At 65.5% G+C, this 115,343-nt stretch carries 107 protein-coding genes (2 of these 107 running past the window's edge); 74 read left to right on the forward strand and 33 right to left on the reverse strand.

Going from position 1 to position 115,343, the window contains the following annotated elements:
- The 3 genes from rplM to glmM all read left to right on the forward strand — a co-directional run.
- Positions 1-61 carry the final stretch of a 50S ribosomal protein L13 gene (gene rplM, locus QWJ37_RS04715; RefSeq protein WP_146361130.1) on the forward strand. The gene continues 383 nt to the left of window position 1, outside the view, so only the last 61 of its 444 coding nucleotides appear in the window; its start codon lies beyond the left edge, outside the window; its stop codon occupies positions 59-61.
- Positions 62-100: 39 nt separating this feature from the next.
- Positions 101-598, forward strand: a complete 498-nt coding sequence (rpsI, locus tag QWJ37_RS04720) for a 30S ribosomal protein S9 (RefSeq protein ID WP_227903822.1) — start codon at positions 101-103, stop codon at positions 596-598.
- 368 nt (positions 599-966) lie between these two features.
- Positions 967-2,337: a phosphoglucosamine mutase gene (gene glmM, locus QWJ37_RS04725; protein ID WP_227928794.1), complete on the forward strand. Its 1,371-nt coding sequence runs from the start codon at positions 967-969 to the stop codon at positions 2,335-2,337.
- A 12-nt stretch (positions 2,338-2,349) separates the two neighbouring features.
- Here glmM and coaA read toward each other — a convergent pair whose 3' ends face one another.
- Positions 2,350-3,315: a type I pantothenate kinase gene (gene coaA, locus QWJ37_RS04730; protein WP_227928846.1), complete on the reverse strand. Its 966-nt coding sequence runs from the start codon at positions 3,313-3,315 to the stop codon at positions 2,350-2,352.
- 139 nt (positions 3,316-3,454) lie between these two features.
- On the opposite strand from coaA, the gene glmS reads away from it, so the two are divergent.
- From glmS to QWJ37_RS04765, 7 genes are all read left to right on the forward strand, one after another.
- Positions 3,455-5,362, forward strand: coding sequence for a glutamine--fructose-6-phosphate transaminase (isomerizing) (glmS, locus tag QWJ37_RS04735; protein ID WP_290244362.1), 1,908 nt, complete (start codon positions 3,455-3,457; stop codon positions 5,360-5,362).
- A gap of 13 nt (positions 5,363-5,375) precedes the next feature.
- A complete protein-coding gene (locus tag QWJ37_RS04740) occupies positions 5,376-5,726 on the forward strand; it encodes a holo-ACP synthase (RefSeq protein WP_227903810.1) in 351 nt (116 codons plus the stop codon).
- A 10-nt stretch (positions 5,727-5,736) separates the two neighbouring features.
- Entirely contained in the window at positions 5,737-7,296 is a 1,560-nt protein-coding gene (locus tag QWJ37_RS04745) for an NAD(P)H-hydrate epimerase (RefSeq protein ID WP_290244365.1), read from the forward strand.
- A 48-nt stretch (positions 7,297-7,344) separates the two neighbouring features.
- Entirely contained in the window at positions 7,345-9,537 is a 2,193-nt protein-coding gene (gene glgX / locus QWJ37_RS04750; protein WP_290244367.1) for a glycogen debranching protein GlgX, read from the forward strand.
- Positions 9,534-11,867 (forward strand): malto-oligosyltrehalose synthase, encoded by a 2,334-nt coding sequence (treY, locus tag QWJ37_RS04755; protein ID WP_290244369.1) that lies wholly within the window; start codon positions 9,534-9,536, stop codon positions 11,865-11,867. Before glgX ends, treY begins: the two co-directional genes overlap by 4 nt.
- On the forward strand, positions 11,864-13,615 hold the full coding sequence (gene treZ, locus QWJ37_RS04760; RefSeq protein ID WP_290244371.1) for a malto-oligosyltrehalose trehalohydrolase: 1,752 nt from the start codon (positions 11,864-11,866) through the stop codon (positions 13,613-13,615). The genes treY and treZ overlap by 4 nt, the downstream gene beginning before the upstream one ends.
- A gap of 200 nt (positions 13,616-13,815) precedes the next feature.
- On the forward strand, positions 13,816-14,199 hold the full coding sequence (locus QWJ37_RS04765; RefSeq protein ID WP_290244373.1) for a VOC family protein: 384 nt from the start codon (positions 13,816-13,818) through the stop codon (positions 14,197-14,199).
- On the opposite strand, the gene QWJ37_RS04770 is transcribed toward QWJ37_RS04765, so the two are convergent.
- From QWJ37_RS04770 to QWJ37_RS04795, 6 genes are read right to left on the reverse strand one after another with little or no spacing between them, the layout of a single operon-like run.
- Positions 14,196-15,740: a mannitol dehydrogenase family protein gene (locus QWJ37_RS04770; protein ID WP_290244374.1), complete on the reverse strand. Its 1,545-nt coding sequence runs from the start codon at positions 15,738-15,740 to the stop codon at positions 14,196-14,198. The genes QWJ37_RS04765 and QWJ37_RS04770 overlap by 4 nt on opposite strands.
- A complete protein-coding gene (locus tag QWJ37_RS04775) occupies positions 15,730-16,614 on the reverse strand; it encodes an ABC transporter permease subunit (RefSeq protein ID WP_227903797.1) in 885 nt (294 codons plus the stop codon). The genes QWJ37_RS04770 and QWJ37_RS04775 overlap by 11 nt, the downstream gene beginning before the upstream one ends.
- The gene (locus tag QWJ37_RS04780; RefSeq protein WP_290244377.1) at positions 16,614-17,540 is read right to left on the reverse strand and encodes a sugar ABC transporter permease; all 927 of its coding nucleotides are present in this window, start codon (positions 17,538-17,540) and stop codon (positions 16,614-16,616) included. The genes QWJ37_RS04775 and QWJ37_RS04780 overlap by 1 nt, the downstream gene beginning before the upstream one ends.
- Complete coding sequence (locus tag QWJ37_RS04785; protein ID WP_290244379.1) at positions 17,537-18,667, reverse strand: ABC transporter ATP-binding protein; 1,131 nt, start codon at positions 18,665-18,667, stop codon at positions 17,537-17,539. Before QWJ37_RS04785 ends, QWJ37_RS04780 begins: the two co-directional genes overlap by 4 nt.
- Positions 18,664-19,863, reverse strand: a complete 1,200-nt coding sequence (locus QWJ37_RS04790) for an extracellular solute-binding protein (RefSeq protein WP_227928809.1) — start codon at positions 19,861-19,863, stop codon at positions 18,664-18,666. The genes QWJ37_RS04785 and QWJ37_RS04790 overlap by 4 nt, the downstream gene beginning before the upstream one ends.
- A 10-nt stretch (positions 19,864-19,873) precedes the next feature.
- Positions 19,874-20,932, reverse strand: coding sequence for a LacI family DNA-binding transcriptional regulator (locus QWJ37_RS04795; RefSeq protein ID WP_290244382.1), 1,059 nt, complete (start codon positions 20,930-20,932; stop codon positions 19,874-19,876).
- A 230-nt stretch (positions 20,933-21,162) separates the two neighbouring features.
- Between QWJ37_RS04795 and uxaC the strand changes: the two genes are divergently transcribed.
- The 10 genes from uxaC (at position 21,163) to tsaD (ending at position 31,342) form a co-directional block, all read left to right on the forward strand.
- Positions 21,163-22,593: a glucuronate isomerase gene (uxaC, locus tag QWJ37_RS04800; protein ID WP_227928810.1), complete on the forward strand. Its 1,431-nt coding sequence runs from the start codon at positions 21,163-21,165 to the stop codon at positions 22,591-22,593.
- Between the two features lie 118 nt (positions 22,594-22,711).
- Positions 22,712-23,938: a D-mannonate dehydratase ManD gene (gene manD / locus QWJ37_RS04805; RefSeq protein ID WP_290244385.1), complete on the forward strand. Its 1,227-nt coding sequence runs from the start codon at positions 22,712-22,714 to the stop codon at positions 23,936-23,938.
- Positions 23,935-25,545: an altronate dehydratase family protein gene (locus tag QWJ37_RS04810; RefSeq protein ID WP_290244387.1), complete on the forward strand. Its 1,611-nt coding sequence runs from the start codon at positions 23,935-23,937 to the stop codon at positions 25,543-25,545. Before manD ends, QWJ37_RS04810 begins: the two co-directional genes overlap by 4 nt.
- Before the next feature lie 49 nt (positions 25,546-25,594).
- Positions 25,595-26,641, forward strand: coding sequence for an L-glyceraldehyde 3-phosphate reductase (gene mgrA, locus QWJ37_RS04815; RefSeq protein ID WP_227928813.1), 1,047 nt, complete (start codon positions 25,595-25,597; stop codon positions 26,639-26,641).
- Positions 26,641-27,183, forward strand: coding sequence for a GNAT family N-acetyltransferase (locus QWJ37_RS04820; protein WP_290244388.1), 543 nt, complete (start codon positions 26,641-26,643; stop codon positions 27,181-27,183). Before mgrA ends, QWJ37_RS04820 begins: the two co-directional genes overlap by 1 nt.
- A gap of 12 nt (positions 27,184-27,195) precedes the next feature.
- Complete coding sequence (gene alr / locus QWJ37_RS04825; RefSeq protein ID WP_290244389.1) at positions 27,196-28,488, forward strand: alanine racemase; 1,293 nt, start codon at positions 27,196-27,198, stop codon at positions 28,486-28,488.
- Positions 28,485-29,024: a tRNA (adenosine(37)-N6)-threonylcarbamoyltransferase complex ATPase subunit type 1 TsaE gene (gene tsaE / locus QWJ37_RS04830; RefSeq protein WP_290244390.1), complete on the forward strand. Its 540-nt coding sequence runs from the start codon at positions 28,485-28,487 to the stop codon at positions 29,022-29,024. Before alr ends, tsaE begins: the two co-directional genes overlap by 4 nt.
- 58 nt (positions 29,025-29,082) lie before the next feature.
- A complete protein-coding gene (gene tsaB, locus QWJ37_RS04835) occupies positions 29,083-29,751 on the forward strand; it encodes a tRNA (adenosine(37)-N6)-threonylcarbamoyltransferase complex dimerization subunit type 1 TsaB (protein ID WP_290244392.1) in 669 nt (222 codons plus the stop codon).
- Positions 29,752-29,777: 26 nt separating this feature from the next.
- Positions 29,778-30,263: a ribosomal protein S18-alanine N-acetyltransferase gene (gene rimI, locus QWJ37_RS04840; protein WP_290244832.1), complete on the forward strand. Its 486-nt coding sequence runs from the start codon at positions 29,778-29,780 to the stop codon at positions 30,261-30,263.
- On the forward strand, positions 30,260-31,342 hold the full coding sequence (gene tsaD / locus QWJ37_RS04845; RefSeq protein ID WP_290244394.1) for a tRNA (adenosine(37)-N6)-threonylcarbamoyltransferase complex transferase subunit TsaD: 1,083 nt from the start codon (positions 30,260-30,262) through the stop codon (positions 31,340-31,342). Before rimI ends, tsaD begins: the two co-directional genes overlap by 4 nt.
- 116 nt (positions 31,343-31,458) lie before the next feature.
- Here the strand turns inward: tsaD and QWJ37_RS04850 are convergent, their stop codons facing one another.
- Positions 31,459-32,604: a glutamate--cysteine ligase gene (locus QWJ37_RS04850; protein WP_290244396.1), complete on the reverse strand. Its 1,146-nt coding sequence runs from the start codon at positions 32,602-32,604 to the stop codon at positions 31,459-31,461.
- A 161-nt stretch (positions 32,605-32,765) separates the two neighbouring features.
- Here QWJ37_RS04850 and QWJ37_RS04855 point away from each other — a divergent pair, with 161 nt between their 5' ends.
- On the forward strand, positions 32,766-33,578 hold the full coding sequence (locus QWJ37_RS04855; protein WP_227903774.1) for a shikimate 5-dehydrogenase: 813 nt from the start codon (positions 32,766-32,768) through the stop codon (positions 33,576-33,578).
- A 67-nt stretch (positions 33,579-33,645) separates the two neighbouring features.
- On the opposite strand, the gene QWJ37_RS04860 is transcribed toward QWJ37_RS04855, so the two are convergent.
- On the reverse strand, positions 33,646-34,875 hold the full coding sequence (locus QWJ37_RS04860; RefSeq protein ID WP_290244399.1) for a methyltransferase: 1,230 nt from the start codon (positions 34,873-34,875) through the stop codon (positions 33,646-33,648).
- Positions 34,876-34,929: 54 nt separating this feature from the next.
- Between QWJ37_RS04860 and QWJ37_RS04865 the strand changes: the two genes are divergently transcribed.
- Positions 34,930-36,087, forward strand: coding sequence for an aminotransferase class I/II-fold pyridoxal phosphate-dependent enzyme (locus QWJ37_RS04865; RefSeq protein ID WP_290244401.1), 1,158 nt, complete (start codon positions 34,930-34,932; stop codon positions 36,085-36,087).
- Between the two features lie 86 nt (positions 36,088-36,173).
- Here the strand turns inward: QWJ37_RS04865 and QWJ37_RS04870 are convergent, their stop codons facing one another.
- From QWJ37_RS04870 to QWJ37_RS04890, 5 genes are all read right to left on the reverse strand, one after another.
- A complete protein-coding gene (locus tag QWJ37_RS04870; RefSeq protein ID WP_290244402.1) occupies positions 36,174-36,479 on the reverse strand; it encodes a hypothetical protein in 306 nt (101 codons plus the stop codon).
- A gap of 175 nt (positions 36,480-36,654) precedes the next feature.
- The gene (locus QWJ37_RS04875) at positions 36,655-37,413 is read right to left on the reverse strand and encodes an ABC transporter ATP-binding protein (protein WP_227903763.1); all 759 of its coding nucleotides are present in this window, start codon (positions 37,411-37,413) and stop codon (positions 36,655-36,657) included.
- Positions 37,410-38,426 (reverse strand): iron chelate uptake ABC transporter family permease subunit, encoded by a 1,017-nt coding sequence (locus QWJ37_RS04880; RefSeq protein WP_227903761.1) that lies wholly within the window; start codon positions 38,424-38,426, stop codon positions 37,410-37,412. Before QWJ37_RS04880 ends, QWJ37_RS04875 begins: the two co-directional genes overlap by 4 nt.
- Positions 38,419-39,450 (reverse strand): ABC transporter permease, encoded by a 1,032-nt coding sequence (locus tag QWJ37_RS04885; protein ID WP_227903760.1) that lies wholly within the window; start codon positions 39,448-39,450, stop codon positions 38,419-38,421. The genes QWJ37_RS04880 and QWJ37_RS04885 overlap by 8 nt, the downstream gene beginning before the upstream one ends.
- 86 nt (positions 39,451-39,536) lie before the next feature.
- Positions 39,537-40,481 (reverse strand): siderophore ABC transporter substrate-binding protein, encoded by a 945-nt coding sequence (locus QWJ37_RS04890; RefSeq protein WP_290244406.1) that lies wholly within the window; start codon positions 40,479-40,481, stop codon positions 39,537-39,539.
- Between the two features lie 333 nt (positions 40,482-40,814).
- On the opposite strand from QWJ37_RS04890, the gene groES reads away from it, so the two are divergent.
- From groES to QWJ37_RS04945, 11 genes are all read left to right on the forward strand, one after another.
- Positions 40,815-41,111: a co-chaperone GroES gene (gene groES / locus QWJ37_RS04895; protein WP_087076694.1), complete on the forward strand. Its 297-nt coding sequence runs from the start codon at positions 40,815-40,817 to the stop codon at positions 41,109-41,111.
- 82 nt (positions 41,112-41,193) lie between these two features.
- Positions 41,194-42,804, forward strand: a complete 1,611-nt coding sequence (gene groL / locus QWJ37_RS04900; protein WP_227903758.1) for a chaperonin GroEL — start codon at positions 41,194-41,196, stop codon at positions 42,802-42,804.
- A gap of 485 nt (positions 42,805-43,289) precedes the next feature.
- The gene (guaB, locus tag QWJ37_RS04905; RefSeq protein WP_290244411.1) at positions 43,290-44,810 is read left to right on the forward strand and encodes an IMP dehydrogenase; all 1,521 of its coding nucleotides are present in this window, start codon (positions 43,290-43,292) and stop codon (positions 44,808-44,810) included.
- A 158-nt stretch (positions 44,811-44,968) separates the two neighbouring features.
- Positions 44,969-46,108, forward strand: a complete 1,140-nt coding sequence (locus QWJ37_RS04910; protein WP_227903755.1) for a GuaB3 family IMP dehydrogenase-related protein — start codon at positions 44,969-44,971, stop codon at positions 46,106-46,108.
- Between the two features lie 64 nt (positions 46,109-46,172).
- Positions 46,173-47,897, forward strand: a complete 1,725-nt coding sequence (locus QWJ37_RS04915; protein ID WP_290244412.1) for a glycerol-3-phosphate dehydrogenase/oxidase — start codon at positions 46,173-46,175, stop codon at positions 47,895-47,897.
- Positions 47,898-47,937: 40 nt separating this feature from the next.
- A complete protein-coding gene (locus tag QWJ37_RS04920; RefSeq protein ID WP_227903753.1) occupies positions 47,938-48,432 on the forward strand; it encodes a PTS sugar transporter subunit IIA in 495 nt (164 codons plus the stop codon).
- A 55-nt stretch (positions 48,433-48,487) separates the two neighbouring features.
- Positions 48,488-49,306 (forward strand): SURF1 family protein, encoded by an 819-nt coding sequence (locus QWJ37_RS04925; RefSeq protein ID WP_227903752.1) that lies wholly within the window; start codon positions 48,488-48,490, stop codon positions 49,304-49,306.
- Positions 49,303-49,719, forward strand: a complete 417-nt coding sequence (locus tag QWJ37_RS04930) for a DUF3817 domain-containing protein (RefSeq protein WP_227903749.1) — start codon at positions 49,303-49,305, stop codon at positions 49,717-49,719. Before QWJ37_RS04925 ends, QWJ37_RS04930 begins: the two co-directional genes overlap by 4 nt.
- Positions 49,720-49,803: 84 nt before the next feature.
- Positions 49,804-51,393 carry a glutamine-hydrolyzing GMP synthase gene (gene guaA, locus QWJ37_RS04935; RefSeq protein ID WP_227903748.1) on the forward strand — a complete coding sequence of 530 codons (1,590 nt, stop codon included), beginning with the start codon at positions 49,804-49,806 and terminating at the stop codon, positions 51,391-51,393.
- 98 nt (positions 51,394-51,491) lie between these two features.
- Positions 51,492-55,427, forward strand: coding sequence for a DUF4011 domain-containing protein (locus QWJ37_RS04940; RefSeq protein ID WP_290244413.1), 3,936 nt, complete (start codon positions 51,492-51,494; stop codon positions 55,425-55,427).
- Positions 55,428-55,429: 2 nt separating this feature from the next.
- A complete protein-coding gene (locus QWJ37_RS04945; RefSeq protein ID WP_290244414.1) occupies positions 55,430-55,864 on the forward strand; it encodes a hypothetical protein in 435 nt (144 codons plus the stop codon).
- Positions 55,865-55,887: 23 nt separating this feature from the next.
- On the opposite strand, the gene cpaB is transcribed toward QWJ37_RS04945, so the two are convergent.
- The 3 genes from cpaB to QWJ37_RS04960 form a co-directional block, all read right to left on the reverse strand.
- The gene (gene cpaB / locus QWJ37_RS04950; RefSeq protein WP_290244416.1) at positions 55,888-56,589 is read right to left on the reverse strand and encodes a Flp pilus assembly protein CpaB; all 702 of its coding nucleotides are present in this window, start codon (positions 56,587-56,589) and stop codon (positions 55,888-55,890) included.
- Between the two features lie 172 nt (positions 56,590-56,761).
- Positions 56,762-57,073: an FmdB family zinc ribbon protein gene (locus QWJ37_RS04955; protein WP_290244419.1), complete on the reverse strand. Its 312-nt coding sequence runs from the start codon at positions 57,071-57,073 to the stop codon at positions 56,762-56,764.
- A gap of 37 nt (positions 57,074-57,110) precedes the next feature.
- On the reverse strand, positions 57,111-57,719 hold the full coding sequence (locus QWJ37_RS04960) for a 5-formyltetrahydrofolate cyclo-ligase (RefSeq protein ID WP_290244421.1): 609 nt from the start codon (positions 57,717-57,719) through the stop codon (positions 57,111-57,113).
- Between the two features lie 77 nt (positions 57,720-57,796).
- Here QWJ37_RS04960 and galU point away from each other — a divergent pair, with 77 nt between their 5' ends.
- The 4 genes from galU to QWJ37_RS04980 all read left to right on the forward strand — a co-directional run bounded on the left by galU (position 57,797) and on the right by QWJ37_RS04980 (position 61,649).
- On the forward strand, positions 57,797-58,702 hold the full coding sequence (gene galU, locus QWJ37_RS04965) for a UTP--glucose-1-phosphate uridylyltransferase GalU (protein WP_227903737.1): 906 nt from the start codon (positions 57,797-57,799) through the stop codon (positions 58,700-58,702).
- A gap of 5 nt (positions 58,703-58,707) precedes the next feature.
- On the forward strand, positions 58,708-59,328 hold the full coding sequence (locus QWJ37_RS04970) for a GNAT family protein (protein ID WP_227903732.1): 621 nt from the start codon (positions 58,708-58,710) through the stop codon (positions 59,326-59,328).
- Between the two features lie 264 nt (positions 59,329-59,592).
- Positions 59,593-60,360: a hypothetical protein gene (locus QWJ37_RS04975; RefSeq protein ID WP_290244425.1), complete on the forward strand. Its 768-nt coding sequence runs from the start codon at positions 59,593-59,595 to the stop codon at positions 60,358-60,360.
- 26 nt (positions 60,361-60,386) lie between these two features.
- Positions 60,387-61,649 carry an aminoglycoside phosphotransferase family protein gene (locus tag QWJ37_RS04980; protein WP_290244426.1) on the forward strand — a complete coding sequence of 421 codons (1,263 nt, stop codon included), beginning with the start codon at positions 60,387-60,389 and terminating at the stop codon, positions 61,647-61,649.
- Positions 61,650-61,662: 13 nt separating this feature from the next.
- Here QWJ37_RS04980 and QWJ37_RS04985 read toward each other — a convergent pair whose 3' ends face one another.
- Positions 61,663-62,139, reverse strand: a complete 477-nt coding sequence (locus QWJ37_RS04985) for an Lrp/AsnC family transcriptional regulator (RefSeq protein ID WP_227903728.1) — start codon at positions 62,137-62,139, stop codon at positions 61,663-61,665.
- 133 nt (positions 62,140-62,272) lie between these two features.
- Here QWJ37_RS04985 and QWJ37_RS04990 point away from each other — a divergent pair, with 133 nt between their 5' ends.
- From QWJ37_RS04990 to QWJ37_RS05025, 8 genes are all read left to right on the forward strand, one after another.
- On the forward strand, positions 62,273-63,520 hold the full coding sequence (locus QWJ37_RS04990) for an MFS transporter (RefSeq protein WP_290244429.1): 1,248 nt from the start codon (positions 62,273-62,275) through the stop codon (positions 63,518-63,520).
- Positions 63,521-63,567: 47 nt separating this feature from the next.
- Positions 63,568-64,557: a BadF/BadG/BcrA/BcrD ATPase family protein gene (locus tag QWJ37_RS04995; RefSeq protein ID WP_290244431.1), complete on the forward strand. Its 990-nt coding sequence runs from the start codon at positions 63,568-63,570 to the stop codon at positions 64,555-64,557.
- A complete protein-coding gene (locus QWJ37_RS05000) occupies positions 64,547-65,011 on the forward strand; it encodes an NUDIX hydrolase (protein WP_290244433.1) in 465 nt (154 codons plus the stop codon). Before QWJ37_RS04995 ends, QWJ37_RS05000 begins: the two co-directional genes overlap by 11 nt.
- A gap of 252 nt (positions 65,012-65,263) precedes the next feature.
- Positions 65,264-66,364 carry an ATP-binding cassette domain-containing protein gene (locus tag QWJ37_RS05005; RefSeq protein ID WP_227928849.1) on the forward strand — a complete coding sequence of 367 codons (1,101 nt, stop codon included), beginning with the start codon at positions 65,264-65,266 and terminating at the stop codon, positions 66,362-66,364.
- Between the two features lies 1 nt (position 66,365).
- The gene (locus QWJ37_RS05010) at positions 66,366-67,124 is read left to right on the forward strand and encodes an ABC transporter permease (RefSeq protein WP_290244436.1); all 759 of its coding nucleotides are present in this window, start codon (positions 66,366-66,368) and stop codon (positions 67,122-67,124) included.
- A gap of 2 nt (positions 67,125-67,126) precedes the next feature.
- On the forward strand, positions 67,127-67,903 hold the full coding sequence (locus tag QWJ37_RS05015) for an ABC transporter permease subunit (protein ID WP_290244438.1): 777 nt from the start codon (positions 67,127-67,129) through the stop codon (positions 67,901-67,903).
- Positions 67,900-68,853 (forward strand): ABC transporter substrate-binding protein, encoded by a 954-nt coding sequence (locus QWJ37_RS05020; RefSeq protein WP_227903718.1) that lies wholly within the window; start codon positions 67,900-67,902, stop codon positions 68,851-68,853. The genes QWJ37_RS05015 and QWJ37_RS05020 overlap by 4 nt, the downstream gene beginning before the upstream one ends.
- An 86-nt stretch (positions 68,854-68,939) precedes the next feature.
- The gene (locus QWJ37_RS05025) at positions 68,940-70,157 is read left to right on the forward strand and encodes a pyridoxal phosphate-dependent aminotransferase (RefSeq protein WP_290244441.1); all 1,218 of its coding nucleotides are present in this window, start codon (positions 68,940-68,942) and stop codon (positions 70,155-70,157) included.
- 33 nt (positions 70,158-70,190) lie between these two features.
- Here the strand turns inward: QWJ37_RS05025 and QWJ37_RS05030 are convergent, their stop codons facing one another.
- Both QWJ37_RS05030 and xseA read right to left on the reverse strand, forming a co-directional pair.
- Positions 70,191-70,418, reverse strand: a complete 228-nt coding sequence (locus tag QWJ37_RS05030; protein ID WP_227903715.1) for an exodeoxyribonuclease VII small subunit — start codon at positions 70,416-70,418, stop codon at positions 70,191-70,193.
- An 86-nt stretch (positions 70,419-70,504) separates the two neighbouring features.
- On the reverse strand, positions 70,505-71,773 hold the full coding sequence (gene xseA / locus QWJ37_RS05035) for an exodeoxyribonuclease VII large subunit (protein WP_290244443.1): 1,269 nt from the start codon (positions 71,771-71,773) through the stop codon (positions 70,505-70,507).
- Positions 71,774-71,936: 163 nt separating this feature from the next.
- On the opposite strand from xseA, the gene QWJ37_RS05040 reads away from it, so the two are divergent.
- The 8 genes from QWJ37_RS05040 to QWJ37_RS05075 all read left to right on the forward strand — a co-directional run bounded on the left by QWJ37_RS05040 (position 71,937) and on the right by QWJ37_RS05075 (position 81,165).
- The gene (locus QWJ37_RS05040) at positions 71,937-72,767 is read left to right on the forward strand and encodes a hypothetical protein (RefSeq protein WP_290244445.1); all 831 of its coding nucleotides are present in this window, start codon (positions 71,937-71,939) and stop codon (positions 72,765-72,767) included.
- 67 nt (positions 72,768-72,834) lie between these two features.
- Positions 72,835-73,920 (forward strand): 4-hydroxy-3-methylbut-2-enyl diphosphate reductase, encoded by a 1,086-nt coding sequence (locus tag QWJ37_RS05045; RefSeq protein ID WP_227928832.1) that lies wholly within the window; start codon positions 72,835-72,837, stop codon positions 73,918-73,920.
- Positions 73,921-73,941: 21 nt separating this feature from the next.
- Complete coding sequence (gene ychF / locus QWJ37_RS05050) at positions 73,942-75,027, forward strand: redox-regulated ATPase YchF (protein WP_290244448.1); 1,086 nt, start codon at positions 73,942-73,944, stop codon at positions 75,025-75,027.
- Positions 75,028-75,731: 704 nt separating this feature from the next.
- Positions 75,732-78,860 (forward strand): AAA domain-containing protein, encoded by a 3,129-nt coding sequence (locus tag QWJ37_RS05055; RefSeq protein ID WP_290244450.1) that lies wholly within the window; start codon positions 75,732-75,734, stop codon positions 78,858-78,860.
- Positions 78,861-79,037: 177 nt separating this feature from the next.
- Positions 79,038-79,565, forward strand: coding sequence for a hypothetical protein (locus QWJ37_RS05060; RefSeq protein ID WP_290244454.1), 528 nt, complete (start codon positions 79,038-79,040; stop codon positions 79,563-79,565).
- Between the two features lie 91 nt (positions 79,566-79,656).
- Positions 79,657-80,166 carry a hypothetical protein gene (locus QWJ37_RS05065; protein WP_290244456.1) on the forward strand — a complete coding sequence of 170 codons (510 nt, stop codon included), beginning with the start codon at positions 79,657-79,659 and terminating at the stop codon, positions 80,164-80,166.
- 129 nt (positions 80,167-80,295) lie between these two features.
- Positions 80,296-80,598, forward strand: a complete 303-nt coding sequence (locus QWJ37_RS05070) for a hypothetical protein (RefSeq protein ID WP_290244458.1) — start codon at positions 80,296-80,298, stop codon at positions 80,596-80,598.
- 114 nt (positions 80,599-80,712) lie between these two features.
- Complete coding sequence (locus QWJ37_RS05075) at positions 80,713-81,165, forward strand: hypothetical protein (protein WP_290244461.1); 453 nt, start codon at positions 80,713-80,715, stop codon at positions 81,163-81,165.
- On the opposite strand, the gene QWJ37_RS05080 is transcribed toward QWJ37_RS05075, so the two are convergent.
- Entirely contained in the window at positions 81,152-81,964 is an 813-nt protein-coding gene (locus QWJ37_RS05080; RefSeq protein WP_290244462.1) for a hypothetical protein, read from the reverse strand. The genes QWJ37_RS05075 and QWJ37_RS05080 overlap by 14 nt on opposite strands.
- A 264-nt stretch (positions 81,965-82,228) precedes the next feature.
- On the opposite strand from QWJ37_RS05080, the gene QWJ37_RS05085 reads away from it, so the two are divergent.
- The gene (locus QWJ37_RS05085) at positions 82,229-82,786 is read left to right on the forward strand and encodes a dihydrofolate reductase family protein (RefSeq protein WP_290244464.1); all 558 of its coding nucleotides are present in this window, start codon (positions 82,229-82,231) and stop codon (positions 82,784-82,786) included.
- Positions 82,787-82,861: 75 nt separating this feature from the next.
- Here QWJ37_RS05085 and QWJ37_RS05090 read toward each other — a convergent pair whose 3' ends face one another.
- Positions 82,862-84,796, reverse strand: a complete 1,935-nt coding sequence (locus QWJ37_RS05090) for an MFS transporter (protein WP_290244466.1) — start codon at positions 84,794-84,796, stop codon at positions 82,862-82,864.
- Between the two features lie 205 nt (positions 84,797-85,001).
- Complete coding sequence (locus QWJ37_RS05095) at positions 85,002-85,571, reverse strand: helix-turn-helix domain-containing protein (protein ID WP_290244467.1); 570 nt, start codon at positions 85,569-85,571, stop codon at positions 85,002-85,004.
- Positions 85,572-85,661: 90 nt separating this feature from the next.
- Between QWJ37_RS05095 and QWJ37_RS05100 the strand changes: the two genes are divergently transcribed.
- Together QWJ37_RS05100 and QWJ37_RS05105 are read left to right on the forward strand one after the other, a co-directional pair.
- A complete protein-coding gene (locus tag QWJ37_RS05100; protein ID WP_227903698.1) occupies positions 85,662-86,678 on the forward strand; it encodes a hypothetical protein in 1,017 nt (338 codons plus the stop codon).
- 39 nt (positions 86,679-86,717) lie between these two features.
- A complete protein-coding gene (locus QWJ37_RS05105; RefSeq protein ID WP_227928836.1) occupies positions 86,718-87,881 on the forward strand; it encodes a hypothetical protein in 1,164 nt (387 codons plus the stop codon).
- Between the two features lie 30 nt (positions 87,882-87,911).
- Here QWJ37_RS05105 and QWJ37_RS05110 read toward each other — a convergent pair whose 3' ends face one another.
- On the reverse strand, positions 87,912-88,523 hold the full coding sequence (locus QWJ37_RS05110) for an NAD(P)H-binding protein (protein ID WP_227903694.1): 612 nt from the start codon (positions 88,521-88,523) through the stop codon (positions 87,912-87,914).
- 449 nt (positions 88,524-88,972) lie between these two features.
- Between QWJ37_RS05110 and QWJ37_RS05115 the strand changes: the two genes are divergently transcribed.
- The 6 genes from QWJ37_RS05115 to QWJ37_RS05140 all read left to right on the forward strand — a co-directional run bounded on the left by QWJ37_RS05115 (position 88,973) and on the right by QWJ37_RS05140 (position 96,975).
- Entirely contained in the window at positions 88,973-90,616 is a 1,644-nt protein-coding gene (locus tag QWJ37_RS05115) for an ABC transporter substrate-binding protein (RefSeq protein WP_227903692.1), read from the forward strand.
- Positions 90,617-90,748: 132 nt separating this feature from the next.
- On the forward strand, positions 90,749-91,675 hold the full coding sequence (locus tag QWJ37_RS05120; RefSeq protein ID WP_227903691.1) for an ABC transporter permease: 927 nt from the start codon (positions 90,749-90,751) through the stop codon (positions 91,673-91,675).
- Positions 91,668-92,621 carry an ABC transporter permease gene (locus tag QWJ37_RS05125; protein ID WP_227903690.1) on the forward strand — a complete coding sequence of 318 codons (954 nt, stop codon included), beginning with the start codon at positions 91,668-91,670 and terminating at the stop codon, positions 92,619-92,621. Before QWJ37_RS05120 ends, QWJ37_RS05125 begins: the two co-directional genes overlap by 8 nt.
- Complete coding sequence (locus tag QWJ37_RS05130) at positions 92,618-94,315, forward strand: ABC transporter ATP-binding protein (RefSeq protein ID WP_227903687.1); 1,698 nt, start codon at positions 92,618-92,620, stop codon at positions 94,313-94,315. The genes QWJ37_RS05125 and QWJ37_RS05130 overlap by 4 nt, the downstream gene beginning before the upstream one ends.
- Positions 94,316-94,592: 277 nt before the next feature.
- Positions 94,593-96,515 (forward strand): translational GTPase TypA, encoded by a 1,923-nt coding sequence (gene typA / locus QWJ37_RS05135; protein WP_227903685.1) that lies wholly within the window; start codon positions 94,593-94,595, stop codon positions 96,513-96,515.
- A 64-nt stretch (positions 96,516-96,579) separates the two neighbouring features.
- Positions 96,580-96,975, forward strand: a complete 396-nt coding sequence (locus QWJ37_RS05140) for a hypothetical protein (RefSeq protein ID WP_290244476.1) — start codon at positions 96,580-96,582, stop codon at positions 96,973-96,975.
- Positions 96,976-97,088: 113 nt separating this feature from the next.
- Here the strand turns inward: QWJ37_RS05140 and QWJ37_RS05145 are convergent, their stop codons facing one another.
- The gene (locus QWJ37_RS05145) at positions 97,089-97,328 is read right to left on the reverse strand and encodes a hypothetical protein (RefSeq protein WP_290244478.1); all 240 of its coding nucleotides are present in this window, start codon (positions 97,326-97,328) and stop codon (positions 97,089-97,091) included.
- 142 nt (positions 97,329-97,470) lie between these two features.
- Here QWJ37_RS05145 and fdxA point away from each other — a divergent pair, with 142 nt between their 5' ends.
- The 3 genes from fdxA to QWJ37_RS05160 all read left to right on the forward strand — a co-directional run bounded on the left by fdxA (position 97,471) and on the right by QWJ37_RS05160 (position 100,439).
- Positions 97,471-97,794: a ferredoxin gene (fdxA, locus tag QWJ37_RS05150; protein ID WP_227903680.1), complete on the forward strand. Its 324-nt coding sequence runs from the start codon at positions 97,471-97,473 to the stop codon at positions 97,792-97,794.
- On the forward strand, positions 97,791-98,948 hold the full coding sequence (gene dapC, locus QWJ37_RS05155; protein WP_227903678.1) for a succinyldiaminopimelate transaminase: 1,158 nt from the start codon (positions 97,791-97,793) through the stop codon (positions 98,946-98,948). Before fdxA ends, dapC begins: the two co-directional genes overlap by 4 nt.
- A 198-nt stretch (positions 98,949-99,146) precedes the next feature.
- Entirely contained in the window at positions 99,147-100,439 is a 1,293-nt protein-coding gene (locus QWJ37_RS05160; protein WP_227903677.1) for a citrate synthase, read from the forward strand.
- Positions 100,440-100,625: 186 nt separating this feature from the next.
- Here QWJ37_RS05160 and galE read toward each other — a convergent pair whose 3' ends face one another.
- The 3 genes from galE to dapD form a co-directional block, all read right to left on the reverse strand.
- Positions 100,626-101,642, reverse strand: coding sequence for a UDP-glucose 4-epimerase GalE (gene galE / locus QWJ37_RS05165; protein WP_290244483.1), 1,017 nt, complete (start codon positions 101,640-101,642; stop codon positions 100,626-100,628).
- Positions 101,643-101,706: 64 nt separating this feature from the next.
- Positions 101,707-102,576, reverse strand: a complete 870-nt coding sequence (locus QWJ37_RS05170) for a hypothetical protein (RefSeq protein ID WP_290244485.1) — start codon at positions 102,574-102,576, stop codon at positions 101,707-101,709.
- Between the two features lie 24 nt (positions 102,577-102,600).
- On the reverse strand, positions 102,601-103,584 hold the full coding sequence (gene dapD / locus QWJ37_RS05175; RefSeq protein WP_290244486.1) for a 2,3,4,5-tetrahydropyridine-2,6-dicarboxylate N-succinyltransferase: 984 nt from the start codon (positions 103,582-103,584) through the stop codon (positions 102,601-102,603).
- A 33-nt stretch (positions 103,585-103,617) separates the two neighbouring features.
- On the opposite strand from dapD, the gene dapE reads away from it, so the two are divergent.
- On the forward strand, positions 103,618-104,709 hold the full coding sequence (gene dapE, locus QWJ37_RS05180) for a succinyl-diaminopimelate desuccinylase (RefSeq protein WP_290244488.1): 1,092 nt from the start codon (positions 103,618-103,620) through the stop codon (positions 104,707-104,709).
- A gap of 102 nt (positions 104,710-104,811) precedes the next feature.
- On the opposite strand, the gene QWJ37_RS05185 is transcribed toward dapE, so the two are convergent.
- The 4 genes from QWJ37_RS05185 to QWJ37_RS05200 form a co-directional block, all read right to left on the reverse strand.
- Entirely contained in the window at positions 104,812-105,693 is an 882-nt protein-coding gene (locus tag QWJ37_RS05185; RefSeq protein ID WP_227903662.1) for an amino acid ABC transporter permease, read from the reverse strand.
- Positions 105,690-106,367: an ABC transporter permease subunit gene (locus QWJ37_RS05190; protein ID WP_227903660.1), complete on the reverse strand. Its 678-nt coding sequence runs from the start codon at positions 106,365-106,367 to the stop codon at positions 105,690-105,692. The genes QWJ37_RS05185 and QWJ37_RS05190 overlap by 4 nt, the downstream gene beginning before the upstream one ends.
- A gap of 101 nt (positions 106,368-106,468) precedes the next feature.
- Positions 106,469-107,314, reverse strand: coding sequence for a glutamate ABC transporter substrate-binding protein (locus QWJ37_RS05195; RefSeq protein ID WP_227903658.1), 846 nt, complete (start codon positions 107,312-107,314; stop codon positions 106,469-106,471).
- Positions 107,315-107,444: 130 nt separating this feature from the next.
- Positions 107,445-108,224 carry an amino acid ABC transporter ATP-binding protein gene (locus tag QWJ37_RS05200; protein WP_227903655.1) on the reverse strand — a complete coding sequence of 260 codons (780 nt, stop codon included), beginning with the start codon at positions 108,222-108,224 and terminating at the stop codon, positions 107,445-107,447.
- A gap of 148 nt (positions 108,225-108,372) precedes the next feature.
- Between QWJ37_RS05200 and QWJ37_RS05205 the strand changes: the two genes are divergently transcribed.
- The 6 genes from QWJ37_RS05205 (at position 108,373) to QWJ37_RS05230 (ending at position 113,311) form a co-directional block, all read left to right on the forward strand.
- Entirely contained in the window at positions 108,373-109,137 is a 765-nt protein-coding gene (locus QWJ37_RS05205) for a TIGR00730 family Rossman fold protein (protein ID WP_227903653.1), read from the forward strand.
- 23 nt (positions 109,138-109,160) lie between these two features.
- Positions 109,161-109,526: a DivIVA domain-containing protein gene (locus tag QWJ37_RS05210; protein WP_290244494.1), complete on the forward strand. Its 366-nt coding sequence runs from the start codon at positions 109,161-109,163 to the stop codon at positions 109,524-109,526.
- A gap of 5 nt (positions 109,527-109,531) precedes the next feature.
- Positions 109,532-110,101, forward strand: a complete 570-nt coding sequence (locus QWJ37_RS05215) for a DNA-3-methyladenine glycosylase I (RefSeq protein WP_227929594.1) — start codon at positions 109,532-109,534, stop codon at positions 110,099-110,101.
- A 4-nt stretch (positions 110,102-110,105) separates the two neighbouring features.
- Positions 110,106-111,344: a hypothetical protein gene (locus QWJ37_RS05220; RefSeq protein WP_290244496.1), complete on the forward strand. Its 1,239-nt coding sequence runs from the start codon at positions 110,106-110,108 to the stop codon at positions 111,342-111,344.
- A 148-nt stretch (positions 111,345-111,492) separates the two neighbouring features.
- Positions 111,493-111,660, forward strand: a complete 168-nt coding sequence (locus QWJ37_RS05225) for a DUF3117 domain-containing protein (RefSeq protein WP_227903647.1) — start codon at positions 111,493-111,495, stop codon at positions 111,658-111,660.
- A gap of 10 nt (positions 111,661-111,670) precedes the next feature.
- Positions 111,671-113,311 carry a leucyl aminopeptidase family protein gene (locus QWJ37_RS05230; RefSeq protein ID WP_290244499.1) on the forward strand — a complete coding sequence of 547 codons (1,641 nt, stop codon included), beginning with the start codon at positions 111,671-111,673 and terminating at the stop codon, positions 113,309-113,311.
- 76 nt (positions 113,312-113,387) lie between these two features.
- On the opposite strand, the gene QWJ37_RS05235 is transcribed toward QWJ37_RS05230, so the two are convergent.
- Positions 113,388-114,023, reverse strand: coding sequence for an O-methyltransferase (locus QWJ37_RS05235; RefSeq protein WP_227903644.1), 636 nt, complete (start codon positions 114,021-114,023; stop codon positions 113,388-113,390).
- Between the two features lie 340 nt (positions 114,024-114,363).
- Here QWJ37_RS05235 and sigE point away from each other — a divergent pair, with 340 nt between their 5' ends.
- Together sigE and QWJ37_RS05245 are read left to right on the forward strand one after the other, a co-directional pair.
- A complete protein-coding gene (gene sigE, locus QWJ37_RS05240) occupies positions 114,364-115,002 on the forward strand; it encodes an RNA polymerase sigma factor SigE (RefSeq protein ID WP_290244502.1) in 639 nt (212 codons plus the stop codon).
- 3 nt (positions 115,003-115,005) lie between these two features.
- Positions 115,006-115,343 carry the beginning of a zf-HC2 domain-containing protein gene (locus QWJ37_RS05245; RefSeq protein ID WP_290244504.1) on the forward strand. It continues 595 nt past the right edge of the window, so only the first 338 of its 933 coding nucleotides appear in the window; the start codon lies at positions 115,006-115,008; its stop codon lies beyond the right edge, outside the window.

The following is a 115,343-nucleotide window of genomic DNA, read 5'->3' on the forward strand; positions in this document are numbered from 1 at the left end:
AGAGCACCCGCACGCCGCGCAGCAGCCCAAGACCTTCGAAATCACCCAGGTCGCCCAGTAGTTCTGGCCCGCCAACTAAAGAATTAATTCAAGGAGAATCGTGGCTCAGAACACTGAAGAGCTGAATGAAAACACCGAGGAGCTCACCAGCTACACCTCGGAATCCTCTGACTCGGCACAGACCGCAGTCAAGGAACGCCCCGCCCTGACCGTCGCCGGCTCCGCCGTCGGCCGCCGCAAGCAGGCCATCGCCCGCGTGCGCGTTGTTCCGGGTACCGGCAAGTGGATCGTCAACGACCGCGAGCTCGAAGACTACTTCCCGAACAAGCTGCACCAGCAGGAAGTCAACGAGCCGTTCAAGCTTCTTGAACTCGAAGGCGCCTACGACGTCATCGCCCGCATCCACGGTGGTGGCCCCTCCGGCCAGGCCGGTGCACTGCGTCTCGGTGTCGCCCGTTCGCTGAACGAGATCGACCGCGAGAACAACCGCCCCGCCCTGAAGAAGGCAGGCTTCCTGACCCGTGACGCCCGCGTCATCGAGCGTAAGAAGGCCGGTCTCAAGAAGGCACGCAAGGCTCCGCAGTACTCCAAGCGCTAATTCAGCGCTTCCCCGGTCCCGTCCGCTGGCGCGTTCGGGACCGGGTCCCCTCGCGCTGAATTGGCGCTTGGCTCCACAAGCGCTAATCAGGCGCCTGGCTCCACAGGCGCTATTTCAGCGGTTGGGTTCACAAGCGCCGGATCGGTGCTTGGTTCAAAAAGGCAGTCGCTTCGGCGGGTGCCTTTTTTGGCGTTAAGCGGCCCGGTAAGCGTCACGTTGGACACACCCACGGATGCCGATTTGGCTGCCCTCCGCATAGTTTTGACCCACCCGTTTCGGAGGGACGGGGGAAGCGGTGGCAGAATGGGCCAGTAAGTTGCCCGTTTAGCGGTACTCCGCTGTGGCCACAACCTGCTTGAGGATGCGCAATGACAAGATTATTTGGAACGGACGGCGTCCGTGGACTGGCCAACGGGCTGATCACCGCCGAAGTCGCCCTCGGCCTTGCCCAGGCCGCCGCCGTGGTACTGGGCCACAACCGCGTGGAGAACGGCCGCCGGCCGGTCGCCGTTGTGGCACGGGACCCCAGGATCAGCGGAGACTTCATTTCCGCGGCCATGGAAGCAGGCCTGGCCAGTTCCGGTGTTGACGTCTTCGACGCCGGCGTCCTGCCCACTCCGGCGGCTGCGTTCCTCGTAGCCGACCTGGACGCCGATTTCGGCGTCGTCATTTCCGCATCCCACAACGCTGCCCCGGACAACGGGATCAAGTTCCTGGCACGCGGCGGGCAGAAGCTCGACGACGCCGTCGAAGACGCGATCGAAGCCGAAATGTCACGCCCCGGCCTCCGGCCCACCGGAAGCGACGTGGGACGGATCCACCGCTTTGCCGACGCCGAAGACCGGTACGTGGTGCATTTGCTGCAGACCCTCCCCAACCGCATCGAAGGGCTCAAGGTAGTCCTGGACTGTGCACACGGCGCGGCCAGCGGCTGTTCCCCGCAGGTATTCGCCGACGCCGGGGCCGAGGTAGTGGTCATTGGTGCGGAACCGGACGGGATCAACATCAATGACGGCTACGGTTCGACCCATCTGGAGGCACTGCAGGCCGCCGTGGTGGCCCATGGCGCAGACCTGGGCATTGCGCATGACGGCGACGCCGACCGCTGCCTGGCCGTGGACCACGAGGGCAACGTCGTTGACGGTGACCAGATCATGGCGATCATGGCGATAGCCATGAAGGACGCCGGCAAGCTGAAGGACAACGCCCTCGTAGCCACCGTGATGAGCAACCTCGGGCTGAAGCTGGCCCTCCGGGAGGCGGGCATCAACCTGATTGAAACCGGAGTGGGGGACCGCTACGTCCTGGAAGGCATGCGCTCCGGCGGCTACAGCCTCGGCGGCGAACAGTCAGGACACGTAATTTTCTCCGAATACGCCACCACCGGCGACGGCGTGCTGACCGGGCTCCAGCTGGCCGCACAGGTGGCCCGCACCGGAAGCACCCTGAAGCAGCTCTCGGGTGTCATGCAGAAACTCCCGCAGGTGCTCATCAACGTCAAGGGCGTGGACAAGGCCGGTGTGCAGACCAACGAGCCGGTCCGCCAGGCCGTGGAACAGGCACAGGCAGCCTTGGGGGAAACCGGCCGCGTACTGCTGCGTCCCTCCGGCACCGAACCGGTAGTCCGGGTGATGGTAGAGGCCGCAGACATGGAGACGGCCGCATCCACGGCCCGCACGCTGGCCGCAGCCGTGGAAGGAAACCTGGCGCTCAACGCTGAGGCAGGGGCTTCGGTCTGATCCCGCCCGCTGCTACGTCTTGCGCAGCAGCATCCTCGTCACCGAGTGGTCCGCGTCCTTGGTCAGCACCAGCTGGGCGCGGCCCCTCGTGGGCAGGACATTGGTCACCAGGTTGGGTTCATTGATGCGTTTCCAGATGTCCAGGGCAGTGGCCCGGGCTTCCTCATCCGTGAGATCGGCGTACCGGTGGAAGTACGACGCCGGATCAGCGAAGGCGCCGCTGCGCAGGGACTGGAACCGCTGGACGTACCATTCCTCGATGTAGGAGGTCCGGGCGTCCACATAGATGGAAAAGTCGAAGAAGTCGCTCAGCGCCAGGCCGGAGCGCCCGTCCGCGCGCGGGCGGGCCGGTGCCAGGACGTTCAGCCCTTCGACAATGAGCACATCCGGGCGGTGCACCACAATCTCCTCGCCCGGAACAATGTCGTAGGTGAGGTGGGAGTACCGGGGAGCACGGACTTCCTCGGCGCCGCTTTTCACCTCGCTGACAAAGCGCAGGAGCCGGCGCCGGTCATAGGACTCAGGGAAGCCTTTGCGCTGCATGAGCCCGCGGCGCTCGAGTTCGGCGTTGGGGTAGAGGAAACCGTCAGTGGTAATCAGTTCGACATTGGGCGTGTCCGGCCAGCGGCGCAGCATCTCACGCAGCACACGTGCGGTGGTGGATTTGCCCACCGCCACGGAACCGGCCACACCGATGACAAACGGGGTACGCGTGGTTTTCTCACCCAGGAACGTGGTGGTGGCGCTGTGCAGGCGGCCCGCTGCGGCGACATACAGGTTTAGCAGCCGCGACAGCGGCAGATAGACCTCCCGGATCTCGTCCAGGTTCAGCTGGTCGCCGAGCCCGCGCAGCCGCAGGATGTCCTCCTGGTTGAGCGGAGAACGGATCTCATGGGAGAGCCGCGACCAGGTCTTCCGGTCGAGCTCCACAAAAGGCGTGAAGCTGCTCTCAGGCGACTGGGCCCCGGAGGACTTCATATGGCGTTCTGACACCCTAGGAATTCTGCCCTGTAGCGGCGGCAATCCCAAACGGTGTGCCCGCGCAGAGCGCGGCGCGGCACCGCCGCCGGCAGGCAGGTTTCGGTAAGCCGGGCCGCTGGCCGGTACGCTTAGTGGTATGTGTGGAATTATTGGATATGCAGGCCGCCCCGGCGCCGCCGCAAGCGTTGAAGCCGCAGCAGAATCCGGACTGGCCGGGAGCCACGGCGCCCTCGACGTCGTGATGGAAGGTCTCCGGCGCCTGGAATACCGCGGATACGACTCCGCCGGTGTCGCCGTCCTGACCCCCGAAGGCATCCAGATCCGCAAGAAGTCCGGAAAACTGGCCAACCTGACAGCCGAACTGGAAGCCACGCCGCTTCCGGCCGCCTCCACCGGCATCGGCCACACCCGCTGGGCCACCCACGGCGGACCCACCGACGAAAATGCGCACCCCCACCTGGCGGACAACGGCCGCCTTGCCGTGATCCACAACGGCATCATTGAAAACTTCGCCGAGCTGAAGACGCAGCTGCTCGCCGCCGGCACCGTCTTCGTCTCTGAAACCGACACCGAGGTTGCCGCCGCCCTGCTGGGCTCGATCTACCGCGGCGAAGGCGCCGGAGACCTGGCCCGCTCCATGCAGCTTGCCTGCCAGCAGCTTGAGGGTGCCTTCACCCTCCTTGCCGTGCACAACGATTCCCCCGGCACCGTGGTGGCGGCACGGCGCAACTCCCCGCTCGTCGTCGGTCTGGGCGAGGGCGAGAACTTCCTGGGTTCCGACGTCTCCGGCTTCATCGACTTCACCCGCCGGGCCGTGGAGCTGGGCCAGGACCAGGTGGTGACCATCACCCCCGATTCCGTGGAGATCACCGACTTCTTCGGCACGCCGGCCGAAGGCACCGAGTTCCACGTGAACTGGGATGCCGCGGCAGCCGAAAAGGGCGGGTATGACTCCTTCATGGAGAAGGAAATCAACGACCAGCCCCAGGCCGTGGGGGATACCCTGCTGGGCCGCTCCGACGCTGACGGACGCCTGACCCTGGACGAGCTTCGGGTCAGCCCCGAGGAACTGAAATCCATCAACAAGATCATGGTGCTGGCCTGCGGTACCTCCGCCTACGCCGGCCAGGTAGCCAAGTACGCCATTGAGCACTGGTGCCGCCTGCCGGTCGAGGTAGAGCTCAGCCACGAGTTCCGTTACCGGGACCCCATCGTGGACGCGAACACGCTCATCGTGGCCATCTCCCAGTCGGGCGAGACCATGGACACCCTCATGGCGGTGCGTTACGCCAAGGAGCAGGGTGCCAAGGTGCTGGCCATCTGCAACACCAACGGCTCCACCATTCCGCGCGAAGCGGACGCGGTGCTCTACACCCACGCCGGACCGGAAATCGCCGTTGCCTCGACCAAGGCCTTCCTGGCGCAGATCACTGCCGCCTACCTGCTGGGCCTTTACCTGGCACAGATCCGGGGCAACAAGTTCCAGGGCGAGATCAAGGACATCCTGGCGGACCTGTCCAAGGTACCGGACAAGATCCAGCAGGTGCTGGATAACTCGGGACAGATCAAGGAACTGGCGCAGCTGATGTCGGAGACCGGCTCGGTGCTCTTCCTGGGACGCCACGTCGGCTTCCCGGTAGCGATGGAAGGTGCGCTGAAGCTGAAGGAACTGGCGTACATCCACGCTGAAGGATTCGCCGCCGGCGAGCTGAAGCACGGCCCGATTGCCCTGATCGAGGAAGGCCAGCCCGTGTTCGTGGTGGTCCCCTCACCGCGCGGCCGGGATTCGCTGCACGCCAAGGTGGTTTCCAACATCCAGGAGATCCGTGCCCGCGGCGCCAAGACGATCGTTATTGCCGAAGAGGGCGACGACGCCGTAAAGGCCTACGCCGAACACATCTTCTACGTGCCGGAAACGCCGCCGCTGCTGGCGCCGCTGCTGACCACCGTGCCGCTGCAGATCTTCGCCTGCGAACTGGCCACGGCCAAGGGCTTTGATGTGGACCAGCCGCGCAACCTCGCCAAGTCCGTCACGGTCGAGTAGGAAGCGGCCGCAGATGATCATCGGGATCGGCGTCGATGTAGTGGACGTACCGCGCTTCGGGCGGCAGCTGGAACGCACCCCCGGCCTGCGGGCGCGCCTGTTCGCCCCGGCGGAACGGGAACTGAACCTGCGCTCCCTTGCAGCGCGGTTTGCTGCCAAGGAAGCCGTGGCCAAGGCCCTGGGAGCCCCTGCGGGAATGAACTGGCAGGATTGCCAGGTCCGGCTGGATCCCGCCGGAGCGCCGCAGCTGCAGATCGATGGAACGGTAGCGGCCGTGGCCGCCGGGAAGGGCGTGCAGGTCTGGCACCTGTCCCTCAGCCATGACGGGGATGTAGCTACAGCAATGGTCGTCGCCGAGGGCTAAGGTGTAGCGCATGATCAGTGCCTATACCGGAACCGCCGTCCGCCGTGCCGAGGCCCCGCTGCTTGCGGAGGGGCGCGGAGCAGAACTTATGCAGCGTGCAGCCTACGGGCTGCACGCTGCTGCTGCGTCCGCCCTCAAAACCCGCAGGGGACGGCTCTACGGCGCCCGCCTCGTGGTGCTGGCCGGCAGCGGTAACAATGGAGGCGATGCCCTCTACGCAGCCGCCCGGCTGGCCGCGCGCGGAGTAGCGGCAGAAGCAGTGCTCACCGCGCCGGCAGCGCATCCGGAGGCACTGGCCGCCTTCCGCACGCAGGGTGGTACGGTCCGGGAGCTGACCGAAGTAAACGCCGCAGAGTGTGCGGCAGTGTGTTTGGCGGCGGACGCAGTGCTGGACGGGGTCCTGGGCACCGGAGGATCCGGCGGACTGCGGAGCCCGGTCCGGGCGCTTGCCGAAGAGCTCAACGCCGCACGGGAGCGGGGTGCCGGCCCGCTGGTAATTGCCTGCGACCTGCCCAGCGGTGTGGACGCAGACACCGGGCGGATGCCGGGAACCTGCCTGCACGCTGATATGACAGTGACCTTCGGCGCGGTCAAAACCGGGCTCCTGGCCGGCCCCGGCGCCGTGGCCGCCGGATCCATCCATTGCATCGACATCGGCCTCGGAGACTACCTTGGCACCCCGGACGCCTACCGGCTGCAGGAGGCGGAGCTGGCCCGTATCCTGCCGGTCCCGGACCGGGCTGACCACAAATACAGCCGCGGTGTCCTTGGCATCGCCGCAGGTTCCTCCGCTTACCCCGGCGCGGCGCTGATGGCCACCGGCGCAGCCCTGGCGACCGGCGTCGGAATGGTCCGCTATCTGGGCCCGGAGGGTGTGGCCCGGCTGATCAACCTGGCCCATCCGGAAGCTGTGTGCAGCACCGGCACGGTCAACGGAACCCATGTCCAGGCCTGGCTTGCCGGGCCGGGAGCCGGGGATGACGAAGAGCAGCGTCGCCGCGCCGTGGACGCCATGGCTTCGGGCCTGCCCGCAGTGATCGACGCCGACGCAGTGGCCGCCGCGGGTCCGGGACTTCATCCCGCCGTCGTGCTGACCCCCCATGCCGGGGAACTCACCGCCCTGCTCCGCAGCATGGGGGAGGAGGTCTCACGCACCGATATTGAGGGCGACCCGGTCCGCTTTGCCCGGCTCGCTGCCCAACGCACCGGTGCCACCGTCCTGCTCAAGGGCTGGGCCACGCTGGCAGCAGCGCCCACCGGAGAGCTGTACAGCCAGGCCGAGGCAACACCGTGGCTGGCGACGGCGGGCAGCGGCGACACGCTCTCGGGCATCCTTGGCGCACTGCTCGCCACGGACCGCACGCCTGCGGACCGGCGCGGACCCGGTCATTACGCCCGTCTGGCCGCAGCGGCTGCGAGCCTGCACGGCCGGGCCGGCAGCCTCGCAGCAGCCGCCGGCCCGGTGGCCCCATCCCGCCTTGACCCGCAGATCCGATCGCTTGTCGCGGAATTCACCGCCCATCCGGGGCCGGGAATTCAAGTAAGCTCCAAGTCTGGGGTAGAAAAGTAAGCAGACATATCAATTTGGTGTTGTCACTGAACTAGTCAGGAGCTCTACATGGAAGTTTGGCCGGGAGATGCCTATCCGCTGGGTGCAACCTACGACGGAAACGGCACTAACTTCGCGCTCTACAGCGAAGTGGCGGACTCCGTAACGCTGTGTCTGTTCGATGAGGACGGCAATGAGGAACAGATCCGCCTGAGCGAGGTGGATGGATACGTCTGGCACTGTTACCTGCCGCAGGTTATGCCGGGGCAGAAATACGGGTTCCGTGTCGACGGACCGAATGATCCCGAGAACGGGAACCGGTGCAACCCCAACAAGCTGCTGCTGGACCCGTATGCCAAGGCCGTGGCCGGGGAAATCGACTGGGACCAGGCGCTGTTTGGCTACAACTTCGGTGACGAAAACTCACGCAATGACGAGGATTCGGCACCGCACATGATGATGGGCGTGGTGATCAACCCGTTCTTCGACTGGGACGGGGACCGGAAGCCCAAGACCCCGTACCACCAGTCAGTGATCTACGAGGCCCACGTCAAGGGCCTGACGGAACTGCACCCCGACGTTCCGGAAGAGCAGCGCGGCACGTACGCCGGCGTCGCACACCCCTCGGTGATCGCCCATCTGCAGAAACTGGGCATCACCGCGATTGAACTTATGCCGGTCCACCAGTTCGTGAATGACTCGACCCTGCAGGAGAAGGGGCTGTCCAACTACTGGGGTTACAACACCATCGGCTTCTTCGCACCGCACAACGTCTACAGCGCCACGGGCGACCACGGGCAGCAGGTCCAGGAATTCAAGGCAATGGTGCGCGCACTGCACCTTGCGGGCATCGAAGTGATTCTGGACGTGGTTTACAACCACACGGCCGAGGGCAACCACCTGGGCCCCACCATCTCCTTCCGCGGTATCGACAACGCGTCCTACTACCGTCTGGTGGACGATGACAAGCGGTACTACATGGACTACACCGGCACCGGCAACTCGCTGAATGTCGGCAACCCGCACTCCCTGCAGCTGATCATGGACTCGCTGCGTTACTGGGTGACGGAAATGCATGTGGACGGTTTCCGCTTCGACCTCGCCTCCACTCTGGCCCGCGAGTTCTACGATGTGGACAAGCTGTCCACGTTCTTCGAACTGGTGCAGCAGGACCCGGTAGTTTCCCAGGTGAAGCTGATTGCCGAGCCTTGGGACATCGGACCCGGCGGCTACCAGGTGGGCAACTTCCCGCCCCAGTGGACCGAGTGGAACGGCAAGTACCGCGACACGGTCCGCGACTTCTGGCGCGGCGAGCCATCCACCCTTGGCGAATTCGCCTCCCGCATCACCGGGTCCGCCGACCTCTACGAGTCCTCGGCCCGCCGGCCCGTTGCCTCCATCAACTTCGTTACCGCCCACGACGGTTTCACGCTGCATGACCTGGTGTCCTACAACGAGAAACACAACGAAGCCAACGGTGAGGACAACAACGACGGCGAGTCCCACAACCGGTCCTGGAACTGTGGAGCCGAGGGACCCACCGATGATCCCAACGTGCTCTCCCTGCGCGCCCGGCAGCAGAGAAACTTCCTTGCCACGCTGCTGCTCTCCCAGGGCGTGCCCATGATCGCGCACGGCGACGAGCTGGGCCGGACCCAGCAGGGCAACAACAACACCTATGCCCAGGACTCCGAGCTGAGCTGGATCAACTGGGATTCCATGGACACCCCGCTCATGGAGTTCACTGCTGCGGTCAACACGCTGCGCGCCGAACATCCCACGTTCCGCCGGCGCCGCTTCTTCGACGGACGGCCCGTCCGGCGCGGTGAGGGCGAAGCGCTGCCGGACATCGTCTGGCTCACCGAGGACGGCACCCCCATGTCTCCGGATGACTGGGACACCCCGGTCAGCCGGTCCCTGGGCGTGTTCCTCAACGGGCAGGGAATCCGCGGCAAGGACGCCCGCGGACAGCGGATCACCGACGCGAACTTCCTGCTCTACTTCAACGCGCACGACGAGGCTGTGAAGGTCACCGTCCCGGCCAAGGAGTACGCCCCCATGTGGGATGTAGTCATTGACACTGCCGGTGAATATGCGGATGCGGACCCGGTACCGGCGGACAGCCAGCTGAGTGTGGCTGCCAAATCCATGGCGGTGCTGCGGGCCCATGCCGAAGAAGAGGAACACGACCACTCCGTGGCCGCTTCGCTCGCGGCACTGGCCGGGTCGAAGGCACAGCAGAACCCCGGGACGGCCGAATGAGGACCCCGCTGTCCACGTACCGCCTGCAGATCCGCCCGTCGTTCACCCTCCACGACGCCGCCGCCCTGGTCCCGTACCTGGCGGACCTCGGCGTGGACTGGGTCTACCTCTCGCCGATCCTGACAGCGGAGGAGGGCTCCGACCACGGCTACGACGTGGTTGACCCCTCCGCCGTCGATCCGGCCAGGGGCGGAGCTGACGGGCTCAGGGCACTCTCGGAGGCCGCTCACGCAGCCGGGATGGGGGTGCTGGTGGACATTGTGCCCAACCACATGGGCGTCGCCACGCCTGCCCGGAACAAATGGTGGTGGTCGGTACTCGAACACGGCCGCGGCTCCCGGTACGCGGAGGCTTTCGACATTGACTGGGAAGCGGGTGGCGGAAAGCTGCGCCTTCCCGTCCTGGGCGACGGCGACAACGAACTGGAGCAGCTCAAGCTGGTCAACGGTGAGTTGCACTACTACGAGAACCGCTACCCGGTGGCACCCGGCACGGCGCGGGACGGGGATTCGGCACAGGAAGTCCACGCACGTCAGCACTATGAACTGGTGAACTGGCGGCGGGCCGACAGCGAGCTGAACTACCGCCGGTTCTTCGGCGTCAACACCCTGGCAGGCATCCGCGTGGAGGAGCCCTGGGTGTTCGACGAGGCCCACGCCGAGATCCGACGGTGGTTCGACGAGTCGCTCGTGGACGGACTGCGGATCGACCACCCGGACGGACTCGCGGACCCCAAGGGCTACCTCGCCCGGCTGCGGGAACTTACCGGCGGCGCCTACATCCTGGTTGAAAAGATTCTGGAACCGGGAGAGTCCCTGCCCCGGGACTGGGAAACCGAAGGCACCACAGGCTACGACGCGCTCGCCGACGTCGACCGTCTCTTCACCGACCCGGCCGGCGAGGAGACACTCACCGCCCTCGTGCCTACCGAGCCCTACGCCGACATGATCCACGGCACCAAGCGCGGCATCGCGGATCAGCTGCTGAACTCGGAGGTGCAGCGGCTGGTGCGGCTCCTGCCCGCGGACTCAGGGCTGGATCCGGCAACCGCAGCGGACGCCCTGGCGGAGCTGCTGGCCTGCTTCCCGGTCTACCGCAGCTACTTGCCCGAGGGGAGTGAATACCTCACGGACGCCGTGGTTGCCGCGACCGTTCGTCGGCCGGACCTTGCCGGTGCCCTGCACATCCTGCACCGGCTGCTGAACCCGCTGCCGGCAGGGGAGACGTCCACTGTCCCGCTGGCTGACCTCGGAGAACTCGCGGTCCGGTTCCAGCAGACCTCCGGGATGGTGATGGCGAAAGGCGTGGAGGACACCGCGTTCTACCGCTACTCACGCCTGACCTCCCTGAACGAAGTGGGTGCCGACCCGGCGCACTTCGCCGTCACGCCGTTTGAGCTGCATGCCAGGCTGCTTCGGCGGCAGCTGGAACAGCCCGCTGCCATGACGGCCCTGACCACGCATGACACCAAGCGCAGCGAAGACACCCGCGCCCGGATTTCCGTTCTCTCGGAAATCCCCGACGAGTGGGCAGCCGCCTTCCGGAAACTGCAGGCACTGGCGCCCATGGGTGACGAGCCGATGGCGAACCTGCTCTGGCAGGCCGTCATCGGCGCCTGGCCGCTCAGCCGGGACCGTGCACATGCGTACGCGGAAAAAGCCTCACGGGAGGCATCTGCCAGCACCACCTGGACGGCCCCCGACGCAGCGTTCGAAGCCCGGATGCACGCCGCGATCGACGCCGCGTTTGACGACGCCGAGGTGAATACCCTGGTTACCTCCCTGGTGGAGCGGATCCGCACCGCGGGATACTCCAACTCGCTCTCGGCCAAGCTGCTGCAACTGACCATGCCCGGCGTTCCGGATGTCTACCAGGGCACGGAATTCTGGGACCGGTCCCTCGTGGACCCGGACAACCGGCGCGAGGTGGACTTCCAGCGCCGCCGGGACGTGGCGGCGTCGTTCGCCGGAACCGGAGCCCCGGAAGTTGATGAGGACGCAGCGGCAAAACTGCTGATCACCACCCGCGCGCTCCAGCTCAAGCGCGGCCGGCCCGAGCTCTTCAGCGGCTACGTTCCCGTCACAGCGGAGGGCCCGGCAGCCCGGCACCTTTTCGGTTTTGACCGCGGCGGAGCAGTGACCCTGGTGACCCGCCTCCCGGTGGGGCTGCAGGTGCAGGGCGGCTGGCAGGAAACCGGTGTGTTGCTGCCCGCGGGAACCTACCGCGACGTCATTACGGGAACTACCCATACAAGCGACGGCCGGGTGGCCGTCGCAGATCTGTTCGGCAGCTACCCGGTGGCGCTGCTGGTTCGGGAGGACGGCGAGTGAGGACGAACTTCGATGTGTGGGCTCCCAAAGCCAACACCATGACCCTGCTGGCGGACGGGCGCCGCCTGTCCATGAGCCGGGGTGAGAACGGCTGGTGGCACGCCCAGCATGCCGAGCTGCTCGAGGACATTGACTACGGCTATCTCATTGACGACGCCGGGACTCCGGTGCCTGATCCGCGCTCCCGCCGGCAGCCGGCGGGCGTGCACGAGCTGTCCCGGACGTTTGACCCGGAGCTCTTCGACTGGCAGGACGGGGACTGGGTGTCTCCGGGGCTCGACGGCGGGGCCATCTACGAGATGCATGTTGGCACCTTCACCCCCGAGGGAACCCTGGATGCAGCCATCGAACGGCTGGGCTACCTGGCGGACCTGGGCGTGCGGTACGTGGAGCTGCTTCCGGTGAACTCCTTCAACGGGACACACAACTGGGGCTACGACGGCGTGCTGTGGTATTCCGTGCAGGAAACCTACGGCGGGCCCGAGGCCTACCAGCGCTTTGTCGACGCCGCGCACCGGGCGGGCCTGGGCGTTATCCAGGACGTGGTCTATAACCACCTTGGTCCCAGCGGCAACTACCTGCCCATGTTCGGCCCCTACCTCACGGAAGGGAAAGCCAACACCTGGGGTGACTCGGTGAACCTGGACGGGCCGCTGTCGGACACAGTCCGCGAGTACATCGTGGAGAACGTGCTGATGTGGTTCCGCGACTACCACGTGGACGGGCTGCGCCTGGACGCCGTCCACGCACTGCACGACGAACGGGCGGTGCACATCCTCGAAGAGATTGCTGCCGCCACCGATGAGTGCGCGGAAACACTCGGCAAACCGCTGTTCCTGATTGCCGAATCCGACCTGAACAACCCCCGGCTGATCACGCCGCGGAACGTGAACGGCTACGGCCTGGCCGGGCAGTGGTCCGATGACTTCCATCATGCCGCGCACACCAACCTCACCGGGGAAAACGGGGGCTACTACGAGGACTTCGATTCCGTCGAAGCCCTGGCGAAGGTGCTGCAGGAAGGCTTCTTCCACAACGGCACCTTCTCATCCTTCCGCGGACGAACCCACGGACGGCCGATCGACAAGGACCGGGTGTCCGCCCGGCAGCTGGTGGTCTGCACCCAGAACCATGACCAGATCGGCAACCGGGCGGCAGGGGACCGGCTCAGCGCGAGCCTGGACTACCCGCAGCTGGCGCTGGCGGCCGTGCTGAACCTGACGTCGCCGTTTACGCCCATGATCTTTATGGGCGAGGAATTCGGGGCGTCCACTCCCTGGCAGTTCTTTACCTCGCATCCGGAACCTGACCTGGGCAAGGCGACGGCGGAAGGACGGCTGCGGGAATTCGAACGGATGGGATGGGATCCGGACACGGTACCGAATCCGCAGGACCCGCAGACCTTCGCCAATTCGAAGCTGGACTGGTCCGAAGCTGAAAGTGATGGCCACGGCCGGCTGCTGGGGTTGTACCGGCAACTCCTGGACCTGCGCCGAAACCGTCCGGACCTGACCGACCCGGATATGGATGCTACGAGTGTGGACTTCGACGAGGTGGGACGCTGGCTGGTGTTCCGGCGCGGAGACACCGCCGTGGCGCTGAACTTCGCCGATACGGCGCGGGAAGTTCCGGTTCCCCTGGGTACAGCAGCGCAGGTCCTGCTTGAGACGGGCCCGTCGGAGCTTTACGGCGACGCACTGCAGCTGCCCGGCTACGGCGCTGCAGTGCTGGGCGCAGCAGGGAACTGACGGGCCTGCCGGGCACCGGCGCACTACACCGGATCCGTGGGGCCGGCGGTGCGGGGCAAAAGCCCTGCGCCGCCGGCCTTTGCCGTATCGGGCTCCTGCGGTGTGCCCGGCGGGTGCTGCCCGGCGGCCTGCCTGGCCTTCGGGAACCGCCAGGGCGTGTTGAGGAACGTGGCCAGTCCGCTAGTCCATAGCATGAGGCCATGGACAAGGTGGTGTGGTGGGAAGTCGAGACGACAGATCCGGAGCTTTTTCAGCAGTTCCATACGGCACTCTCAGGATGGTCTTTTGAGCCTGCCTTCGAGGACACGGAGCTCGGAGCGGACTACTGGATCATCAAGGCAGGCGATCGCGGAATAGGCGGGCTTCAGCGGGCGGACCCGTCGGCACCTCCTCCGTCTGCAGGACCGCGGTTGTATGTGGCGGTCGATGACCTTGAGGCAGCGCTCGACCGTGTTGCAGCGCTCGGCGGCCTGGTAGAGCGATCCCGGGTTGCTTTGGGTGGCGCCGATCGGTGGTTCGGCATTTTTCGAGATCCAACCGGGGTGTCCTTCGGCATGTGGACCGGGCACGCAACACGGCCCTAGCGCCCCGGAACCGCGGCGAGCAGCTCAGCGGCATGGACCTTGACGGCTGCGCGGAAACCGGGGTGGCCGGCCACCGGGGGCGGGAACACCGCGGAGAGGTCCAGGAGCCTGTCGACAAGCCCGGATTCCGGGCCGGCAGCCTGTGCGGCCAGGGTTTCCCGCAACGGGTCCTCCAGCGGCAGCACGGAACCGTGGACATTCCGCTGCCGGTAAACGAACACCATCCACGCGGCCACCAGCCGGGCCAGGGCCTCCGGAACCGTACCCAGAGCCAACAGGTCCGCCACCGTCGCCAGGGCGCGGACCGGAAGCTTCTGGGAACCGTCCATGGCCACCTGGAGTGTGGTGTGGCCGAGGGCCGGATTACGGAACCGGGCCAGGATGGAAGCCGAGTATTCCTCCAGGTCCACCCCCGGGGGCGGAACCAGGGTGCGGATGGCCTCCGCCTGCAGCGCGGACGCGTCAGCGGCGAGGTCCTCATCCGCTGCCGCGTCGGCGATGGTGGCGTAACCCTTCAGCGCACCCAGGTATGCCAGCAGTGAGTGGGTGCCGTTGAGCAGGCGCAGCTTCGCGGCTTCGAACGGGGCCACGTCAGGGGTCAGGACCGCCCCGGCCAGTTCCCAGGCCGGCCGGGCGGCGGCGAAGTCATCCTCCAGAATCCACTGGCCGAAGGGCTCCGCCACCACGAGTGCCTCGTCCCGGAGCCCGAGTATGCCGCTGCCCAGCTGCCGGTCTGCTTCCGTGGTTGCCGGGACAATTCGGTCCACCATGGTGGAGGGGAACGCCACCGATTCCTGCAGCCAGGCACAAAAGCCGGTGCCCCCGGCTTCCGCGAGTTCCGTGACCAGTGTTCGCGTCAGGGCACCGTTGCTAATGAGGTTGTCGCAGGACACCACGCTGAGCGGGGCACCCGATGAGCGGTAGCGGGCAAACAGGCCGCGTGCCAGCAGGCCCAGCGGGGTGCGGGCGGCGACGTCGGAGGACGCCGGGCGCTGCCGGCTGTCAGCAGCAAGGGCGGCCCGGTCCGCTGCCACGCCGTCGGCCATGGCCAGATGTCCTGAGGCATCCCGGGGATAGCCCTTCTCCGTCACCGTCAGGGTCAGCACCCGGGTGTCCGGTTCTGCCAGTGCCCGGAGCACCGGTGGTGTGTCACGGCCGGGAAACACCGCGCCGCGCAGCGATCCGATGATCCGAAGTGATGCATCGGCCGCACTGCCCGCACCGGGCTGCGCTTTCGTCAGCACCGTGTACAGCCCGTCCTGCGGTTTCAGCGTGTCGGCCACCCGGGCGCTCCTGCCGGTCACACCCAGGATTCCCCAGCCGGTGTCGCCGGTGGCAGCGGCAGCGTCTTCGGTGTACACCGCCTGGTGTGCCCGGTGGAAGGCCCCCAGCCCCAGATGGACCATTCCGGTCCGCAGGCTGCCCGGATCCACCGCGGGACCGAGCGCGGAACCGCATCCGGCGGATGCAAGGGACGCCCGGCTCAGCCGCGGAGCCGCTTCCGCGGCAGGAGGGATCTGCGGGCCGGTCTCAGTCCACATCTTCACGCACCTGGGAAACCAGCTGCGTGGGATTCACGAACCGGAGCGCAACCACCAGGAGCACCATCATCATGAGCATGTAAATCACGGCCATGGCGTCCACCGACTGCTGTGCCCGGATGCCGGCCCCCGTCATCGCCGTGAAGAGTGCCACCACCAGGGTGTCGGAACTTGAATTGGAGGTGAGGAAGGTCAGTTCAAACATTCCGACGGTGCGCACCAGGACCAGCACAGCCGCGGCCAGCACCCCCGGAATCAGCAGCGGTGCAAGGATCCGGGTAAACAACCGTGTCATATTGGCTCCGCACATGCGCGCGGCGGACTCGATGGACGGGTTGATCTGTTCAATGAACGGCGTCATGGTCAGGATGACGAACGGTACCGAAGGCACGAGGTTGGCCAGGATGACCCCGGTCAGGCCAGGTGCCAGATGGTAGTAGGTCAGCAGTGTCGCCAGCGGAATGCCGTACGTGATCGGCGGCATCATGATCGGCAGGAGGAAGACCAGCATGACAATGTTTTTGCCGGGGAAACTGCGCCGGGCAAGGACATAGGAGGCGGGCGCACCGATGAGGACCGAAATGCCGACGACGGCCACGGCGACAATCACGGTGGTGCTGACCACCTGGGTGAGATCGTACTGCTGCCAGGCTTCCCCGTACCAGGCGGTTGTATAGCCGGAGGGGAACCAGGAGTCGAACCACTGGCCGGCGAAGGAGTTCACCACCACGGAGGCGACAACGCCGAAAAGGAGAATCAGGAACAGGGCCATGCCGCCCCAGACCAGGAACGTTCCGGGGGTGGCCTTCAACTGCCGACGTCCGGGCTCCGGTACCGGCGGTGCCTCGGTGTCCTTGAGGATGGTTGCGCTCATCAGCCTTTGCCTCCGGTGCTTCCCTTGTACATCCGGGACCGCCACAGCAGCACCAGGATAATGACGAGTAGTTCCACCGCACCCATGACAATTGCGGCGGCAGATGCCAGGGGATAGTCGAACTGCTGCCCCCAGGCGTTATAGGCGACGTAGGCGATCACCCGGGTGGAGCCGGACGGGTCACCCACCAGGATGGCCGACGGAAAAACGCTGAAGGCCAGGACAAAGGTCAGGCAGAAGGTGATGGCCAGGCCGGGAGCCAGGAGCGGCAGCGTGATCTTCCGGAACCTCTGCTTCCAATCCGCGCCCAGCGTCTGTGCGGCGGCCTCCAACGAGGGGTCGATTCCGGACAGGTAGGAGAGGATCAGCAGGAAGGCGAAAGGAAACCCCGAGATGATCAGGGACCACAGCACTCCCCAGTAGTTCTGCACCAGGTCCAGGGGACCGAAACCGAAAATCTCCAGGAACCGGTTGAGCCAGCCGCGCTGGCCGAAGAAGTTCAGCAGCCCTTCGGCTGTCAGCACGGTGCCGAGGGTAATCGGAATGACCAGAACGGTGGTCAGCGCCCGCTTGCCGCGGAACTTTCCCCGCATCTTGTAGGCGATGGGAATTGAGGCGGCAACGTTAAAGACGGCGGCCGGGACTGCGAGCTTCAGCGTGATCCAGATGGATTCCAGTCCCCGCATGGAGGGATCCGTGAAGAACTTGATGTAGGCACCGAACAGGCCGCCTTCACTCGGCTGGAAGGACAGCCCGAGGCCGTAGACAAACGGATACACAAACAGCACCAGGGCGAACAGCAGGGCCGGCACCAGCAGCAGGAGCAGCCGGTCGATGCCGCGCTCGGCAAGCCGGTGGGAGAGTGCCGGGCGGGTTCCGGGTTTTTCCGGGGCGGCGCTGCGGGACCTCCCGGGCGCCTGGGTCATGGCGTGGCCTCCTGCAGCTCCGGGACGGGCGCCGCAGCCGTCAGGGCTGAAGCAAAAACAAGGACCCGTTCGTGGGGCGCCGAGACCGTGATCCGCTGCCCTGCTTCGGCCGTGCGGTGGGTCCGGATGTGGAGTGCCTGGCCGGTGTCGGTCCGGGCTTCGACCGCGAATTCCCGGCCCTGGTATTCGACCACTTCGACCACCGCTTCGAGCCGGGTATGGCCGGCGTCCGGGCCGCCCGCATCGGTGATTTCGAAGTCCTCGGGGCGGATCCCCACTTTCACTGCGTCTCCCGGGGCAAGCGGATCCCGGGTGGCGCCGGTGATGCCCGTACCCGCTACGGAGACAGTGGCCATGCCGCCGCGCGTATGCTCCACGACGCCGTCGAGCAGGTTCCGGTACCCCATGAAGTCAGCAACGTGCCAGTTGGCGGGGTGCTCATGCAGGTCCTGGGGCGTGCCCACCTGCTGGACTTCGCCCTGGCGCAGCACCACCAGGCGGTCAGCGAGGGACAGTGCCTCCTCCTGGTCATGGGTGACGTAGATCGTGGTCAGGCCGAGGGACTGGTGCAGGCGGCGGATTTCGGTCCGCATCTCCAGCCGGAGCTTCGCATCCAGGTTCGAGAGCGGTTCATCCATCAGCACCAGCGGGGGACGCAGCACTACGGCGCGCGCGATGGCGACCCGCTGCTGCTGTCCGCCGGACATCTGCCCGGGGAGTTTCCTGGCATGCGGGCCGAGCTGGACCAGCTCGATGGCCTCCGCCACCCTGGTTTTGATCTCGGCCCGGGGGATCCTGCGCATTTCCAGCCCGAACGCGATGTTTTTCTCCACGCTCAGGTGCGGAAACAACGCATAGTTCTGGAATACCATGCCGAAGCCCCGTTTTTCCGGCACCAACCGGTCTATTTGGCGGCCGTCCATGAGGATGCGTCCGCCGGTGAGGGGCAGCAGCCCGGCCAGGCAGTTCAGCGCCGTGGACTTTCCGCAGCCGGAGGGTCCGAGCAGGGCGATAAATTCGCCGCTGCGGATATTCAGGTTCAGGTCGCTCAGAGCCGCCTGTCCGCCGAAATTCCTGGCGACGTGCTCGAGCTCCAGTGTCTTGAAGGAAGTTGCCTGGATGCTCATTTCTTTTCTTCGATCTTTCCGCTCGCCACGTCGGTATCCCAGGTGTTAAAGGCCGTGACCAGATCCTCGGCACTGATCGGGGTTGCCTTGGGGTTGTCCTCAATGAGGGCGTCGTATTCAGGACGGCCGAATTTGGCGATGACGTCCTGGCTGCTCTGCGGGGCCATGTCCAGGGTCACGCCTTCAACGGCCGGACCCGGGTAGAAATAGCCGCTGTCATAGGTTTTCGCCTGCTGCTCAGGGGTCAGGGCATACTGCAGGACCTGCAGGATGGCCGACATCTTGTCCGCAGACACGCCCTTGGGGACAACCGCGTACTGGGCATCTGTCACCCAGGTAAAGCCTTCCAGCGCCTGCACCTCGAAGTTGGCCGGCACCTGCTCAAGTGCCCTCGGATTGATGTCCCAGCCGGTGGTGGTCAGTGCCATGTCCCAGGTCCCGTTTTTCAGGTTGTTCATGGTGACGCCGGTGCCGGTGGGGTAGGAGCTGATGTTCTGGTTCAGCTGCTGGAGGTAGTCCCACGTTTTCGTCCAGCCGTTCGCCGGGTCCTTGGGATCGTCGTCGCCAAGGATGTAGGGCAGCCCCATCAGGAAGGTGCGGCCGGGACCTGAGTTTGCCGGGCGCGCGTACCCGAACCGGCCGGGATTCTCCTGGGTCCAGGTCAGCAGCTCCTCGGCCGTGGTGGGCGGGTTGGGAACCTTCTCGGGGTTGTACTCCAACAGCGGACCCGAGGGGTAGTACGTCAGGGCCACCCCCTTGTCCTCGGCCAGTTTCTGCATTTCCGCTGCAGGCTCCTGGTAGTTGTCCATATTCGAGAGCCGGTCCTTGTAGTCCGCGGCGATGGGGACAAAGAGATCCTCGCTGATCCCTGCGGACAGGCCGTCGGTTCCGGTGAGCACCAGGTCAATCTGCAGGTTCCCTGCCTGCTGCTGGGCCTTGACCTTCCCCGCCATATCCGGTGCACCCGCAGTTTCCCACGTAACTCCCGAGACAACATCGGGGTGCTCGCTGACAAAGGAGTCGAAGATCCCTTCGGTCAGCTGTTTGTTGCCGGCAACGTCGAGAATGTTCAGCGTCACCGCCTCTGACGGGGCATCGGGAACGTCGCTCGTGGCGAGCTCTTCCCCGCCGGCATTTCCTCCGGGCGCCCCGCAGGCTGCTGCGAGCATCGCAGTCGCCGCGAAGACTGAAACCATCTGCAATTTCTTACTGTTTCGCATTGCTTGACCTTTCATTGAGTCCTGCGTCTTCGCGGGACGTGAGGGGCACTGCTGAACGGTGGGGAACGGATGTTGAATCGCGGATCATCAGGTGGATGGGCAGGGCCTCGGGCGGCAGATCCCGGCGTTCGGGAAGAATGCGGTCGATCAGCGCGTCCACGGCCGCCGTTCCGACCTTGCGCAGGGGAGCGCGGACGGTAGTGAGCGCCGGCGAGACCAGGGTGGCGGCGCTGACGTCATCGATGCCCACCACGCTCATCTGCTCCGGTACGCGTATGCCCCGCGCCTGCAGGCGCGAGAGGATGCCAAGTGCCATGAGGTCGTTGTAGGCCAGCACCGCGGTTGCGCCCGACGCCGCCGCCAGGTCAGCTGCGGAGAGTCCGCCGTCGAAAACCGGCGGGAAGGAGCCGATGCTGACCACCTCGAGCCCCGGCAGATCGGTGAGGGCCAGGCGGATGCCGTTCCGGCGCTGGCTGTCTGACCACGACGTCGCCGGTCCGCCGGCGTAGGACACCGTGCGGTGCCCCAGGGCGTAAAGGTGTCCCAGCGCCTGGCGGACAATCTCGGTGTCATCGACAGTGATGCTGTCCACCTGCGGCAGCCGCCGGTTGATCAGCACCATGGTGGTGTCCCGGGCGATCTGCCCGAGATCCTCATCCGACATGCGCGGGGAGCAGAGAATCAGCCCGTCGACCTGGGAGGCCAGTTTCCGTACGAGCTCGATCTCCGCACGCACGTCCTCGTCCGAGTCCGCCACGAAAACGGCGTAGCCCTCGCTGAGGGCCCGGCCCTGCACACCCTTGGTGACTGAGGCGAAGTACGGGTTTTCCAGATCCGGCACCACCAGGCCGAAGTTGCTGGTGCGTCCGGTGATCAGGCCGCGTGCGGAGGTGTTCACGCTGTACCCGAGCTGGGCTGCGGCGGCGAGGATGCGGTCGCGGGTGTGCGGGGCGACCAGGTCCGATGCTGAGAGGGCACGTGAAACCGTTGATGCGGAGACGCTGGCCAGTCTCGCTACATCCCTGACAGTTACCGCACCCGCCATTGCAGGACCCGCCTCACCTCGTTGTCGCGGCCACCGGAGTGTGGCGTACACCACACAATGCAATCGTTTGCAAACCGTGTCAATACTTTCGCCGTTCGGATTTTCCAAAGCTGATTCGCTCCCGGAAAGGCCTTGCCTTCTCAGGCATTCACCCGCATATTGGAGTGCACCAGGCCGTGCAGGGCGTGGCATTTGTTGCAAACGTCGTGTTTCAAAGGAGAGGCATCAACGTGACCGAACAGCGCACCGCCTGGCAGCTGGACCCGGATCGGGCCCTGCCGGCCGAGCCCGGCGTCCGGGCCCTGGCCCGCGAAATCTACGCCTCCACCGCCGCACTGCCCATTGTGTCGATGCACGGGCACGTGGACGTGGACCTGCTGGTGCAGGACGAGCCCTTTGCCAATCCCGCCGAGATGTTCGTGATCCCGGACCACTACCTGGTGCGTATGCTCGTCTCGCAGGGGGAAAGCCCCGCAGCACTGGGTATCCCCACACAGGACGGATCCCCGTACGAGACGGATCCCCGCGAGGTCTGGCGCCGGTTCTGCCGCAACTGGAAACTCTTCCGGGGAACCCCCACCCGCTACTGGCTGGAACACGAACTGGCGGTGGTCTTCGAGGCTCCTGCACCTCCCTCGGAGGAAACCGCCGACGGGCTTTACGATTTTCTTCTTGACCGGCTGGCCCGGGACGAGTCCCGCCCCAGGGCGCTGCTGGACCGCTTCAACGTGGAACTGCTGGCCACCACCGACTCTGCCGCCTCCGGCCTTGCAGGGCACCGGAAGCTTGCAGAGCAGGAAGGGCGCCAGCGGATCCTGCCCACGTTCCGTCCCGATGACCTGCTGCACATCCGCAGGCCCGGCTGGGCGGCCGACGTCCGCCGGCTCTCGGAAGTCTCCGGCATCGAAGCGGGGGATTACGACTCGTTCCTGCTGGCCCTGCGGCAACGCCGGGCAGCGTTCCTGCAGGCGGGTGCCAGGGCCACGGACCACGGACATCTCAGCGCGTCGGCCGAGCCGTTGGATCCGGCCGACGCCCGGAGCATCTTTGCCGCCGCGCTGCGCGGTGAGTCCGATGCGGCGGCAGCCGAAGCCTTCGCCGGCGGAATGCTGTATGAAATGGCGCGCATGTCCGCCGAGGACGGGCTGGTGATGCAGCTGCATCCGGGGGTGCTGCGCAACCACAGCAGTGCCGTCCGCAGCCGCTATGGAACCGACAAGGGGTTCGATATTCCGGTGCGGGTGGAATTCACCCGTGCGCTGCAGCCCCTGCTGAACAGCTTCGGCATGGATCCGGGTTTCCGGATGATTGTCTTCACCACTGACGAAACGGTGTACTCCCGGGAACTGGCGCCCCTGGCCGGCGCCTATCCCGCCCTGCGGCTTGGTGCGCCCTGGTGGTTCCTGGACAGTCCCGAACAGATGCGCCGGTTCCGCGAATCGGCGGTGGAGACCGCGGGCTTTTACAACACCAGCGGTTTCGTTGACGACACCCGTGCGCTGGCGTCCATCCCCGCCCGGCATGACCTGGCCCGAAGGATCGATGCGGGTTTCCTGGCCCGTCTGGTCGCGGAAGGCAGGCTGGCGGCGGCAGAGGCCGTGGAGACCGGAATAGACCTCGCCTACAACCTTCCGCTGCAGTCCTACGCGCCCCGGCCCTGAGAACCGCGACCGGGCGCACGGTTTCATCCCGCTCAGTTCCACCCCTACCGGCGCCACACCTGTCAGCCACCCCTACCGGCACCGCCCCTACCAGCACCACCCCTACCAAGGAGAGACCATGGCAATCCGCTCGGCAGAAGTGCTGGTCACCAGCCCCGGCCGCAACTTCGTCACGCTCAGGCTGACCACCGATTCCGGGGTGGTCGGGCTGGGCGATGCCACCGTCAACGGCCGTGAACTGGCGGTGGCCGCCTATCTGAAGGAACACGTGGTGCCGCTGCTGATCGGCCGGGATGAACGCCGGATCGAGGACACCTGGCAGTACCTGTACCGCGGGGCGTACTGGCGCCGCGGCCCGATCACCATGGCAGCGATTGCCGCCGTCGACGTCGCGCTCTGGGACATCCTGGCCAAGGAGGCCGGGCTGCCGCTCTACCGGCTGCTGGGCGGGGCGTCACGCACGGGCTGCCGGGCCTACGGCCATGCCTCGGGCAGCGACCGGGATTCACTCTTCACCTCCATCCGCAATCACCTGGACCAGGGCTTCCGGGCCATCCGGGTCCAGACGGGAGTCCCCGGACTGGGCCAGATCTACGGGGTCGCCGCGGACCAGCGGCCCGGACAGCGCTACGACTACGAACCAGCGCTGCGGGCTCCGCTGCCCGCCGAGGAAGCCTGGGACACGCGGGCGTATCTTCGCCACATTCCCCAGGTCTTCGCCGATGTCCGGGCTGAGTTCGGTCCGGAACTGGTCCTGCTGCATGACGGCCATCACCGGATGACCCCCAACCAGGCTGCCGGGCTCGGAAAGTCGCTGGAACCCTATGACCTGTTCTGGCTGGAGGACTGCACACCGGGGGAAAACCAGGAGGCGCTGCGCCGCGTGCGCTCGCAGACCACGGTTCCGCTGGCCATCGGGGAAGTGTTCAACAGTGTGTACGACTATCAGACCCTCATTACCGAGCAGCTGATTGACTATGTCCGCTCGGCCGTCACCCACACCGGCGGCATCACCGCGCTGCGGAAGCTGATGGACTTCGCGGCCGTTTACTCGATTAAATCCGGGTTCCACGGACCCACGGATATTTCCCCGGTGGGCCAGGCCGCCCAGCTGCACCTGGGCCTGGCGCTGCACAACTTCGGGATCCAGGAGTACATGAAACACTCCGAGGACACCCTGCGCGTCTTCCGCACCGGCTACAGCTTCAGGGACGGGCTCCTGCACCCCGGGGAGGCTCCGGGACTGGGCGTGGATTACGACGACGAGGCCGCCAAATCCTTTGACTACACACCTGCGTACCTGCCGGTCAACCGGCTGCTGGACGGGACGGTGCACGACTGGTGAGCAGCCTTCCCGGAGTGCCGGCGGGCAGTACCGCCGAGCCGCACAGCGAAAGCCCGCACAGCGAAAACCCGCAGAGCGGACCCGCACGGCACACCGCCGTGCTGCGCCTCGCTGACGGGGACGAAGTAGGCGTAGCCTTGCGCCTGCTCCCGGCAGGGGAGCCGGTGGAGGGGCCCGGAGGGTCCGTCCTGGTTCCCGCCGCCAACATTCCGCAGGGGCACAAGTTGGCGCTGGCGGATATCGCCGCGGGAGACCGGGTACACAAATACGGGCAGGTCATTGGGCAGGCCACCACACCGATTACCGCCGGAGACCATGTCCACAGCCACAACCTGGCGATGGCAGAAGCCGGGCAGGACATTGAGTTCGGCACGGCACGCTTCCAGCCGCCGGCGCCGGACGGCCCGCGGCCGGTCTTCCAGGGCTACCGACGGCGCAACGGGCGTGCCGGGACGCGGAATTACATCGGAATCCTGACCTCCGTCAACTGCTCCGCGAGCACCGCCCGGATGATCGCGGACCAGTTCCGCGGCCCGGTCCTTGATGCCTTCCCCAATATCGACGGCGTGATGGCACTGACGCATTCCTCCGGCTGCGGCCTGGTGGCTGGCAGTGAAGGTGCAGAGATTCTCTTCCGGACCCTGTCCGGCTATTCCCACCATCCGAACTTCGCCGGACTGCTGGTGGTGGGGCTGGGCTGCGAAATGCTGCAGGCCGACCGCCTGATCGATGCGGAGATATCCGCCGAGCTGGTTGAGCGGCTGGTCATCCAGGAATCCGGCGGGGTGCGGGCATCGGTACGTGCCGGCGTGGAGGCAGTCCGGCGTATGCTGCCGGTGCTGAACGAATGCCGGCGCGAACCGATCGATGTCTCGGAGCTGGTCCTGGGGATGAACTGCGGCGGATCGGACGGCTACTCCGGCATCACCGCCAATCCGGCACTGGGCGTGGCCTCGGACCGGCTGGTCGGCTGGGGCGGCACTTCCGTCCTGGCTGAAACACCGGAAGTTTTCGGCGCGGAACACCTCCTTGCCGCCCGGGCGGTAACCCGCACTGTGGGGGAGCGGCTGCTGGACCGGCTGGGCTGGTGGCAGGAGTACGCGCTCCGCGGCGGAGGCAGCCTGGACAATAACCCGTCGCCGGGCAACAAGGCGGGCGGACTGACCACCATCCTGGAAAAGTCGCTGGGCGCCGTTGCCAAGGCAGGCCGTGCCGAGCTCACCGATGTCATTGGCTATGCGGACCGGATCCGCGGGCCCGGGCTCGTTTTTATGGATACACCGGGCTATGACCCGGTATCCGTCACCGGAATTGTGGCCGGCGGGGCCACGGTGGTGTGTTTCACCACCGGACGTGGTTCGGTGCTGGGCTGCCGCCCGGTGCCCAGCATCAAACTGGGCACCAACACGGAGCTGTACCGCCGGATGGCGGAAGACATCGACATCAACTGCGGCGAAATCATTGACGGCGGAACCGACCTGCAGGAGATGGGGGAGCGGATCTTCCACCGGATCCTGGCCACCGCCTCGGGCCGGCAGACCGTGAGTGAGGAACTGGAACTCGGACAGGATGAGTTTGTCCCGTGGCAGCTGGGAGCCGTGACATGAGCGGACCCGTACGCAGCGCCGCGTGGGGCACGGTGGCATTATGGGGGCCATGACTTATGAAGCTGCGGAAAACCGATACGATTCCATGCCGTACCGCCGGGTTGGCGAGAGCGGGCTGAAACTGCCGGCCGTCTCGCTGGGGCTCTGGCACAACTTTGGCGACGACAAGGACTTTGACACCCAGCGGGCCATTCTTCGCCGTGCCTTCGACCTGGGCGTCACGCACTTTGACCTGGCCAACAACTACGGCCCGCCCTACGGTTCCGCGGAAACCAACTTCGGCCGCCACCTGCGCGATGACTTCCGCCCGTACCGGGACCAGCTGGTAATCTCCAGCAAGGCGGGCTATGACATGTGGCCGGGCCCCTACGGCAACTGGGGATCGCGCAAGTACCTGCTCTCCAGCCTGGACCAGTCGCTGGAACGCATGGGGCTGGATTACGTGGACATCTTCTACAGCCACCGTCCGGACCCGGACACCCCGCTGGAGGAAACCATGGGGGCCCTGGATACCGCCGTGCGCTCCGGCCGTGCCCTGTACGCGGGTATTTCCTCCTATTCGCCGGAGAAGACGCTCGAGGCGGCACGGATCCTGCGGGAGATGGGCACCCCGCTGCTGATCCACCAGCCCTCCTACTCCATGCTCAACCGCTGGGTGGAACAGGGGGACCCCAACCTCTTCGCGGCGCTGCGTGAGGTCGGCGCGGGATCCATCGCGTTCTCACCGCTGGCCCAGGGCCTGCTCACCAACAAGTACCTGGGCGGGGTGCCCGATAATTCCCGGGCCGCCGCCGGCAAGTCGCTGGACCCCTCGCAGCTGTCGGACCAGAACCTGGAGCGGGTGCGGGGGCTGAACAGCATTGCGGAATCCCGCGGCCAGACCCTGGCGCAGATGGCCATCGCCTGGGTCCTGCGTACTCAACCGGACGGCTCTGCCATCACCTCCGCCCTGATCGGAGCCTCCAGCGTCAAGCAGCTGGAGGACTCCCTGGCCGCCGTGAACAACCTCGAATTCAGCGACGACGAGCTGCGCCGGATCGACGACTACGCAGTGGATTCCAAGATCAACCTGTGGGCCGCCGCCCTCGAGGCGTAGTGGAGGGACTGCACATCCGGGAGGCCCGGCCGGGAGACTGGCCGGGCCTCTGGGCCATCATGGAACCGGTGCTTCGGTCCGGGGAGACCTACTGCTGGGACACCACCGCTTCGGAGGACGCAGCACGGCCCCTCTGGCTGGAGCCCGCCCCGGCCGTCGTGTTCGTCGCTGAACTGGACGGAACCGTAGCGGGCACGGCCCAGCTGCACCCAAACCGCCCCGGCAACGGCAGCCACGTGGCCAACGCGTCGTTTATGACCGGGACGGCGTTCACCGGACGCGGCATCGCCCGTGCGCTTGCCGAGCATGTGCTGGCCAAGGCAGCCCGCCGCGGTTACCGGTCCATGCAGTTTAACGCCGTGGTGGAAACCAACACCCGGGCAGTGCGGTTGTGGCAGTCGCTGGGTTTCCGGATCCTCGCCACCGTGCCGGAGGCATTCCGGCACCCGCGGCACGGCCTGACCGGACTGCACATCATGCACCGTTCGCTGACAGAGGGTGAAACGGCGCCGGACCGGGACGGCGAAAGCGTGCGGGAGTGAAAGAATAGGGACGTGAACTACCCTGAATTCCCTTCCCCGGCAGAACGTGCCGCCGTCATCGACCTGGCCGCCATCCGGCACAACGTCCGCCACCTCTCCCACATTGTCAGTCCCGCCCGGGTCATGGCCGTTGTGAAGGCGGACGCCTACGGTCACGGTGCCGTGCAGACCGCCCGGGCCGCACTTGAAGCAGGCGCAGCCTGGCTGGGAGTGGCACACATCAGCGAGGCGCTGGAACTGCGTGCCGCCGGGATTACCGCTCCGGTGCTCGCCTGGCTGCACACGCACCAGACGAAGTTCGACGAAGCCATCCGGGAGAACATCGACGTCGGAGTATCCGGCTGGGACCTGGACGCCGTGGTGGCTGCCGCCCGCGAACTGGAAATGCCGGCCCGGGTGCACCTGAAAATCGACACCGGCCTGGGCCGCAACGGCTGCCCGGAGGAACTCTGGGAAGCCTTCGTGGGCCGTGCGCTGGCCTACCAGGAAGAGGGACTGCTGCGGGTGGTGGGCATCTTTTCCCACTTCGCCGTGGCCGACGAACCGCACCGGCCGGAAACCGATCAGCAGCTGGAGAAGTTCCGCATCGCCGTCGCCGTGGCCGAGGACGCCGGTGTGGACCGCGAGGTGCGGCACATTGCCAATACCCCGGGCGCCCTCTCCCGCCCCGACGCCCATTTCGACCTGGTCCGAATTGGGCTGGGCATGTACGGCCTGTCTCCGTTTGCCGGACAGACCCCGGCCGAGCTGGGACTGCGCCCGGCGATGACGCTGAAAACCACCATCTCCGCCTGCAAGGAGGTCCCCGCCGGGCAGGGAGTCTCCTACGGGCTGCACTACCGCACCCAGGAACCCACCACGCTGGCCCTGGTGCCGCTGGGCTACGCCGACGGCGTCCCGCGCGTAGCCACCGGCGGTCCCGTCCAGGTGGACGGGCAGGTGTATCCGGTGGTCGGACGGATCGCCATGGACCAGATGGTCATTGACCTGGGCCGCACCGGCATCGCCGGTACCGAGGATTCCCTGGTCGGCAGGGAAGCGGTTCTCTTCGGCGGCGAAGGCCTGCCCGGGGTGGACGAATGGGCTTCGGCCGCCGGCAGCATCAATTATGAAATCATCACCCGGATCAGTGAGCGGGTTTCCCGCACCTACATCGACAGCGCCGCAGGAACCGCCGAGGAATCCGGAACCGGGCCCATTGCACTGGAAGCCGTCCCCGAAGCGCCGTCCGGTGAAGCGCCGTCCGGTGACGTGCCGGGCGGAACAGCGGAAGCAACCGGGGCCGAGGCGGTCCGGGCACAGTGACGCAGTCTGCACAGTGGGAAGCTGAATACCGGACCCGCGGAGCCCAAGAAACCAAGACCCTGGCCGCCCGTCTTGCACGGACCCTCCGCCGCGGGGATCTGGTGCTGCTCACCGGGGAACTGGGTGCGGGCAAAACCACCTTCACCCAGGGCCTGGGCGAAGGCCTCGGAGTGCGGCCCGGGATCATCTCGCCCACCTTCGTGCTGGTTCGGGAACACCCCAACCTCGGCGACGGTCCGGACCTGGTCCATGTGGACGCCTACCGGCTGGCCTCCGAAGGCGAAGTTGATGATATTGATCTCGAAGCGTCGATGGACCGCGCCGTCACCGTGGTCGAGTGGGGCCACGGCCTGGTGGAACACCTGGCGGACAGCCGGCTGGAGATAACCCTTGTCCGGGAGGTCGGAGGGGATCGCCCCCTGGCCGCCGGGAACGCGCCGGGAACCGACTTTTCAGACGACGACGCCGATGAGGAGCGCGTCCTCCGGCTCGCCGGCTACGGTCCGCGCTGGCAGGACGCACCGGACCTGCGCTGAGGGGGCAGGCCGGGTCCCGCACCAAGGGCACCGCGGCACGCGCCGTAGAATGGAAACCGTGCTTATCCTCTCCATTGATACCTCCGCCATAGCCAGCGCGGCACTGCTCACCGGGGAGGGGGAAGTAATTGCGTCCTTCGCCACCGAAGACACCCGCTCCCACGCCGAGGTCCTCGCGCCGGGCATCGCCGGGCTGCTGGCCGGGGCAGGCGTGACCGGTGCGGACCTTGATGCCGTGGTGACCGGTGTCGGCCCCGGGCCGTTCACCGGCCTGCGCGCCGGCATCGCGACCGCCCGCACCTTGGCTTTCGCCTGGGACAAGCCGCTGCACGGGATCATGAGCCTGGACGCCATAGCCGTGGATGCGGCCCTGGACGCCTGGCGGCTGGGGATTGACGAGTTTGCCGTCGCCACCGATGCCCGGCGCAAGGAGGTCTACTGGGCTGCCTACCGCAGCACCGGCGGGACACCCGAGCTTCTCGACGGTCCGCATGTCTCTGATCCGGCGCAGGTTCCGGCCCTGCCGGTCTACGGCGCCGGTGCGGGCCTTTACCCGGAGGTCCTCCACGCCGTAAAGGATTTCGCCAACGCCCAGCCCACCGCTGAGGCCCTCGGCCGCACCGCGGCCGCCCGCCTGGTGCGCGGCCTGCCGCTGTTGCCCAGCACCCCGCTGTACCTGCGCGAATCCGATGCCAAGGTCCCGGGCCCCCGGAAGCGTGCCCTGTGAGCAACACGGCCATCTCCATCCGTCCCATGACCGCCGAGGACATCCCCGCGGTGGATGCCTTGGAGCGCAGGCTTTTTCCCGTCGACGCGTGGCCGCTGCAGATGTTCCACGATGAACTCGCCCAGACGGACACCCGCTCCTACTACGTGGCGGAAGATCCGGCGGGCACGGTAATCGGCTACGCCGGCCTGATGTGTGTCCTGCCCATCGCGGACGTCCAGACCATCGCGGTTGTGCCCGAAAATGAGGGATCCGGCATCGGTTCCCGGCTGCTGGCCATACTCGTGGAGGAGGCGAAACAGCGCGGCGCCGAAGACGTGCTGCTGGAGGTGCGGGATGACAATCCCCGTGCCCAGCGGCTGTACCGCTGGTTCGGCTTCGAACAGATCCACATCCGCCCGCGCTACTACCGCGACGGCGCTTCCGCACTCATCATGCGCCTGCCGCTGGCCGCCTGGACCGGGGCGCCCGGCCCCGCAGCATCCGAACAACAGCAAAAGGACAGCAAATGAACCGCACCGACCCGCTGGTGCTTGGCATCGAATCCTCCTGCGATGAGACCGGCGTCGGCATTGTCCGGGGCACGCAGCTGCTGACCAACACGGTGTCCTCCTCCATGGAGGAACACGTGCGGTTTGGCGGGGTGATCCCGGAAATCGCCTCCCGCGCCCATCTTGATGCCGTGGTGCCGGCCCTGCAGGCGGCCCTGGCCGAAGCGGGCGTCAGCCTCGCGGACCTGGACGCCATCGCCGTCACCTCCGGGCCCGGGCTCTCCGGAGCGCTGATGGTGGGCGTCAGCGCCGCAAAGGCACTGGCACTGGCCACCGGCAAGCCGCTGTACGCCATCAACCATTTGGTGGCGCACGTGGGAGTGGGCGTGCTCGACGGCGGCGCGCTGCCGGATAACCTCGGTGCGCTGCTGGTCTCCGGCGGACACACGGAAATCCTGCGCGTTGCCTCCCTCACCAGTGATGTTGAACTGCTTGGCTCCACCATTGACGACGCCGCGGGCGAGGCCTATGACAAGGTGGCACGCATCCTGGGGCTGGGCTACCCGGGCGGGCCGGCCATTGACCGGCTGTCCCGTGAAGGGAACCCGAAAGCCATCCGCTTCCCGCGCGGCCTGACCCAGCCCAAGTACATGGGCACCGCCGAGGCCCCGGGCCCGCACCGCTACGACTGGTCCTTCTCCGGCCTCAAGACGGCCGTGGCCCGCTGCGTGGAGCAGTACGAGGCCGCCGGACAGGAGCTGCCGGTGGCGGACATCGCCGCGTCCTTCCAGGAGGCAGTAGTGGACGTCATCACCGCCAAGGCCGTCCTGGCCTGCACCGAGCACGGCATCACCAATCTGCTGCTCGGCGGGGGAGTGGCGGCGAATTCACGGCTGCGGGAGCTGACCGGGGAGCGCTGCGCCGCCGCAGGAATCACGCTGCGCGTCCCGCCCATCTCCCTGTGCACGGACAACGGCGCCATGGTGGCGGCCCTGGGCGCGCAGGTGGTCATGGCCGGCGGGGAACCCTCCGGCATCGGTTTCGGCACGGACCCGTCCCTGCCTGTGACCAGCATCCATCTGGCCCCCGCCGGCGCGTAGCGTTCGGCGGCAGACGGCAGACGGCGCATCCGCGCCCCGCAACTTCAGTCCTGACAGTAGGGCCCCGGCGGTTATCCAGCCGGGGCCCTTCATGCTTTTTGGCAGACTCCGCCGGATCAGGCCCCGCGCAGCTGGGCGATGCCGTCCAGGACGACGGCGCGCAGGTCGCCGTCGTTCTCCGCGGCGACACGGCGCTGGCGGTGGTAGCCGGCGCCCCGTTCAATAATGGTGCGGACGTCGTTCAGCTCGCTGCTGCAGCCCAGCTGCTCCGCAATGGGCTCAAGCCGGGGCAGGACATCTTCGAGCAGATGCTCGGTAACCAGCTTTTCGTTGCCCGCGGCGTCGAGAATAACAATGGCTTCGAGCCCGTAGCGGGCAGCCCGCCATTTATTTTCCTGCACGTGCCACGGCGGCATGGTGGGGATGGTGCCGCCCGCGTCGATGATCGAGGAGAACTCGTGGACCAGGCACTGGGTCAGCGCTGCCACCGCGCCGATGTCCTGCAGGCTTGCCAGACCGTCGCAGACCCGCATCTCGATGGTGCCCAGCCCCGGAACCGGCCGGATGTCCCAGCGGATTTCGCTGATGGAGTCAATCACGCCGGTGGTGAGCATGTCCGCCACGTAGGACTCGTACTCCGCCCAGGATGCGAACTGGAAAGGCAGCCCGGACGTGGGCAGCTGCTGGAACATCATGGCCCGCTGCGAGGCGTACCCGGTGTCCTCCCCGGACCAGAACGGCGACGAGGCGGAGAGCGCCTGGAAGTGCGGGAAGTAGTTCACCAGTCCGTCCAGGACGGGGAGGACCTTGTCCCGGCTGTCCAGTCCCACGTGGACGTGCACACCGTAAATGAGCATCTGCTGGCCCCACCACTGGGTGCGGTCAATGAGCTTTGCGTACCGTTCCTTGTCCGTCACCGGCTGTGACCTCGGCGCGCTGAACGGGTGGGAGCCGGAGCAGAAAAGCTCCACGCCCATGGGGTCAGTGACCCGGCGGACGGCTTCGAGGGAGCGGGTCAGATCCGCCTTCGCCTCGGCCACGGTGGTGCACACCCCGGTCACCAGCTCCACGGTGTTCTCCAACAGCTCCTGCTTGATGTGCGGGTGCTCCTCATCCGCGCGCATCGCCGGATCGTTGGCGTTGACACCGGACAGCACCTGGTCTGCCACGGAGACCAGGTCACCCGTGCGGCCGTCCACCAGGGCGAGTTCCCACTCGACTCCCAGGGTTGACTGCGCGGACTTGGCGAACTCGATTTCCAAACTGTCTCCTGCTTCATGCAATACCAAATAACAGCGCCCGGACCCGCATCTTTGCGCTTGAGAACCTTCACAATCCTATAACCGCCGCGGGTCCGGGCGAACCGCCGGCGAAAACCCGTCCGGGTGCCGGGCCACCGGCCGGGCACGGCCATAATGGGTAGATGCCGATCCTGAACAAAGACATGACCCTGTGCATCTCGCTGGCCGCCCGGCCCAGCAACATCGGGACGCGCTTCCATAACTACCTTTATGACCAGCTGGGCCTGAACTACGTATACAAAGCCTTTGCGCCGGCTGACCTGGCGCAGGCGATTGCCGGGGTGCGCGGGCTGCCCATCCGCGGCGCGGCGGTATCCATGCCGTACAAGGAGGATGTGATTGCCCTGGTGGACCGGATGGATCCCTCCGCCCGGGCCATCGATTCGGTGAACACCATCGTGAACGACGACGGCGTGCTGACGGCCTACAACACGGACTACCTGGCCATCGCCCGGCTGCTGCGGGACCACAGCGTGCCTGCCTCGCACTCGGTGCTGCTGCGCGGATCCGGCGGCATGGCCAAAGCGGTGGCCGCAGCGCTGCGGGATGCAGGCTTCTCCGACGTCACGGTGGTGGCCCGCAACGAGGGAACCGGGCGGGCCCTGGCGGATCTGTACGACTTCAGCTGGCAGGCCGAGCCGGGCACCTCCACGGCGGATCTGCTGATCAACGTGACCCCGCTGGGCATGGCGGGCACCGATGAGTCCGTGCAGTCCTTCACCGACGACGCCGTGGCTGCCGCCAAGGTGGTGTTCGACGTCGTCGCGCTGCCCGCTGAGACGCCGCTGATAGCCGCTGCCCGGAAGGCGGAAAAGCAGGTCATCACCGGCGCCGAAGTGATTGCCATCCAGGCGGAGGAACAGTTTGTGCTCTACACCGGGGTGCGGCCCACACCCGAGCAGGTCCGGGCGGCCAGCGAGTTCTCCCGCGCCTGACCGGCCAGCCGCCGGCTGACGGGCCGGTGCCGGCTAACGGGCCGGCCGCAGCCGGGCGGCGGTGCCGTCAGGACTCCGGAACCGGCTCAACCACCAGTGCCACGCGGTCCTCGCCGATCCGGGTGAGGACCAGGGTTGCCTTGTTCTGCCCCTTGGCTCCGCCCTTGCTGGTGCCGGTGAGCAGGGCCTTGCGCAGTTCCTCCGGCGTAACGGACATACCCCGCTTTTTGATGTCCAGCACGCCGATGTGGTTCTCCTTCACCCAGGACCTGAGCGCCTTGACGTTGTACGGGCGAACCTCCAGGATCCGGTACGCCCGGGCAAAGGGCGTCTCACGCAGTTCGGGGGCGCAGATGTAGGCAATGTGGGGATCCAGCAGGTGCCCGTCCAAGGTGCGCGCAACATCGGCCACCAGCCCGGCCCGGATCACGGCGCCGTCAGGCTCATAGAGGTACCCCTCGGCCGGCCCCAGCTCCACGTCCTGGGCCCCGGCGTCGTAATCCACCGGTGAGGTGAGTTCAGCGGCGCCGCCGGAACCGATCACCAGTGCCGCCCGCCGGACGTTTTCGCGGCGCAGCGTGTTGAACCAGAGGGTAGCCTCGGTGACGTCTCCGTCCACGGAGACCCACTGTGCCTCGCAGTTCGCCGGCAGCGCCTCATGCGGGATGCCCGGCCCCATCTTCACGCCCACGGGCAGCCCGGAGTCCGCCAGTGACTCCACAAAGGACAGCGGCGGTGAGAAGGCCTCCGGATCGAAAATGCGGGTGGTACCGGAGGTGGACGTGGTCCGCCGCGCCGGATCCAGCCACACGCCGTCGAACCCGGTCAGGTCGAACTCCTCGGCCCTGCCCTGGACCACGGTCGCTTCGGGCCACGGCATCAGGTTGATGGTGGCCGCGGCTGCGGTGATCTCATCTAGTTCAACGGCGGTCACCTGTCGGTCCAGGGTGGCCAGCGCCAGGGAGTCGGCGCCGATGCCGCAGCCCAGGTCCGCCACCTTCTCCAGCCCTGCCTCCTGGTACCGGCGGGCGTGCAGGGCCGCCACATTGAGCCGGGTGGCCTGCTCCAGGCCGGGGGCGGTAAACACCATGTGTTCGGCGAACGGGCCGAACTTGGCCCGCGCCTTCATCCGCAGCTTTGCCTGGGTCAGGACGGCAGCCACCAGCTCGGGGGAGTGCCCTGCCTTGCGCAGGTCCGTGTTCAGCTTCAGGGACTCGGATTCGAGGTACGGCGGAAGCGAGTTCAGCAGCTGCCATCCCTCGGGGCTCAGAACATGTGCAAGGGAAGTATCAGGCATGCCCTCCAGCCTAGTTCTTCTGCGCACCTGCACGTTAGCTGTAGGTTGGGCGGCATGACGAGGATCTCCGCCGAGCCGCTGGCCGCACTGCGGTCCCGGACCAGCTACAAATGGCAGACCTATCCCGCGGACGTTTTGCCGCTGTTCGTCGCGGAGATGGATTATCCGCTGGCCGAGCCCGTGCAGCAGGCCGTGATCAGCCGGGTACTGGCGTCCGATACCGGGTACGTCGCCGGGCCCGGGCCGGTGGCCGAAGCCTTTGCCGGCTTCGCGTCCCGGACCTGGAATTGGGCCGTGGCCGCGGAGGACGTGGGGTGTACCACGGATGTGAGTGTGGCAATTGTGGAGTCCCTGCGCCAGGTAGTGCCCGTGGACGGCAGCGTGGTGATCACCCCTCCGGTGTATCCGCCGTTCTTCGAGCTGCCCGTGGAAGCGGACGCCTCCGTGGTGGAAGTGCCCCTGCTCGCGGCCGATGAGGGGTGGGCGCTGGATCTGGCGGGTATCGAACGGGCATTCATCCGGGGTGCGGATGCGCTGCTGCTGTGCAATCCGCACAATCCGCTGGGCCTTTGCCACCCCGCCGAAACGCTCCGGGCGCTCGCGGACCTGTCGGTGAAGTACGGTGTGGCGGTCATCAGCGATGAGATCCATGCCCCGCTGGCTTATTCCCCCGGCTCCTTCACCCCGTACCTCTCCGTCTCGGAGAATGCCCGCGACTATGGGATTACGGTCACCGCGGCCAGCAAGGCATGGAACATCGCCGGCACCAAGTGCGCGGTGATGGTGGCGCAGAGCAGCCGAACCAGACTGCAGCTGGCATCGATGCCGGAGGAGGTCCAGGCCCGGACCAGCATCCTGGGGCTGCACGCATCCGTGGCAGCCTACAACGACGGCGGTCCCTGGCTGTCCGGCGTGATGGAATCACTGGCCGCGAACCGGGAGCTGCTGGGGAATCTGCTGGCGGAACACCTGCCCGGAGTCGGGTACCTCCGGCCGGCCGCCGGCTACCTGGCCTGGCTGGACTTCGGCCCGGCCGGCTGGGGCGACGCCCCGGCAGCCCTTGCCCTGGACCAGGCACGGGTTGCCCTGGAACCGGGGGTTCGCTTCGGCCGGCAGGGAGCGGGTTTCGCCCGGCTCAATTTTGCCTGCTCACCCGAGGTCCTCACCGAGGCGGTGAGGCGGCTGGCTGCGGTCACGCCGCCCGCGCGATAAACGCCGGGGCGCGATAAACGCACGGACGGGAGGTGCAGCTTGTGCAGCGGAAGGGCTGCTGCCACGGGAGCTGCGGCGCTGCAGAGCTACGCGGCAGGCGCCAGGATACTCAGCTGCCGCGGCGCCAGTGACTGAGGTGCGGTGCGGCCGGCCAGCACCGGCAGGGCACCCGTTTCCGAACTGCGCAGCAGGCCAGCCAGCGCCTCCTCCGTGGCCGACGCCTTCCGAAGGTCCAGCTCCACCGCAAGGCCGGGAAGCGCGGCATTGGCCCGCCGGGCCAGCACGTACAGCACCTTGCTGTTCTGCTCGGTGACCCGCCCGCGCACCACCAGGCGTGCCTGCCGGGCGTTCAGATCAAGCCGGACCGCCACGCGCAGCTTCGACTCCTCCATGGCAAGCCCTTCCCGAAAGACCGGATATGTGGGTCTTTCAACCTAGGAGAGGGCTGCGGCGTGGTGCAATGCACATTGGCGATTTCCGGTCCTGCAGGGGGCTACTTTCGTACCCGAACGGGGTGCGGGTCCGCGTTCCGGCCAGCCCGAACGGGCGCGGTACCGGATTGCCTGCTTAGGCGAAATACACGCCGATCCGGTTGCCGTCGATCTCTTCAATCCGGATGTCGATCTCGTAAATGTCACGCAGGATTTCGGGGCGCATGATGTCCGCCGGCGGGCCCTGATGGATCAGCCGTCCGTTGCACATGGCGATGATGTCGTCCGAGTAGCAGGAGGCAAAGTTGATGTCGTGGATGACCAGGACCACGGTCTTGCCGAAATCGTCAGTGAGCCGGCGCAGCAGCCGCATCATTTCCACGGAGTGCTTCATGTCCAGGTTGTTCAGGGGCTCATCGAGCAGCAGATAGTCCGTGTCCTGGGCCAGCACCATGGCGATGAAGGCACGCTGGCGCTGTCCGCCGGAAAGCTCGTCCACGAACTTGTCTGCCAGCGCGGTCAGGTCCAGGTACGCCATGGCCTGGTCAATGTGCGCTTTATCGTCGGGTCCGGGCCGGCCGCCGTTATGCGGGTAGCGCCCGAATCCCACCAGGTCCCGGACGGTCAGGCGGACAGTCAGCTGGTTGTCCTGGCGCAGGATAGCCATCTTCCGGGCCAGGTCCCGGCCCGGGGTGGAGACGACGTCGAGCCCGTCCACGGAAACCGTTCCGGCGTCCATCCCCAGCAGCCGGCTGATCATGGACAGGAGGGTGGATTTGCCGGCGCCGTTGGGGCCGATGATCGAGGTGATTCCGCCTTCCTTGATGGTGCAGCTCACCCCGTCCACAACCGTGGTGGCGGCGTACTTTTTGGTGACGCCGGTTGCCTGGATCATTTGACGGAGCCTTTCAGGAGCAGGATCAAAAAGACGATCCCGCCTACAAATTCAATGACGATGCTCAGCGCGGTATCAAACGCGAAGACGCGTTCGAGCACGAGCTGGCCGCCCACCAGGGCGATGATGCCGAGCAGGACGGCGATTGGAACAACGGCGGCATGCCGGAAGTGTGAACAGAGCTGATAGGCCAGGGACGCGACCAGCAGGCCGAAGAAGGTTACCGGCCCCACCAGTGCGGTGGAAACGGCAACCAGCACCGAGCAGATCACCAGCACCAGGGTCACTGTGCGTTTGTGGTTGATGCCCAGGTTGATCGAGGTCTCCCGGCCCAGGGACAGGACATCGAGCTGGTGCCTCAGGCGCCAGGCCGGAATACTCACGGCTGCCGCGGCGATCAGCGAGTAGGCGAGCAGCTTGCCGTCCACGTTGTTGAAGCTGGCGAAGAACAGGTCCTGCAGGATGATGAACTCACTGGGATCGATCAGCAGCTGCAGCAGGGAAGAAATGCCGCGGAAAAGCGTGCCCAGCACAATGCCGACCAGCAGCATCAGGTGCAGGGATTTGCCGCCGCCGGTAAAGAGCCATCGGTACAGCAGGAAGGAGAAGCCCACCATTAGGGCCACCTCCATGCCGTAGCGCAGCGGGCCGGACATGGCCAGCACCACGCCGCCGCCGAAGGCGAAGACCAGGAGCGTCTGGATAAGCACGTACAGGGCATCAAAACCCATGATGGACGGCGTCAGGATCCGGTTGGCCGTTACCGTCTGGAACAGCACGGTGGAGACGCCGACGGCGTACGCCACCAGGATCATCGAACCCACCTTGATGGCCCGGCGAGGCAGGACATAACCGATGTTCCCGCGCAGCTCGATGGTCATGAATACAGTGACCAGGGCTGCTGCCAGAACCGAAAGCAGGATGAGCCAGAAACGGGGGGAGAGGCTCCGCACCGGACGGCGGCGCCGCACGGTAAGAGCGGAGGGAAGGACGCTGGCGGGACTGCTAGGCACTGGCGGAGCGCTTTCTCAGGAGCAGGTAAAGGAACAGGGCGCTGCCGATGGCCGAGACAATGACCCCCACCGGGATTTCGTAGGGGTAGCGGATGGTCCGGCCGATGATGTCGCAGGCGAGGACAAACCCCGCCCCGAAGATGGCGACCCAGGGGATGGCCCGGCGGACATTGTCCCCGATCATCAGCGAGACCAGATTGGGAACGATCAGGCCGAGGAACGGCACCGAGCCGACACTGACAACCACAACGGCGCTGATCAGGGACACAATGATCAGCCCCAGTGTCATCACGCGGTTGTAGTTGAGGCCGAGGTTGGTGGTGAAATCCTGGCCCATGCCCGCGACGGTGAAGCGGTCAGCGGCCAGGTATCCGATGAGGGTCAGCGCGCCAACAATCCAGAGCAGTTCATAACGCCCCCGCAGTACGCCGGAGAAGTCGCCGACCATCCAGCTGTTCAGGGTCTGCAGCAGATCGAACCGGTAGGCGAAGAACGTGGTGACGGCAGCAATCACGCCGCCGAGCATAATGCCCACCAGCGGCACGATCAGCGTGTTCCGCAGCGGGATCCGGCGCAGGACCAGCAGGAAGAGTGCGGTTCCGGCAATGGCGAACACCGTGGCGGTGGACATTTTGGCCAGCAGTGAGGCGCCGGGGATAAACACCGTCACCACCAGGATGCCAAGGGATGCGGATTCCACGGTGCCCACGGTGGACGGTTCAACGAACTTGTTGCGGGCCATCAGCTGCATGATGAGGCCGGCGACGCTGAGGGCCATGCCGGCCAGGATGATGCTCAGGGTCCGCGGGAGGCGGCTGATCCAGAAAATGTGCCAGGCATGTTCATCGCCGGCAAGCAGGGCGGGCAGGGACACGTCGCTGACACCGACGAACATGGACACAACGGCAAGCACCAGGACGGCGGTTCCGCCCACTATCAGCATTGCCCCGGGGCCGGGACGCCGCCGGCCAACGCCGGCAGCTCCGGCAGGTGCCGGAGCCGGAGGGGAGAGGATTGCAGTCATGTTGCTTTTCCATCTTCCGCACCAGGCCGGCCTCCCTGGATGCGGGAGGCCGGCCGGCGAGGATTTAGCAGGAGCGTGGAAGCGGGCTAGGAAATGCCGTCCTGAACTGCGCTGACCATGGCGTCAACGTTGTTCAGGCCGTAGCCCACGAGGTACCAGCTGGAGGAATCCAGCATGGTGATGCGGTCATTGCGCGCTGCTTCGGTTCCCTGCACAAGCTCGTTGTCCAGGACAGCGGAGGCGACCTCGCCTGCGTTGCCGACGGCGACGTCGCGGTCAATCACGAACAGGTTGTCCGGGTTTTTTTCCGCGATGTATTCAAAGCCCACGCGTTCGCCGTGCTGGGCTTCGGACTTGATGTCAGCTGCGGTGGCAACGCCGAGGACGTCGTGCACCAGGCCGAAGCGCGAACCCGCTCCGTACGCGGTCAGCTCGCCGCCGCTGGTCATAATGATGAGGCCGTTGCCGGCGTCCGCCGCGGTTGCCTTGGTCTCTTCGACCTTGGCGTCCAGGGCGGCGAGCTTGTCCTCGACCTCGGCTTCCTTGCCGAAGATTTCCCCGATGATTTCGGTGTTGGAGATGAAGGAGTTCCACGGATCCGCGGCATCGGTGCTGAGGTTGATCGTGGGGGCGATCTTGGAGAACTCATCGTAGTAATCGGCAGTGCGGCCGGACATGATGATCAGGTCGGGGGCGCCGGCATTGATGGCCTCGAAATCGGGTTCCTTCATGCTGCCGATCTTGGCGTAGTCATCCGAGCCGTACTTGGAGAGGCTTTCCGGGAAGTTTGCGGCCGGGACACCGTCAACGTCAATGTCGAGGGCATCCAGGGTGTCGAGTGCGCCGAGGTCGAAGGTGTAGACGGTCTCCGGGTTGACCGGAACATCGGTGCTGCCCTGTGTGTGCTCAACCGTAACGGTCGAGTCGGAGGTCGAGTCGGCGTCGGCTTCTGCTGCTTCGGTGGAGCAGGCGCTGAGCGCAAGGAGGGACACGAGGGCGGTTCCGGCCAGCAGGCGGGACTTGGTGATCATGGGGGCTCCGGTGAGAGTCGATGTGCCTACCGCAGGAATAGGACACAGAAATGTTTTCTAATGGTGCGCGCAGATGAAAACTATCCCGTTAGGTAAGCCTAAGCAAATTCGGTTTACGTCATTGGTACCCCGGAGGCGTAATCCTGCGCACGTGATCCACGCAGCTCTGGCACTCACCTTGACCGAGTGCTAACCAATGCATAAAGTCTGACTTAGCACTCCGCACGTGAGGGTGCTAACTCCCCGAAGGGAAGCGCGAACCGGCACCGCGACGACGGCCAGCGCCAACCGACGGCCCCAAACCCGTTAGAAACTACGCAAAGGAGAGCCCGAGTGTCGGTCTCTATTAAGCCGCTTGAGGATCGTATTGTTGTCCGCCCGCTCGAAGCTGAGCAGACCACTGCTTCCGGCCTCGTTATCCCGGACACTGCCAAGGAAAAGCCCCAGGAGGGCGAAGTAGTTGCAGTTGGACCCGGCCGCGTTGACGACAACGGCAACCGCGTTCCGGTTGACGTTGCCGAAGGCGACGTTGTCATCTACTCCAAGTACGGTGGAACCGAAGTCAAGCACGGCGGCCAGGAATACCTGGTGCTGTCCGCCCGCGACGTGCTGGCCGTCGTCGTAAAGTAGTTCCCCTTGAAAACCCCGGCCACCATTCTGGCCGGGGTTTTCTGATGTAGGTGCAGATGTAGTTGTCGGAAAGGACACACACATGGCAAAGCAGTTGGAGTTCAATGACTCCGCCCGTCGCTCGCTGGAAGCCGGCGTCGATAAGCTGGCCAACGCAGTCAAGGTAACCCTCGGCCCGCGCGGCCGTAACGTTGTCCTGGCCAAGACCTGGGGCGCCCCCACCATCACCAACGACGGCGTCACCATTGCCCGCGAAGTTGAGCTGGAGGATCCGTACGAGAACCTCGGTGCACAGCTGGCCAAGGAAGTAGCCACCCGGACCAACGATGTTGCCGGCGACGGCACCACTACGGCTACCGTGCTGGCACAGGCGCTGGTCAAGGAAGGCCTGCGCAATGTTGCCGCGGGTGCAGCTCCCGGCGCGCTCAAGCGCGGCATCGAGGTCTCCGTGGATGCTGTTGCCAAGCGTCTGCTGGAAAACGCCAAGCCGGTTGAAGGCAACCAGGTGGCCCACGTGGCTGCCATCTCGGCGCAGAGCACCGAGATCGGTGAACTGCTGGCACAGGCCTTCGATACCGTCGGCAAGGACGGTGTCATCACCATCGAGGAATCCTCCTCGACGCAGACCGAACTGGTCATCACCGAGGGCATGCAGTTCGACAAGGGCTACCTCTCCCCGTACTTCGTCACGGACGCAGAGCGTCAGGAAGCCGTCCTCGAAGACGCGCTGATCCTGATCAACTCCGGCAAGATCTCCTCCGTGGCCGAGTTCCTGCCGCTGCTGGAAAAGGCACTGCAGGCCTCCAAGCCGCTGTTCATCATTGCCGAAGACGTGGACGGCGAAGCGCTCTCCACCCTGGTGGTCAACAAGATCCGCGGCACCCTGAACGTGGTTGCCGTCAAGGCTCCCGGGTTCGGCGACCGCCGCAAGGCCATGATGCAGGACATCGCAACCCTCACGGGTGCGCAGGTGGTCAGCCCCGACCTGGGCCTGAAGCTGGACCAGGTTGGTCTGGAGGTCCTGGGCTCTGCCCGCCGGATCACGGTCACCAAGGACAACACCACCATTGTTGACGGAGCCGGCTCCGAAGCCGACGTCGCCGACCGCGTGGCACAGATCCGTGCCGAGATTGAGCGCACGGACTCGGACTGGGACCGCGAAAAGCTCCAGGAACGCCTGGCCAAGCTCTCTGGCGGCATCGGCGTCATCCGCGTGGGTGCAGCCACCGAGGTGGAGCTGAAGGAAAAGAAGCACCGCATCGAAGATGCTGTTTCCTCCACCCGTGCAGCCCTGGAAGAGGGCATTGTGGCCGGCGGCGGTTCCGCGCTGGTCCACGCCTCACAGGCGCTGGACACCGACTCGGAGGTGGCCAAGCTGGAAGGCGACGCTGCCACTGCCGTCGGCCTGGTCCGCCGTGCACTGGCCCAGCCGCTGCGCTGGATCGCCGAGAACGCCGGGGCCGAAGGCATGGTTGTTGTATCCAAGGTGGGCGACCTGAAGGTCAACAACGGCTTCAACGCCGCCACCGGCGAGTACGAGGACCTGATCGCCGCCGGCATCATCGACCCGGTCAAGGTCACCCGCTCGGCACTGCGCAACGCCGCCTCGATCGCTTCGCTGGTACTCACCACCGAAGCCCTCGTAGTGGAGAAGCCGGCCGAAGAGGATGAGGATCACGGACACCAGCACTAGCCGGTAACCCCTCGCTTCACGCGAAGGCCCCGCCCGCGGTCACCGTTCCGCGGACGGGGCCTTTTGTGTGTCCGGACGGGAAGGCGGACGCCGCCACGGCGCAGTACCTGCCGGGCACCGCACCCGACGGTTTTGCCGTGGCTTCGCTCACACGCGAAAGCTCTCCGGACGGGAAACCGGTCCCCGGTCAGGAGGAAGGCGTGCTGTCCTTTGCGACGCCGGGCAGCGTGGACGGCTGCCCGGGAATCCCGGAAACATGCCTGTTTAAAGGGCAGGCGACCATCCGGGGAGGACCTGTCTGCGGGTCTGCTGACTACGGCGGGGCGCTGTCCCTGAGGATCCTGGCTTGCACCGGACGGGCGGGCATACCGGTGAAGGCAAAGGGATACGAACCGGCGGAATAGGGGCGGCCCCGCTTTCGTTTTAGGATAGGAACAGGCTTATTCGGGCCTTCTCCTTCCTCATCCCCCGAAAGAGGCGCAGCTTTGAGTCAGCAGTACCCAGAACATGATCCGTTCGGCTTCGTCGGCCTGACGTACGACGACGTCCTCCTGCTGCCCGGCCCGACGGATGTTATCCCCTCCGAAGCCAATACCAGCTCGCGGCTGTCCAAGCGCATCACCGTGCAGACCCCGCTGCTCTCCGCAGCGATGGACACGGTGACGGAATCCCGGATGGCGATTGCCATGGCACGCCAGGGCGGGCTGGGCGTTATCCACCGCAACCTTTCCATTGCCGACCAGGCCGAGCACGTGGACCGGGTCAAGCGCAGCGAATCGGGCATGATCACCAACCCGGTCACCATTTCCCCCGACGCGACCCTGCAGGAACTGGACGATCTCTGCGCCCACTTCCGGGTTTCCGGCCTGCCGGTGGTCGACGCCGAAAACACCCTGCTGGGCATCGTCACCAACCGCGACACCCGCTTCATCCCGGTATCCGAGTACTCCAACCGCAAGGTTGAAGAGGTCATGACGCGCATGCCCCTCATCACCGGGCGCGTGGGCATCAGCGCCGAGGAAACCGTGGAGCTGCTCGGCAAGAACCGCATCGAGAAGCTGCCGCTGGTGGACGCCGCCGGCAAGCTGCAGGGCCTGATCACGGTGAAGGACTTCGACAAGGCCGAGCAGTACCCGCTGGCCACCAAGGATGATGAAGGCCGGCTTCGCGTCGGTGCCGCCATCGGTTTCTTCGGAGACGGGTACGAGCGGGCCATGGCCATGGTCGAGGCCGGCGTGGACATCCTGGTGGTGGACACCGCCAACGGCCACAGCGCCGGCGTGCTGGACATGATCGCCCGCCTGAAGAAGGACCCGGCCGCGGCGCACGTGGACATCATCGGCGGCCAGGCAGCTACCCGCGAAGGTGCCCAGGCGCTGATCGACGCCGGTGCAGACGCCATCAAGGTAGGTGTGGGCCCCGGCTCCATCTGCACCACCCGCGTGGTGGCCGGCGTCGGCGTTCCCCAGATCACCGCCATCTACGAAGCGTCCAAGGCGGCCATCCCCGCCGGCGTTCCGCTGATCGCCGACGGCGGCCTGCAGTACTCCGGTGACATCGGCAAGGCCATCGTGGCCGGCGCCGACACCGTGATGCTCGGCGGCCTGCTCGCCGGTTCCGCCGAAAGCCCGGGCGACCTGGTCTTCGTGAACGGCAAGCAGTTCAAGTCCTACCGCGGCATGGGCTCCCTGGGCGCCATGCAGTCCCGGGGCAAGAACACCTCCTACTCCAAGGACCGCTACTTCCAGGCGGACGTGCCCAGCGACGAGAAGCTGATTCCGGAAGGCATCGAAGGCCAGGTGCCGTACCGCGGGCCGCTTTCCGCCGTGGCACACCAGCTGGTGGGCGGCCTGCGCCAGACCATGTTCTACACCGGCGCACGCACCATCCCGGAGCTGAAGGCCAAGGGCAAGTTCGTCCGGATCACCCCGGCCGGGCTGAAGGAATCCCACCCGCACGACATCATGATGACGGTCGAGGCACCGAACTACGGTTCGCGCCGCTAGGACCCGTTTTCCGGCCAAGGGGCAGCTCCTGCAGACATCGCAGGAGCTGCCTCCGGTCTTTTAACCACCCGTGCGGACAGTGCATTTACCTGCTGCGGAAGGTTACGGTTACCGGCAGCTTTCATGTGCCCGGCGCCTGCTGGGATAACCTAGGGAGCGTGAGTAACGAGATTGAAATTGGCCGTGGCAAGCAAGGGCGCAGAGCCTACTCCCTGGACGACGTGGCAATTGTGCCCTCGCGGCGTACCCGCGACCCGCAGGATGTCTCGATCAACTGGCAGATAGACGCATACCAGTTTGAGATGCCCGTCATCGGCGCTCCCATGGACTCCGTTATGTCCCCGGCCTCCGCCATCGCGCTGGGCAAACTTGGCGGACTGGGTGTCCTGAACCTGGAAGGCCTGTGGACCCGGTACGAGGATCCGCAGCCCCTGCTGGACGAAATTGCCCAGCTCAGCCGTGACAACTTCAATCCCGCCGCCACCCGCCGGCTGCAGGAAATCTACGACGCACCCATCCGCGCCGAGCTGATCAGCTCCCGCCTGGCCGAAATGCGCGAGGCCGGTGTGACCGTCGCCGGTTCACTCACCCCGCAGCGTACCCAGGAGTTCTACAAGACCGTCCTGGCCGCCGGCGTCGACGTCTTCGTTATCCGCGGCACCACGGTGTCCGCCGAGCACGTGTCCAAGACCGTGGAGCCGCTGAACCTGAAGCAGTTCATCTACGAACTGGACGTCCCCGTTATTGTTGGCGGAGCGGCAGGCTACACCCCGGCCCTGCACCTGATGCGTACCGGTGCCGCAGGCGTCCTGGTGGGCTTCGGCGGCGGCGCGACCACCACCACCCGCCGTGCCCTGGGCATCCACGCACCCATGGCCACCGCCATCTCCGACATTGCCGAAGCCCGCCGGGACTACATGGATGAGTCCGGCGGCCGGTACGTGCACGTGATCGCCGACGGCGGCATGGGCACCAGCGGCGACATCATCAAGGCCGTGGCCATGGGCGCCGACGCCGTGATGCTCGGTTCCGCACTGGCCCGCGCCGAAGAGGCTCCCGGGCAGGGGTGGCACTGGGGCCAGGAAGCACACCACAGCGAGCTTCCCCGCGGCGACAGGGTCCGCCTGGATACCGTCGGGTCGCTGAAGGAAGTCCTGTGGGGGCCCTCGCACCACACGAACGGAACGTCCAACCTGATGGGTGCGCTGCGCCGGGCCATGGCCACCACCGGGTATTCGGACCTCAAGGCGTTCCAGCGTATTGAGGTATTGGTGTCCCCCTACCAGTACAACCTGTAATAACCCGCGCGGATTGCCTAGAGTGGACGCAGCTACGGCAGGACCCTAGAGAGGAACCCCGACCATGTCTGCAGACGCCCTGAGCCCCGAGTACCGAAACGAAGCGATGGATCGGCTCCGGGCCACCACCAAGCCCGGCAACGAGCTGGACATCCTGATTGTCGGGGGTGGGGTAGTAGGTGCCGGGGCAGCCCTGGACGCGGTGACCCGCGGACTGAAAGTGGGGATGGTGGAGGCCCGGGACTGGGCGTCAGGGACCTCCTCACGGTCCTCGAAACTCATCCACGGCGGCCTGCGCTATCTGGAAATGCTGGACTTTGCCCTGGTGCAGGAAGCGCTGAAGGAGCGCGGCCTGCTGCTCCAGCGTATTGCCCCGCATCTGGTGAAGCCCGTGGCCTTCCTATATCCGCTGACCAAACGGTTCATTGAGCGGCCGTACGTGGGTGCGGGCATTTTCCTCTACGACACCATGGGCATGACCTCGGGCAACTCACGCGGGGTGCCCATGCAAAAGCACCTGACCCGCAAGCAGACCCTGCGCATGGCGCCCAGCCTCAAGGACGACGCCATGGTCGGCGCCATCCGCTACTACGACGGCCAGGTCGACGACGCCCGGTATGTGGCCACCATGGCCAGGACCGCGGCCCATTACGGCGCCGCGGTGGCCAACCGGCTGGCCGTGGTGGACTTCCTGCGCGAGGGGGAGCGGGTGGTCGGGGCGCGCGTGCGCGACCAGGAAACCGGCGACGAGTTCGATATCGCCGCCAGCCAGGTGGTGAACGCGACCGGTGTCTGGACCGATGAAACCCAGGCCATGGTCACCGACCGCGGCCAGCTGAAGGTCCGGGCCTCCAAGGGCGTGCACCTGGTGGTCCCGAAGGACCGGATCCAGTCCACCGTGGGCATGATCCTGCGGACCGAAAAGTCGGTGCTGTTTGTCATCCCGTGGGGACGGCACTGGATCATCGGCACCACGGACACCGACTGGAACCTGGACAAGGCGCATCCGGCCGCCACCTCGGCGGACATCGACTACATCCTGGAGCACGTAAACCTGGTGCTGAAGACGCCGCTGACCCGGGAGGACGTTGAAGGAGTCTATGCAGGCCTGCGGCCGCTGCTCGCCGGGGAAAACGACTCCACCGCCAAGCTCTCCCGCGAACATGTGGTGGCGCACCCGGTGCCGGGACTCGTCGTCGTCGCCGGCGGCAAGTGGACCACCTACCGGGTGATGGCCAAGGACGCCGTGGACGAGGCAGCGCGGGCCCTGGACGAAAAGGTGCCCGAAAGCTGCACCTCCACCATTCCGCTGCTGGGCGCAGTGGGGTACAAGGCAGCCTGGAATCGGCGGCACCGCACCGCCGACGAGTACGGGGTACACGTGGCCCGGGTGGAGCACCTGCTGAACCGGTACGGATCCATGGCCTATGACGTGCTGGACCTGATTAAATCCGATCCGTCCCTGGCCGAGCCGCTGCCCGGCGCGGATGACTACCTGCGGGCCGAAGTTGTCTACGCCACCACCCATGAGGGGGCCCGGCACGTCGAGGACGTCCTGGCCCGGCGGACCCGCATTTCCATCGAGACCTGGGACCGGGGTGTCTCCGCGGCACCGGTGGCAGCGGAACTGATGGCCCCGCTGCTGAACTGGGACCCGGCACGGGTGGAAAGCGAAGTGGCCCACTATCTGGCCAGGGTGGAAGCCGAACGGCTCAGCCAGGAGCAGCCCGACGACAAGAGTGCCGACAGTGCCCGGCTGGCCGCCGAAGACATTACCCCCAGGATCTGATGAACCGGATCCCCGACAAACCAGTGAGTGAAGAACAGCAGTGACCGAAGAACTGTCCCTGAGCGAAACCGGCGCGGTCCTCACCGAACCGGACCTGGTAATCCTCGAAATGGAGGCCGCTGACCGGTACGACGCCGCCACGCAGCTGGCCGAACGGATGTATCGGGCCGGCCGCATCACCAACCTGGCGGGGTTCCTCGAGCAGGTCAGCGCCCGCGAGCACCAGATGGCCACCGGGCTGCCCGGCGGGATCGGGCTGCCCCATGCGCGCAGCGAGTTTGTGCGGGAAACCTCCATTGCCGTCGGCATCACCCGCTACGGTCACAGCGTGGACTTCGGAGCCTCCGACGGTCCGGCCACCGTGATACTGCTCATTGCCACCCCGGCCGCTTCCTTTTCCCAGCACCTGGAGGTCCTGGCCACGATCGCCAGGTCCCTGTTCCGCCCGTCGTTCCGCGACTCCCTGCGCCGAGCGAACGACGCCGAGGTCATCGCGGAACTCATTAATTCCTCCCTCGTGTTCTTCGACCACTAGGACTGCGGCGCCCCGGCATTGGGTTTTCTACAGCCGGACGAAGTACCGTTAACCCGTGCTCAAAACTGCCCTGAAGCCGCGCTGGATCGCCGGCCTGCTTTTCGCCCTAGCAATCTCAACGGTCTTTGTGCTGTTGAGCCAATGGCAGTTCTCCAGCGCCGAATCGGAGAAGGCCACGGATCCGGAAGCCACGGAAACCGTCCGGCCGCTGACCGATGCGTTCGTTCCGGGCAAGCCCATGTATGAGACCGAAGCCGATCAGATGGTCTCCATGACCGGCTCCTTCGACCCGGACAAAACCGTGCTCGTTGACGAGCGGCTCCAGGACGGCGAGCAGGGCTACTGGGTGGTGACCGCGTTCCAGGTCGACGGCGCCCCCGGGGACGCCTACATTCCCGTGGTCCGCGGATGGGTTGAGGATCCCGGGGATGCCGTGCCCGCGCAGGCCGGAACAGCCGCCGTCGTCGGACGCCTGCTGCCGTCCGAGGCGCCGCTGCCCGAACCGCATGAGAACGGGATCCTTCCCTCGCTCTCCGCCGCCGAACTGATCAATATCTGGGACGTCACCTCATACTCCGCGTTCGTTACCGCCGAAGAGATCACGGTGGACGGCGCCGCCCCCGACTCCGGTGACATGCAGACCGTGACGGTGGCCGGCCAGCCGGAGGAAACCCCGGTCAACTGGCTGAACATTTTCTACGCCCTTGAATGGATCATCTTCGCGGGCTTCTCCGTCTTCCTCTGGTGGCGGCTGGTCGCCGACGAGTACCGCCGCAGCCTCGAAGAGGACGAGTACGAGGACGACTATGAAGACGGCTACGACGAGGCAACCGAACCCGATACCGAACATCCCAGCAGCGAGGTAACCAAGTGAGCGATTCCACCAGCACCGCCAAGGCACCGAGGAAAAAGAAGCGCCGGTTTGGCGGCACCCATGCGCAGATCCGCTCGGCGCTGACCTTCTACAAGGTCTTCGCCTACGTCACCGGCTTCCTGCTGCTGGCCCTGGTGGTGCAGATGATCGTCAAGTACGGCTTCGGCACCGAGGTTATTGTGGGCGGCGTCAATCTGTCCGTGGGTGTCCTGATCCTGCACGGCTGGATCTACGTGGTGTACCTGCTGGCTGACTTCCGCCTGTGGCAGCTGATGCGGTGGCCGTTCTCCAAATTCATCATCCTGGCACTGGGCGGCTGTGTGCCCTTCCTCTCCTTTATTGTCGAGGGCCGCGTGCACAAGCAGGTAGTAGCGGAGCTGGAAGCCCATCCTGAAGCGGCGAAGCGCTACTAAGCGAAGGCTGGCGCCTGCGGGTCCCGCCGCAGGCGTCTTGAACCGGGTGTGCACGGCCGGTGGCGGGACGACTATCCTTGGAACGTGACTAATCCCGCGACTGACCCCATTGAAGAGCGGCCCGTCCTCGTTGTGGACTACGGAGCGCAGTACGCCCAGCTAATTGCCCGCCGGGTGCGCGAAGCAGACGTTTACTCCGAGGTGGTTCCCCACACCTACAGCACTGAGCAGCTGCTGGCGAAGAACCCGGCTGCCATTATCCTTTCCGGCGGACCTTCCAGCGTGTACGCCGAAGGTGCCCCCAAGGTCCACACGGATCTGTTTGAGGCCGGCGTGCCGGTACTCGGCATCTGCTACGGCTTCCAGGCCATGGCCGCCGCCCTCGGCGGCAAGGTAGCCAAGACCGGCCTGCGGGAGTACGGATCCACCGACGCACGCGTCGTCGGCGGCGCCCGTTCCATCCTGGAGGGTACTCCGGAGGAACAGAACACCTGGATGAGCCATGGCGACAGTGTGCAGGAAGCCCCTGAAGGCTTCGATGTGCTGGCCAGCACCGCAGGAGCGCCCGTTGCCGCCTTCGCCAACGAGGAAAAGGGCCTCTACGGCGTCCAGTGGCATCCCGAGGTTAAGCACTCAGCGCATGGCCAGGCCGTCCTGGAGAACTTCCTGTTCAAGGGCGCCCGGATTGAACGCAGCTGGACCACCGGCAACATTGTTGAAGAGCAGGTTGCCCGCATCCGTGCCCAGGTGGGTTCCTCCCGGGTCATCTGCGGGCTCTCCGGCGGGGTGGACTCCGCTGTTGCTGCAGCACTGGTGCAGCGCGCGGTGGGCGACCAGCTGACCTGTGTCTTCGTTGACCACGGACTGCTGCGCGAGGGCGAAGCGGAACAGGTTGAACGCGACTTCGTGGCGGCGACCGGCGTCAACCTGTACGTTGCCAACGAGCAGGAGCGTTTCCTCAGCGCCCTGGCCGGCGTCTCGGACCCGGAAACCAAGCGCAAAATCATCGGCCGTGAATTCATCCGTGCCTTTGAGGAAGCAGAGCGGGCCATCATGGCCAAGGCTGAAGCAGAGGGTGAGCCCATCCGCTTCCTGGTCCAGGGCACCCTGTACCCGGACGTTGTGGAATCCGGCGGTGGTGAAGGCGCAGCCAACATCAAGAGCCACCACAACGTGGGCGGCCTGCCCGAGGACATGAAGTTCGAACTCGTGGAGCCGCTCCGGGCGCTCTTCAAGGACGAGGTCCGCGCAGTCGGTGCCGAGCTGGGCCTGCCGGCCGAAATTGTCGGACGCCAGCCCTTCCCCGGCCCCGGACTCGGAATCCGCATTGTCGGCGAGGTCAACCAGGAACGCCTGGACCTGCTGCGCCGCGCCGACGCGATTGCCCGGGCCGAGCTGACCGCAGCAGGCCTGGACGACGAAGTCTGGCAGATGCCGGTCGTCCTGCTGGCCGATGTCCGCAGCGTGGGCGTCCAGGGTGATGGCCGGACCTACGGACACCCCATTGTGCTCCGCCCGGTGTCCAGCGAGGACGCCATGACGGCCGACTGGTCACGCCTGCCGTACGATCTGCTGGCCCGGATTTCCAACCGGATCACCAACGAGGTGGATGGAATCAACCGCGTGGTGCTGGACGTAACCAGCAAGCCGCCGGGAACAATCGAGTGGGAATAGCGTAAGGATAAAGGGGACGGCCGTTTCGGCCGTCCCCTTTGCCGTTCCCCGCGTTGCTATGTTCGGGAAACCGGGTCCGACGCGATAGTTTTGAACGTATGCCAATTTGGTCAAAAACGCGCGGAAGTGCAGAAAAGAGGGCACTAGTGTCTGAGCAGAATACCGGGGAGAATCCCTCGGACTTCCTGCTGCCGTGGCTGGGACAATTGGGACAGCACGCCGGAACGGACACCCTGCTGCATTTCACCCCGTCCGCTGCCAACAGCATTGACCTCACGCACGCGCATCCCTCCGGCCTGGCCCAGCTGCTCGCCGGTCGCCGGACGAGGCTCTCCACCCTGCTGCGTGATCCGGACCAGTACGGCGCCGCGATGAAGGCCGGGCGCCTGCTCCGCGCCAAAATCTACGAACTCGGCACCGACCGCGGCATCGACGTCGGCTACATTGCTGCCGGGACCGCGTCCTGGCGCTACGCCTCGGATGAGGCACTGCGCCCCGAGTCGCTGACTGCCCCCGTCCTGCTCACCCCGGTGGCCCTCACCGTCCACGCATCCCAGGACGACTATGAGCTTCAGCTGACCGAAAAGGCTGCGCTCAACCCGGCCCTGGTCCGCCATCTGCAGCAGGAGCAGGGTCTGGAGATCGACGTCGATGCCCTGACCCGGCTGGCCTACGGTACCGCCCGCTTCGACCCGCACCCGGTGCTGGAGAAGCTCCGCGCCGTCACCGGCAGCGTGCGCGGCATCAACATCGAACACCGCCTGCTGGTATCCACCTTCGCCGACCTTGCCGACCTTTCAGAGGATCCCGCGCTGGATCCGGCCCATCCGATCCTCCGCGCCCTGATCGATGCCGCCCGTGACGGTTCGGCCGAACCTCCGGCCGCCCGGTCCCTGGACCTGCCGCCGCTGGATGACCGGGACCCGGCGGATGAACTGCTGATCCTGGATGCGGACCGGCAGCAGCAGGAAGTGCTGGATCTCATCAACGCCGGGCAGTCCCTGGTGGTTTCCGCCCCCGCGGGCACCGGACAGACCCAGACGGCGCTGAACGCCGTCGCGTCGCTGGCCAATGCCGGCAAATCCGTGCTGGTGGTAGCTGAACGCCGCGGCACCCTGAACCAGTTCGTCTCTGAACTTGACGCCCTGCAGCTTGGCTCGCTTGTGCTGCAGGTCAACGCCGGGCTCACCCGCCAGCAGCTCAAGGACCAGCTGGTCCGGGCCATTGTCCGGAACGAAAAGGCGAAGGCACCCGAACTGGCCGGCCTGCACAAAGTCCTGCAGGAGAACCGCCACCAGCTGCGGGACCATGTTAAGAGCCTGCACAACGTCCGCCGGCGGTGGGGATGCTCGCCGTACCAGGCCATGCAGTCCCTGGCGGAACTGACGTCCATGAATCCTGCCCCGGCCACGACCGTGCGGCTCAAGCGCAGCGTCCTGGACAGCATTACCGACCGCACCGAGCTCACCGGACGGCTGCGCCGGGCCGCCGAGCTGGGCAGTTTCAGCCGTGCCGCTACCACCAGTCCCTGGTACGGTGCCAAGCTGCTGAACCGCAAGGAAACCGAGGAAGCCTATGCGCTTACCCAGACCCTTGCCACCGACCTGCCCGCCCTGCGTGCCAAGGTGCAGGACGTGGCGGAACACTCGCAGATCCGCCTGGGCGAAACATTCGCCCAGTGGGGCGAGCAGCTGGAACTGCTGGTGGCTGTCCGGGAAAGCCTGGATAAGTTCACGCCGGACATTTTCGACCGCCCCGTGACCGACCTGATTTCGGCCACCGCGTCCTCCTCCTGGCGGCGTGAACGCGGCATCGACATGAGCTCCATGACCCGCTCCCGGCTGCGCCGCGTGGCCAAGGAATACATCCGCCCCGGGGTGCACATCTCCGATCTGCATGCGTCCCTCCTCGAGGTGCAGCAGCAGCGGGCCACCTGGACGCGCTATGCCACCACACAGCGCCACCCTTCGGTTCCCACGGGACTGGCCGAGATCAACCGCTCCTACCTGCTGGTGAAGCGGCAGCTGGACACCCTGACGGACATCCTGGCTGAAACGCCGCTGCACCCGGATCTCGCGTCACTGCCGCTGGATGAACTGGAAAAGCAGCTGAGCCAGCTGGCAGGGGACCGCGAAACGCTTGAAACGCTGCCTGAGCGGACCCTGCTCCTGGACGAGATGCGTGCCCAGGGCCTGGGTGAGCTGCTTGATGACCTGAGCGAGCGCGAGGTACAGCCGCGCCACGTGGGCTACGAGCTGGAACTGGCCTGGTGGCAGTCTGCACTGGAAGCCATGATCAGCGGCGATGACTACCTGGCCATGTCCGACGGCAACAGCCTGCGCCGGCTCGAAGCCGAATACCGGCTTGCCGACAACGCCCACATTGCTTCCGGCAGCTCCCGTCTGCGCTGGAGCCTGGCCTCGCGCTGGAGCTCCGGCGTCGAGAAATCCAAGGCCGCCGCCCAGGATCTGCGCGAGCTGATCAAGGACGGCGAGCTTTCCCTGGCCAGCCTGTGCCAACAGTCCGAGGAACTGGTTTCCGCACTGCTGCCGGTATGGGCCGCGAGCCCGCTGGTGCTGCCCATGGTCCTGCCCGAAGGCCGGCGCTTTGACACTGTGGTGCTGCTGGATGCCGAATCGACCAGCCTGCAGTCGGCGGTTCCGGCACTGGCCCGTGCCGGGCAGGTTGTCGCCTTCGGTGATTCCCGTTTGGGGGGCCCGCGACCGTTCACCATCGGGGTGGAACCGGCCGGTGCGCAGGGGCAGAACACTGAACTGCCCAGTGCCTTTGAGGCCTTGGAACGTGTCCTGCCGACGCGCAGCCTCTCCACCGTGTACCGCGGAACCGACAAGGCCCTGCTGAAACAGCTGAGCGACTCCTTCTACGGCGGACGCCTGTCCATGGTGCCTGGCGCTGATGAGGTGGCCAACGGCCACCGGTCCCTCTCGGTGGAATACCTCGCGGACGGCACGGGGATGCCCAGCGCCGACCATGAAGGCGTGGAAAGCGTTGCCGCCGAGGTGAACCGTGTCGTGGACCTGGTCTTTGAACACATCCGGCGCCGTCCGCACCAGTCCCTGGGCGTCATCACGGCCAGTCCCCGCCATGCAGTGCGGGTGGCCGAGGCCATCCGCGTACAGATGGCGAATTTCCCCTGGGCAGCGGACTTCTTTACTGCCAAGGCCGAGTCCTTCCGGGTGGTCCCGGTGGACCGTGCCGTGGGTATGGTGCGCGACTGCGTCATCTTCTCCCTCGGTTTCGGACGCACCCCGCATGGCCGGGCACTGCACAACTTCGGCCCGCTTTCGGCGCCGGACGGACGCAAGAAATTCGTGACTGCCATGACGCGCGCCCGCTACAAACAGCACGTGCTGACCTGCTTCCAGCCCGCTGACCTGGACAGAACCCGCCTGGGCTACGGAGCGCTGGATTTCTACGAGCTCATCCGGCGCGAACTTGATCCTGCGGCAGCCGCTGCGGAGGCCTCCAAGGCAGTGGTGGAAACCCCCACCGCCGGCGGCATCATGGACGAAGACCCGCTGGTGGCCGATCTGGTGGGCAGGCTGCGTGAGCGCGGCGCCAAGGTCTGGGACCACTACGATGGCGCCATTGACATAGTTGCCGCTGCCCCCGGGAACGGTGATCCCGCCGGATCGATTCCGCTGGCCATCGAATCAGACGGAACCGAACGGTACCGTGCCATGTCGGTGCGTGAACGCAGCCGGCTGCGCCCGCAGCTGCTCGAACGCCGCGGCTGGAGGTACATGCCGTTGTGGACCATTGAGGTGTTCAGCGACCCGTCCGCCTGCGCGGATCTGGTGAGCCGGTACCTCAACCTGCCCGATTCCGCGGCTGTGGAAACCGGCCCCCGGGCAGGAGCCGGTGCTAAGGCTGACGGAACGCCGGAGACGGCTGCAGCGCCGAATGATTCAACCGCCCGGCACGGCCGGCAGGTCACGGTAACCCCGCACGGAAGCAGCCGCATGCGCGAACGGAGGTCCGGGTCCCTCCCCGAGCGCAGCGAAGGAGAGTGAGCATGACCGGGACAGACAACAAGGAGCCGGAGCGCCGGGCGTATACGTCGCCGGAGTACCGGGTGGATGCGCCGGCTGGAGAGACCGGGCCGGCGGAGTCAAATGAGCCCGCGGCGCCCGGCAAACGTCCGGAGGGTGGCGCGCCCACGGACGACGCCGATTCTGCGGAGGCCGCCGAAGCCATGGACGCTGCCGAAGCCGTGGACGCTGCCGAAGCCGTGAAAGGCAGTGCTCCACAGGCCGATGCGGCGCAGCAGGGCGGGAAGCCCAGGGTTGCACCGCCGGTACGCAAACGCGGAAACCGCCGCGCCGGGTCACCCGGCCCGGCCGGGCTGCTGCCGGGGAAGGCCAAAGAGGATGATCCCCGTGTGTGGGGCGACAGTCCGGAAGACAGGGATTCCTGGCTCCTGGAGCAGCGCCCGCCGCACTGGGGCTAGCCGAACCGGAGCGGTGCCGGTGGTCATTCGTCGGTGAGCACCAGGTAGATGCTCCCGGCTCCGGAGGCCGCGGTGAGCCGGGCGGCATTGTCGCGGCCGGCCGCAACCACCACCAGCCCGTCACCGCCCGTGGCCGGCCAGCCGCCGCCGGTATCCGTCCCGGAAACCCAGAGCACGGGCACGGACGTGGCAAGGACCTCTGCACCTGAGCTCCGCCCGGCGTCTTCCGGCACCCCTGCCGGATCTGCTCCGGTAACCACATTAACGAGTTGCCCCGGTCCAAGCAGGTCCAATACCGAGGGGTCCGCGGGGCGCAGCGGAATGGCAACGGTCCCCGGCGGAGTTCCGGCCAGCAGTCCCGAACCGGCCAGCGAAACATCTGTCACCGGGCTGCCCTGCAGCAAGGGTGTGGCCAGGCGCCGGCCCAGGAGATCCTCGGCACGGTCGTAGGCCCCCGGAGGCACGGAGCCGGCGGGAGTCCGGACGGTTTGCAGGGAAGTGTTGTCCAGCACGGCACCGACGGGCAGGTCCCGCGAAGCACTCACCACAACCACATGCTCGGTCTCCGGGGGTACCAGTGCCTGGACCGCGCATCCGATGGCTGCGCAGCAGGCCAGGGCAGCAAGAATACGGCGGTGGCGGGTGAGGAACCGCCGCAGCCGTGCGGCCGGGATGTGGCCCGGAGCGGAAAGGGTGCGGGAAAGTGCGGGGAAGCGGGGGCGCATGCCGCCAGATTAGGACGGTCCGCTGCGCCGGTTTCCGAGGGTCCGGGTCCCGGGGGATCGGACCGCCCATGCCGTGTCCGAAAAACCGCTATGTGGAGGACGGGTCCGGGCAGGTTGCGCGGCGGGGACCCGGACGCCCCGGGTGCCGCATCCCCGCTGCGGCATGGAGACCTCAGGCGGAGGTGCCGGCGGATCCTGCCGTGGCCGGGGTTGAACCGCTGCCGCTCTCGGCCTTGGCGGCAGGCTTCGCTGCATCGGCCTTGGCGGAGTCATTCTTGGAGGCTGCCGCCGGTACGGTGGAGGCGGCATCCCGGGAGTCAGTGCGGTAGAAGCCGGAACCCTTGAAAACAACTCCGACGCTGTTGAATTTCTTGCGAAGGCGGCCGCCGCATTCGGGGCAGACGGTCAGGGAATCCTCGCTGAACGACTGCTGGATGTCGAATGAATGGGTGCAGTCCTTGCAGGCATACGCGTACGTGGGCACTCTGTAACTCCTCCTTGGCACTCTATGGCCTTGAGTGCTAAGTATACATGCGCTTAGCGGGCAGTTCATGCCAGCCGGAGGGGGTCAGGACGCCATCCACCGGTGCATCCAGGGGAGTGGTTTCGAAACGTCCGGCGGGCACAAATTCGTGGTCATACACCACCGCCACCGCCGGGGTGGCGTTGCCGCCTGCCCGCAACCGGGCGAGGAACCGGTCATAGTACCCGCCGCCCTTACCCATCCGGCCGCCGGCGTCATCGGCCGCGAGGGCGGGCACAAGGATCAGGCCAAGGCCGGGCAGGTCGGTTGCCGTATAGCGTGCTCCTGCCGGTTCCAACAGGGAGCCAAAAAGCCCCGGCGCCATCTCGACGCCGGGGGTCCAGTAGCTCCAGGACAGGCGGCGGTCGGGTTCGCATATCGGGACCACCACCCGGTAGCCCGCGTCCGTGAGGGCGGTCAGCAGGCCGGCCGTGCCGGGTTCACCGCCCACCGAGAGGTACCCGGCCACCGTTGCACCCGCGGGCAGCATGCCCGCCACGGCAGCCATGCCCTCTTTAGCCAGCGCCTCAGCTGCGTGCCGGCGATCGGCGTCGGTCAGGTCGCGGCGGGCCTGCAGGAAATTCGTGCGGGCCTGGACTTTGCTCATTTGGTGCATACGGACCATTGTCCCAACACCCCCGCGCATTTGGTGCAAATGAAGTGCACTTAGGTACTCTTACCACTATGACGACAGCACGCCCCACCGTAACCAAAGCCGTAATCCCCGCCGCAGGCCTGGGTACACGCTTCCTGCCAGCCACGAAGGCGATGCCGAAGGAAATGCTTCCGGTTGTGGATAAGCCAGCAATCCAGTACGTGGTCGAGGAAGCCGTAAATGCCGGCATGCCGGACATTCTTATGATCACCGGACGCAACAAGCGTTCCCTGGAAGACCATTTTGACCGCGTTCCGTTTATTGAAAAAACGCTGGAAGACAAGGGCGACCTGGAAAAGCTCGCCATGGTGCGCGCTGCGTCCGAACTCGGTGAGATCCACTACCTCCGGCAGGGAGATCCCAAGGGGCTGGGACACGCAGTGCTGCGTGCCAAGCTGCACGTGGGTGATGAGCCGTTCGCCGTACTGCTCGGTGATGACCTGATCGACGCCCGGGACCCCCTGCTTGAGAAGATGGTGGAAGTCCAGGCCAAGACCGGCGGCTCCGTCATTGCCCTGATCGAGGTGGATCCGGAACAGATCAGCGCGTACGGCTGCGCCGACATCTCCGTTGTTGAGGGCGAAGACTACGTGCGGGTGAACAAGCTCGTCGAAAAGCCCGACGTTGATGAAGCGCCGTCCAACCTGGCCGTGATCGGCCGGTACGTGCTGCACCCGGCTGTCTTTGATGTGCTTGAGGAAACCGGACCCGGCCGCGGCGGGGAAATCCAGCTGACGGATGCCCTGCAGACCCTGGCTGCAGCCGACGGTGAAGGATCCGGCGTCTACGGTGTGGTGTTCCGCGGCCGCCGGTATGACACCGGAGACAAGATGAGCTACCTCAAAGCCGTGGTGACCCTCGCCTCCGAGCGCGAAGACCTGGGCCCGGGCCTGCGCGAGTGGCTGAAGGACTTCACCGGTAGCCTCGAAGGCTAACTGCCGTGTGGGGCTCGGCCGTGTGGCCGGTGACGCTGGAGAGTGACGACGTCATTCTGCGGCCGATCCGGCTCCGGGACAGGCGGGAATGGACCGAGGTCCGTTCCCGCAATGCCGGCTGGGTAGGGCCCTGGGAAGCCACCAATCCGCTGCGCGGCGGGGCGCCGCCGACGTACGCGGATATGGTCCGCAGCCTGAACCGCCAGGCACGCCAGGACTCGGCCCTGCCGTTCGTGATTACCGAGCGGCAGGATCCGGGCCGGGTCCCGCCGATCGTGGGGCAACTGACCGTATCCACCATTGTCTGGGGTTCCGCGCGGATGGCGACCCTTGGTTACTGGGTGGACCAGGCCCGTGCCGGGCGCGGAATAGTGCCCACGGCTGTAGCCCTCGCCACCGATTACTGCTTTTCGGAGCTGGGGCTGCACCGGATGGAAATCAACATCCGTCCGGAGAACCGTCCGAGCCTGCGGGTAGTGGAAAAGCTGGGTTTCCGGGATGAAGGGATGCGCCTGAAATACCTGCACATCAACGGGGAATGGGCGGATCACCGCAGTTTCGCCCTGACTGCGGAAGAGGTCCCGGAAGGGCTGTTGAACCGCTGGATGTCGCGGCGGGCCCGTTAGGCAACTTTTTTCACATCCGACACGCCGACACACCGGCTCCAATACGCGGGCGGCAGGCCGGAAGCTTCTACCGTCGTAGGTGTGGACTTCCCTCTGAACAGCTCTCTCAACAGCTCGCTTGTGCTGGCACTCGCCGTTGCGCTGTGGCTGCTGTGGGTTGGTCCCTATATCTTCCGGCGCGCAGCCGTGCAGTCCGCCGCTCCCACGTCCTCTACCGCCAATCATCCGCCCGCTTCCCCGGACAAGGGGTCCCAGAGGAACACTATGTACAACACGAGCACTACACCCAGCGGGGGCGGGTCTACACAGTCTTATGCAGGCAGGCCCGGCGGCCAGACTCCGCCCGCTGCCTTCCGCATCCGCAAGGGCCGGGTTGCCTTGGCGCTTACCGGTCTGCTGGCCCTTATTACCGTGCTGGTTGGAGGGGTCCTCGCCGCGGCCACCGCGGTTTCCTGGTTGGTTCCCGCAGCAGGCCTGGCGACGGCGGCCGCTTCAGTGATCGGATTGCGCAGCCTCGCGCTCCGGGACCGGCGGCGCCGGGTGCAGAACGCCTTCCGGGACGCCATGGGGCCGGACCTCCGGCACCGGACCGGGTTCGTTTCCCCGGCGGACCAGGTGCTCGAGGAGCCGGAGGAAGCCGCCCCGGCAGCGCCGCCGCAGCCGCTTCGCGAGACGGTCCTGTTCGATCTGCAGGCCGCACCGGCGCCGGACACCGCGGTGGACGCCGCGCCGGCAGCCCTCACCACCCCGCCGGCGGAGGCTGAGGAGCCCGAAGCCCCAAAGGCACCGGTGCTGCCGCCCAAGACCGGCACCACCCCGTGGGAGCCGGTAGAGGTGCCGAAGCCCGTTTATGTTGATGCTCCGAAGGCTGCCCGCCCCGCGCCCGAGCCGATTGTCCTGCCGGAGCCTCCGCGGCCGATGACCAAGACTCCGCTTCGCCCCGGCGCCGTGCCTGCGGTTCCCTCGGCGCAGGAGCGCCCGGAGACCGGCAAGATCAACCTCGACGACGTTCTGCAGCGCCGCCGGGCCTAGACGCCGGCGGACTTTCCGGCTGCCGGATGGTGACCGAGCATACCGCTCCCGGGCGCGCCGCTGATGTGGTGTCCGTCCTCGCCGGTGCCGCCATGCGTGGCCCACTGCAGGACCTGTTGAAGCCCCGCGGCCTGCGGCTGGAACGCTGGCAGCACCTGCGCACCCACCACAGGCCCGGGGGATCAGTCTCGGCGCTCTACCGGGTTCATTGCCGGACGGCCGCACCGACGTCCTCCGGCACCGGGCCGGACGTTCCTGCCTCTGCAGCGCTGGTACTGCATATCGGCGCTACCACCGCGGACGCGGCGGCCGGGCCGGACGGACCGCACACGGCCTCCGCCCGCATCGCCGGACACCGGCTGCGGATGTGGATCCATCCCCACGATCCCGCCCTGCCGGGGCTGCCCTGGGCTACGGATGCCGCAGCGGTGGGCCGGGACGCCTTTGACTCCGCTGACCCGGCGCGTCTGCACCTGCTGGCCTACCGGCCACTGCGCCGGGCGGTGGTGCAGGTGGCGCACCCCCGCGGCAGCGCCTACCTGAAACTGCTTCCCGAAGAACAGCTGCCCGCCCTGCGCCGGCGGCACCTTCTGCTCGAGACCGCCGGAGTTCCGGCCCCGCGGCTGCTCGCGGCACCTGAAGCCACGGCCCGGGGTGTGCTGATGCTCAGTGCCCTGCCCGGCGCCTCCCTTTTCCGGCTGCTGGTGGAGGACGGAGCCGCCGGAGTAGCACCCGAGCAGTTTCTCGAGCTGCTGGATACCCTCCCCGTGCAGGCTGCAGAGCTGCCCCGGCGACGGTCCTGGGCCGAAGGCGCCCACGGTTACGCAGCGGCCGCCGCGGCGGTGCTGCCTGATGAAGCGGTCCGTATCCGTGCACTGGCAGCCGGGGTGCAGGAGGCACTCGAATCCACGCCGGCCGGACCCGTGGTGCCCGTGCACGGCGACTTCCACGAGGGCAACCTGCTGATGACGGGCACCAGGGTCAGCGGCCTGCTCGACGTCGATGCCCTCGGTCCCGGACACCGGGTGGATGATCTGGCGTGCCTGATCGGCCACCTGGCGGTGCTGGCTGCTGCCAACCCCTCACGGCCCCACTTGGACCATGCCCTGCAGGAGTACCGCCGGGTGTTCGAAACCGCAGTTGACCCGGCGGCGCTGAATGCCAGGGCTGCCGGCGTGGTGCTCTCGCTCGTTGCCGGGGCGCGCGGCGGTCACCGCGGTGCACGCGTCCACAGCGCCAGGCTACGGTTGGGAACCACTCAGCGCCTGCTCCGCGCCGCCTCGGAGTAGCCTGATCCCGCCGTCACTCGACGGTCGGGACCAGCTTTTCCAACAGCGGCTCGGTGCGATAAGGAATATGTTCGTGGAGGGCCAGGACGGTCTCGGTACGGATGACGCCCTTGAGCCGCAGAACCGAACGCAGGGCCTGCTGCAGTTGCTGGGTGTCCGTGGCCGTGACCCGGCACCAGACGTCCCCCCGGCCCGAGATTTCGTGGACCTCCAGCACCTGGGGGAGGGTGCGCAGCCCCGAGATCACGCCGTCGAGCTCCCGGTGGGTTACCTCGATGGTGACGAAGGCCTGCACATCGTAGCCCAGCTGCGCCAGATCGACTTCGCGTCCGGCAGTGCGGATAACGCCGGCGCGGAGCAGGTGCCGTACGTGGCTCTGCGCGGTGTTGCGGGCCACGCCCAGCCGCTCGCTCAGGTCGCTGATCTGGGCCCGGGGATCCCTTACCAGTTCCAGCAGCAGGCGGCGGTCCAGTGCGTCCAGATTGGCCATTTAGCGCATCTCCTGTCAGTGGGGAGCGAGCATATTGAGCGGATTAGTCAAAAGAACACTCTAATGTGTTCTCCGTGCAGTGCGACACCCCATCCTGTAGGAGCATTAGCTACAAATAGGATGGAAGTACCAGTTGACAGTGCTCAGTGAGCTGCGTATGCAGCCCGCCGCCCGGACCACGCGGAAGGAATGGGACGCCGCCATACGGCCCCGGCTCATCCTCACGCTCGCCGTGATGTCCACCCTGCTTATTGGCGCCAACCTGGCCACCCCGCTGTATCCGCTGCTGGGAGCTTCGCTGGGACTGTCCTATTTCGGCGTCACGCTGGCATTCGCCTCATACGTGCTGGTGTTGGTGGCTGGGCTGCTGCTGGTGGGGCACTGGTCGGATTACATCGGCCGCCGCGCCGCGCTCGTGGTCGCCGGTGTGGTGTCCCTGGCCGGCGGGCTGATCTTCGGCACCGCCACCGACGTCGGGGCGCTCATGATAGGCCGTGCGCTGCAAGGTGCTTCCGTGGCACTGGCCACCGGAGCGAGCTCGGCCGCGCTGCGCGAGCTGCTGCCGCACCGGCCCGAATGGGCCACCCGCTTCACCCTGCTGGTCTCGGCCGGTGGTGTGGCTGCCGGTCCGGTGATTGGCGGACTGCTTTCGCTGCTCCCGGCACCCACTCTGACGCCGTTCCTGATCCACTCCGCGGTGCTGGCGGGTCTGCTGGTGCCGCTGTGCCTGCTGAAGGCCCGCCCGGCCATCTCCCTGGCGGAGGGAAGGCCGCTGGCCATGCTGCGGCCGCGCAAGCCCGCTGTCTCCCACCGTGCCCGCACCCAGTTCTGGGTGGCTTCTGCCACCGGGTTCCTTAGTTTTGCCGCTTTCGGTTTCTGCCTGTCGCTGGCGCCCTCGTATTTTTCGGACATTGCCGGCACCACCTGGCGGCCGGCCATCGGCCTGCTGGCGGCCCTCGCCCTTGGTGCCTCTGCGGTCAGCCAGCTGACCGGCATCCGGGGCCGCTACACCGCGCCGGCCGGCCTGGCCCTGATGGGCACCGGAATCGCCCTCATCCCGGTGGCAGGCGCCACGGGCAGCCTGGCCCTGCTGGTCGCAGCCTGCCTGCTGGCCGGGTTCGGCCAGGGCATGGCTTTCCGGGTGGTCTTCAACGAGGTGGCCGCGGCAGTGGAAGCCTCCGAGCATGCCCGGATCATCAGCACCGTTTACGTCATCACCTATCTGGGCAGCGCCCTGCCCGTGCTGGGCCTGGGCGCCGCGGGTGCCCTCTGGGGGCTGGGGCCGTCCGTGGCGTGGTTCTCCGGCCTCATCACTGCAGCCTGCCTGTCGCTGGCCGTCCTCAGCCTGGTCCGGGCCCGGCGCCGCAGCATCTCCGCCTAGGGCTGAGTGCCGGTACGCCGGCCCGCTGCGGGAAGTAGGCTGGACGGATGCATGCATTTTCCACCCCCGCACCGGAGGGCCCAGGGTCAGAGGGAACAGGACCACAGGGAACAGGACCGGAGGGAACCGTCGAGGCAGGTCCCGGATCCGACGCCATCGGTTTGGACATCGGCGGTACCAAAACCCACGGCATCCGTCTGCGGAACGGTGCCGTCATCGCTGAAGCGGTCGCCGGCAGCGCCAACGTCCAGAACGTGTCCGTGGAAGCGGCCCGGGCCTCGCTGGCGGACGTCTTCACCCGGCTCGGCACCCGCGGGGTAACCCGCGTGATTGCCGGCTCGGGCGGAGTGGACACGGAACAGGACGCCGCTGCCCTGCGCGCGCTGATCTCCGCGCACGTGCCCGACGCCGCCGTCGACGTCGTCCACGACACGCGGCTGATCCTCGCCGCCGGATCGGCCTCGGAGGGCATCGCCGTCATTGCCGGCACCGGGTCGGTGGCCTGGGGAACCAATGCGGCCGGACGCCAGGCCCGCTCCGGCGGCTGGGGCTACCTGCTGGGAGATGAAGGCAGCGGATACTGGATAGGACGCGAAGCCGTCCGGCACTCCCTGCGCCTGAACAATCTGGGCCGGGAACCGGATGCCCTGAGCACCGCCCTGCTGCAGGCTGTGGACCTGAGTAACCCCACTGAACTGATCGGGCTGTTCCACGGCGGCACCGACCGCCGGTACTGGGCAGGCAAGGCGGGACTGGTGTTCGAGGCGGCCAGGGCCGGCAGCCCCGCAGCCACTGACATAGTGCACACGGCAGCGGAGCATCTGGCCGGGCTGACCACCGACGTGGCCCGCCTCCTGAAAATCTCCGGACCGGTGGTGGTCGGCGGCGGGCTGGGCATGCACCAGCCCCTGTTCCAGGACCTGCTGCGGACCCGGCTGAACGCAGCGGGACTGGCAGATGTCCGGTACCTGAACCAGGACCCCGTCTTCGGTACGGCGTATCTTCTCGGCACGGAGCGGGCCGGACATGGCAGCTGACTTCGATGTCCGGGTGGGCGCATACGCAGTGATTATCCGCGACGGTGAACTACTCCTGGCCCACTGGAACCAGTACGGCAATTCACGCTGGACGCTTCCCGGCGGAGGGCTCGAACTCGGCGAGGACGCGCCCGCCGCGGCTGTCCGCGAAGTCCGGGAGGAAACCGGCTTCGAGGTCCGTCTTGGCGCCCTGCTGGGGGTGGACAGCCATTTCATTCCGCCCGGGCGCCGGATGCGCGGGGAACCCCGGCTGCTGCACGGCCTGCGCATCATTTACGCCGCGGAAATTACCGGTGGAGCACTGCGCCACGAAACGGGCGGCAGCACCGATCAGGCCGCCTGGTTTCCGCTGGAGGAGGTCGCCTCCCTGGACCGGACCGAGCTGGTGGATGCCGGACTTCGCCTGTTCGGGAGCCCCGGCGCACACAGCGGTCCCGGCACCAGAGCAGGTTAGCCGCCGGCACCTGTTTCACCCCGCGGAACGCAGCACACGTATCCATTACCGAGACGCATCCTGCTGGACTAGCGCGGCAGCCGTGAAATACCGTGATCCTTCACGGCACGTCGCGACCTGCCAGTGCACCGGCATCCCTCACGGAAGGCACGCAGCATGACCCCGCCGCCAGACCCTGCATTCAACCACGAAGCCCCCGCCACCGGCAGGCCCGCCACCGCGGTCCGCCCCGGGCAGGAGGCAGCGACACCCATGATCCGATTCCGGTCCGTCACCAAAACCTACGGCGACGCCGCCCCGGCGGTGAAGGACCTGAACCTGGACATTGAGCGCGGGTCAGTGACCGTTTTCGTTGGCCCGTCCGGCTGCGGCAAAACGACGTCGCTGCGCATGATCAACCGGATGGTCGAGCCCAGCTCCGGCTCCATCGAGGTGGACGGCCGGGACATCGCCCAGGGCCCCGCTGCGCAGCTCCGGCGGTCCATGGGCTACGTGATGCAGTCCTCCGGCCTGCTGCCGCACCGGACGGTGCTGGACAACGTGGCCACCGTGCCGCGGCTGAACGGCACCTCCCGGCGCGAGGCGAGGCTCCGGGCCGCGGAACTGCTCGACGTCGTCGGGCTGGCCTCCACGCTGGGCAACCGGTACCCCGCACAGCTCTCCGGCGGCCAGCAGCAGCGGGTGGGCGTGGCCAGGGCGCTGGCCGCGGACCCGCCGGTGCTGCTAATGGATGAGCCCTTCAGCGCCGTGGACCCGGTGGTGCGGCACGAACTCCAGCAGGAACTGCTGCGGCTGCAGCAGGACCTGTCCAAAACCATAGTGTTTGTCACCCACGACATTGACGAGGCCACCATCCTGGGGGACAAGGTGGCCGTTTTCGCCACCGGCGGGCGCCTGGCCCAGTACGCGGCCCCCGAAGAGATCCTGCGCGCTCCGGTGGATGACTTTGTCGCCGGATTCGTGGGACGCGACCGCGGCTTCCGGCATTTGTCCTTCCAGGACGGCGGCAGCGTGCCCGTCCACCCCGTGCAGCTGCTCCGCGCCGATCAGCTGGCCGATCCCGCCGTGAACGTCACCGACGGCTGGGCGTTGTGTGTGGACGCCGACGGCGCCCCGCTGGGCTGGGTGCCCGCCACGGCCCGCCGCTCGATCACCGGCACCGGGTCGCTGATCCCGGGCGGATCGTTGTATCCGGAAGGCGAGAGCCTGCGCCGGGCACTGGACGCTGCCCTGTCCTCGCCGTCGGGGCTGGGCGTGGCCGTGGACGCCGGTGGCCGGGTCACCGGCGTCGTCCGCCCTGCCGAAATCCTGGCGCTGATCGAAGCAGCCCGGGTGCAGCGGAGCGGAGCCTGAAATGGAGTGGTTCCTTTCCCATATCGATGACGTGCTGCGGCTGAGCGGACTGCACCTGTACCAGTCGGTGGTGCCGCTGGTGATCGGCGTGCTGATTGCCGTGCCCGCGGCGCAGCTGGTGCGCGGGCGCCGGAAGATCCGCACCTTCGTGCTGTCCACCGGCTCCCTGCTCTACACCATCCCCTCGCTGGCGCTGTTCGTTACCCTGCCCGCGATCCTGGGCACGCGCATCCTGGACCTGGCCAACATCATTGTTGCCCTTACCATTTACGCCGTTGCCCTGATGCTGCGCGTAGCGGTGGATGCCTTCGATTCAGTGGACGACGGCGTCCGGCAGGCTGCGGTGGCCATGGGGTACCGCCCGTTCCGCCGCTTCCTCACCGTTGACCTGCCCCTGTCGGTGCCGGTCCTCATCGCCGGGCTGCGCGTTGTCTCGGTCAGCAACATTTCCATGGTGAGTGTGGGCGCCCTGATCGGGGTCCAGAACCTGGGCTTCTTCTTCAGCGACGGCCTCCGGCGGAACTTCGTCACCGAGATTGTGGTGGGCATCCTCGCGACCCTTGTCCTCGCCTTCCTGATGGACCTGATCCTGGTGCTGCTTCAGCGCTTCCTGACACCGTGGATGCGTGCTGCCGGCGGCACGGGCAGGCGACGGAAGCGAAGCGGACGCCCGGACGGGAGCGGGAGCGCCGCACCGGCGTCGTTGTCCCGGCCCGCCTCGCTCGACGCAGCTCCTGATGCCGCGCTGAAGGGGGCCTGACCATGTCCGTGAATCCGTCCCTGCGACTGCCCCTCACCGACTACACCAGCACCAACGCCCTTGGCCAGGGCTGGGAGTGGCTGACCGACCCTGCCAACTGGAGCGGTGCCGCCGGAATCCCGGTACGGACGCTGGAACACCTGCAGTACACGGGCCTGGCCCTGCTGATTGCCGCGGCCATCGCCATCCCGGTGGGTCTGCTGATAGGGCATACCGGCCGCGGCCAGGTGACCGTGGTGGCGCTCTCAGGCCTGCTGCGGGCCCTGCCAACGCTGGGCATGCTTACCCTGTTTGTGCTCCTGGCGGGCCTGGGCCTGATGCCGCCCATCTGGGCACTGGTGCTGCTGGCGGTTCCACCGCTGCTCGCCGGCGCCTACGCCGGAGTGGCCGCCGTGGACCGCAGCGTGGTGGATGCCGCCCGCAGCCTGGGGATGACCGAAGCCCGGATCCTGTTCACGGTGGAGCTGCCCAACGGCATGCGGGTGCTGCTGGGCGGGCTGCGGGGCGCGACTCTGCAGGTGGTGGCCACTGCAGCGGTGGTGGCCACCATCAACCTTGGCGGGCTGGGTCGCTACCTGATCGACGGACTGGCTGTGGGCGACTACGGCCGGGTGTTCGGCGGGGCGGTCATCATTGCCCTGCTGGCCCTGGCAGTGGACGCCGTTATTGCCCTGGCCTCGCGCTTTTTGATCCCCAAAGGACTCGGGCGCCGACAGGCGTCCGGCACATCGACCGGCAGCGGAGTTCCCGCGGCCGGCGCACAAGGAGGAAAACCATGATGCAGCACGCGAGCCGGAATCCCCGGCGGAAGGCCCTGGCGGTCCTCGCCGGCGGGATGGCACTGGCCCTGGCCGGCTGCAGCGGAGGCGGCGATCCGCTGGAGAATGAAAGCGCTCCGGCGGCCTCCGGCAGCAGCAGCGAGCAGACGCTGGTGGTGGGGTCCGCGGACTTCCCGGAAAGCAGCACCATTGCCGAGATCTATGCCGGCGCCCTGAACGCTGCCGGTGTTCCGGCGGAGACGCGGCTCGGGATCGGGTCCCGGGAAGTGTACATCCCGGCCTTGGAAGACGGCTCGATTGACCTGATCCCCGAATACACCGGCGCACTGCTGGTGGAGGTGGACCCGGAAACCGCTCTGGTGGATCCCGGCGAAATTGTCGATGCACTGGGGGAGAAGCTGCCGGAAAACCTGGTGGTTCTTGAACCGTCGGATGCCCAGGACAAGGACGCCATGGTGGTCACTGCGGCCACTGCCGAAAAGTACCAGCTGGAGACCGTGGAGGACCTGGCCGAGGTGTGCGGGGAACTTACCCTCGGCGCACCGGCCGAGTTCGCCGAGCGTACCCAGGGCCTGGCCGGCCTGAAGGAGAAGTATGGCTGCGAGTTCAAGGAATTCACTGCCATCGGTGACAGCGGGGGACCGCTGACGGTCGATGCCCTGATCAACGACGACGTGCAGGTGGCCGATATCTACACCACCAGCCCCGCCATCGAGGAAAACGGCCTGGTGGTCCTGGAAGACCCGAAGCAGAACTGGCCTGCCCAGCAGGTCATTCCGCTGATTGCCGATGACCGGGTCAGCGAGGAAGCACGCGAGGTCCTGAACAGTGTTTCAGCCCAGCTGACCACTGAGGACCTGATTGCCCTGAACCAGGCCGTCAGCGGCGACCAGAAGCTGGATCCGAGCGAAGCAGCGCAGGACTGGCTGGAGGAAAAGGGCCTCGCCTAAGCCCCGGCCGGTTCCCCGGCACGCATCCGGCACCCCCGCAGTGACACATACGCTGCGGGGGTGCCGTGCTGTGGCATCCTAAAGAAATGGCAGAATTCAAGCAGTCGCACAAACTCCATAACGTCCTCTATGACATTCGCGGACCGCTGCTGGAACACGCGCAGCGCATGGAGGCGGCCGGCCACCGCATCCTGAAACTGAACATCGGCAACCCCGCCCCGTTCGGCTTTGAGGCACCCGAGGCCATTCTGGTGGACATGATGCGCCACCTGCCCAAGGCCCAGGGGTACAGCGATTCCCGCGGCATCTTCTCCGCCCGCACCGCCGTGGTGCAGTACTACCAGGGCCGGGGTATCAACAACATCGACGTCGATGACGTGTACCTGGGCAACGGGGTCAGCGAGCTCATCACCCTGTCCCTGCAGGCGCTGCTGAACAACGGCGACGAGATCCTCGTGCCCGCCCCCGACTACCCGCTCTGGACGGCGTCGGTCTCCCTGGCCGGCGGCACCGCAGTGCACTACATGTGCGATGAAACCGAGCACTGGTGGCCCGATGTGGATGACATCGCAGCGAAGATCACCGACCGGACCAAGGGCATTGTCCTGATCAACCCGAACAACCCCACGGGCGCGGTCTACCCCGAACACGTGGTGAAGTCGATCGTTGAACTGGCACGCAAGCACGGCCTGATCATCTTCTCGGACGAAATCTACGAAAAGATCGTCTACGACGACGCCGTGCACATCAACTCCGCCTCGCTCACGGGGGATGACGTCCTCTGCCTGACCTTCAGCGGCTTGTCCAAGGCGTACCGGATTGCGGGCTACCGCAGCGGCTGGATGGCCATCTCCGGCCCCAAGCAGGATGCCGCGGACTACATTGAGGGCATCAACCTGCTGGCGAACATGCGGCTGTGCGCCAACGTTCCCGCCCAGCACGCCATCCAGACCGCCCTCGGCGGCTACCAGAGCATCAATGACCTGATCCTGCCCGGCGGCCGGCTGCGCGCCCAGCGGGACAAGGCCTACCAGATGCTCAACGACATTCCCGGGGTCAGCTGCGAACTGGCCCAGGGTGCCCTGTACCTGTTCCCGCGGCTCGATCCGGATGTTTACCCCATCAAGGATGACGAGCAGTTTGCCCTGGACCTGCTCAAGCAGCAGAAAATCCTGATTTCCGTGGGCACGGCGTTCAACTGGGTACGGCCGGACCATTTCCGCATGGTGTTCCTGCCCAGCGTGGAGGACATCGAGGATGCCATGACGCGCCTGGGCGAGTTCCTCGCCGGGTACCGGAAGTAGCTGGTTTCCGGGTGTGACGACGGGCTGCCGGCGTTATTCGCCGGCAGCCCGTTCCCGGGCGGCGTCCAGGCGCTCCCGGGCGCCCTGAAGCCATGACTCGCAGCGGCTGGCCAGGTGCTCGCCGCGCTCCCACAGGGCCAGTGACTCCTCCAGGCTGGCGCCGCCGGTTTCGAGCCGTCCCACCACTGCCATCAGTTCGTCGCGGGCCTGCTCGTAGCTCATGGCCTCGATATCTGCCGGTACTGCCGGTGTTTCACTCATGTCTTGTCCTCAATGCTTGCTGGTGTGCTGTGTCTTGGTGTGAATGGTGTTCGTGGCGGCCAGGAAGGGGCCACGGGAAAGTCCGGTCAGCGCGTGCCTTCGGTGGCGGTGAGCTCACCGACTGCCACACGGATCCTTAGCGGGGCTTCTGCGGGCACCGTGCCTGCGTCGCGTACTACCGAACCGTCCTTCAGCTGCACCACGGCGTAACCGCGGTCCAAGGTGTTCTGCGGCGAAAGCGCACGAACCTGGGCTCGCAGGTGCCCGATGCGGTCCGTGTCCCGCCGTACTTCGGCGGTCACAGCAGAGAGGGCCCTGCCGCGCAGCCGGGAGATCTCCTCCTCCCGGTACTCGACCATGGAAAGCGGTGCGGCCAGCACCGGCCGGGACCGGATATGGTTCAGCCGGTCCGTTTCCCGGGCAAGCAGCGTCTGAATCACGCGGCGCAGCTGGGCCCGGGACTGCCGGACCCGGGTCAGTTCCTCGCCCAAGTCAGGGACAATTCGTTTGGCGGCATCTGTGGGGGTCGAGGCACGCAGGTCGGCGACGTCGTCGAGCAGCGGACGGTCCGCCTCGTGGCCGATGGCACTGACCACAGGGGTGAGCGCGGCGGATACCGCGCGGACCAGGTCCTCGTGGCTGAACGGCAGCAGATCCTCCAGCGATCCGCCGCCGCGGGCGATCACGATGACGTCCACCTCGGGCATGGCATCCAGCTCGGCCAGAGCCCGGCTCACCTCTGCGACGGCGTTGACGCCCTGGACCGCTACCTCGCGTACCTCGAAGGCGACAGCCGGCCAGCGCAGGGCGGCGTTGCGCATCACGTCCTTCATGGCATCGGAGTTGCGGCCGGTGATCAGGCCGATCCGGCCCGGCAGGAGCGGCAGGGGAAGCTTGCGGTCTTCCCGGAACAGGCCTTCGGCGGCCAGTGCCTGCCGCAGCCGTTCGATCCGGGCCAGCAGATCCCCCAGCCCCACGGGCCGGATGTCCCGGGTCTGCATGGACAGCCGCCCGGTTTTCACCCAGAAGTCGGGTTTGACCAGGGCCACCACCCGGGCACCCCGCTCCAAGGGAAGCTCGAGCCTGTTCATCACTGCGCTCCATGCCGTCAGCGACAGCGAAACTTCGGCGTCGACGTCGCGCAGGGTGATGTAGGAGGCGTTGGCACGCCGGTTCAGCTCGATGACCTGGCCTTCCACCCAGGTGGCCGGAGCACGGTCAATGTAGCTCTTCAGGTTCTTGGAGAGCAGTGCCAGCGGCCACGGATTCTCCGGTGAGGTCTGCGCGGCCGTTGCGGGCAGTGTGGTCTTCTCCGGGGTATTCTCGGGACTCAACGGCCCGCTGTCGTCTTGCATCTGGAGGCTCCCGCGGTGGATTGGATGTGGCACTGGAACCGGAGTGGAAACCGGTACAGCTTAATGTGTATCAGGTGCGTCCCCCTGTCCTGCTCCAACCGGACCCCGACGCGGGCCGAAACAGCCGGCATGCCGCCGGACCGCAACAGACAAGGAACCCCCTATGCGCACCCTCGCCTCGGCGATCCTGGGCCTGCTGGCCGTGCTGCTCACAGCCGCTGCCTTCTGCGGAGCCTGGCTTAACACCAACGTCGTGGCCGAAAGCGGGTTTGTCGCCCTGGGAGCGCCGCTGGCCGAGGATGAGGCGTTCCAGCGCGAGCTTGCCTCCTCTCTGGCCACGGAGGCTGCCGCCTCTGCCGATGTGCCGGAACCGTTGGCGGACCTGGTGACACCGGTGATCACCTCCGCGGTGGAAAATGTCCAGGCATTGCCGGACTATCCGGAAGCCTGGAGCGAGTCGCTGCGCCGCTCGCACGTACTCACGTTCTCTGCCGAAAACGGCGGAGAGCCGTCCGGAAACCTGACCCTGGACGTTGCGCCCCTTGTCGGGCTGGTCACGGAAACGGTGGGAAGCGAGCTGAACGTGGATGTTCCCGCCCCGGAGCAGGTGCCGGTGCAGATTGGCGGAGCGGGGCATCCGGACCTGCTGCGCAACGTGGAACGTGCAGGGGAGGCCTGGCCGGTACTGGCTCTGGCCGCCGCCGCGGCAGCGATCCTGGCCCTGCTGACGGCGCGGCGGCGGTCCACAACCTTCGCACTGATGGGCCTGGGCGCGGCGCTCGCAGGTTCCGTGCTGTGGTTTGGAGCAGAACGGATCCCGGAACAGGTGTCAGCCCAGCAGTTCAGCAGCCCGGTGGCATCGGCTTTCGCCAATGCGTTCGCCGGACAGGCAGCCGCAAGCCTGTCAGCGTGGACGGTGGCCCTGATGCTGGCCGGGGCGGCGGTGTTCGTGGTGGGGCTGCTGCTCCGGGGACTGAGTGCTGCCCGTCGGTAGCTCTGCTGTGAGCGTACCCACCCCGCTGTGGCCCGGCGAGGCAAGGCATACCCGATAGCATGGGTGCATGACCAGCACAGTTGTCTCCGTGCCTATGCCCACCGTGCCCCGGCGGCGCCGCACCCCCGAGGACGTGGCTTCCGCTGCTCCGGTGTACGGGCCCCGGCGTGTCCTGCTGGCGGCGCCACGGGGCTACTGCGCCGGAGTGGACCGCGCAGTGATCGCCGTCGAGAAGGCGCTGGAGGCCTACGGCCCGCCCATCTACGTGCGTAAGCAGATTGTCCACAACCTGCATGTGGTCCACACCCTGGAGGAACAGGGCGCCATCTTTGTGGATGAGACCGACGAGGTGCCGGAAGGCGCCCGGCTGATCTTCTCCGCCCACGGAGTCTCACCCGCCGTCGTGCAGTCCGCCAAGGACCGGAACCTGCAGACCATCGATGCCACGTGCCCGCTGGTCACCAAGGTGCACCGCGAAGCAGTGCGCTTTGCCCGCGACGATTTCGACATCCTGCTCATCGGACACGAAGGGCACGAAGAGGTCGAGGGCACCTACGGCGAAGCTCCCGAGCACATGCAGATTGTGAACGGGCCCGAAGACGTGGACAAGGTCACCGTCCGGGATCCGGAGAAGGTCATCTGGCTGTCCCAGACCACCCTGAGCGTGGACGAAGCCATGCACACCGTGAACCTGCTCCGGGAACGTTTCCCCACCCTGCAGGATCCGCCCAGCGACGACATCTGCTACGCCACCTCCAACCGCCAGGCGGCCATCAAGAAGATTGCCCCGGAAGCGGACCTGGTGCTGGTGGTCGGTTCGGCGAACTCCTCCAACTCCGTCCGGCTCGTGGAAGTGGCGCTTGAATACGGCGCCAAGGCCTCCTACCGCGTGGACTTTGCCAACGAAGTGGATGAAAGCTGGTTCGAGGGCGTGGCCACCGTGGGCGTCACGTCCGGAGCCTCCGTGCCGGAGAACCTGGTCCAGGATGTGCTGAACCTGCTCGCCGAGTACGGCTACGGCGACGTCGAAGAGGTAGTAACGGCCGAAGAGGACATTATCTTCTCGCTGCCCAAGGAAATCCGGGCCACCCTGAAGGCCATGGGGGATTCCTCCCGCGGGCTTGGCGGCCGCCGCCGTGCCGACGAGTCCTAGCGCCCGGTATCATTTACTAACGTGGCTCTTACTATTGGCATCGTCGGCCTGCCCAACGTCGGCAAATCAACCCTGTTCAATGCGCTGACCCGCAACAACGTGCTGGCGGCGAACTATCCGTTCGCCACCATCGAACCGAATGTCGGCGTCGTCTCGCTTCCGGATCCGCGGCTGGCGAAGCTGGCCGAGATCTTCGGTTCGGCGCGCATCCTCCCGGCAACCGTGTCCTTTGTGGACATTGCCGGCATTGTGAAGGGTGCCTCCGAAGGTGAAGGGCTGGGCAACCAGTTCCTCGCCAACATCCGCGAGGCTGAGGCCATTGCGCAGGTTATCCGCGTGTTTGATGACCCCGATGTCATCCACGTGGACGGCAAGGTGGATCCGCGCTCTGACATGGAGACCATCAACACCGAACTGATCCTGGCCGACCTGCAGACGCTGGAAAAGGCAACTCCGCGGCTGGAAAAGGAAGTCAAGATCAAGAAGCGCGAGGCGGCGCAGCTGACCGCCATGCAGGCTGCGCAGGCCGTGCTGGAACGCGGCGACACCATCTTCTCCTCGGTGGAGAAGGACAAGCTGGAGATGGAGCACCTCCGCGAGCTGAGCCTGCTCACCGCCAAGCCGTTCATCTACGTGTTCAACGTGGACGACGCCGTGCTGGGCAACCCGGAGCGCCAGGCCGAACTGCGCGAACTCGTTGCCCCGGCGGACGCCATCTTCCTCGACGCCAAGCTCGAAGCCGACCTGGTGGAGCTGGATGAGGAAGAAGCCCGGGAAATGCTGGAGATGAGCGGTCAGGAAGAGTCCGGCCTGGACAAGCTGGCCCGCGTCGGCTTCCACACCCTGGGCCTGCAGACCTACCTGACGGCCGGTCCCAAGGAAACCCGTGCATGGACCATCCGCAAGGGCGATACCGCACCGCAGGCGGCCGGCGTGATCCACTCCGACTTCCAGCGCGGCTTCATCAAGGCTGAAGTAGTGTCCTTTGACGACCTGGTGGAGGCCGGTTCCATGGCCGAAGCCAAGTCCCGCGGCAAGGTCCGCATCGAAGGCAAGGAATACGTTATGGCCGACGGCGACGTGGTTGAGTTCCGCTTCAACGTCTAGTTCAATCCCTTGATGCAGTGGAAGTGCCGCCCTACGTGAAAACGTATTAGGGCGGCATTTCTTGTAGGTGGAGCGAGGGGCTTATTGTCCAGCCCTCGTAGATCTCGTTCGTTACCGCCCTTGGGTCTTGAAAGGATGGGCGACACAGGCGTCGGTTTAGTGCGTGAGACCGTCGATAAGTCTCCTGCAGTGATTTCCCGCTAGGGACTTGTCTTTTTGCCTGAATAGACAGAGTTGATTGTGGCCTACATTTACTCGGTCAGTAGGTGCGAAATAGGTCACGGTGGAAGCAAGGTCATCGACAAGGGCCGAATAGTGAATTGCTGCCGCTGGGTATTTATCACAAATTGAACGAGGTGAACGGCGGAGCTTACGACGAGGGCGCGGCTGTCGATAAGTCTGCGTAGGCGACACTGCCGACACAGCCCTCTAAACGCGGTGTAGGGCGGTGAGGCATTGGCCATTATTCTTACGAAAGGCAGCACAATCACGAAAATGGACCATTATGCCAACGGCAGGGACAGCAACGCGATCCGCGCTGCTGTTCTACGGCCGGTGCTGGAGGGAATCCTCAACGCAGGCTGAAACGACAAGGCGAGACGGCCCCAGCGGCATCATCATGAGCCGCCTTTTAAATCGCCGCGGTATCGCGTCCATCGGCTCGTAGCGGACGGTGGGTTCGAGGAAGACAAAGGAGCTCCACAATGGCAGACCCGTTTAGGGTTGCGGACTATTTTTCGCAGGTTATCAAGCGCGGCCAGTTGGAAGCGGTGACCTTCGAGGACTCTTCCATATACGTGGCGGTGACTCGAGAGCAGCTCGCCACAGGTTCCTTGAGCGTTGAGGATACCGCGACACTGTTCTCCCACCACAAGGAGGAGGTACACGGCCTCCGCACTGCGCCGAAAGGTACACATAGCGCCGAGCAAACCGCTGCGACAGAGCCGGTCCAGGACGCGCCAATCTCTGTGGTGGTATCACTGGTTTCGCAGTCGGCCAAGAATGGGACAGCACAAAATGGCCTCCTGCTGTTAGAGGGAAAGTTGTTCCGAGATGGCCGGCTGGAGCCGGAACTCAAAACGGCGTCTTCTCCATGGATACCGGTGGAACGCCTGGAATCCCCTTCGATTACCGGGGAGAAGCTAACAATTGGATCCCTGAGTGACTATTGGAAGTATGCACGTTCCGTGCTCGGAGCCGGCATCTCCCAGACGGTGTCTTTTGCTGACGCGATGAAGCTGGCGACACGGATGTTTGAGGACGTCGCGGGGGACACCGTTGAGGAATTCGCAGCGAAGCATGGTCCGGGCGAAGGTGCGATCCAGTACGAGCTGGGCTATGTCCAGAACGCCGACCGGATTAATGCCGCGGGTTCGCTTCTGAAGGTCTATGACTTCCTCAGCAGGCAAGACAAGATGCCTGCACTGGTGGAGCGGCTGTCCAAGGGATGGCGGAGCGGGAGGCTTCATGAGACGGGAATCCATGAGGGTGAGGGGCTTTACGAGGCCGCGCTAAAGTCATGTGGCTCGATGAGCGATGGATTCCCTTTGACGGATTCGCAGCGCCGCGCTGTGCATGCGTTCCTCGACGGGTCCGGCAGCGAGGTCACTGCCGTCAGCGGTCCACCGGGTACGGGCAAGACGACGATGCTGCAGGCGGTCGTGGCCAACCTCTTTACACGCCGTGCGCTGGAACAGGGGGCGCCGCCTGTCATCGTGGGTACTTCCACCAACAACCAGGCTGTCACCAACATCATCTCCTCGTTTGCCTCCGTCACGAAGGATGAGCCCGGTCCGTTGGACTTTCGTTGGCTGCCGCAGGAGCAGAACGGCCATGCTTCCGCCGAAAAACCGCTGCAATCGCTGGCGGTGTACTGTCCCTCGCAGAAGAAATTAGGCGACGCGAAAAAGAAGTTCCTGGTCGAGCAAAAGGATAAGAGCCAGACGTACTCCGCTTACAGCAGCGACGCATACATTGCCGGGGCGAAGGATTGCTTCGCGATGAGCTTCCATACTTATTTCGGGGAAGTCACCGACATTCCCCACTTGCCGCAATTGATTCATGGTGCGCTGATGGAGATGGATGAGTATCGCATCGCCTTGATCGAGACCATGCGCACCAAGGGGCGGTCAGACGATTACATCGCCCTGTGCTGCAAGGTGGAGGCATCTCCGTATCTCAGGACGATCAGCCACGTGGCGGAGTTGAAGGACTGCAGCAGCCTGGAAGAGCTCGATCAGAAGCTCGACGTGACCCTGCGGTATGTGGAGTTCTGGTTGGCTGTGCACTATTTCGAGGCGCAGTGGCTCCTTACCGACTTCATCCCGCTCGAAGACCGGTGGAAGACTAAGCGGGACGTCATGGATCGCTACTGGCGGCAAGCTGCGGCCCTCACGCCGTGCTTCGTGATGACCATCTATCAGGTGCCAAGGTACTTCGAGCTCCATATGGGCCCAAGAGAGCCGAGCCATTTTGACGTCGGCCGCATTGACCTGCTGATCGTCGACGAGGCGGGCCAGGTGGATACTCCGCTCGGCTTGCCGATTTTCGCGCTGGCCACACGTGCCCTGGTTGTGGGTGATGAGAAGCAGCTGGCACCGATATGGTCCATCGATGAGCTGACGGACAGCGAAGTGGCGGAGAGTACAGGAATTCCCCTGCGGGAGTGGTCGGAGGACCTGCGTGAGCGTGGTCTGACGTGCTCGGCACAGTCAAGCCTGATGCGGGCGGCGAGCCACGCCTCGAGTTGGAACTATGGCACGGGGTCTCCGGGGCTGTTCCTCGCGGAGCATTTCCGGTGCCATCCGGACATCATCGGATTCTGCAACTCACTTTTGTACGACGGGATGCTGCAGGCGAAGCGTCTTTCGAGCTCCTCGAAACTTGACGGCGAGTCCGCCGCTTTCCTGTGGGCCGACGTGCCGGGATCGCATGATTCCCGGCAGGGATCGAGCCGTAGGAACCAGAACGAGGCGGAGGCTGTCGCCGCATGGATCGTGGAGAACTACGCGCACTACTTTGACATTTACTTCTCCACAGAGCCCGATGTGAACAAGCGGGTAAGTGGGGATGCGCTGATCGGCGTCGTGACTCCGTTTAGCGCCCAGGCCCGGCTGATCACCGCGGAGCTCAGGAAAGCAGTGGGGGCAGCGGACGCCTCGGCCCGTCTGCCGGACCAATTGTGGAAAAAAGTCACAGTGGGTACGGCGCACCGGCTGCAAGGGGCTGAGCGCCCAATTGTCCTATTCTCCGCTGTGTACGGGCAGGACAGTGCGCAGGCAACGTTCGTCGACCAGAACCCTGAGCTGATGAACGTGGCGGTCTCCCGTGCGAAGGACCTCTTTATCGTTTTTGCGGCGGCGAACCGATGGAACAACGGAAAAGTGTTTGGCGTGATGTCGAGGTTCGCGCAGCGGTCCAATGCGGTCCTCGCCCTTCGTGAGGACCCCCTAATCAGCGTGGAGGAAGGATGGACCGCCTCGACTCCCACCACCCTCGTAGCCGGGCCCTCACAGACCGTGGGGCGGACCCGGGCGCTGGAGTCGGGTGCTGCCGCGGTGTCGTTGACTGTCGTTTTGAAGGGCTGGCGCGAGGCAGGCGAGCTTCGTGACGAGGACGCCGGCATGAAAACCTCAGCTCTCAACGCGCGGCTCAGTGAAGCAGGGGTCCTCATCGGTGAGTCAGGCGCGTGGGAGCCATCGAAGCTGGCTCGCGCACTGGGTGTGGTGGTTGAACAGCGGCATAACGCCCGGGGTGAGCAGTACGAGTCCATTGAGTACACGCCGCAAATGCAGGAGTTGTTGCTTGGGCTCTACCGCGAAGGGAAGCTCTGATCGTCGGCCGACCCGTCCGCTGTCCGTGCGTCCTATCAGGAGAGGGGTCCTGCGTATCGATCCCAAAAGGGTCCGCAAGATCTTGGTGATGCCCTAGATGGTTTTCCTTTACGGAACGGGGTGGAGTTTAGGTTTAACGTCTAGTTTTCCCCTCAATCAATAGAAATACCGCCCTCCGTGAAAGCTTCGGAGGGCGGTATTTTCGTATGTATTAGAGGGAAAGGGGCGACGACGGCGGCGGTGGCCCTCACGCAGCCGGGCATCCACGTGGATAACTTCATCACCCTCGGCTCGGCAGGCCTGCCCGACAACGTGGATAACGCCGATGATCTGAACGCTGACCAGGTGTATTCCGGACACGCGCGGGACAAGGTGCCTTTTATTGAATCCGAAAGCGGAGACCAGTGGGCTTGGATCGGCCGGGACGCCAGCCGTGACCACAAGGTGAACCCCATAGACTCTGAGTTCGGGTCCCACGCTTTCGGCACTGATACCGGCAGTGACGCCGGACGCGTCGTGACGGACCACTCGACGCTCATGTCGGATAATGGCGAGCAGGCCGGGTACTTGGACATAAGAACAGAATCCCTAAAAAACACGGCGTGGGCGATTAGGGGAGAAACGGAGAAGATCACCCCGTATGTTCCGTTGGGACCGACTGATATGCAGAAAGCCTGGCTGGAAGGGATGAAATATGCGCCGTAAGACGCGCCTTAGGATGATCACGGCCTCGACGGCCGCACTCCTGATGGGACTGACAATAACAGGATGCGCTGAGAAGGAGACAAACACGACAATGTCGGAGCAGAATACCCCGGAAGAGACGATAAGTGCCAGAGAGGGGCGGGACCGGGTGGTGGAACTCGTATTCAATACCGCCGAACAGCTGGACGTTACCGGGTGGTGGCCCCGCAACGGCGCAGCGTGGGCGCAGGAATGCACCCCCGAAAGCAGCTATGGAACCGGGGATGCCACGGCCAGTTACAGCTATGACCGTTGGGCGCCGCAGGGAACCGACCATATTGGGGACGCTAAGCGCGTCGCCGAGTATTGGGAGTCCCTGGGCATGAGCGTACGCACCATAAACCCGACAAAAGACCCGGTCGTGTTCGCTGAGGGTGGCCCCGTGGCCCGGGCTGAATTTGATACTGATGCACCTGAACAGTCGTACAGTATCGGGGCTACTGCACCCTGCTCGCCGGGCGACGCGTTTACGTTGAATGAGGAGGACAGTGCAGAGCGGGATCAGGGCAGAACACTCCCCGGAGACGAAGGCCTCGTCCTCCAGGAAGAGCCTCCGGAGTAACTCCACGAAGAAATCCCGGTCTGCCCCGGCACCGTGACCGGCGGGAAGGAAGACGATACTGGTCAAGTGCAAATCAACGGGTCTTAGGACAAAGGTAAAGCCGTCGGTCTTTGAGATTGGAATATAAACATGGCGGATTCGATTGACGAAGCCGTGGACAGCATGTCGAGATTCGCTGAAATGCTTCCCCTGGTCGGGCTTCCTGAGCTAGGCCGCGGCTATAAGAAAGAAGCAGAACAGCTCAGTCGCGATAGATCTGATCAGTCCCTACGAGAAACCCGGGAATGGATTAGGCAGACTTTTCAGTATCAAGGCAGCGGTAGCATTCCCGACCGATACGTTGCAAAACAGGATGGTTCAGCAGACTCTCAGCTCACCTCCGAATATCATGGTCTAATCCGTCTTCTCGGTGAGTTTGTTGAAGGGCAATGAACGTACCGTCTTCTGACCTAAAGCAACGTCAGTCCCGCGCCAGTATCGAGCTGGTACCGGAACAGTGGGGATGCTCACAAACGAGCTTCCTCGAAATGCGCTAGCGTGACCGGCATGGACCGTAGAAACCTGGATATCTCCGATGCCGCAACGCTTATGACTTTGCTGCATCGCGGGAAGCGCCCCTCGACGCTCCGGACGCTGCTGCCGGGGTGGGACATGTTGCAGGCCGACGTCCCTTCGCGGGAACGGATGGAGACGGCAATGTCGATCCTGGTCGGTTCCGGTCTGGCTGAAGTGGACTCGTCGTGGGGGATGCTGCTCACGGTGGAGGGGGGACGGATCAGGCGGTCCATCAAGGGGGCTCAGGGAATGCGGATGATTCCGGGTGCTATCGGCGAAATCCTGGCAGGACGACGGCTGGACCGTGCTCCGTTGGCCCTGCCCCAGGCGGTCTTTGATGCGGCGCGCGAGGAATATTTCAACGCCGCCCGACGCAGGGCAGAGCGTGCACAAAAGCGCCGGTCACGGCACCGCTGGTGGTGGCCGGACCTCAGCGCACCCTGACGTTCACATTGACGGGCTTGCGTAGGGCCGCACGAGTCTGTGCACCTTCGTGTCGCACGGTCCCGATCATCGCGCCCTGCATCGCTGCGTTGACCACGGTGCCGAGAGCCATGAGCTTACGCGTCTGTTGTGCTTCCGCCAGTTGCCAGGCCTGCAGGTTTTCCATCCGCTGACGGTACCGTTCAGTCTCGTAGAGGTTGATCGCATCGTGAATGGTGCTGGCCCGATGATTACGCACCAGTTGGAGGCAGAAGGCGACTGCTTCGTCATAAAGATAGGCCTGAGGGAAACGGTTGCCGATGTCCGAGGCAAAGTCACGGCTGGCCTGGGTGAGCTGGGCATCCATTCGTTGCTCGTCAGCCGATACGGCCTGGTTGTGTGTCACTCGCTGCTGATTGATCTGTTCGGTCCGGGCGTGCAGCCGGGGAAGAACGAGCCTGTTGCGAACGAGCCAGAGGGCCGATGCCAAGGCGAGGGCAACCGGGCTTGCGAGAATGGCGACGCTGAGGGGCTGGATATTCGAGTAGAAGATTTGTCCTTGTGCATACGCATCAGCTTTCGCCCATGCCTGAATGATCGGCGTCCCGACTGCGGTAAGAAGGACCACGAGACCAACAGTCAACAGCACTAATGGCAGGATTCCCCACTTCGGATTGAGTGGCTCCAGCGGCTGGTAACGTTGCGCGATCGTCCCCTTCTCCTGTAAGCGTGTGTCAATGTATCGCAACAGATTTTGGAGATGCGAAAGAAAGCCTTCGAGCTGGGCCCTGGCGTCACCGTTTTGGTGAGAGTTTTCCACGAGAATTCCTTTTCCAGCGCCGGCGTCAGCGCAGCTAATGTTCCGTTCAAGGGATCCCGTTCGGTTTCCGCTTGTCGATGTGTTCCTTCAGCCAGATCCGTCCACATACGTATATGTCGGTACGGGAAACGAAACAGTTCGCAGTTGCCGGTCGCCGTCACTGTATTGTGACCCGAATCAGAAAGCAGACCTTTGGCGCAGGGCAGGCCCTGGAATAACCGGAAGCCCTTGCACACGAGCGCCGGCGCCGCGAAGAATCAGTGTATGGGCCGGCTCACCTTCAGTATCAACGTCACCCTTGACGGTTGTATCGACCACCGGGCGGGCATTGTCGACGACGAGACACACGCGCACTTCACTGCCCTCCTGGACGAGGCCGGCGCCATGCTCTGGGGCCGCACCACGTACGAAATGATGGAGGACTATTGGCCGCTGGTTGCCAGTGGAGAGGTGGAAGCACCGCCGGCAATGCGGGACTGGGCCCTCACGCTGGAAAACAAACCCAAGTACGTGGTGTCCGCGACGCGCAGCGACTTCCCATGGAATAACAGCCACCACATCGAAGGGGATCTGCGGACAGCAATACAGGACCTCAAGGACAGGACCCCGGACGGTGTTCTTCTCGGCAGCGGCATGCTGGCGTCTGGTCTGGACCGGCTGGACCTGGTTGATGACTACAAGTTCCTAGTCCACCCCAGAATCACCGGCCACGGTCCCACCCTGTACGGGGGCCTCCTCAACAGCACCCGCAGTCTCGAACTGATCTCCGCTGAACCGATGGGCAACGGTGCCATCTCGGTGCACTACCGGCGGGCTGGCTAATGGCAGGGAAGACCACCGGTAAATAGTGAAGGCCAGGCCCGACGGGCCTGGCCTTCACTTCACTATTTCGTGGGGCTACGCCGGGGTACCGGCTTCAGTCTGCGCAGTTTCACCGCGCGAACGCAGGTACGTTGCGATCGCCAGCCGGTTGACCGCGGACCGGCTTACGATGCCGATGGGACGGGAGTCAGCCCCGTTGACCACCGGAACCTTCTTGAGCCGCGCGTCGGACAGGGCAGCCACAGCGTCACTGAGCGACGCGCCGGCGTCGAGAGTGACGACGTCGTGCGTTGCCAGCCGCATAACGTTCAGGTTCGCCAGATCGGACATGGCCCGTTCCAGATCGTCCTCAGCCCCGATGGCGTAGGAGTAGATCGACGTCGAGGACGGGTGGGTTGCCGAGAGATAGCGCAGGACGTCGCCGTCGGACAGGAAGCCTGCCAGCGTGCCGTCCGCGTTGAGGACCGGTGCTCCCGAAATACCGCGCTCAGCGAAGGTCCGGAGGGCGTCGAGGACGGACTGTTCCGAGGACAGTGCGTACACGTCGGACTTCATGACCGTATCCAGGGCGGAAGCCGGGCGCTGCACACTTTCAGTGCTGCGGCGTGAGCGCACCGAACGGTAGGCCAGGAACGCGAGCAGAATGCCGAGAAGCGAGGTGGCGACCACGAAGGCGACGGCGCCGTGGAAGCCGGCCAGCAGCGAATCTGTTTCGCTGCTCCCGGTAGCGGCTTTCGCCGCAATCACTGCGCCGTAGATACCGGTTGCGAGCGAGGTACCCACGCAGCCGGCGATCTGGAAGCTGGTGGAGACAATCGTGACGCCGTGCGGGCTGGTCTCACGGTCGAGGTTGGACAGCGCGAACGTCTGCGCAGGCCCGACGACGAATGCCGTAGCCAGCACTGCCGGAACGTAGAGGAGGCCGAAGATCCAGACCGACGAGTGGCCCGCAGCAACACCGACGAGCGTGACGAAGACCGCCATAACGAGGAACCCGAGCGGAATGGACCGGCGGCCACCGTGCCGGTCGAACATGCGGCCGGCAATCGGTCCCATGCCTACGGTGAGGAGGATGCCGGGGGCGAGGGTGAGCGAGGCGCCCAGCGGCGGCATGTCCAGCGCGCCCTGGAGGAACAGCGGGATAACCACGTTCATGGCGAAGACGAAGACCAGGCCGAGCATCGTCATCAGTACACCGAGCACAAAAGGTGCGTTGGAGAACGGGCGCATGTCGATCAGCGGATTAGCGATGCGGCGCTGACGGAGGACGAACAGCCACATGGCGAGCAATCCAACGATGCCGGCGATACCTGCGTAAAGGGCAGATCCCTCGAAGGCGCTGGATACGCCGTAGAGGATCCCGACCAGACCGGCAGCAACAAGAATGAACGAGAGAATGTCGAGAACCGGCCGGCCCAGCTCAGCGGCGTTCCGCAGAACGAAGGCACCGGCGAGGAGCACGGCGAGGGTGAGGCCGCCGAATACCCACATCAGCGTGGTCCAGGGAGCGACGGTCAGAATGGCGCCGGACAGGACGATGGCCAGCGACGGTCCGAGGGTGGTCATCGCCGCCATAATGCCCATGTTGAGCCCCAGCTTTTCGCGGGGCGACACGGCAAGCGTGATGTTCATGCCGATGGGGGTGAGCAGGCCGGTTCCAATGGCCTGCAGCAAGCGGGCAATCAGCAGCACTTCGAAGGTGGGCGCAAGGGCTCCCACCACCGATCCGACAACCATGATGGCGACGACGGCGACGAACAGCGGTCTGGTGGGGAACCGGTGGTACAGAACGTTGGCGACGGGTACGAACACGGCTGCGACAAGCAGGTAACCCGTGGTCAGCCACTGAACGGTACTGATGTTGACGCCGAAGTCCTGCATGATCGGCGTGAAGGCTACGTTGAGGAACGTCTCGTTGAAGGTGGCGAGGAACGCAGCGGCCGCTGCGACCGCGATCATTCCACCTGCGCGTCCCTTGATATCGGGACGGGAAATTGAAGAGGGCGCCATAGAGTCTCCTGACAGTCGGCGGTGTGGAGGCGATCGACCGTGCCGTGTCAGAAGGTACTTTTTGCAGTGCCCCGCGTGTCGTGTCATCGATGCCGTGATGGCCATAGGCCGCATCAATCCTAGCAGGTCACCGGCCCGGGGCTCGGGCGTCGTGGGCCGTATGCGGCCCGTCAATGCCGGGGCGGGGCCGCAACTTATCGCGGGTTTATCCGGCGCTGCTCCAGAGAAGGTAGGCCTCGGCGAGCTCTCCCGGGACACCGGGAGCCGCGTCGCGGATGGCCGGCGCCTGCGGGCGGGTAATGGTGGCCACCGCCACAATGACCCCGGGGGCAGTGATGCTGGCCCGCACGGCATTGGTGCGCTTCAGAATCGTCAGCAGCTCTTCCAAGGCGTCGAGTGCCGGCTGTTGGATCTGCACGAGCGGCGATGCGCCTGCTGCGTCTGTTCCTGCACCGGCCTGCAGGACAAGACCATCGGTCAGGGCTCCGAGTTCCATCTCCATCAACCTGGCCAGCAAGCCCTTCCAGGCCTCCGCCGGGTCCTTTGCGGCAGCGGCGCGGGCCTCGGCAACGATCGCCAGGATCTCCCGGACCATATCCTCGATCACCGCCCGGATCAGGTCGTCCCGGGACGGGAAGTTCCGGTAGAGCGTCGCAATACCAACGCCGCTGGCAGCGGCCACTGCTTCCAAGGCAACGTCACCGCCTCGCGCGGCAAACACATGTCTCGCATGGCCGATGATCGCTTCTCTTCGCTGTACAGCGTCGGCTCGCATCCACGCCTCCCTCAAGTTGACCCTCAGTCTAAACCGGAGGAATATCGTCCATGTAAGCGGAGGAAATACCTCCGGAAAGAAGAAGGAACCATGTCATCCCTCCCGCCGTCCTCCGGCTCGCATCGAAAGCACGCGGCCGTGTGGGCCGGCCTGACCCTCGGGCTCTCCGTCATTCTGCTGGCGCTGCTGATGCTGTTCATCTCACCCTCGCTCCACTCCGGGCCGCGGGATCTGGCCCTGGGTGTGGTGGGATCCCAGGACCGGGCAGCATCGGTCGCCGAGACGCTGGAGGACCAGTCACCGGGTGCCTTCACGGTGCAGTCCTACGGGAGCGCAGATGAGCTCCAGGAAGGAATCCGGGACCGGGAGATTGTCGGCGGGTTCGACTTCACGGATCCGGATATGACCGTCTATGTTGCCAGTGCCGGTTCCACGGCGGTGTCAGGAACGGTCAGCAACGTCGGGGCCACAATGGCGGGCGGCATGGGACAGACAGCGGAGATCGTAGACGTGGTTCCGCTTCCCCCGGGCGACCCCACCGGCGTGGGCATCGGAGGGCTGGCCTTTCCGCTGGTGTTCGGCGGCATTGTGCCGGCCGTGGCGTTCCGCTCAATGCTGTCCGGGCAGCGCTGGTGGATCTTTGCCGGGCTTACCGGTTTTTCCGTGGCGGGGGGATTTGTTGTCGCCGCGGTCCTCAAATATCTGTTCGGCAGCATCGAGGGACCGCTGGTTCCGGTCGCGGCAAGTGTGGCGCTGGGTATCGCCGCGCTGGCACTGCCGCTGGCCGGTCTCAACGAGTGTTTTGGCACAAAAGGTTTCACCATCGCGGCTATGTCCATGATGTTTGTTGGCAATCCCTTTGCCGGCATTGCCACCAGCGCCCAGTGGCTTCCGGGCGGGGTTGCAGTAATTGGCCAGCTCCTACCTCCCGGCGCTGCCGGTACGCTTGTGCGCTCCGTTGCCTACTTTGGCGGCGTCGGCGGCGGGGCCGCGGCCCTGACCCTGGGGATCTGGGTCCTCGCAGGCGCGGCACTGTGGTTCAGCGGACCGTCCATTAAGGCATTCCGGGCCCGCAAAGAGAAAGAGGCTGTACCCGCGGGGAATTGATGCGCAGGTCATAATTCCAAAAGCACCTAGGATGAACCCATGTTTGAATGGGTTTCCGGCGCGTGGTCCTACAGTTTCGCATTATTGCTAAGTGCGTCCGCCGGAGTGGTCGCTGAGAAATTCCTCAATATATCCGGCAGGCTGGTCCAGCCGCTCTGGTATAAAACCTTTGGCCGAATCCACCGGCAACGCCGGCTTCGCAGGGAAACCCGGCTCCTCGGTTCCGGAGAAACCTTTGCCGTGGGCGCGGCCAAACATGAGATCTACGTCAGGCAGTTTGCCGTGGACGGCTTCCGCCCGGAGCATCTGTTCTCCGCAACTCTGCCTGCACAGTCTGCCGGTGGACTTGTTGACAGGTTGCCAACGAGGCTGCAGCCAGGCGGAGCTGCGGATCTGGAACGGATGATCGAGGATAAACGCAGGGAGCTGGACGCCGCACCGGGAGCCTGGAACGCTGAGATGCTTGCGCTGCGCCGGTTGGAGGTCTCGCGGGTGGGTTCCCACGAGTTGCCTGCATTAAAACTCCACTACGCGAAGACCGATTATGCGTCCTTTCAGGTGATCTCCTCGGAATGGGAGAAGCGCTTCGCTGAAGGCCTGGCGGGTGGTGAAATCCTTGGTGAAGAATTACTGGACGTACTGCCGGGCCTGTCGCATTCCTTTGGCATTAACCTGACCATTGAAACGGCAGATGATCATCTGCTCCTCACCCGTCGGAGCGCGAAAACCTCCGGCGGCCGCAACCTGCGGCACATCTCGGTCAATGAAGGCATGGCGTTGATGGACCTGGACCCCAAAACCGGGCTTCCGGATCCCTACCGCACGGCATTGCGGGGAATCTCAGAGGAACTCGGAATCGATCTTGAGAATGAACCGGATATTCGTAACCGGATCACGTTCCACGGCCTTATCTGCGACGTCACCCGGTATGAATGGGCCCTGCTGGGTCACGTCAATCTGACCCAGACGGGGTGGACCAACGCGTCCTTCATCGCGGCCCGTCGGCTCGGCATGGGCCCGGATGACTGGGAATCGAACGGACTCGATTTCATCCCGATGACGAAGGCGGCCGTTGAAGAGGCGCTCCGGGATGACGCGGAGTGGGTAGGGCACGGCTATATGAACCTCGTGTTGTCCGCGATGCACCGTCTCCGCAGCGACCACCGGGCCATCCTCGCGGCGGTCCGCTCGGCCTTGGTCTGAAGTCACCGCCCGCCTGAGGTGCCCGGCCTCCTAGCTGCTGACTCCAAAGGCCTTCCCCACGGTGGAGTCATCGGTAAGGGTGTGCAGCATGAACGCAGCGAGGTCCCGGCGCGGGATCGACCCGCCGAGCTGGCCGGCGTCGGTGGTTTCCAGTGCCTTCCACTTACCGGCGGGTTCCTTGTCAGTCAGCCCGGTGGGCCGGATGATGGTCCAGGCCAGCCCCGAATCCTTCACCGCAGCTTCCTGCTCGTTGTGGTCCGCCAGAGCCTTCGCGAGCACCGCTTTCATTACCAGCCGCAACGGCGCGGGCAGCTGGGAACCCGAGTCCCCGGCACCCAGGGAAGACTGCACCAACAGCCGGTTCACGCCCTGTTCCTGCATGGCCGTGATGACAGTCCTGGTGACTTCGGCACGCTGACGGGAAACACCTTTGGCGCCGCCAACGGTGACGACGACGGCGTCCGCCCCGGACACGGCGCGCGCGGCAGCCGCAGGATCGGTGGCATTGCCGGTAAGCACGGTCACGCCGTCTGTGGCCGTCCCGCTTCGGGAGAGGACAGTCACCTCGTGGCCTGCTGTGCGGGCGAGGTCCGCCAACTGTGCGCCAGTGCCCTTTGACCCGCCGATAATCGTGATCTTCACTGAATCCTCTATTCCCGTTGTCGGGCGCGCGGTGCACCTGCGCTGCGATTTTACCGCGGGCCGGACCCCTCACCGGTGCGCACAACCCGCGCACGGTTCCGGGGTGCAGCCCGCACTCTACGGGGTGGGCATTGTGGTTGTGACACCGGTAAAACAGCGGACAAGTGTCACACCAAACAGGCAAATGTGACATGTCATTGCATGTAATCCGCCGCCGGTATGCCAAATTGTTACCAGCCGCTTTGATGCGCTTTAATCCCATGTGGGGAGCGTCTTTCGTTGCCGGCCGATGGTGACAGATGCCCCTGTGTCAGGGCGGCACCCCTACTTTGTTACCGCCGCGAATCAACTTGGGCTTATGCTGTTGGCTTTGTGAGTCGGTTCACCATTTGGCGGAGCCGCAACACCGGCGTAACAACGCCGGAACCGAACAGAACTTAGGAGGCGGAATGCGCGTCACACGCACTTCCAAAATGCTGAGCGTAGCGGCTGTTGCCGCACTCGCGCTGAGCGCCTGCGGTGGAGGATCCGACGAATCGGCCGAAGGCTCCGGTGAAGGCGACAACACCGCAATCATTACTGCCAATGGCACCGAACCGCAGAACCCGCTGATGCCGGTCAACACCAACGAAGTTGGCGGCGGACGCATCATGGACCTTCTCTTCGAGGGCCTGGTCAGCTACGACGCTGACGGCAACACGGTCAACGAGCTGGCCGAGTCCATCGAGACCGAAGATTCCCAGACCTACACCATCAAGGTGAAGGCGGACCAGAAGTTCACCAACGGTGACCCGGTAACCGCCAAGTCCTTTGTGGATGCCTGGAACTTCGGTGCCGCTGCCAAGAACGCCCAGCTGAACTCGTACTTCTTCGAGAGCATCGAAGGCTATGACGAGGTCAGCGCTGAAGGTGCCACGGCAGACACCATGAGCGGCCTGACGGTTGTCGATGACAACACGTTCACCGTCAAGCTGAGCCAGCCGGAGTCTGACTTCCCGCAGCGCCTCGGCTACACGGCCTTCTTCCCGCTGCCTGCTGCAGCCCTCGAGGATCCGGCCGCCTTCGGCGAAAAGCCCGTCGGCAACGGTCCGTACATGCTCGACGGCGACGATGCCTGGCAGCACGAGGTCCAGATTGACCTCGTTGCAAACCCGGATTACACCGGAACCCGTGTCCCGCAGAACGGCGGAGTGACCTTCAAGTTCTACTCCTCCTTCGATGCTGCCTACGCAGACCTGCAGTCGGACAACCTGGACATCCTGGACACCATGCCGAACGCGGCACTGAAGACGTTCAAGACCGATCTGGGTGAGGGCCGCTACTCCGAGAAGGCTTACGCCGGTAACCAGACCATCACCATCCCGGGCTACCTGCCCGAGTTCTCCGGTGAGGCCGGCCAGCTGCGCCGCCAGGCCATCTCCATGGCCATCGACCGGGAAGAGATCACCTCGGTGGTCTTCTCCGGTTCCCGTGAACCGGCCAAGGAATTCACCGCTCCGGTGATCGAGGGCTACAGCGACAGCATCCCCGGTGAAGAGGTGCTGGAGTTCAACCCCGAGAAGGCCAAGGAGCTGTGGGAGCAGGCCGAGAAGATCGAGCCCTGGCCCGCTGACAAGCCCTTCACCATCGGCTACAACGCTGACGCCAACCACAAGGAGTGGGTGGACGCAGTAGCCAACGGCCTGAAGAACAACCTCGGCATCAACGCCGAAGGCAAGCCCTACGCAACGTTCAAGGAACTGCGCGCAGACGCAACTGCCAAGACGCTCGCCGGCGCCATCCGCACCGGCTGGCAGGCAGACTACCCGTCGCTGAACAACTTCCTCGGCCCGCTGTACGGCACCGGGGCAGGCTCCAACGACGGTGACTACTCCAGCGAAGAGTTCGACAACCTCCTGAGCGAAGGCCTCGCGGCTTCCACTCCTGAAGAGGGTGCCGAGATCTTCAACCAGGCACAGGAAGTCCTGCTCAAGGACCTCCCCGTTATCCCGCTGTGGTACCAGGTGGCTCAGTCCGGCTGGAGCAACAACGTGGAGAACGTTGAAACCGGCTGGAACGGCGTCCCGGTCTACTACAACGTCACGGCCAAGTAGCCTCATCTAGACCGACCGATCCGGGGCCCGGCCAGAAGGCCGGGCCCCGGCTTGTATTCGGGTTCTTACCAAGAACAGGTATACAAACATGCGAGACCTAAATCCCCCCCAGCTGGCAGGAGGCCACCCCTAATGGCCGGCTACGTCCTTCGACGTGTACTTCAAATGATCCCCGTATTCTTCGGGGCAACATTCCTTGTCTATTTCCTGGTCTTCTCCCTGCCCGGCGATCCGATTGCCGCCCTGTTCGGTGACAAGCCGGTCAATGAGGCGGTCGCCGCGCAGCTGCGAAGCCAGTACAACCTGGACCAGCCCTTCATCGTGCAGTATCTGCTGTACCTGAAGAACCTGGTGACCTTCGACCTCGGCGTCGACTTCTCCGGACGTGAGGTCTCCGCCGTTTTGGCCCAGGCCTTCCCGGTGACCATCCGCCTCGCCATTCTGGCGCTGATCTTCGAAGCCGTCTTCGGCATTATCTTCGGCCTGATCGCCGGTCTGAAGAAGGGCAAGATCTTCGACAGCACGGTCCTGGTTGTTTCCCTGATCGTCATCGCCATTCCCGTGTTCGTCCTCGGTTTCCTGCTGCAGTTCATCGTGGGCGTCAAGCTCCAATGGACTTCTCCCACCGTCGGCGGCGATGCCGGGTTCACGGACCTGATACTGCCGGCCCTGGTACTGGGCCTGGCGTCCTTCGCCTATGTGCTGCGCCTGACGCGCACTTCCGTGATCGAAAACATGAATGCCGACTATGTCCGTACCGCCACCGCCAAGGGCCTGTCACGGCCGCGCGTGGTTACCGTGCACATTCTGCGCAACTCACTGATCCCCGTTGTGACCTTCCTCGGGGCAGACCTGGGTGCGCTCATGGGCGGCGCCATTGTCACCGAAGGCATCTTCAACGTCCCCGGCGTGGGGCAGCGACTTTACCAGTCCGTCATCAGGGGAGAAGGACCCACGATCGTGTCGATCGTGAGTGTCCTCGTCTTCGTCTACGTCATCGCCAACCTTCTCGTAGACCTCCTGTACGCCTGGCTTGATCCGAGGATCCGTTATGCATAAAGACACCGCAAGCACCGAGCATTATGTGGCACCGCTGGAGGAAACCCCTCTGGCCGAAACCGACAGTGTCAAGGAAGAGACCAAGGCGCTGAGCCTGTGGGGCGAAGCCTGGCGTAACCTGCGCACGCAGCCGCTGTTCATCATTTCGTCCCTGCTGATTCTGCTGATCCTGACCGTGGCCGCGTTCCCGGGCCTGTTCACCAGCGCTTCCCCGGATGAAGGCTGCCTGCTGGCCAACTCCGACGGCGGCCCCGCCGCCGGGCACCCGCTCGGCTACACCTTCCAGGGCTGTGACGTTTACGCCCGGGTTATCTACGGCACACGTGCCTCCGTCCTGGTCGGCCTGCTGACCACCATTGCCGTTGTTGTCATCGGCGGCATCCTGGGTGCGCTGGCCGGTTACTACGGCGGCTGGCTCGACGCGATCCTGGCCCGCCTCGGCGACATCTTCTTCGCACTGCCGCTGATCCTCGGCGCCATCATCATCATGCAGCTGCCGGCTTTCCGGGAGAACCGGACCATCATCACAGTGGTCTTTACGCTGTTGATATTCGGCTGGCCGCAGGTGGCACGTATTACCCGCGGCGCCGTGATCTCCGTCCGCAACGCGGACTTTGTGGTGGCCTCGCGTTCCCTGGGTGTTTCGAAGTTCTCCGCGCTGATGAAGCACGTGATCCCGAACTCCCTCGCCCCGGTGATCGTTATCGCCACCATCTCCCTGGGTACGTTCATCGTTGCCGAGGCAACGCTGTCCTTCCTGGGCATCGGACTGCCGCCCAGCATCATGTCGTGGGGCAATGACATCTCGGCTGCACAGACCTCGTTGCGGTCAAACCCCTCAACGCTGCTGTGGCCCGCCGCCGCACTGTCCATTACCGTGCTGAGCTTCATCATGCTCGGCGACGCGGTCCGTGATGCTCTTGATCCGAAGGCGCGCAAACGATGACCATCAATACCGAAAAGACGGCGGCCGTCCAGCCGCTGCTGGAAATCCGCGACCTTGCGATCAGCTTCTCCACCGCCAACGGCGAGGTTGAAGCTGTCCGGAACGCACATCTGACGGTTATGCCCGGCGAGACCGTGGCCATCGTTGGTGAATCCGGTTCGGGCAAGTCCACCACCGCCCTGGCCGCCATCGGCCTGCTCGCCGGCAACGGCCGGGTCAGCGGGGGACAGATCATCTTTGACGGGGAGGACATCTCCCAAGCCAGCCCCAAGCGGATCCAGGAACTGCGCGGCAGCTCCATCGGCATGGTGCCTCAGGACCCGATGTCCAACCTGAACCCGGTCTGGAAGATCGGTTTCCAGGTCAAGGAAACCCTGCGGGCCAACGGGCTGCCGCACGCCCCGGCGGACATTGCCAAGGTGCTGGAGCAGGCCGGACTTCCGGATGCCGCACGGCGGGCAAAGCAGTACCCGCATGAATTCTCGGGCGGTATGCGTCAGCGTGCCCTCATCGCCATCGGCCTGTCCTGCCGCCCCCGTCTGCTGATTGCTGATGAGCCGACGTCGGCGCTGGACGTGACTGTCCAGCGGCAGATCCTGGACCACCTGGGCACCCTGACCGACGAACTGGGCACCGCCGTGCTGTTGATCACGCACGACCTTGGCCTGGCTGCTGAACGCGCCCAGAAGGTTGTTGTGATGTACAAGGGCCAGGTTGTCGAGTCCGGGCCCGCCCTGGAGATCCTCACCAACCCGAGGCACCCGTACACCCGCAAGCTGGTCGAATCAGCACCGTCCCTGGCCTCCAAGCGGATTGACTCCGCGAAGAGCCTGGGCCTGGAGAGCGCGGACCTGCTGACCTCGGAGGACGAAACGAAGCTGAAGGCAGCGGACAACGTCATTGAGGTCAAGGATCTGACCAAGGTCTTCAAGCTGCGCAGCGGGCTGGGTAAGTCCACGGACTTCACGGCCGTGGACAACGTGTCCTTCAACATCAAGCGCGGCACCACCACCGCCGTCGTGGGTGAGTCCGGTTCGGGCAAGTCCACCGTGGCACGGATGGTCCTGAACCTGGAGACGCCCACCAGCGGTTCCATCCTGTTCAACGGGGTGGACATGACCACGCTGAACTCGAAGCGCCTGTTCGAGTTCCGGCGCCGGGTACAGCCGATCTTCCAGGATCCCTACGGCTCCCTGGACCCGATGTACAACATCTTCCGCACCATTGAAGAGCCGTTGCGGGTGCACAAGATCGGCAACGCGAAGAGCCGCGAGGCCAAGGTGCGTGAGCTCCTGGACCAGGTGGCCCTGCCCTCCTCGGTGATGCGCCGGTTCCCAAACGAGCTCTCCGGCGGTCAGCGCCAGCGCGTCGCTATTGCCCGGGCCCTGGCGCTGGACCCCGAAGTGGTGATCTGTGATGAAGCCGTCTCGGCGCTCGACGTGCTGGTGCAGGCGCAGATCCTGAACCTGCTCGCGGACCTGCAGTCCGAACTGGGGCTGAGCTACCTGTTCATCACCCATGACCTGGCCGTGGTGCGCCAGATCGCGGACTACGTCTGTGTCATGGAAAAGGGCAAGCTGGTGGAAACCGGAAGCACGGACGACGTGTTCGACAATCCGCGCGAGGCCTACACCCAGGCCCTGCTGGCAGCCATTCCCGGGTCGCGGCTCGAACTGCCGCCCGAGGTCGCCTAGCAGCCGGCGGTTCGGCAGAAAGGCGGGGGACCGGTACGGTTCCCCGCCTTCTCTGTGTCCGGCGAAGGGGGCGGTTAAAATCCCGCATTAGGGAAGATATGGTCTTGGGACTAGAATGTTAGCGTGCCCGCTGACGGCGGGGCCTTCGGTGGATTCTGACTGGTGATTGAGCAAGAGATTGAATCAGCATTCGTACAGAACAGCCGGATACGCCGGGACCAAACCCGGCCGATATGAAACACCCCGAACTGATCTCCTATGAATTGAGTCCTCACGCATGTCAGAAACCAACACGGCTGTAAACAGCGCAGTGCGAAGCGATCTCCGCAACGTTGCTATTGTGGCCCACGTTGACCACGGTAAGACGACCCTCGTCGACGCCATGCTGAAGCAGACGAACTCGTTTGCCGCCCACGGAGACGTGGAAGAACGCGTGATGGACTCCGGTGACCTGGAGCGCGAAAAGGGCATCACCATCCTGGCCAAGAACACCACTGTGTTCTACAACGGCCCGGCTGCCAACGGCGAAACCATCACCATCAACGTTATTGACACCCCCGGCCACGCCGACTTCGGCGGCGAGGTCGAGCGCGGCCTGTCCATGGTCGACGGCGTTGTCCTGCTGGTTGACGCCTCGGAAGGCCCGCTGCCCCAGACGCGCTTCGTGCTGCGCAAGGCACTTGCCGCGAAGCTGCCGGTAGTCCTGCTGGTCAACAAGACCGACCGTCCCGATGCCCGGATTGACGAAGTTGTCAGCGAGTCCATGGACCTGCTGCTCGGCCTGGCCTCCGACCTCGCGGACGAAGTTCCGGACCTCGACCTTGACCTGGTCCTGAACGTTCCCGTTGTCTACGCCGCAGCCCGCGTCGGTGCCGCCTCCCTGGAGCAGCCGGCCGACGGCGAAGCCCCCGCGAATGACAACCTGGAACCGCTGTTCCAGACCATTCTGGAGCACATCCCGGCCCCGACCTACGATCCCGAAGGTGTCCTGCAGGCGCACGTCACCAACCTGGACGCATCTCCGTTCCTGGGCCGCCTCGCCCTGCTGCGTATCTTCAACGGCACCCTCCGCAAGGGCCAGCAGGTTGCCTGGGCCCGCCAGGACGGCACCATGAAGACCGTTAAGATCACCGAACTCCTCGCCACCAAGGCACTGGAGCGCGTACCCACCGAATCCGCCGGCCCCGGCGAGATCGTGGCCGTTGCCGGCATCGAGGACATCACCATCGGTGAGACCCTGACCGACGTCGACAACCCCAAGCCGCTGCCGCTGATCACCGTGGATGATCCCGCGATCTCCATGACCATCGGTATCAACACCTCGCCGCTGGCCGGCAAGGTCAAGGGTGCCAAGGTCACCGCCCGCCAGGTCAAGGACCGCCTCGACAAGGAACTGATCGGCAACGTCTCGCTCAAGGTCCTGCCGACCGAGCGTCCGGATGCCTGGGAAGTCCAGGGCCGAGGCGAGCTCGCCCTGGCCATCCTCGTGGAGCAGATGCGCCGCGAAGGCTTCGAGCTGACCGTGGGCAAGCCGCAGGTGGTCACCAAGACCATCGACGGCAAGATCCACGAGCCGATGGAACACATGACCATTGACGTACCCGAGGAATACCTCGGCGCCGTCACCCAGCTGATGGCCGCCCGCAAGGGCCGGATGGTCAACATGGCCAACCACGGCACCGGCTGGGTCCGGATGGAATTCATCGTCCCCGCCCGCGGCCTGATCGGCTTCCGCACACGCTTCCTCACGGAAACCCGCGGTGCCGGTATCTCCGCATCCATCGCCGAAGGCTACGAGCCGTGGGCCGGCCCCATCGAGTACCGCACCAACGGTTCGATGATCGCCGACCGCGCCGGTGTGGTGACCCCGTTCGCCATGATCAACCTGCAGGAACGCGGCTCCTTCTTCGTGGAGCCCACCTCCGAGGTCTACGAAGGCATGATCGTCGGCGAGAACTCCCGCGCCGATGACATGGACGTGAACATCACGAAGGAAAAGAAGCTCACCAACATGCGTGCAGCTTCCTCCGACACCTTCGAGAACCTCACCCCGCCGCGGAAGCTGACCCTGGAAGAATCCCTCGAATTCGCCCGTGAGGACGAATGCGTGGAGGTCACGCCGGAGTCCATCCGTATCCGCAAGCTGATCCTTGACGCCAATGAGCGCGCCAAGGCCTACCGCGCCCGCGCAAAGAACTAGCACCATCTCCACTTCGGCAGATTCCGGCAAGAGGTCCCCGCGCTGGCGGGGGCCTCTTGCCGCTGTGGTTGGCGGCATCCTTGCCGCGGTGCTCGGCACCTCTCTGCATAACCACGTGGTGTATGCGGGAGAGACCGGGCTGCCGGTGGGTGCGCTTCTGGCCGTGGTGTTCAGCTGCGCCGTGGCACTGCTGGTGGGCCTGTGGCGGCGCAACGCCGTCCTCAGTGCCGTCACAGGTGCAGTGACCTATCTGGTGCTGGGCCTGTTCTCCCTCGATCTGCTGAACGAGGCGCCGCTGATTGTCACCGGCGCCAGCGCCGAGGAGCAGCCTCCAGTGGTAACCGCCGGGCTGCTGTGGCTGTTCGGGCAGGCCGTGGCCACCATCGCCGCTGTGCTGATCTGCGCACGGGTGCTGGGCAGGGACCGCAATGCCGGGCGCCCGCCCGTGACAGGGCCCTGACAGGCAAAAATCCCATGTATCGGCAAAGGCCGCTGGAAGATATCTTCCGGCGGCCTTTGGCATTATCCGGCCGGCACATCTGCCGGACGGGCACTTCCGCCAGAAGAGGGTGCTCAGGCGGGGAATTTCCGTTCCCTGCGAGGCGGGGCCGGAGGAACCGGTTTGGCAGCCGTTATAAGCGGATAGGGGATCAGTACGTCGCCGCGCCGGGTGGAGACGGTGCAGTCGCCGCTGCCGGCCCGGAGCAGGACGCCCAGGGCGTCCGTGAAGCCGCCCTCGATCCGGTAGCGCACCACCACGCGCTCACCGGGTGCCAGCCGCTGCAGGAGATCGGTGGGGTGCTCGGGGTTCATTCCTCCATCCTACGTCCGGGTCCGGATGCAGCCGGGGCGTCCCGACTGGGAGATAATGGTTTCGGCTACTAACGTGGAACCAACACCCCAAGCGAACCCCCGCCGGAACGGCGGCGGTCCGCAGATCAGGAAGGCAAGGGACGTGACGTACGTAATTGCGCAGCCGTGCGTGGATGTAAAAGACAAGGCATGTATCGAAGAATGCCCCGTGGACTGCATCTACGAAGGCGAACGCTCCCTCTACATCCACCCGGACGAATGCGTTGACTGCGGTGCGTGCGAACCCGTCTGCCCGGTTGAGGCCATCTACTACGAGGATGACACTCCCGAGGAATGGGCCGACTACTACAAGGCCAACGTCGAGTTCTTTGATGACCTGGGCTCTCCGGGCGGTGCCGCCAAGGTCGGCAACACGCACAAGGACCACCCCATCATCGCTGCACTCCCTCCGCAGAACCAGGCATGAGCCCGGCCGTTTCCCGGGCCTTCGGCCTGAACCTGCCGGAGTACCCCTGGGACGCCATGGCGCCGTACCAGCGCCGCGCCTCGGAGCATCCCGGGGGCGCCGTAAATCTCTCCATCGGCACGCCGGTGGATCCCACACCACAAATCGTCCGTGATGCCCTCACAGAGGCGGCAGACGCCCCCGGGTACCCCACCACCCATGGGACCGCCGACCTGCGGGAAGCGGTGTCGGAATGGTTTGCCCGGCGCCGCGGTGTGCCCGGGCTTGATCCTGCGGCAATCCTGCCCACGGTCGGGTCCAAGGAACTGGTGGCTTGGCTGCCGCTGCTGCTCGGACTGGGGGAGGGCGACGTCGTCGTCCGCCCCGTGGTTGCCTACCCCACCTATGACATGGGAGCGGTTTTTGCCGGCGCGACGGCGGTGGCCGCAGACAGCCTCGATGACCTCGATGAGCAGACGCGTGCCCGGGTCCGGCTGGTCTGGGTCAATTCGCCGGGCAACCCCACCGGAATTGTCCGCTCAGCGGAGTCGCTGGCTGCCTTGGTGGAACAGGCCCGCGGGGTAGGGGCTGTGGTGGCCTCCGACGAATGCTACGCAGAACTCGGCTGGGGCCGCTGGGACCCGTCCGGGGACGGGGAACCCGTGCCCAGCATCCTTGATCCGCGCGTGAGCGGCGGAAGCCATGAATCCCTGCTGGCGGTGTACTCGCTCAGCAAGCAGTCCAACATGGCCGGCTACCGGGCTGCCTTCACCGCCGGAGACCCGGCGATCATCGCGAACCTGGTCAACAGCCGCAAGCATGCGGGCATGATTGTTCCCGCCCCGGTGCAGGCTGCCATGGCCGCGGCCCTGCGCGATGATACGCATGTGGCCGCCCAGAAGGAGCTGTACCGTGCCAGGCGGGACCTGCTGGTGCCGGCGCTTGAATCCTTCGGGCTCACCATTGAACACTCCGAGGCCGGACTCTACCTCTGGGCGTCAGCGGGTGAAGACACCTGGGCCACCGTAGGCCGGTTCGCCGAGCTGGGCATAGTAGTAGGCCCCGGTGTGTTCTACGGAGACGCCGGCGCAGGCTTCGTCCGGGTTGCCCTGACCGGCACGGATGACGATGTCCGCTCAGCAGCGCAGCGGCTGGAAGCGGCGTCACAGCAGTAACGCGGCACGGAAAAAGGCCGGGGCCTGCACCGGACGGGCCCCTGTCCATGTTGCGCTTGTACAACAGTGCCTGCACCGATTAGTGGTAAGGGCACTGAAACCGGTAGCGTTTTAGCGAAATAGTTTAGCGGAATGCACTATGTCAGTCGGAAGCGGATGTACATAGCGGCGGTTTCGAAAACTCCTAAAGGAGACTTAATGACTGAGCAACCCAGTGCCAAGCTTCAGTACGGCCCAAAACCGGAAGATGAGCTTGAGCTGCCCCGTGTTGCCGCAGCGGAAGGAAACGACGGATTCGACGTTTCCAAGCTGCTGAAGCAGACCGGCACCGTCACTTTTGACCCCGGCTTTATGAACACGGCGGCCACCACGTCCGCGATCACCTACATTGATGGTGACCAGGGCATCCTGCGGTACCGCGGTTACCCGATTGAGCAGCTGGCCAAGCACTCGAGTTTCCTCGAGACCTCCTACCTGCTGATCTACGGGGAACTGCCGACCCCCACCGAGCTGGAAAACTTTGACCAGCGGATCCGCCGCCACACCCTGCTGCACGAAGACCTCAAGGGCTTCTTCGGCGGCTTCCCGCGCGACGCCCACCCGATGCCGGTGCTGTCCTCGGCGGTGAGCGCGCTGTCCACGTTCTACCAGGATTCCCTGGACCCGTTCGACGAAGAACAGGTGGAACTCTCCACGGTGCGCCTGATGGCGAAGCTCCCGGTGATTGCCGCCTACGCACACAAGAAGTCCATCGGCCAGCCGATGCTCTACCCGGACAACTCCATGAACCTGGTGGAGAACTTCATGCGGCTTTCCTTCGGCCTGCCGGCCGAGCCGTACGAAATCGATCCGGACCTGGTGAAGGCGCTGGACCTGCTCCTGATCCTGCACGCGGACCACGAGCAGAACTGCTCCACCTCCACCGTCCGTCTGGTCGGAAGCTCCAACGCGAACATGTTTGCCTCCGTCTCGGCCGGCATCAGTGCACTCTTCGGCCCGCTGCACGGCGGCGCCAACGAGGCCGTGCTGAACATGCTGCGCGACATCCAGGGCACCGGTATGGCCCCGGAGACCTTCATGGAAAAGGTCAAGAACAAGGAAGACGGCGTGAAGCTTATGGGCTTCGGGCACCGCGTCTACAAGAACTACGATCCGCGGGCCAAGATCGTCAAGGCCACGGCCCACGAAATCCTGTCAAAGCTCGGCGGCAATGACGAGCTGCTGGATATCGCCATGCGCCTGGAAGAGAAGGCCCTGGCCGATGATTACTTCATCGAGCGCAAGCTGTACCCGAACGTGGACTTCTACACCGGCCTGATCTACAAGGCCATGGGTTTCCCGGAGAAGATGTTCACCGTCCTCTTCGCCATTGGCCGCCTCCCGGGTTGGATTGCCCAGTGGCGCGAGATGATGCAGGATCCGCAGACGAAGATCGGCCGTCCGCGTCAGCTGTACACGGGTGCTCCGGAGCGTAACTACCCGCAGCGCTAACGGTTCCGCCGGTCCCGGCCTCCGGGCACGGCAGGAATGCGAACAACATAAAAGGGAAGGTCCCCGGAAAATTCCGGGGACCTTCCCTTTTATGTTGCCTTTATCTGTCTGCCTATCTGCGCTCCTGCTTGCCGGCGGGCGTTCGCGCAGGCTGGAACCCGCTCCAACGCCCGCCGGCGGGGGCGGCTAGGATCCGGCGTAACCCTCGGGGTTGTTCTTCTGCCAGCGCCAGTGGTCCTCGCACATTTGGGCCAGTGAACGCTCGGCGCGCCAGCCAAGGTCCCGGTGCGCGGCGGAGGGGTCGGCGTAGCTGACGGCGGCGTCGCCGGGCCGTCGGTCGGTGAATTCGTAGGGGATATCCTTGCCCGCAGCTTCCGAAAAAGCGGTCAGCACCTCCAGGACCGAGGAACCGTTGCCGGTGCCCAGGTTCCAGCGGAAGACACCCGCGTTTCCACGGAGGTAGTCCAGGGCGGCGAGGTGCCCGGCGGCCAGGTCCACCACGTGGATGTAGTCACGCACACCGGTGCCATCCGGGGTGGGGTAGTCGTTGCCGAAGACCAGCACCTTTTCGCGGCGTCCCACGGCAACCTGGGCCACAAACGGCAGCAGGTTGTTGGGGATGCCGGTGGGGTCTTCACCGATACGGCCCGATTCATGGGCTCCGGCCGGATTGAAGTAGCGCAGCAGCGCAATGTTCCAGCGCCCGTCCGCGGCACCGAGGTCGCTGAGGATATCCTCGATCTGCTCCTTGGTCCGGCCGTACGGGTTCACCGCGTCCAGTGGAGCATCCTCGGTGAGGGGCACCTCTTCGGAGGCGCCGTAGACCGTGGCGGAGGAGGAGAAGACCAGGGTCCGCACGTTGTGCCGGTCCATTGCCTCAAGCAGGTTGATGGTTCCCACTACGTTGTTGTGGTAGTAAAACAGGGGCTTCGCCACCGATTCGCCCACGGCCTTGAGCCCGGCGAAGTGGATGACAGCGTCAATGCTGCCGCCTTCGAATACTTCCTCGAGGGCCGCTGTGTCCAGCAGATCGGCGCGGACAAATTCGGCCTTCCGGCCGGTCAGTTCCTGAACACGGCGCAGGGATTCTTCGCTGGAATTCATGAGGTTGTCCAGCACCACCACATCGTGGCCGGCTTCAAGCAGGGCGAGGGTGGTGTGGGATCCGATATAACCGGTGCCACCGGTGACTAGAATGCGCATGGTCCTAAGCCTAAACGCTCCGCGTCGGGGATGCGCTGTCGTTACTGGGCCCCAGTACCGGGTTTTACTCCTCCGGTGGGCTGAAAACGGTTACGGCTACCTGCCCGGCGGCGGCGGGGGATTCCTCCCAGACGGCCGTCCCCACATGCCAGGTCCGCCCCTCATAGGCTACCGATTCAATGCCCAGGGCCTTGGCATTGGCCACGAACCAGGAGGCCACCGACCAGCCGTAGGTTCCACTGACGTCGGCCAGGTACAGCGGGCCGAGCACCGTGCCGCCCAGCGGTCCGTAGATCGCCTCGACAGCCGAGGCGCCGGCCGCAGGGTCGGAGGCGGTCACCGGCGCCCGCAGGGTGCAGGACAGTGCAGCGGGGGTCTGCCCGGTCAGCGCGGAGGCAAAGGCGCGTGCCGGGCCTTCGTGCTTGGCGTAGGCGTCAGGGAAGGCGCTGCGCTGCACGGCCTGCGCCGCCACGGTGATGGGCAGGTCAAGATACCCCGGGACCTGCTCCAGCCCGTTGTAGAAGGCGTTGGCGGCGTATACCGGGTCCATCACCTGTTCCTCGCTGCCCCATCCCTGGGACGGGCGTTGCTGGAACAGCCCGCGGGAATCCGGACCGGCGTCGTCGCCGTAGTTCACGTTGCGCAGTCCGGATTCCTGCAGGGCCGTCGCCAGGGCAATGGAGACGGCCCGCGGGGGCAGGCCGCGGGCAACGCCCACGCCGGAGATGATGGAGGCATTGGTGGCCTGTTCCAGCGTCAGGGAGTATTCCGCGCCGCCCACAGCCGCCACACAGCGTTCAGAGATCACCGGCGTCTGCTTCTTTCCCGAGAGGGCGGACACCGCGAACAGCACCGCGAAGGCCAGCACGCAGAGCACCAGCAGCAGGACCAGCAGCCGAAAGCTGCGGGTCTCCTGCTGCCGGAGCAATATCATGCCGTCGAAGCGTGTGCCGGGGTATCAGTTGGCGTGCAGTGCGGAGTTCAGTTCCACAGTGCGTCCGTTGCGGGGCAGCGCCTCCACGGCGCCCGTAGCGGAGTTGCGCCGGAACAGCAGGTTCGGCACACCAGAAAGCTCGGAGGCCTTCACCACCCGTGCCTCACCGCCGTCAGCAGAGGCAACACTGACGCGGGTTCCGGCGGTAACGTACAGGCCGGCCTCCACCACGCTGTCATCGCCGATACTGATACCGACACCGGAATTGGCGCCCAGCAGCACGCGTTCGCCCAAGGTGATCTTTTCCTTGCCGCCGCCGGAGAGTGTGCCCATGATCGAGGCGCCGCCGCCGACGTCGGTCCCGTCGCCAACCACGACGCCTGCGGAGATGCGCCCCTCCACCATGGAGGTGCCCAGCGTCCCGGCGTTGAAGTTCACGAACCCTTCGTGCATCACGGTGGTGCCCTCGGCCAGGTGGGCGCCCAGGCGGACCCGCCCGGCGTCGGCAATGCGGACGCCGGAGGGCAGCACATAGTCGGTCATGCGGGGGAACTTGTCCACCCCGTACACGGTGACGGGGCCGCGGCTGCGCAGCCGCAGGCGGACGGCCTCGAAGTCAGCCACGGCGCACGGGCCGTGGTTGGTCCAGACAACGTTGGGCAGGGAAGCGAAGATGCCGTCCAGGTTGATGCTGTTCGGTGCGGCCAGGCGGGTGGAAAGCAGATGCAGCCGGAGGTAGGCGTCGGCCGTGTCCGCGGGGGCGGCGTCGAGGTCGATCCGGGTTTCCAGCACTTCTCCGTGCGTGCCGCGGATGCCGTCGGCCATGGCTTCGGCAGCGGCGTCGAGGTCGCTGCGCAGTGCGGCGTCAGCCTCGGCGGTGCCCAGAACGGGGCGGGGGAACCAGACATCGAGCACCGCGCCGTCGGAAGTGACGGTAGCCAGGCCAAGGCCCGAGGCAGTGCGGCTGTCTGTGGTTTCGGCGGGGGTGGGGGCAGAGCTTGAAGTCATGGGCTCCAGTCTACCGAGCGGTACTGTGGGACGGTGACTGATACAGCTGTGCCTTCCCTGAACCTTACCGACGACGTAGCGGAACTTACGGCCGCACTCATGGCTATCGAGAGCGTCTCCGGCAACGAGAAGACCATTGCCGACGCCGTGGAAAACGCGCTGCGCGCCTACCCGCACCTGGAGGTGTCCCGGGACGGGGACTCCGTGGTGGCCCGGACCAACCTCGGACGGACCGAGCGGGTCATCCTGGCCGGGCACCTGGATACCGTGCCGCTGCCCACTGTCCCCGGCTCGCGGGGAACCGTGCCGCCGTCCTGGGACGGGGACGTCCTGTACGGCCGCGGCGCAACGGATATGAAGGGCGGGGTGGCGGTCCAGCTGGCACTGGCAGCCACGCTCACCGATCCCACCCGGGACGTCACCTACATCTTCTATGACCACGAGGAAGTGGATGCGTCCCTCAGCGGTCTCGGACGCCTGGCCGAGTCCCACGCCGAGTGGCTCAGGGCGGATTTCGCGATCCTGCTGGAGCCCACCAACGGGACCGTGGAGGGCGGTTGCAACGGCACCATGCGCTTCCACGCCACCACTACCGGCAGGGCGGCACACTCCGCCCGTGCCTGGATGGGGGAGAACGCCATCCACGCCGCCGCTGAAATCCTGGTGCGGCTGCGCGACCACTCACCCGCCACCGTATCGGTGGAGGGACTCGATTACCGGGAATCGCTCAACGCGGTAAAGGTATGGGGCGGAACAGCAGGCAACGTCATCCCCGATGCCGCCACGGTGGAAATCAACTACCGCTTCGCCCCGGATAAGAGCGTCGCGGAGGCCGAAGCCTATGTCCGGAACCTGCTGGCCGGATTCGACGTGGTCCGCACCGATGCCGCCGCCGGCGCCCGCCCTGGCCTGACCCTCCCGGCAGCAGCGAGTTTCGTCGCCGCCGTGGGCGCAGAGCCGAAGCCCAAGTACGGATGGACCGACGTCGCCCGGTTCAGCGCGCTGGGAATTCCCGCGGTGAACTTCGGGCCGGGGGATGCGCTGCTGGCCCACACGGACAACGAACATGTGGACGCCGCCGCCATCCGCACGTGCCTGGCGTCGCTGCGCACCTGGCTGAGCTGAGCCTGCCCGTCCGGGACGGGACGAGGCTCAAACAGGACGCACAAAAGGGGAGGACAGGCGTACGCCTGTCCTCCCCTTTTCGTGTCGTTCCGGGTCCGTCGGCTATTTCACCGGAGCGGGAGCCTCGACTCCTTCGGGTTCGATGGTGTCTTCGATCTTGAGCAGCTTCCCGGCCCGGGCACCAAGACGCCGGGAGAGGCGCTGCGCCGCGAACGTGAGCAGGAAGTTCAGCAGGATGAAGATCGCCGCCGTGACCAGCAGTGCCGGCAGGATATTGCCTTCGCCGGATGCCAGGCGGCGGGCATATTCGAGGAGCTCGGTGTAGCCGATGAAGGTACCCAGTGCCGAGTCCTTCAGGATCACCACAAACTGGCTCAGCAGTGCAGGGAGCATGGCCACCAGCGCCTGCGGCATTTCGATGGAGCGCAGTGACTGTCCCGGGGTGAGGCCAATGGCCAGGCCGGCCTCACGCTGGCCCTTGGGGAGGCCGAACACGCCGGAGCGCACCAGTTCGGCAATGACCGAACCGTTGTACAGGGTCAGGGCAATGACCACGGCCCAGAACGGCACCTGTGCCGGATCCACCGACGTGGACTTCGAGAGGAACTGGTAGAAAAACACCATCATCAGCAGCACCGGTACGGCGCGGAAGAATTCCACCACGATCCCGCAGGCCCAGCTGATCGGCTTGAAGGTGGAAAGCCGGCCGATGCCGAAGAGCAGGCCGAAGGCAATGGAGGCGACGACGGCGACGGCGGCAGCCTTCAGAGTCGAAAGCAGGCCCGGCAGGAGGTAATACTGCCAGGTGCCCCATTCCAGGAACGGCGTCCACTTGGCGGCCTCGAACTGGCCCTTTTCCGCCAACCCGGATCCTGCCACCCAGAGCAGCCCCAGGACCAGCAGGATGCCCAGGATATTGGCGATTCGGATGTTCCGGCGTGCCTTGGGTCCCGGAGCATCAAACAGGACGTTCTGTGCGCTCATCGTGCGACCGCCAGTTTCTTCGAGGCCCAGGTGGTGAGCAGGCCGATGGGGATGACAATGATGACGTAGCCGATGGCAAAGGTCAGGAAGATCTGCGTCATCAGGTTGGGGTAGAACTCAATCATTGTTTTCATCGTGCTGGAGGTTTCCACGGCAACGCCGGCCGTGGCAGCCACGGTGGTGTTTTTCACCAGGGCAATCAGCACGTTGCCCATCGGGGCAATGGCGCCGCGGAAGGCCTGCGGCATGATGATAATCCGTGCGGCGGGCAGGAAGCCCAGGCCGATGGCCCGGGCGGCTTCCGCCTGGCCCAGCGGAACCGTGTTGACGCCGCTGCGGATGGCTTCACAGAAAAAGGCCGCGTGGTAGACCGTCAGGGACAGGACCGCCAGGCGGAAGAAGTTGGTGGTGAAGTCCGAGGACAGGCTGACATTCAGCTGCGACCACAGGGCGAGCGAACCGAACACCATGATGATGGTCAGCGGGGTGTTCCGGAAGATATTCACGTAGGCAGCACCGAACCACTGCAGGCTGGGGATCGGGGAGATCCGCATCATTGCGAGGACGGTGCCCAGAATCAGCGACCAGAGAGCCGCCCAGAACGCGAGCTGGATGTTAACCCAGAAAGCGCCGACGACGTCGTACTGCTCGAAGAGGGCAGTAAAACCCTCCATGTTTCACCTCTTTATGGTGGACGAAGCCCGGGCCGGGAAAGCGGAGTGCTTTCCCGGCCGCGGGGTGGAACGGACGGTGCCTCAGGCACCGGAGGTACTGGTTAGGCGCAGGCATCCATCTTCGGCGGGTTCAGTTCCGCGTTGAAGGTGTAGTCGGCTCCCTCGGTGTTCTTCTTGATGGCTTCTTCCCAGGCGCCGTCGTCGATCATCTTGGTGATCGCGGTGTTGACGTCCTCGCACTTCACGAGGCTGCCTTCCTTCGGCAGGCCCACGCCGTACTTCTCTTCGGAGAAGGTGTTGCCCACTACCTTGAACTTGCCCTTGTTGGCGTCCGTGGAGGCCAGGCCGGCGAGGATGATGTCATCGGTGGTCACGGCGTCAATGGAGCCGCCCTGCATGGCCGTAACGCACTCGGCGTAGCTCGGCTGTTCCAGCAGGTTCACGCCGGCGGCGTAGTTGTCCTTGATCTTCTGGGCGGAGGTGGAGCCCGTGACGGAGCACAGGTTCTTGCCGTCCAGGTCCTCGGGGCCGGAGATGTCGCTGTCGGAGGGAACCAGCAGGTCCTGGCCGGCCACAAAGTACGGTCCGCCGAAGGCAACCTTCTCCTTGCGGGTATCCGTGATGGAGTACGTCGCGAAGATCATGTCCAGCTGGTCGTTCTCGAGCATGTTCTCGCGCTGTGCGGAGGGGCTGGAGATGAACTCGATCTGGTCCTCGGGGTAGCCCAGCTCGTTGGCCACGTACTTGGCGACGTCTACGTCGAAGCCGGTGTACTCGCTGCCGTCCTTGAAGCCCAGGCCCGGCTGGTCGAACTTGATGCCGATGCGGATCTTCTCGCCGGAGCCTTCGGTGCTGCCGGAATCCGAGCCGGAATCCCCGCCGCAGGCGGACAGGGTGAGTGCGGCAACGGCAGCGATTGCGGCCGCGGCGTAACGGGTCTTGCGCATGATTTCTCCTTGCATTGCGGTGCTCCGGTGAAACGGGGCACCTAGCCTCATAAGGATTTCCCCCAACTGGTGAAACCCCGGTATTGCGGTACTGCCGGTATTGCGGTACTGCCGGTATTACGTGGACGGTCTAGTGCGAAAGGATTTTGCCCAGGAAGTCTTTGGCCCGGTCGCTCTTGGGATTCGTGAAGAATTCCTCGGGCGTTGCCTCTTCGACGATCTTTCCGTCGGCCATAAAGATGACGCGGTCTGCGGCCTTGCGTGCGAAGCCCATTTCGTGCGTGACCACCACCATGGTCATGCCTTCCTTGGCCAGGCCGACCATGGTGTCCAGGACCTCGTTGATCATTTCCGGGTCCAGCGCCGAGGTGGGCTCATCAAAGAGCATGACCTTGGGCTTCATGGCGAGTGCGCGGGCGATGGCCACGCGCTGCTGCTGACCGCCGGAGAGCTGGGCCGGAAGCTTGTTGGCCTGGTTGGCAACGCCGACCCGCTCCAGCAGCTCCATGGCCAGTTTCTTTGCCTCGGCCGGCTTGGACTTGCGGACCTTCACCGGCCCCAGCGAGACGTTGTCCAGGATGGACTTGTGCGCAAAAAGGTTGAAGGACTGGAAGACCATCCCGACGTCAGCGCGGAGCTTGGCCAGGGCGCGGCCCTCGGCCGGCAGGACAGCGCCGTCGACGGTAATCTCGCCGTCGTCGATGGTTTCGAGACGGTTGATCGCACGGCACAGGGTCGACTTGCCGGATCCCGAGGGACCGATCACGACGACGACCTCACCGCGGGCGATGTCGAGATTGATGTTCTGCAGGACGTGGAGGTCCCCGAAGTGCTTGTTCACGTTCTTCAGCGAAACAAGCGGTGCAGCGGATTCAGGCGCGGACGTGCCTGGGGTTGTGTCACTGGTCATAAGGAAAATCTAACCAGATTATGTTGCAGGCATGTGTCAGGGGCCACTTGGAGCGGTAATTGTGACTCAAGAGCAACCTAAATCGGATGATGCGGGCCGATGAGTATGATCGCGTTGCCAGCGGCGCCATCGCGGCTAGCCTAGAGGCATGCCTACGAGTGAAGAGCACCTGACCCAGAACGCCCCGCGGAAGCGCGGACCGGTGGAGTTGCGGCGCGGCGCCGCCCTGACGCCTCAGTCGGACCGGTTCCTGCTGGACTCCGCAGGCTCGAGCCATTTCACGCATACCGATCCGTGGCGGGTGCTGCGGATCCAGAGCGAGTTCGTGGAGGGATTCGGCACCCTCTCCGAACTCGGGCCGGCAGTCAGTGTCTTCGGATCAGCCCGCAGCGTGCCGGGCTCGCGCTATTACAAGCTTGGCGAGGAAGTTGGCCGGCTGCTGGCGGAAGCCGGGCTGGCCGTGATCACCGGGGGCGGGCCCGGTTCCATGGAGGCGGCGAACAAGGGTGCCGTGGGCGCGGACGGGCTGTCGGTGGGACTGGGCATTGAGCTGCCCTTCGAAACCGGCCTGAACGAATGGGTGGATCTCGGCGTGAACTTCCGCTATTTCTTTGTGCGGAAGACCATGTTCGTGAAGTACGCCCAGGGTTTCATTGTCCTGCCGGGAGGCTTCGGCACGCTGGATGAACTGTTTGAGGCCATGACCCTGGTGCAGACACAGAAGGTAACCTCCTTCCCGATTGTGCTGGTCGGCTCCGAGTTCTGGAACCCGCTGCTGGACTGGATCCGCGAGACGCTGCTGGCCGAGGGCATGGTGGCGGAAACCGACCTGAAGCTCATCCACGTGGTGGATGACCCGGCCGAGGCAGTGCGGCTGATGATTGCGGACAGCGCCGGCCACGTCTCTCCGTAGCGTGCATCTGGCACGATGGTCCTGTGACACTCCTTCTGGTATTCCTTGCCATTGCCGTCCTTGGCGTGGCGGCGGCGTTCTCCTCCGGCCGGTTGCGTTCGGCTTCAGCTGAGCAGGATTCCGGGGTCCGGGGCCCGGCGGAGGTGCAGGGCCTGGCCGAGCCGGACCCTCGGCTTCCCCCGGTGCTGCTGCCGCAGGATCCGGGTGCGGATGACATTTCGCGCCTCCGCCTCTCCGTGGCCCCCCGTGGGTACCGGATGGACCAGGTGGACGCGGTACTGGAGCGGCTGGCCCGGGCCCTGGCGGAGAAGGACGCGCGGATCGGCAGGCTTGAGGCTGAACGCCGGGGGCACGGTCAGGACGCGGAGCCGGACGGAGAGTCCGCGTGAGCGCCCTGCCCGGCGCGGACGGGCAGCTGCGCTGCGGGTGGGCGCTGGCAAGCCCGGATTACCAGCACTACCACGACACCGAGTGGGGCAGGCCGGTGGAGGGCGACCGCGCCCTCTTTGAACGGCTCAGTCTGGAAGCCTTCCAATCCGGCCTCAGCTGGATCACCATCCTGCGCAAGCGGGAGGCTTTCCGCGCGGCTTTCGCGGACTTCGAGCCGGCAGCGGTCGCCGCCTTTGGCGACGCCGACCGGGAGCGGCTGCTGGCTGATCGCGGCATCGTACGTAATGCCGCGAAGATCGATGCTGTGATTGCCAATGCGCGGGCGTTGCTGGCGCTCCCGGATGCCGGCGGACTTGGCGGCCTGCTCGAACGCTACCGGGCCCCGGCAGGCAGGCCGGCTCCCCGGACCTCCGCGGAGGTTCCCGCGTCCACGCCGGAATCCGCGGCGCTCGCCGCCGCGCTGAAGAAACGCGGTTTCCGTTTTGTCGGCCCGATTACCGCGTACGCCATGCTCCAGGCCACCGGGTACGTCAATGACCACCTTGCCTCCTGCTGGGTCCGTCACGGTGGCTGACCGCATGCAGGAAACCTCCCCGGACACAACCGGCCGGGTGCACGCCCGGCTGCGGACTGCTGCGCGGCGGAGCGCCGCCGTCTTCTTCCGGTGGCCCTGGTATCTGCAGGTCCTCGCCCTGTGGGTGGGTGCGAGGCTCTTCTCGCTGGCGGTCCTGGCGGCTGTTGCACGGTTCCAACCGGCCGGGCCGTGGTGGGGCCCGTCCCCGTCATATTGGCAGTTCATAAATATCTGGGACGCGGAGTGGTATTCGCGCATCTATGAGAACGGCTATCCGGACACCGTCCCCAGGGACGATGCCGGGAACGCGCTTGAAAACGAGTGGGCGTTTTATGCCCTTTTTCCCTTGCTGGTGCGGGGCCTGGATGCGGTGACCGGCCTCGGCTGGAACCTGCTGGCGCCGATTGTTGCCATGGCGGCGGGCACTGCCGCGGCCCTGGTGATCTACCGGCTGTTCCGGCTGCGGGCAAGCCACGGGAGCGCCCTGTGGGGAGTGCTGTTTGTTGCCGTCTTCCCGGTTTCACCCATCCTGCAGATTCCCTACGCCGAGGCCCTGAACCTCCTGCTGCTGGCGGGTGCCCTGTACCTGCTCCTTGAACGCCGCTACCTCACGGCCATCCCGGTGGTGCTGCTGATGTGCCTGTCCCGGCCGGTGGGTGTTCCCTTTGCCCTGACGGTGGGGCTGATTCTGCTCATCCGCCTTGCACGACGCCGGCGGGCAGGGTTCCCCGCCCCGGAAGCCTGGCGCCTTACTGCCCTGGCGGCAGCTGCGGGCGCGGCAGCGCTGGCCTGGCCGGCCCTTGCCTGGGCTGCAACCGGGGACCTGCGCGCCTACACGGATACCGAGAGTGCCTGGCGGTTTGGGGATCTGGTCCCGTTCATGCCCTGGCTGACCATGGCCCGGAACCTGGTCGGCCCGGTTTTTGGCCCCGTTCTGCTGGCAGCCCTTCTCCTTGCCGTGACGCTGTACCTCACCTCACCGCCGGTGCGGCGGCTGGGGCTGGAACTCCAGCTTTGGTGCGCAGCGTACCTGCTGTACCTGCTGGTGTTCCTGAACCCGCAGACGAGCACCTTCCGCCTGCTGCTGCCGCTTTTCCCGCTGGCGCTTTCCACCGCGTGGCTTAGCCGTTCCCGTGCCTACCGGGGAACCGTGGCACTGACCTTCGCCGTGCTGCAGATTGTCTGGGTTGCCTGGCTCTGGCGGTGGACGCCGCTTCCGGCAGGCGGGGACTATCCGCCGTAGGTTTGTGGCACGGAACACACGAAATTTCCTCTGGCTGGCACTTGTGCGGAATAATGACAGCAATTGCCCGCGGGATCATTTATTTCGCAGGCAGCGGATTACAGGTGATCCGGTAAAACCGGCGCACTGTGAAAGGGGAATCTTAGAAATGGCTGCGATGAAACCGCGTACGGGTGATGGACCCATGGAGGTTACAAAGGAGGGGCGCAGCCTCATATTGCGGGTGCCGATTGATGGCGGCGGGCGTCTGGTGGTTGAGCTCAACGTTGAAGAGGCCGGCAAGCTGAGGGAATGCCTTTTGGGAGTTACGGGCTAGCCTTTAACCCATGCAGCTGCCTTCCAAGCCCTCGTCCAAGGCCGCCGGTGCGGCCTCTCCCTTCCTCACAGCGTCACTGCCTGAAGTCACTGCCCTGGCGACGCTGGGTTCTGCTGACGGGACGAAGGAGCCCGGCAGCGGACTGCATCCCGCTGCCGGGGAGGGAGTGGATGTATTGGCAGTAGCCATGGCGCCGGCGCCGGCTGCCGGTTCGGGACAGGACGAGGACGAAGAAGCTCCGGTTCCGCAGCCGCGCCCCGGCGCCGTGGAGGCCGCAGTCCGCTACGGTGCCGACGTCGCCGTACGGGCCCGGAACGCCCGGGTCACGGGCAAACCCGGCGAAATCCTGGTCATCGAACCGCCGCGGGACGCCCCGGAACTGCCCGGAAAGTTGATCTACGTGGGAGTCGGGGATGAGTCGCCGGCCGCACTAAGGCGCGCAGGCGCATCCCTGGCACGGGCCACCATGGGGGCCGTACGCGTGCGGGCCGCTGCCGTGGACGGGCTCCAGCCGGCAGCGCAGGAGGCCTTCATCGAGGGCTTCCTGCTCGGCGGCTACCGGGTGCCCCGTGCAGGCGTGACCCCTGCGCCCGCCCCGATTGCGGCGCATCTTGAACTTACCGGCGCGGACACCGCCGCCGTGTCCCGGGCGCTGATTACCGCGCAGGCCGTATGGACGGCCCGGGACCTGACGAACATCCCCGCTGAGACAGCCACCCCCGCATGGCTGGCGGACCAGGCCCGGACTCTGGGCGAGCGGAACGGACTGTCGGTGCGCGTACGCACCGAAAACGAACTCAGGGCTGAAGGATTCGGCGGACTGCTTGCGGTGGGCTCAGGGTCCGAGCATCCGCCGCGGCTGGTGGAGGCTTCCTACCTTCCCGAGGGCGCCTCCGCCAACGTTGAGCACGTGGTCCTTGTCGGCAAAGGCATCACCTTTGATTCCGGTGGCATTTCGCTGAAGCCGCGGGACGCCATGATGACCATGAAAACGGACATGGCAGGTGCTGCCGCCGTGCTGGCAGTGGTGGCGGCCGCCGCGGAGCTGAAGCTTCCGGTGAAGGTAACCGCTGTGCTGGCCCTTGCCGAGAACGCCATTGGAGCTGCTTCCTACCGTCCCGCCGACGTTGTGCGAACCTACAACGGCACCACGGTCGAAGTGGGCAATACCGATGCCGAGGGCAGGATGGTGCTGGCCGATGCCCTGGCCTACGCCGCAGCTGAACTCGCGCCGGACGTGCTGATTGACGTGGCAACCCTGACGGGTGCGGCCGCCGTCGGGCTGGGCAACAATCACGCAGCGCTGTTCGGAGACGATCCCGAGGTGCTGACCCGGCTGGAAGCTGCAGGTGCGGCTTCCGGCGACGCCGTCTGGCAGTTGCCGCTGGTTTCCGACTACGCGTCCATACTCGACTCCGATATAGCCGATGTTGCGCACATCGCGCCCGTAAAGGCGAAGTTCGGTGCCGGGGCCATTGTCGCAGCGCTGTTCCTGCAGAGATTCACCGCAGGTGTGCCCTGGGCCCACATTGATATTGCCGGTCCCGCACGCATCGGCAAGGACAGCCGTGAACTCACCAAGGGAGCCACCGGGTACGGCGTACGGCTGCTGCTGTCCTACCTGGCCGGCCAGCCGAAGCCCGGCGCTTAGGGACGCCAAGGCCTGAAGGGACGCTAAGGCGCCGGGGGCAGGGACGGTGCCCGGGACTGGAGCCCGGGCGCCGGCGCTAGGCGGTTTTTACGGCCAGCAGCAACCCGTCGCCGGTGGGGAGCATGGCGGAGGCAAGGTTTTCGTTCTCCCGGATGGCTTTGCCGACCTTCCGCAGGGTATTGGTGGTTGCTTCGCGCACCGCCGGATCGGCCACCTTGCCGTGATCCAGGGCGTCATTGACCACCAGCAGACCGCCGCGTTTGAGCAGCCGCACGGCCTGGTCGACGTAGAGCGGGAACGAGGCTTTGTCTGCGTCGATGAACACCATGTCATAGGCAGCATCGGTGAGCCGGGGGAGTACCTCCGCGGCCCTGCCGGAGATGGTGCGGGTGCGGTTCCCGGGAATTCCGGCCTCCGCGTAGGCTTCGCGGGCGGCACGCAGATGGTCAACATCTGAATCGATGGTGGTCAGGACAGCGTTGCGGCCCAGTCCGCGCAGCAGGCAGACGCCGGACACCCCGGCCCCGGTGCCCACTTCCACCACGGTGGCAGCCTTGCTGGCGGCTGCCAGCACGGTCAGCGCGGCACCCACCCCGCTGGAGACGGCACTGACGCCAAGCTCGTAGGACCTCTCACGCGCGCGGAGCAGCACCTCATCCTCGGTAGGCAGGGCCTCCGTGTAGGACCAACTGGTCTGCTTGTCGGCGCGCATGGGGGTTCACTTTCGGTCCGGAGGGGTTGTTGCTTTGACAAGCTTAAGGCCAGCGGCGGACTAACCGCGTACGCGCGGCCGGAGCGTCTTGTCTACGTACTGACTGCGTGCTAACAGCCAACTCCCAGATTCATGCGTAAACATTGTTAATTGGATGTGCGGACGTCACGGGCGGGTTGGAACTGAAGTCCGGGGGCCTGCCGCATCCGGTAACGCTGATTCCGTTTCCCGATCCGCAGGGATCTTTTGAGCCGCCGCGATGGGCCTGTACCGGTATGACAGGGCCAGGGACGGCTGGCTGTGCAGGGAAGCGGCCGGGCTGGACGGAAGGAGGAAGGCCATGGCGACTACGCCGGAAAGCACTGCAGTGGACAGGACTTCAGCCGACACCGCTGCAACCGATACCGCTGCGCAGTGGGTACGCCCCACATGGGAGGAAGTTGTGGAGGCGCATTCGGCCAAGGTCTACCGGCTGGCCTACCGCCTGACCGGCAACAAGCATGACGCAGAGGATCTGACGCAGGAAGTCTTCGTGCGTGTCTTCCGCTCCCTGGAGAACTTCCAGCCGGGCACCCTCGACGGGTGGCTGCACCGGATCACCACCAACCTGTTCCTTGACCAGGCGCGGCGCCGCAGCCGCATCCGGTTTGACGGCATGACCGAAGAGACCCAGAGCCGCCTGCCGAGCAGCGGACCGGGTCCCGAACGCAGTTTCGAGTTCAACAACCTCGATGTTGATATTGCCAGGGCGCTGGAGGAACTGCCCCCTGATTTCCGGGCCGCCGTGGTTCTGTGCGACCTTGAGGGTCTCTCCTATGACGAAGTGGCCCGGGCCCTGGACGTGAAACTGGGGACCGTCCGTTCACGGATCCACCGCGGCAGGGCAATGCTGAAGGAAAAGCTCGCCCACAGGGATCCGCAGGCCCGCCCGGCGGGCATGCCGCGCCTGAAGCTTCCCCGGGTTGCAGGAGCCAGCTGAGCAGTGCGACACCCTACGCGGCACCTCCGCGACTACATTGATGCTGAATTGCCTCCCCGCCGCATGCAGGCCATCGAAGCGCACCTGTCCCGGTGCGCCCTGTGCCGTGCCCGAGTGGCCGAAGAGCGGCGGCTCCGCAGCCGCCTCCGCTCCTTGAGGGTTCCGGGTGCCGGCCCGGAACTCAAGGACAGGATCAACCTCAGCGTGGCCAGCGCCGCAGCCGGAGCCGGCGCTGGAACCGGGACGGGTACTGCGCCACCCGAGCCCGGCCTGGACGGACGCAGCCATGTGCTTGCCGCTGCCGGCGCCGTGGCCGCAGCGGGAGCGGTGTTGCTGGCCGG

Origin of the sequence: Arthrobacter sp. YD2 (assembly GCF_030410475.1) — a bacterium.
Taxonomy (GTDB): Bacteria; Actinomycetota; Actinomycetes; order Actinomycetales; family Micrococcaceae; genus Arthrobacter_B; species Arthrobacter_B zhangbolii.

Coding starts and splice junctions, on each gene's coding strand:
- glmM (WP_227928794.1), top strand. CDS start 967: ATGACAAGATTATTTGGAACGGACGGCGTCCGTGGACTGGCCAACGGG.
- coaA (WP_227928846.1), bottom strand. CDS start 3,315: ATGAAGTCCTCCGGGGCCCAGTCGCCTGAGAGCAGCTTCACGCCTTTT.
- glmS (WP_290244362.1), top strand. CDS start 3,455: ATGTGTGGAATTATTGGATATGCAGGCCGCCCCGGCGCCGCCGCAAGC.
- QWJ37_RS04740 (WP_227903810.1), top strand. CDS start 5,376: ATGATCATCGGGATCGGCGTCGATGTAGTGGACGTACCGCGCTTCGGG.
- QWJ37_RS04745 (WP_290244365.1), top strand. CDS start 5,737: ATGATCAGTGCCTATACCGGAACCGCCGTCCGCCGTGCCGAGGCCCCG.
- glgX (WP_290244367.1), top strand. CDS start 7,345: ATGGAAGTTTGGCCGGGAGATGCCTATCCGCTGGGTGCAACCTACGAC.
- treY (WP_290244369.1), top strand. CDS start 9,534: ATGAGGACCCCGCTGTCCACGTACCGCCTGCAGATCCGCCCGTCGTTC.
- QWJ37_RS04765 (WP_290244373.1), top strand. CDS start 13,816: ATGGACAAGGTGGTGTGGTGGGAAGTCGAGACGACAGATCCGGAGCTT.
- QWJ37_RS04770 (WP_290244374.1), bottom strand. CDS start 15,740: ATGTGGACTGAGACCGGCCCGCAGATCCCTCCTGCCGCGGAAGCGGCT.
- QWJ37_RS04775 (WP_227903797.1), bottom strand. CDS start 16,614: ATGAGCGCAACCATCCTCAAGGACACCGAGGCACCGCCGGTACCGGAG.
- QWJ37_RS04780 (WP_290244377.1), bottom strand. CDS start 17,540: ATGACCCAGGCGCCCGGGAGGTCCCGCAGCGCCGCCCCGGAAAAACCC.
- QWJ37_RS04785 (WP_290244379.1), bottom strand. CDS start 18,667: ATGAGCATCCAGGCAACTTCCTTCAAGACACTGGAGCTCGAGCACGTC.
- QWJ37_RS04790 (WP_227928809.1), bottom strand. CDS start 19,863: ATGGTTTCAGTCTTCGCGGCGACTGCGATGCTCGCAGCAGCCTGCGGG.
- QWJ37_RS04795 (WP_290244382.1), bottom strand. CDS start 20,932: ATGGCGGGTGCGGTAACTGTCAGGGATGTAGCGAGACTGGCCAGCGTC.
- manD (WP_290244385.1), top strand. CDS start 22,712: ATGGCAATCCGCTCGGCAGAAGTGCTGGTCACCAGCCCCGGCCGCAAC.
- mgrA (WP_227928813.1), top strand. CDS start 25,595: ATGACTTATGAAGCTGCGGAAAACCGATACGATTCCATGCCGTACCGC.
- rimI (WP_290244832.1), top strand. CDS start 29,778: ATGACCGCCGAGGACATCCCCGCGGTGGATGCCTTGGAGCGCAGGCTT.
- tsaD (WP_290244394.1), top strand. CDS start 30,260: ATGAACCGCACCGACCCGCTGGTGCTTGGCATCGAATCCTCCTGCGAT.
- QWJ37_RS04855 (WP_227903774.1), top strand. CDS start 32,766: ATGCCGATCCTGAACAAAGACATGACCCTGTGCATCTCGCTGGCCGCC.
- QWJ37_RS04860 (WP_290244399.1), bottom strand. CDS start 34,875: ATGCCTGATACTTCCCTTGCACATGTTCTGAGCCCCGAGGGATGGCAG.
- QWJ37_RS04865 (WP_290244401.1), top strand. CDS start 34,930: ATGACGAGGATCTCCGCCGAGCCGCTGGCCGCACTGCGGTCCCGGACC.
- QWJ37_RS04870 (WP_290244402.1), bottom strand. CDS start 36,479: ATGGAGGAGTCGAAGCTGCGCGTGGCGGTCCGGCTTGATCTGAACGCC.
- QWJ37_RS04875 (WP_227903763.1), bottom strand. CDS start 37,413: ATGATCCAGGCAACCGGCGTCACCAAAAAGTACGCCGCCACCACGGTT.
- QWJ37_RS04885 (WP_227903760.1), bottom strand. CDS start 39,450: ATGACTGCAATCCTCTCCCCTCCGGCTCCGGCACCTGCCGGAGCTGCC.
- QWJ37_RS04890 (WP_290244406.1), bottom strand. CDS start 40,481: ATGATCACCAAGTCCCGCCTGCTGGCCGGAACCGCCCTCGTGTCCCTC.
- groL (WP_227903758.1), top strand. CDS start 41,194: ATGGCAAAGCAGTTGGAGTTCAATGACTCCGCCCGTCGCTCGCTGGAA.
- QWJ37_RS04915 (WP_290244412.1), top strand. CDS start 46,173: ATGTCTGCAGACGCCCTGAGCCCCGAGTACCGAAACGAAGCGATGGAT.
- QWJ37_RS04940 (WP_290244413.1), top strand. CDS start 51,492: ATGCCAATTTGGTCAAAAACGCGCGGAAGTGCAGAAAAGAGGGCACTA.
- QWJ37_RS04945 (WP_290244414.1), top strand. CDS start 55,430: ATGACCGGGACAGACAACAAGGAGCCGGAGCGCCGGGCGTATACGTCG.
- cpaB (WP_290244416.1), bottom strand. CDS start 56,589: ATGCGCCCCCGCTTCCCCGCACTTTCCCGCACCCTTTCCGCTCCGGGC.
- QWJ37_RS04960 (WP_290244421.1), bottom strand. CDS start 57,719: ATGAGCAAAGTCCAGGCCCGCACGAATTTCCTGCAGGCCCGCCGCGAC.
- galU (WP_227903737.1), top strand. CDS start 57,797: ATGACGACAGCACGCCCCACCGTAACCAAAGCCGTAATCCCCGCCGCA.
- QWJ37_RS04975 (WP_290244425.1), top strand. CDS start 59,593: ATGTACAACACGAGCACTACACCCAGCGGGGGCGGGTCTACACAGTCT.
- QWJ37_RS04980 (WP_290244426.1), top strand. CDS start 60,387: ATGGTGACCGAGCATACCGCTCCCGGGCGCGCCGCTGATGTGGTGTCC.
- QWJ37_RS04985 (WP_227903728.1), bottom strand. CDS start 62,139: ATGGCCAATCTGGACGCACTGGACCGCCGCCTGCTGCTGGAACTGGTA.
- QWJ37_RS04995 (WP_290244431.1), top strand. CDS start 63,568: ATGCATGCATTTTCCACCCCCGCACCGGAGGGCCCAGGGTCAGAGGGA.
- QWJ37_RS05000 (WP_290244433.1), top strand. CDS start 64,547: ATGGCAGCTGACTTCGATGTCCGGGTGGGCGCATACGCAGTGATTATC.
- QWJ37_RS05005 (WP_227928849.1), top strand. CDS start 65,264: ATGATCCGATTCCGGTCCGTCACCAAAACCTACGGCGACGCCGCCCCG.
- QWJ37_RS05010 (WP_290244436.1), top strand. CDS start 66,366: ATGGAGTGGTTCCTTTCCCATATCGATGACGTGCTGCGGCTGAGCGGA.
- QWJ37_RS05015 (WP_290244438.1), top strand. CDS start 67,127: ATGTCCGTGAATCCGTCCCTGCGACTGCCCCTCACCGACTACACCAGC.
- QWJ37_RS05020 (WP_227903718.1), top strand. CDS start 67,900: ATGATGCAGCACGCGAGCCGGAATCCCCGGCGGAAGGCCCTGGCGGTC.
- QWJ37_RS05025 (WP_290244441.1), top strand. CDS start 68,940: ATGGCAGAATTCAAGCAGTCGCACAAACTCCATAACGTCCTCTATGAC.
- QWJ37_RS05030 (WP_227903715.1), bottom strand. CDS start 70,418: ATGAGTGAAACACCGGCAGTACCGGCAGATATCGAGGCCATGAGCTAC.
- xseA (WP_290244443.1), bottom strand. CDS start 71,773: ATGCAAGACGACAGCGGGCCGTTGAGTCCCGAGAATACCCCGGAGAAG.
- QWJ37_RS05040 (WP_290244445.1), top strand. CDS start 71,937: ATGCGCACCCTCGCCTCGGCGATCCTGGGCCTGCTGGCCGTGCTGCTC.
- QWJ37_RS05045 (WP_227928832.1), top strand. CDS start 72,835: ATGACCAGCACAGTTGTCTCCGTGCCTATGCCCACCGTGCCCCGGCGG.
- QWJ37_RS05055 (WP_290244450.1), top strand. CDS start 75,732: ATGGCAGACCCGTTTAGGGTTGCGGACTATTTTTCGCAGGTTATCAAG.
- QWJ37_RS05065 (WP_290244456.1), top strand. CDS start 79,657: ATGTCGGAGCAGAATACCCCGGAAGAGACGATAAGTGCCAGAGAGGGG.
- QWJ37_RS05070 (WP_290244458.1), top strand. CDS start 80,296: ATGGCGGATTCGATTGACGAAGCCGTGGACAGCATGTCGAGATTCGCT.
- QWJ37_RS05075 (WP_290244461.1), top strand. CDS start 80,713: ATGGACCGTAGAAACCTGGATATCTCCGATGCCGCAACGCTTATGACT.
- QWJ37_RS05085 (WP_290244464.1), top strand. CDS start 82,229: ATGGGCCGGCTCACCTTCAGTATCAACGTCACCCTTGACGGTTGTATC.
- QWJ37_RS05090 (WP_290244466.1), bottom strand. CDS start 84,796: ATGGCGCCCTCTTCAATTTCCCGTCCCGATATCAAGGGACGCGCAGGT.
- QWJ37_RS05095 (WP_290244467.1), bottom strand. CDS start 85,571: ATGCGAGCCGACGCTGTACAGCGAAGAGAAGCGATCATCGGCCATGCG.
- QWJ37_RS05100 (WP_227903698.1), top strand. CDS start 85,662: ATGTCATCCCTCCCGCCGTCCTCCGGCTCGCATCGAAAGCACGCGGCC.
- QWJ37_RS05105 (WP_227928836.1), top strand. CDS start 86,718: ATGTTTGAATGGGTTTCCGGCGCGTGGTCCTACAGTTTCGCATTATTG.
- QWJ37_RS05115 (WP_227903692.1), top strand. CDS start 88,973: ATGCGCGTCACACGCACTTCCAAAATGCTGAGCGTAGCGGCTGTTGCC.
- QWJ37_RS05120 (WP_227903691.1), top strand. CDS start 90,749: ATGGCCGGCTACGTCCTTCGACGTGTACTTCAAATGATCCCCGTATTC.
- QWJ37_RS05125 (WP_227903690.1), top strand. CDS start 91,668: ATGCATAAAGACACCGCAAGCACCGAGCATTATGTGGCACCGCTGGAG.
- QWJ37_RS05130 (WP_227903687.1), top strand. CDS start 92,618: ATGACCATCAATACCGAAAAGACGGCGGCCGTCCAGCCGCTGCTGGAA.
- typA (WP_227903685.1), top strand. CDS start 94,593: ATGTCAGAAACCAACACGGCTGTAAACAGCGCAGTGCGAAGCGATCTC.
- QWJ37_RS05145 (WP_290244478.1), bottom strand. CDS start 97,328: ATGAACCCCGAGCACCCCACCGATCTCCTGCAGCGGCTGGCACCCGGT.
- dapC (WP_227903678.1), top strand. CDS start 97,791: ATGAGCCCGGCCGTTTCCCGGGCCTTCGGCCTGAACCTGCCGGAGTAC.
- QWJ37_RS05160 (WP_227903677.1), top strand. CDS start 99,147: ATGACTGAGCAACCCAGTGCCAAGCTTCAGTACGGCCCAAAACCGGAA.
- galE (WP_290244483.1), bottom strand. CDS start 101,642: ATGCGCATTCTAGTCACCGGTGGCACCGGTTATATCGGATCCCACACC.
- QWJ37_RS05170 (WP_290244485.1), bottom strand. CDS start 102,576: ATGATATTGCTCCGGCAGCAGGAGACCCGCAGCTTTCGGCTGCTGGTC.
- dapD (WP_290244486.1), bottom strand. CDS start 103,584: ATGACTTCAAGCTCTGCCCCCACCCCCGCCGAAACCACAGACAGCCGC.
- QWJ37_RS05185 (WP_227903662.1), bottom strand. CDS start 105,693: ATGAGCGCACAGAACGTCCTGTTTGATGCTCCGGGACCCAAGGCACGC.
- QWJ37_RS05190 (WP_227903660.1), bottom strand. CDS start 106,367: ATGGAGGGTTTTACTGCCCTCTTCGAGCAGTACGACGTCGTCGGCGCT.
- QWJ37_RS05195 (WP_227903658.1), bottom strand. CDS start 107,314: ATGCGCAAGACCCGTTACGCCGCGGCCGCAATCGCTGCCGTTGCCGCA.
- QWJ37_RS05200 (WP_227903655.1), bottom strand. CDS start 108,224: ATGACCAGTGACACAACCCCAGGCACGTCCGCGCCTGAATCCGCTGCA.
- QWJ37_RS05205 (WP_227903653.1), top strand. CDS start 108,373: ATGCCTACGAGTGAAGAGCACCTGACCCAGAACGCCCCGCGGAAGCGC.
- QWJ37_RS05220 (WP_290244496.1), top strand. CDS start 110,106: ATGCAGGAAACCTCCCCGGACACAACCGGCCGGGTGCACGCCCGGCTG.
- QWJ37_RS05225 (WP_227903647.1), top strand. CDS start 111,493: ATGGCTGCGATGAAACCGCGTACGGGTGATGGACCCATGGAGGTTACA.
- QWJ37_RS05230 (WP_290244499.1), top strand. CDS start 111,671: ATGCAGCTGCCTTCCAAGCCCTCGTCCAAGGCCGCCGGTGCGGCCTCT.
- QWJ37_RS05235 (WP_227903644.1), bottom strand. CDS start 114,023: ATGCGCGCCGACAAGCAGACCAGTTGGTCCTACACGGAGGCCCTGCCT.
- sigE (WP_290244502.1), top strand. CDS start 114,364: ATGGCGACTACGCCGGAAAGCACTGCAGTGGACAGGACTTCAGCCGAC.